Source organism: Mesobacillus jeotgali, assembly GCF_014856545.2.
Taxonomy (GTDB): Bacteria; Bacillota; Bacilli; order Bacillales; family Cytobacillaceae; genus Mesobacillus.
Window position 1 is genome coordinate 706,373 of the sequence record NZ_CP109811.1, and the last position, 115,343, is coordinate 821,715.

Here is a 115,343-nt window from a genome sequence, read left to right on the forward strand (position 1 = left end):
GTTTGAGATCGGTCGCAGGCTGGGTTATATCACGGCGCCGGATGAGGCATTCGTCAGCATCAATGAAATTGGGCAGGTTCCAAGCCATCAGCTAACAATCATCTGTACGGGAAGCCAAGGTGAGCCGATGGCAGCCCTTGCGCGGATTGCGAATGGTACGCACAGACAAATCTCCGTCATACCTGGAGATACGATTGTCTTTTCATCATCACCGATTCCTGGCAACACAATCAGCGTAAACCGCGTGATTGATAAGCTGCACCGAATCGGGGCGGATGTCATCCATCATAAAATCAGTGAGGTCCATACTTCAGGACATGGCAAGCAGGAAGAGCAGAAGCTGATGATCAAGCTGCTCAATCCTAAGTTTTTCATTCCGATTCATGGTGAATATCGTATGCTGGACCAGCATGTCAAATTAGCTGAGCAATGCGGAATTCCTCGTGAAAACTCCTTTATTTTAGATAACGGAGATGTCCTGGAACTGTCTGCTGATGGTGGCCAGCTTGGCGGAAAAGTGCCAGCACAGCCAGTATATGTCGATGGCAGCGGTATTGGGGATATTGGACATATCGTGTTAAAAGACAGAAGAGTGCTCTCCCAGGACGGCCTTGTGATCGTCACCATGATGATCGATCGCGAGAAGAAGCAGCTTGTCAACAAGCCGACAGTTGTAACAAGAGGCTTCGTTTACGTCAGGGAATCAGGCGACTTAATGAAAAATGTAGAAGAACTGATTAAGGATAAAATTGTAACGGAATTGGCTGGAGGCACGAAGGACTGGTCAAGCATCAAGAAGGCGGTCATTGACGTCGTCAACCCATTCCTATACAGCCAGACAGGCAGAAGACCAATGATATTGCCGATCATAATGGAAGTCTAAAACGAGAACGCTCCTTTATGGGGCGTTTTTTTGTATCTAATGATTATTGTTCAAACAAAAAACCCCGCTGATCAATCAGCGGGGTCGCAGTCATTTATTCCTCATCTTTTTCATAAAAACGAAGCAAATCTCCGTAAATAATCTGGTCTGAGTAGCTCAGTTCGTTCTTGGCATGCTCGATATAAGGTTCACAGCTTGCACCGTCTGTCGGCTCTCCTGTGGCTTTATCGTAGCAGACGCCTTTCGTGTAGACTACATCTTCGGTAATGAAGCTTCCGTCTCTTAGGACAACAAAGTTATCCTGCTTTTCAGAGAACATGTCTGCACCAAACTGGATATCTTGTTTTGTATCAATTCCAGCAAGATTCAGCAATGTTGGGCGAAGGTCGATTTGACCAGTTACAGTTGAAATGGTCTTGCCTTCGTGACCCGGAATGTGAATGATCATTGGCACACGCTGAAGCTGTGTTGATACAAACGGTGTGATTTCCTTGCCAAGGTACTGCTCCATTGCCTTGTTATGGTTCTCAGAAATACCGTAGTGATCACCGTAGATGACGATGATTGAATCCTCGTAAAGTCCCTCAGCCTTTAAATCCTCGATGAAAAGCTTGAATGCTTCATCCGTATAACGGACAGTTGGGAAGTAACGGTTCAAGGTACCGCTGTTTGAGTCATATTCATCGATGAATTTATCTTCTTCATCCAATTCGAATGGGAAGTGGTTTGTCAGCGTGATGAACTTCGCAAAGAACGGTTTAGGCATTGCTTTTAAATGTTCAACTGACTGGTCAAAGAACTCGATGTCCTTCATACCCCAGCCAACAGAGTTTTCCTCGTTCACTACATAATCCGGCAATGAGTAGAAACGGTCATAGCCGAAGTTGTTGTACATAACGTCACGATTCCAGAAGCTCTTGTTGTTCGCATGAAGCTTCGCAGTGTAATAAGAGTTTTCCTTCAGCCTTTCAGCAAGTGACATGTACTGATTCCCTGAATGGGTGAAGAATACTGCTCCACGCCCAAGCGGATATAAAGAGTTTTCCAATAGAAACTCCGAATCAGATGTTTTACCTTGTGCTGTCTGATGGTAAAAGTTATCAAAGTAATAGCTGTCTTTAATGAACTCATTCAGGAATGGCGTGATTTCCTGGCCATTCACCTTCTGTCCGATGACAAAATTCTGGGTAGATTCCATTGAAATCACAATGAGGTTCTTGCCCTTTGCCGCGCCGAACATTTCTTTCGATGGTTCTGTGTATTGAGCGCGAGTGTAGTTCTCGATTTCGGTCAGCTGGTTGCCATCTGCCATGGCTCTTTGTGCAGTTGTCTTTGTTTGCAGGTACGCATCATAAATATGGTGATTGTACGTACCGATATTCTTAACAAGAATCTCCCTGTCAAACGTACGAGTCAGCAATTCAGGACGCTCCGACTCAGAAAGCCCAAGGTTGAAAAAGGCAAGGCCGATCGCACTGAAGTAAAAGGCAGCTGCATAAACGCTTTTATACTTTTTAAAAGAAATCTTTGGTGTTTTAACAAAAGCCAGGGCTAAAATCAATAATGCATCCGCAAAATAAATGATATCAGTCCAGCCGATCAATTCCCCGACACTGCTCTTTAAATCGCCCATATTGCTTGTCTGTGTCAAAAGCGGAATCGTGATGAAATCACTGAATTCCTTATAGTAAACAACATTGGCGTAAAGAATAAAGGAAGTGATGAAGCTTGTTGCGACAACGAAGATTTTTTGCTTCCTGCCGGCCATGAAGATCCCAAGTCCTAAAGCGAACATAAGGAAGCTCAATGGATTAATGAACAGGATGAATTCCTGCATTTTATTTTCAATATCTATATCAAAATTGAACTTATAAACGGTGTAGGTTTTAAGCCATAATAGAACAATGGCAATCAAGACGAAACTTACGGACTTGTTCTTATTAGTCCCCATGCAATCCCTCCTAGGAATCTATTGAAGTTTTCATTTTACCACAGTTGGAAATAGTTTTGTAGCTGTACCGATAATCGCGTAATTTTCCGATATTTATTAGTACGAATTAAACACCTGAAAAGTTTCTGGTAATTATTCCTATTTTATTTAAATTCAGCGCTTGTCGGGGCTGCCCAAGGCGCTTGCGCTTTTCTTTGCCTGAGGAAACTTTTTTGCTGGCATGTCAATTAAATGGATAAGGGTAAAAAGGTTGCTGTAGACTTACTCGCTCTTAGATTGTTAAAATGTTCTAGCAGTTGAATGGAGGCCAGTCATGAATGAACAACGTTATTCCAATTTAAAACTAGGTGAACGCGGGGCCATTATAAGTATCCTCGCTTATATAGTTCTCTCTGTCTTGAAGCTTTCTGTAGGTTATATCAGCGATTCCGAAGCATTAAAGGCTGATGGCCTGAACAATACGACCGATATTCTAGCCTCATTGTCCGTTTTGATCGGTCTCAGGCTATCCCAAAAACCTGCGGATGAAGATCATCTTTATGGCCATTGGAAATCGGAAATGGTCGCTTCGATGGTAGCATCTTTTATCATCATTGTTGTCGGATTTCAGGTTTTAACCAGCGCCTTCACCTCGTTTTTTGAAGGAGCCGCCGAAGCACCTGATCTTATTGCTGCCTGGACAGGTTTATTTTCGGCACTCATTATGTATTTCGTGTACCGTTACAACCGAAACCTCGCACGCAAAATAAAAAGCCATTCGGTCATGGCCGCGGCTAAAGATAACCTGTCCGATTCCTGGGTGAGTATTGGGACTGCCGCAGGCATCATCGGCTCCCAATTTGGCTTGCCCTGGCTCGATCCCGTAACTGCATTCATCGTTGGCGCATTAATTTTAAAAACAGGCTGGGGCATCTTCCGTGAAGCATCCCATCAGCTGACAGACGGCTTTGATGTTGACCTAATTAAAGAATATAACGATACCATCTGTAATATTCCTGGTGTCAAAGGAATTAAAGATTTAAAGGCACGAAGCTACGGGAACAATATTGTCGTGGACTGCGTCATCACCGTGAATCCCACCCTCGACATCAGCACTGCCCATGATATCTCGACAAGAGTCGAAGATAAGCTCATGGAAGAATATGATATATATGACGTCCATGTACATGTAGAGCCGGATTGATCAAGAAAATGTTATGACCGACTATAGCATTGTTCATGCTATGCTTAGCTGGACAATTAAATTTTGAAGGGTAAAGGTAAAAATAGATGAAGTTTGTAAAATCACAGATGAAACAGTTAATTAAGGATCATCCAGAACTGCAAACGCGCTTATCCAGTTTGATTAAAGAACATGACCTGGAGAAAAACTTTGCCCTTAAGGCTTTGTATCATTCTGAAGTAGCTGAGGGCGGAAAGTATCAACTCGCATACCAAGCACTTGACTTGCCCAAGGGGTAAGTCATTTTTATTTCGATTTCCACAAGGCACTTTAATGGAATGGAGAAAAACAACGAAAGGGTTTGTTTACTTTGTTATTAACTAACCTTGAGCCTAGCTCTTATATATATAATTATGCTGTACCGGATGAAGAAAAATCTTTGTGTGACCTGGAAATGCGTTCGTTCTTTGGTTTTGATACAGAGTTAAGCATGCTGGAGAGTACTTTGAAAATCAATCCAAGCCGAAGCCCGTTTATGAGGGGACGTATGGATGTCATCATTGAAAGTGAGCAATTTGAGGACCTGATTGAGCAAGTGAAGCAGATAGATTTGACTGGCTCTACCTTTAAAGTGATGTATGTAAGAGTGGCAGGTCCTGAAAAGGTGGATTTTGAAGAAAGGCGCCGAATCGAACGGGAAGTGGGTCTGCAAATTCCTGGAGAGCCGGAGCTCGTAAATCCAGCTGTACTGTTTGGTATCATGAATGTAAACGGGCGCTGGGTATTTGGTGAATACCACAGCAGTGAAGCGATCTGGCTGAACCATCAGCAAAAACCGCACAGCTACTCAACTTCCTTAAGCACACGTGTCGCAAGAGCAGTAGCCAATATCGCCGTTCCTGATCCAGCTGGAGTCAAAGCGATCGACCCATGCTGCGGCATTGGAACGGTAGTGGTGGAAGCATTGTCGATGGGCATCGACATCGTTGCCAGTGATGTCAACCCGCTCATACTGCCTGGTACAAGGGAGAACATCGCACATTTTGGCTATGCAACGGAAGTGACGTTTAAGGACATCCGCAAGGTTACTGGAAGCTATGACGTGGCCATTATTGATATGCCTTACAATCTATGCTCGGTCATCACACCCGAAGAGCAGCTCGAGATGCTTCATAGCACATACAAATTCGCTGATAAAGTGGTCATCGTCACGATTGAACCAATCGATTCTATCATCGGAGATGCCGGCTTTGAAATTGCTGACCGCTGTGTCGTGAGAAAAGGGGCCTTCGAACGCGAGATCATAGTATGTGAAAAATAGGATAAATTTAAGGACGATTATGGATGTCATAATCGTCCTTTCTTCTTGTCCTCTTAATCCAGCTCCAGCGCCTAGCCCCTCGAGTCGCTTGTCTAGTGTTGCCTCCTAGAAACTCCGAAACTTCAACTCCGCCGGCAGAAGCCAAAAGCGCTTCTTTGTCGGAGTCTCTAGTTTCTGCGTTTCTGGACAGTCGGCTATACATTTCGATTTCGGTCCTGCCAATGAAGTCAAAGAACGACTTCACTGTCAGGCCCTCCAGCGCTTGTCGGGGCTGAACGAGGCGCTTGCGCTTTTTGTTCTATTTAATTGCCTTGCTGACTCTAAGTTTCTTTCCTTTGATCGTTGCATTCTCCATTGCCTGAATGACAAGGGAGCCTTTTCCGTTCAGGATATCTACATAGGACATTGTATCGTGAATCGTAATGATGCCGATATCGTCCGCCGTTACTCCGGGGATTTTCGCGATGGTTCCAACGAAGTCGACGGCGCGAAGCTTCTTCTTTTTGCCGCCGCTGAAATGAAGCTTCATGATATCCTGGTTGATCCTGGCTGTTTTGTTGTTTTTCACAACACGGCGTCCACTGATTTTTTCATCGAATGCAGCCTGGTTCCTTGCAACATCCTGCTTGCTCGGGGCTTCTGTTACAGGAATCTCAAAGCCAATGTAACGTTCGATTGCCCTGATGAATTTCCCTTCATAAGGTGTAGCAAGCGTAATCGCCTTTCCTTTGTTTCCGGCGCGGCCAGTTCGGCCTGTACGGTGCACATAGCCCTCTTTTTCCATAGGAACGTCATAGTTAATGACAAGCGAAACGTTATCGACGTCAATTCCCCTTGCAGCCACATCGGTCGCCACAAGATAGCGAAAATTTCCCATTTTAAAGCCATCCATCACAGCAAAGCGGTCTTCTTGTTCCAATCCGCCATGAAGTCTTTCACAAGAATAGTTTGCATTTTCAAGCTGGGCAAACACGGTATCGACGTTTTCCTTCGTCCTGCAAAAAACGATGCAGCTGTCAGGGTTTTCCACAACCGTAACATCTTTTAGTAGGGAGATCTTGTCCTCTTCTTTCACTTCAATCAACATATGGTCAATTGTATTTGTCGTAATACCGGTAGAAGCGATTTCGATGTTGACGGGATCCTTCATATATTTATGGCAGAGATTTTCAACATCCTTGGGCAATGTCGCAGAAAACACCATCGTAACCCGATTTGGAGGAAGTTCTTCTATAATGGATTCAACAGCATCAATAAATCCCATGTTAAGCATTTCATCTGCTTCATCGATGATCAGATATTTTACCTGGTCCAAAACCAGCGTTCCTCTTTCAATATGATCGATGACACGACCGGGTGTACCAACGACGACATGAGTTTTTTGCTTCAGTTCCTCTTTCTGTTTCGAGAAGGGTTCCTTACCATAAACGCCATGGCCTTGATCCTTTTGAACCGTCCGATATTCGTGATATCTTCACGAACCTGAACAGCCAGTTCCCTGGTTGGAGTCAGAATCAACGCTTGAGGATTCTTTTCCTCCCAATCAACCATATCGCAAATTGGAATTCCGAATGAAGCCGTCTTCCCGCTTCCAGTCTGGGATTTAACAACAAGATCCTGATTTTGCAACGCCATTGGAATCACTTCTGCCTGGACCTCTGTGGGACTTTCATATTTCAGCACACTAAGTGCTCTTTTTATTTCATCGCTTAAATGATAATCCTCGAAACTTCTTTGGCTCATTAAATAACCTCTTTTATTTTTTATTATCCGACTTATATATAGGATTCTCGCAAAGAATCATCATATGCATAAACTGAATGGTATTCATTATACTTGAAATAGAGAAATATGCGACCGTAATTTGAAACCGTAAGTAGAAGGGAATCTAAGAAATGCTACTTTGGTCATCATGGGTAAAAGATCTCATTGCTTGATATCTTATTTATTTCCGCTAATGACAATGTCAGCCCGGTCAGATGGTTTTTGCTGTTGAACATACATATCCTCGGCCACCATCCAGTTGGCTTCCCACATCTCCCGGGCACCTTCGCCATCTCTCTCAATCCCGCGGGCAAGCCGCAACTCTCGCGGACAATCAACCCAGATTTTCAGGTCATAGAAGTCCTCAAGTTCCTTGCGAGTGGAATAGACACCTTCAATAATGACAATTCCGCCAACTGGGACAGTATGGAATTCCGCCAGAGTATCTGTGTCCCAATCATAACGCTGATAATCGCCCTCCTGGTCGCTGCTCAAAGGCTCCAGCACCTGAGCCATCAGGCGTTTCCAGTCAAAATCAGCGCCAATCGGTTTATTTGCAGGCACATCTTTTATGAGCTGAAAGGAGGGGAGGTAGAAATCATCCTTATGGACAACCGTAACATCAGGCAGCTCAGCCTTCAGCATTTTTGAAAAGGTACTCTTACCAGAACCGCCGCAGCCATCCACACCAATCAGCAGGGTGGACTGCTTCCGGGGCATACTTCGGATTGTCTCAATTAGTTCGCGGGAGGAATGATAGGGACCTTTTAATATTTTCATGCTGATTTTCCTTTCTATTAATATTATCCTGAACGCATCTGAACTTATAAAAACATTAACAATATACATCTAGCCTAAAAAAAGAGAATCTGACGTGAGATTTGACTCGAATTTCTATAATAAGGTTTCACAAAATCACAATAATTTCGATGATACCCTTTAGGGTGTGGGGAGTATAATGAGAATATAAAGAAAACGATTTCATTTCAAAGGAAGGGTGTTGGACATGAACTATCAAGAAGTCAAATCTCAATTAGAAGCATTACAGATGCAGCTGGCGAATAAGATGCAGAATCCAAGCCTGTCTATAGATGAAAAAACTGAACTTCAAAGAGCCATTGCAAACTACGATTATATTATCGAGCTGACTTGCATGAACCATTTTGAGCGAGGCAATGCGATTCATTAAAACGAAGCCTGGAGGCACAACATGCCCTCCAGGCTATTTTTATAGACAAATTATAAATTTCAAAGAAAAAATGCCAGCACCTGGATATGCCGAATGACCAAGGCGTATGCGCTTGTGCCTTACTTATTGGACTCCACTTAATGGCTTCTGGCTAAAATAATCCAATGCATAGTTGACCTGGTCAATTTCATAGATTTTTCTTTCGATGCAAAACTGAATCACAAGGTCGGATGTTTCACTGTCTGACAAAGAGTAGCCGGCAGAGCTTAACAGCTTGTCGGTTTCTTTTTTGTTCAGCTCAAGGGCCAAAGCAAGGGCTGTGACGGTATTCTTACTCGGTTTATATTCAGGGTTTGAGCGGATTTTTGAAAAAAGTCTTCGATCGAGGCCAGCTTTTTTATAAACCTCGGAATCCTTGCAGCCTTTTTTGTCTATAAAGCCAAACAGTACCTTCTGCAAAGTCGGCTTCCGCTTCTCTGCAATGAAGCTTTCAATCTCCAGCGGCGAAATGCTCTCAAGGACAAAATCCTCCAGTGGGGCCATTGATTTTTCACAAACGATATAGCTTAGGTTCCGATCTATATACTGCTGCAGTTCTTCCAACAGCATTTTATCCAGCATGTGGCCAGCCTCCTTAAAATGTCGCTTAACAGGCGACCAAAATATGGATGATTCTAGATATGATTATATCAGATTCAGCTTAGGAGGATGATAGTGATGAAGAATAATTTAACGGAAATCATATTTTTGCTAGACCGGAGCGGCTCGATGGCAGGACTAGAGGGCGACACAGTTGGCGGATTCAATGCTTTTGTGAAAAAACAGACCGAACTGGAAGGCGAAACCATCCTGACAACGGTGCTTTTTGATGATCAATATGAAGTGCTTTGGAACGGGATTGATGCGAGGGAGGCGGAGTTGACCGAAGATGACTACTATGTCCGCGGGATGACTGCGCTACTGGATGCAGTGGGAAAAACGATCCTCGATGTTGGCTACCGTCTCGCCAGAACAAGTGAAGAACGCAGGCCAGGCAAAGTCATCTTCGTGATCACGACAGATGGGATGGAGAACGCTAGCAGCGAGTTCACTTACGGAAAGGTGAAAGAACTGATTCGGCACCAGCAGGAAAGATACAGCTGGGAATTCATCTTCATGGGTGCAAATATCGACGCAGCTAAAGAAGCTGACAGCCTTGGAATCCATATTGAGAATTCCTTTAACTTCGAAGCAACAGTAAAAGGTATTGAAAACATGTATGAAATGGTTTCTGAATCTATCATGGAAAAAAGAATGAAAGGAGTACATGATGATGAAAATCTTTAAAAAATGGTGGTTCTGGCTCATTGCAGTTATTGTTGTCATTGCTTTAGCAGGAGGTGGAGGAGAAGAGGAAACAGCGACCAAGGTAGATAAAGCTGCGGAAACTTCAGCTTCGGCAGAAAAAGACGAAAAAGCTGTGGAAGACTCAACGTCGGCAGAAAACGAAGAAGAAGCTCCGCCAGTAAAGGAAGAATTTTCGGTCGGGGAGAAGGTTCAACTAGGTGACAATGTGCTGACGGTCACGAAAGCTGAGAAATCAGCAGGCAGTGAGTATGACAAGCCAAAGGATGGTCATGAGTATGTCGTCGTCACGGTTATGATTGAAAATGCCGGCGATGAAAACATCTCATATAATCCATTCGATTTTAAGATGTCGAACAGCCAGGGACAAATTCTTGACCAGGCATTCACGACAATCGATACTAATACCGCTCTCCAATCTGGAGAACTGGCTCCAGGCGGAAAAGTAACCGGGACGATTGCTTTTGAGCAGCCGGCAGGTGATCCTGGCCTGCAGCTTCAGTACACGCCCAGCTTCTGGTCCGACAAGACAATCAAGGTCAATTTGCAATGATAGCAGGGAGCGGCATTGCCGTTCCCTTCTTTTGACATTTTCCTGACATATTAACTATTGTAGGGAAGTGAAACTCCTTGATGCCGTTCATGTTTTTGTTTTTTAAAATTTTTATTAAAAAGTTTCATCTGACATTTTGCTGACATATTCACAGAGTAAATTATGAGTATAAGGTTCATGTCCATCTTGAATCTGAAAAAAGAAATGATTTACAGGAGGATGTCAGATATGAAAAAGAAATCAGTTATTGGCTTCACGATCGCAGGCGCATTATTGCTTGGAGGGTATGCAACTACTTCTCTGGCTAATGACGACAGTACGACAAGCACAGCTGCCGCCACTGTCAAAGGCCTTTTTGGTAAAGGTTTTGGCCATAAAGGATTCTACGGAGGGAACTCAGAAGCTCTGCTTGAAAGGGCAAAAGACCTTGGCATCAGTACTTCAGGAAAAGATGCTCAAACATTGATGGGTGAAATTCGCGAAGCTACACTTAAAAATGAAGCAAAAGAATTGGGAATCAAGACTGACGGAAAGGATGCCGCAACGCTGGCTGAGGAAGTTCAACTGGCCAATCTTAAGGAGAGAGCGAAGGATTTGGGCATCTCGACAGATGGAAAGGATGCAGCAGCACTTCATGATGCGATCCGCTTAGAGAACCTTAAGATTAAAGCGAAAGAACTAGGCGTTTCAACGGATAACAAGGATGCTCAGACTCTAATGGAAGATATCCGCACAGCGAACTTGAATAATAAAGCCAAGGAGCTTGGCGTATCCACTGAGGGCAAAGACCTTCAGACACTGCAGCAGGAAGTTCATACTGCATATATAAACCAAGAGGCTAAGAAATATGGGATTACAGTAGACGGCAAGGATATCCGTGAAATTACGCAGGAGGTCCAATCAGCGAAAGTAAAAGCAGACGCAAAAGAGCTGGACATCACTATTGACGGAAAAACAATCGGTGAAATTGCCCAGGAAGTAAAGGAAAAGAAAGTCATGAACCTGGCGAAGGAGCTTGGAATCTCCACTGCTGGTAAAGATACACGCCAGCTGATGGAAGAAATTCAAGCCAAGGATGCTGACAAGCTTGATGAGTTATTTGAGGATGGATTCGGGCGCCATGGAATGGGCTTTGGGCATGGCGGTGGATTTGGAAAGGGCAATGGCTTTGGAAATGGTGAAGGTTTCGGAAAAGGCAATGGCTTTGGACATGGCGGCAGCAAAGGCGGAATGGGACAAGGCGGTTTCGGCGGTGAAGGCGGACGTGGCGGCATGCACCAAAACGGCGGCGGACGCGGATTTTAAATTCATAAAATAGCTGTTGATCCCCCGGTATCGAGCGGGGGATTTTTCCTGTAAGATAAGAAATGGATATACATAAAAAAGACCTGCGGGCGTGAGGGTTTAGGTCAGGTTGTACTCTTAGTGGTGTCGGGAGGAACGACGATGAAAAGCATATTAATCGTAGAAGATGAGCAAACAATCTCCAGAGTGCTGGCGGTTTACCTGAAGCATGAAGGCTATGAGGTCTTACAGGCTTTCGGTGGAAAGGAAGGTCTCCGTTTATTTACTCAGGAACAGCCGGATCTTGTGCTTCTGGATGTGATGCTTCCGGAAATGGACGGCTGGGATGTTTTGAAGGAACTCCGCAAAATCAGCTCCTGTCCGGTCATCATGCTGACTGCCCTTGGGGACATTGATTATCGCTTAAAAGGGCTAAACCAGGGAGCAGACGATTATATTTCAAAGCCGTTTGTTGGCGAAGAGGTGGTTGCCAGAATAAATGCCGTGCTGCGCCGTTTTTCGAATGTCCTGGATACGGAGCATACAAAACAGTTTGGCAGCCTGAAAATCAATATGGATTCACATGTTGTCACAGTCAATGGAGAAAAAGTGGTTTTGACACCCAAAGATCTTAGTTTGCTGATATTCCTGGCAGACCGGCCAAACCGGACCTTTACCAGGGAAGATTTGATTGAAAGTGTATGGGGAATGGATTATGACGGAAGCGATCGCGCGGTAGATCTTTCGATAAAAAGAATTCGCCATTCACTGGCAGAGTGGCCGGCGTCACAGGGAGAAATCAGGACATTAAGAGGATTGGGGTATCAGTTCAGTGTTTACGAAAAATAAAAAGCACGTTCCATTATTGAGATATTGGACAACCAGATATCTTCTGACCCTGATTGTCGGGCTGCTTTTACTCGGTGCCGGTTCGGTGTGGTGGATAAAGGAAACCACACTGGAAAACCGATTGAAGTTAATGGAGTACATGGCTGTTGAAACGGCCGACCGGGTCGCGCAGTCCAGTGATTTCGGCGGTTTTGACAAAAGGATGGGTGACCGGACCAGATTCTTCGAAATGGAAAATCAGCCAGTGCTTATGATTACTGATATGGAAGGGAACGTCCTGAACACTGGCCCAATGCATGGCGGAGGTGGCCCGCGCCGCTTTTCAGGAAAGGTTCCCTCAGATATCATTGCAAATGAAGACAGTGTGAAGAGATTCACTGAAAATGGAACAGATATATATGCGGTTAAGGCGCCGATTAGCATGAATCAACTTCAGGCCGGCTGGGTTGTCGTGATGCAAAACGCCGGCGACTTGACTAACGTTGACCAGGAATATCGTTTGCTGCTCATTTTACTGGTGGGACTTGGCTTGCTTGGCTGGATTGTTATTTATTTTCTCACCAAAAGAATCCTGAAACCTATCCAGGATGTAGCGGCAGCAGCGGCACAGGTGCGTGAAGGGGACTATGCCATCAAGCTTGATTCGGACCATAGAGAACTTGAAATATATGAACTCATTACTTCCTTTAAAGAAATGACCAGCCGACTGATCCAGCTCGAGCAAATGCGAGCAGAATTGCTGGCTGGAGTGACGCATGATTTGAAAACACCGGTCACCTCAATCAGCGGTCTCGTCCAGGCGGTCCGGGATGGGATTGTAACAGGGGAGGAGCGCCAGGAGTTTCTCGACATCACGCTAAAAGAAATCAATAGATTGCAAACCATGATTTCCGACCTGCTGGAATTCAACTCACTTGCAGCTGGTGCGTTCACGATCCGAGAGGAGAATTGTGATTTGAACAAACTCGTTGAGGATATTGGGCGGCAGTGGCAGGTGACTCAGGCTGAACCTGTTGATCTGAAGGTCATCACTCCAGGGCACACCATACGAACTATGACGGATCCATTGCGTATGCAGCAAATCCTAATAAACTTGCTGAATAACTCCTATCAGGCAATGGATGACGAAGGCACTATTACCCTCCAGCTTTCAGAGGGAAGAATTGATGTAATGGACACAGGATCCGGCATACCAGAAGCTGAACAGGCATTGGTGTTTGAGCGCTTCTTCCGCGGCGAGAAGAAAAAGCTCAAGGTCAGGGGCCTTGGTCTCGGCCTGTCTTTCAGCAAAATGCTCGCCCGGTCACTGGGGGCAGACTTGATTTTAAAAGAAAGCAATTCAAGCGGCACGACATTTTCAATACTGTGGCTAAAAAAACATAAGTAACGGGCTGCATCTATCTTCGCAGCCCGTTTAAGCGTTCAGTAAATGAGCAATGGATACATCGAGTTTTTCATAATCACTGCCTTCCAGCCATTCTTCCGGAATGACCATGAACCTGGCATTGCCCCCATTTAAATAGCTATAGATGATTTGGGCTTCATCAAGTTCCTCCTTGCCGATGACGGCAGATTTCCTTTTCTCGCTCTGCTTAAAAGTGTCAAATAGGTTTTCCCTAATCTCCTTTGAAAGCTGCATGAACTTCGCCGGATGGTATTTTCTCCTAAAAATGACCTTATGCCCTTTGATCAGAAAAACCTTCAAGTTACGGTCATTGATCCACTCAACCACGAGAATAGTTTTATTTCCTCCCGTGAATTGAATCATATTTTCCTTATACAAAAGGAGGGAGAATGATTTCATGTAATTCCTGTATTTTGCTGCTTCTTCAAATTGATACTCTTCGGCGGCATGATTCATTTTCTGCTCTAATTCGTCCAGAATCTCTGCATCAGCTCGCTGAAGAAAAGAAATGAACACATCCACGACCCTATTGTATTCCTCAACGCCTGATCCTTCTAAACATAAACCATTGCACTTCCCCATGGTATAGTTCAGGCAAGGAGAACCCTTGAGTGGCTGAAGGCACTTAATTTTAAAATACTCCTTAAAGTTCTCGATTGCTTTTTTTACATAAATGGGACTGGTATAGGGTCCAAAATAAATCGTGCCGCTACCTTCGGATTTTTCAGAAGCGATTGAAATTTTCCGATATGGCCCGTCCATCTTAATTGCAATATAGGAGTAAGCAAGATGGCTCTTCATTTTTTTGTTAAAAAGAGGCTTTAAATCTTTGATGAGCTTGCATTCAAGCAAGAATGCCTCGAATTCCGTATCAGTATGAAAGACGTGGAAATCATTTATGTTAGCGATCATCTTTTTGATTTTTTGCGGATGGGCTGCAGAGTTTTGAAAATATGTTTGAACCCGTTTCTTTAGGCTTTTCGCTTTCCCGACATAAATGACTGTATCTTTGTGATCTTTCATAAGGTAAACACCAGGAGTCAAAGGAAGATTTTTGACCTTATCTTTAATATTCACGTCCGCTCCCTCAATTATCTTCATTTTTTTAACCCTTATATATCTTCATATTTTAGCATAAGAGGTGATTAAGGCTCTTTATATGCATTTAAAGGTGGGATTCGTCAAAATGTTTCCGCTTTCATTCACTATCTCGCCAGTATGCTCCCGAATTGGCCCGATATCCTTGAATCTCATTCTGAAGATGTTACCATAGGTAACGTTGATAAAATGTGAACGGAAATAAACTTTTTATGAGGTGAATGCGGTTGTTAAAACATAAAAAAGTAGCTTTTTTAGGTGCAGGATCGATGGCGGAAGCGATGATTTCAGGTGTAGTCAAGTCAGGTAAAATGCGCGCGGAAAATGTATATGTTACGAACAAGAGCAACGCAGTGAAACTGGAGCGATTGGAATCTAGATATGGAATCAATGCGATGCCCCAGGCTGAATTGCCATATGAAGATATCGATATGTTTATTTTAGCGATGAAGCCAAAGGGTGCAGCGGGAGCACTTGAGGCTTTGAAGGATAAATTAGTGCCTGGCCAGGTGGTTGTATCCGTTCTGGCAGGGATCTCAACAGGTTTTATGGAAGATAACCTGAAAAATGGCCAGCAGGTTGTCCGTGTCATGCCGAACACATCAAGCATGATCCAGGAATCAGCCACTGCCATTTCTCCAGGGTTGCACACAACGGATGAAAACATCGAGGATGTAAAGGAACTTTTAAGCAGCATGGGCAAGGTGTTCCTGATTGAAGAGGAGCAGATGGATATTTTCACAGGCCTTGCCGGAAGCGGACCTGCTTATTTTTACTACTTGATGGAGCACATGGAGCGTGTCGGCAGGGAAAACGGCATGGATGAAAAAATGGCCCGTGAAATCATTGCCCAGACCATCCTTGGTGCGGCAAAAATGATCATCGAAAAAGACGAAACTCCAGAGGTCCTCAGAAAGAATGTAACCTCACCGAATGGAACGACAGCATCCGGCTTGAACGCATTAAGGAAGTACAACGGAGGAACGGCTATCTCCCAGGCAGTCAACCATGCGGCGAACCGCTCAAAAGAAATCAATCGTGAACTTGAAGGAGTCCTTGTTCCTTCTTAAAAGTTGAAAGCTCCGGGCATTGCAGCCCCGGAGCGTTTTTTACATATGGCCGTTTTCCATTGCGGATTCCACTTTACATATATAATCGATAGCCGCGCATCTTCTCATACAGGTATTGCACCCCATACAGCAGGTAGGCTTTGTAATGTATGTAGAAAAAGAACTGAAGATGGCTCAGCTTGTTCAGCTTGATGATTTTTAGCCTCTTGAGCACATCAATAAAAAAAGAAGGCAAAAGTCGCGTCGGCAATCGCATTAAGAGTAATGAACTTTTTGAAATTCCCATATGAGAATTTCAGAAGCCACATCGACAGCGGCATATATGGTCCAATGCTGAATGGAAGTTCGTCCCTCAGGAAGGACTTTCGTTTGTTGAAAAACTTCCACCACTTCCGTTTATGGCCATATAAATGGTTGATAATCTCAAAACCAATAATAAATATACCAGCAAAAGAATAACGCCTGAAGCTTCTTCTGCCTATGAACAATAAAGATAGCCAGGGAACAGCTATTATGATCACATTAAACAGGAAATGTCTCTTTGAAATCAATGATGTTTTCACCTCAACCACTATTCGATTCTCTCTATAAACTGTCCAATATTTAGTAAATATATCCGTGCGTTGAAAAATTATCCTTCGGTTTTATTTTTTCAAAATTATTGAAATAGTGACACTCCTTGGCATATAATCACTTGAAGATATTAAAGGAGATAGGGAAATGATACGCAGATTCTTTACTTATTACCGCCCGCATCGGCGGTTATTCATCATTGATTTTAGCAGCGCGGTGATTGTTGCCTTGCTGGAGCTTGCTTTTCCGCTCGCTGTGCAATGGTTTATTGATACCTTATTGCCAGGCGGGAACTGGAATATGATCGTCAGCGTCAGCGTTGGGTTGCTGCTGTTATATGTCATCAGCACATTGCTTCAATTCATCGTCAATTACTGGGGCCATAAGCTGGGGATCAATATTGAGACGGACATGAGGCAGCAGCTGTTCCAGCATGTGCAGAAGCAATCGTTCCGCTTTTTCGATAATACGAAAACGGGACATATCATGAGCCGGATCACCAATGATCTTTTTGATTTGGGAGAGCTTGCCCACCACGGACCGGAGGATTTATTCATTGCGGTGATGACCTTCGTCGGTGCGTTCTGGATCATGCTGACGATCAACGTCAATCTCGCCTTGACTACGATGATCATCGTGCCATTCCTGATCTGGCTGATTACCTATTCCAACTTGAAAATGAACGCGGCGTGGAAAAACATGTACACAGATATTGCCGATGTGAATGCCAGGGTTGAGGACAGTGTTTCCGGTATCAGGGTGGTCCAGTCTTTTACAAATGAAGATTTTGAGATTGAGAGATTCACAAAGAATAACCGCAAGTTCCGACGTGCCAAATTGAGTGCCTATAAGGTGATGTCCTTCAGTTCATCGAGCATTTATATGCTGACAAGGCTGATTGTTCTCGTTGTTCTCGTGTACGGTGCATGGCTGAGTTTCCAGGGCACCTTGAGCTATGGTGAATTGGTCGGGTTCGTTCTGTATGTGAACGTACTTTTCAAGCCAATCGATAAAATCAGTGCAATCCTGGAGTTGTATCCAAAAGGGATGGCAGGTTTCAAACGGTTTACCGAGCTGATGGACCAGAGCCCAGATGTCGTTGACCGGGAAGATGCGGTTGAGGTATCTGGTTTGAAGGGCAATATTGAATTCAAGAACGTTACCTTCAGGTATGATGAAAATAAATCGGTTTTGGAAGGAATACATCTGAGAATCAATCATGGAGAAACGGTCGCGTTCGTAGGGCCATCTGGTGCAGGGAAAACGACGATTTGTTCATTGATTCCGCGCTTTTATGATGTGAACAGCGGCAGTATCATGATCGATGGCATCGATATCCGCGAGATGACGAAGAAATCGCTGCGCTCGCAAATCGGGATTGTCCAGCAGGATGTGTTTCTTTTTACCGGAACGCTGCGTGAGAATATTGCCTACGGTTCACTCGGGGCAACACATGAGGATATCGTTAAAGCCGCTAAGCAAGCGCATCTGGAAGATTTCATCGCTGCCCTGCCGGATGGCTACGAAACGCAGATCGGCGAACGGGGCCTGAAGCTGTCGGGAGGACAGAAGCAGCGGATTGCGATTGCGCGGATGTTCCTGAAGAATCCGCCGATCCTGATTCTCGATGAAGCGACCTCGGCACTTGATACCGAGACAGAAAGAATTATTCAAAAAGCTCTTGGCGAACTATCCAAGAACCGGACGACGCTGGTCATCGCGCACAGGCTGGCAACAATCCGAAGTGCTGACAGGATTGTCGTCGTGACGGAGGACGGAATTGCCGAAGAAGGCAGCCATGATGAGCTGATCGACCAGGGAGGCATCTTCGCGAACCTGCATAAAGTCCAGTTTGAAACTTCAGTTTAAGATTGGTTTATTTTTCCTGTTTTTGCTATGATATAGGTAAAATCATGATAGATTTGGAGTGAAGTTCCATGACAGGAACCATAACAATCATAATGGTATTTTCGATTCCGCTAGTCGCGATCGTCACAAGCCATTATCAAAGAGTCGCCAAAATCAAACACAGCATGATTAAAGACGAAATCGAGCTTGAAAGATTGAAACATGAAAACTACCTGTTGGAAACGGAAAAGATGAAGCTGGAGCTTATGAAGCTCGAAAGCCCGCTGGACAAAAAAGTTTTATAGAATTTGCCCTCTCGTGTAATGCGAGGGGGTTTTTTATGTTTAGTCAAAATCTCCTTTATTTTTAAAAAATGGTTAAAAATACCTTGTTATAAGACACAAAATGTTATATAGTACATTACAACAGTAATGCACTATATGGCCTGTTAGAGGAGGTGCGGGATTGATCCTTAATTCAGATAGCATGAAACCGATTTACGTCCAGATTGCTGAGTGGCTGGAAACGGAGATTCTCAGCGAGAGTATCAAGAGGGATGAAAAGGTTTATTCGCAATATCAGCTTGCGGAAATGCTGAATATCAATCCGGCGACAGCGGCAAAAGGATTGAATATTTTGGCGGATGAAAACATTGTTTATAAAAAGCGCGGTCTCGGGATGTTCGTATCGGAGGATGCGAAGAAAATTATTATGGCGAAACGGAGGAACCAGACATTGAAGTCATTGGTGGCTGAGTTGGTGCGGGAAGCGGACCATCTTCAGGTGACGGAAGAGGAATTGATCGAGATGATCCAGGAAGCCAAACGGGATTTAAAGGGGGAAACATGATGAGTGTGCTGGAGTTTGAAGGTGTAACCAAAACATATGGGAAGAAAAAGGCTTTGGATAATCTTACTTTCTCACTCGGGGAAAACAAGATTACCGGCTTGATTGGCAGGAATGGGGCAGGCAAGACGACGATGCTGAAAATCTCTGCTGGTTTCATGCGTGAGAGTTCGGGTGGAGTCAAAGTGTTTGGGGAGAATCCGTTTAATAATCTTAATGTGTCTGCGAATATGATCATGATTGATAATGACATGAACTTGCCAGCCGCATTGAATCTCGGAGAACTGCTGGAAACAGCAGACGATTTTTATCATAACTGGGATATGAAATTGGCGCGAAATCTGCTTGATTATTTTGGCCTGGATCCTAAGCAGACGCATGCTGGGCTGTCAAAGGGAATGAAAAATACCTTCAACGCGATTTTAGGGCTGGCTGCACGTTGCCCGCTGACCATTTTCGATGAACCGACAAACGGAATGGATGCTGGAGTCAGGAAGGATTTTTACCGGGCGCTCTTGAAGGATTACATTGCTAATCCCCGCACGATCATCATCTCAAGCCATCACCTGAACGAGGTGGAAGATATCCTTGAAGACATACTGCTCCTGAAAGACGGAAAGCAATTTTTGCATATGCCGATTGAAGAGCTGAGGGAGTTTGCTGTTGTAGTCAGCGGCAAAGAGGAGGCAATGAAAAACTGGCTCCGCGGCCATGAGGTATTTCATAAAAGCAATACCGAATTTGGAAGGACGTATGCGGTGATCCGTAATGACCTTTCCGATGATCAGATTGCATCAGCCATGAAAAATAGCCTGGAGTTCTCGACGATTTCAAACGAGGACCTCTGTCTGTACTTGACGAGCCAGGAGAAGGGCGGGATTGATGATGTTTTTAACAAAGGTTAGCCTTTGGGATGTTGTAAAAAAGCAGCTTCGTTTCAAAGTGAAATCTTACCGGGGGACGTTCACCTCTCTGATGGTTCTGCAAATCATCGGGCTCCTGTTTTCGGTCGGGGGAGAAGGAGGATTCAGTGGGGGTTCAGATAATTTCAGTTATGCCATGACCGATTATTCGAGCAATATTCTGTTTGCCTTGATGATGATGTGGTCCTTCATATCCGCCATCGTCATAACCACCAAGGCCTATCGTTTTGATGATTATATTTTCGTTGCCAACAGGATGAGCAGCCACATTGCGAACATCTTTTTCATATGCTTGTCGAGCATCATTGGAGGGATCACCTTCTTACTTGCGAGCCAATCTATCAAACTTGTAAGTTTATTTATCCAGGATAGTGAAATCATCTCGACACAGCCGCCTACTATCCTGCAGTTGACAAGCGGGACGGCAGCTACGATTTTTTATCTATTCTTGTTTGCCGCTATTGGCTATTTGGTTGGCACCCTTGTACAAAAAAGCAGGCTGTTCGTCATCATCCTGCCTGCAGGGTTCATTGGTCTTTTGTTCCTAAATGTCTTCCTGGCTGGAGAATCCGATGTAGTGGTGGATGTAGGACAATTTTTTGGAAGGGAGACATCTTTCCTGCTGTTTGCAGTCAAAGTGCTAGTCGTGTCTGCGCTGGCATTTGCAGCATCTTTATGGATGTCAAACAGAATGGAGGTCAGGCAATGAGTATCATTCCGTTATTTTTTTGGATCATTGTGCTCCTCGCGGTTTTCGTGGGGATCGCTACAAAATTCTTTGGATTAAAGTTTATGAGTGGAAACACTGCGACCATGATATTTGTCGGCTATGTTGCTATCTTACTGGTGACAGCCATTCTCTCTGGTTTTTTGCCGGAAGAAAATTCGTTCGCAGCTAAATACCGGTCTGATGAAGAAATTAATGAAAATGAGCGGTTGAATAGCAGGGTGTATGAGCAGGTCGAGTCTGGAAACATTAAAGACGCCAAGGGACTTACTGAAAAAGAAAACTGGGAGTTCACACTGGATAATGATGTGCTGAAGATTAACTCTGATGGCGATTCTTCTTCAATGGTCTATGTTGAAAAAAAAGACTCACTAAAAGGGAAAGTGGAGGTGGCTCATTATTCTACTTTTTCCTATGTTGACAATATGGATGTCACCGATCTATTCGAATCACCAGAAATCAGACTCAATGATGGTACCTTGAAGATTTATCCTCGGGAAGCTGTGAATATCAAGCTGGTGAAGTTTTCGAATGCCTTCCCTTTTAACCAGTTCGCTGAGAATAATGCGAAGTACGGTGTTAGTTATGGAATGATGCAAGGATTGGATTTCATTTATATCACTGTCCCGGCTGATACTGAGGTCAGCGGAGACGGTTATGTGATCAACTAATTCATGAGCTCCTATTAAAAAGGGGCTCTTTTTCGTATCCGGGTTATCTACGGTATAATGAGAGTATGTATTTAAAAATGAGGAATGCGAAATGGCTATACTAAAAAAATTCAATTTTGTCGGAGGAAGGGTTCTTAAAACGGGTATTGCCGTGTTCATTACGGCATTGATCTGCGAGCTGTTAGGCTGGCCGCCAATGTTCGCCGTGATTACCGCAATTGTGACGATTGAACCTACCGCGGCAGATTCGATAAAAAAAGCATATGTAAGGTTCCCGGCATCAGCGATTGGTGCAGCTTTTTCCGTCGTATTCAACTTTGCGTTCGGTGACAGCCCGCTAACCTATATGCTCGTTGCCGTCGCCACAATCATTGCCTGCCATAGGCTGCACCTTCAGGACGGAGCGCTGGTTGCAGTGCTGACTGGAGTGGCGATGATTTCAACTGTACAGGATCATTATTTGTCCAACTTCTTTATCCGCCTAGGAACAACGTTGACCGGGCTGACAGTGTCAACCCTTGTGAACCTGCTCGTAATCCGTCCTGATTATTCAAAATCAATCAAAGCAAAAATCCGGCAGCTGATTGTGGAAACAGGGAATCTGATAGAAGGCAGGGGAACGGAAATCACAAGGCATCAGCCATTGCACCGGGAAACAAGGGCTGAATTCCAGAGAATCCTGAAAGACATGGAAGCAATTGAAACACTATGCAAGCATCAAAAGAAAGAATGGAAGCTACATCAATTCGACCGGAAGGACATGCGGAACATCCATTATGAATTCAAGAAGCTGACGATTTTGAGACAAGTCCATTATCACGTCGGTAATCTCGTTTCCCTCCCATCGATGAACATGCCCGAGACAAAAGCTCAGGTCGTCGAAGACATGGTGAAATCGATTAAATCCGCGTTTCACCATCCGGATTTTGCGATGGATGAATCTCATGATTCCATCGTCAAAAAACTGCTGGAACTATTAAGGCATGAGGTAGATGTGCGGGAAGCCCAATCCCATCGATTCTCTGAAGAAACGGTCATCTATTACGAACTAGTCTCGATCCACGACCTGCTAGAAGAGTTGAACCACATTCACAGATTCGAAATCAGGCATCAAAAGCTGCTTGAAAAATCATTGGATATAAGCTCCTGATAGGGGCTTTTTGTTTGTATAAAACTACCGACAGGGATGTAGAAGAAGCCAGAGAAGTTATCCGAACCCGATGACAGGGTTGGTGGAAAAGCTGTCACAACCTAGCTCAACTTAAGACAGGTTTGGCGGAAAAAGCAGAAAAGCTGTCAAAAGGAAGCCCAACTTAAGACAGGTTTGGCGTAAGAAGAGGAAAAGCTGTCAAAAGAAAGCTTAACTTAAGACAGGTTTGATGGAATAAGCAGAAAAGCTGTCAAAAGAAAGCTCAACTTAAGACAGGTTTGGCGTAAGAAGACGAAAAGCTGTCAAAAGAAAGCCCAACTTAAGACAGGTTTGGCGTAAGAAGAGGAAAAGCTGTCAAAAGAAAGCCCAACTTAAGACAGGTTTGATGGAATAAGCAGAAAAGCTGTCAAAAGAAAGCTCAACTTAAGACAGGTTTGGCGTAAGAAGAGGAAAAGCTGTCAAAAGAAAGCTTAACTAAGACAGGTTTAGATGAAGAGCCCGAAATGCTGTCCGAACCTTGATCAACATCTGAAAGGTTAGCAGGAAAAAAGAAAAAAAGCTGTCCAAGCATGATTAAATAATCCCACTATATCCACCGGCGAAGATGAGGCAGTCACAGTGGCCTTTACTAAGAGCCCAATATAATACAACCCTTATGAATTTGAAAATTCCGTGACATATTCCCATTTATTTGAAGTCTAATTGAAAAAAGTTCTCAACTACTTATTGACTTTTATTATATAAACGATTTAATATTTAAATAGATTAATTGATAATGATTTTCATTATCTACCGATACAGATTAGGAGCATGGCCATGAAAAAGCGTTACTTGATTACATCTTTGATCATCCTTTCATTGCTTTCACTCTTTGTAGGAGTAAGCAGAATCACACCAATGGAACTGCTTGATTTTCAGTCGGAAGAAACAGAAATCTTCCTGATCAGCAGGGTACCGCGCTTGATTGCAATCCTCCTTGCCGGCGCAGGGATGAGCATAGCCGGACTGATCATGCAGCAGTTGAGCCGCAATAAGTTCGTGTCACCGACAACGGCGGGCACGCTCGATGCGACAAGATTGGGCATTCTCGTTTCGATGCTGTTTTTTGCAAACGCGTCCACGATTGAAAAAATGCTGATTGCGTTTGTGTTCGCACTGGCGGGAACATTCTTGTTCATGCAGATTCTTGACCGGATCAAGTTCAAGGACGCGATTTTCATTCCGCTTGTCGGGATGATGCTGGGTAATATCCTATCATCCATATCGACATTCTTTGCTTACAAAGCCGATGTTATCCAGAACATGTCCGCGTGGCTGCAGGGTGATTTTTCGATGGTCATGAAGGGGCGCTATGAGCTGCTGTACATAAGCATTCCGATCCTGGTGATTGCCTATCTTTTCGCCAATCGCTTTACGGTGGCGGGGATGGGAGAAGATTTTTCGAAGAACTTGGGGCTCGCCTACAAACGGGTCGTCAACATCGGATTGATCCTTGTCGCTCTGATTACGGCCACTGTCGTCCTGACGGTCGGAATGATTCCGTTCCTCGGGCTGATCATCCCGAATATCGTCTCAATTTTCAAAGGCGACCATCTGCAAAAAACATTGCCGCATACGGCTTTGCTGGGAGCGAATTTCCTCCTGGTAACGGACATCCTGGGACGCATGCTGATCTATCCTTACGAGATTTCGATCTCTCTGATGGTCGGCGTCATCGGCAGTGGAATTTTCTTGTACCTGTTGTTTAGGAGGAAGGCATATGCGTAACTCAGTAAAATTAACCCTCCTTGCTTTAATCGCAATTGGTGCGAGCATGCTGTATTTATTCCATGACCTGAATGGCAGCTTCGATTATGCCCTGCCCAAGCGGGCGATGAAGGTGGCTGCGATGGTGATTACCGGAGTGGCAATCGCTTATTCAACCGTCGTTTTCCAGACGATCAGCCACAACCGCATCCTTACACCGAGTATTATCGGACTGGATTTGCTTTACATGCTGCTTCAGACCGTGCTGATTTTCTTCCTCGGTTCAGGCCATGTGACCGTCGTCAATAAACAGGTGAACTTCATTTTAACAGTGGCCATCATGGTTGTGTTCGCCTTGCTGCTTTACCGGCTTCTTTTTAAAAAGGGAAACCAGCCAATCTACTTTTTGCTGCTAGTGGGAATCATTGTCGGAACCTTCTTTTCAAGCATTACGACATTCCTGCAGGTGCTGATTGATCCGAATGAGTTTCAGGTGGTCCAGGACAGGATGTTTGCCAGCTTCAACAACATCAACACCGACCTGGTTTGGCTGGCGATCGGTCTGATAGTCTTGCTGATCATTTATGCCTGGAGGTTCACAACCTATCTCGATGTCCTGTCCCTCGGCAGGGAGAATGCGATCAACCTTGGAGTTTCCTATGATTCTATTGTAAAAAAAATGCTCGTGCTCGTTGCCGTATTCATTTCGATTTCCACCGCCCTTGTCGGACCGCTGACTTTTTTGGGCTTGATTGTTGCGAATCTATCCTATCAAGCTTTCAAAACCTACAAGCACAGCGTCCTAATCAGCGGAGCAATTTTAATCAGCGTGATTTCCCTTGTTGGCGGCCAATGGGTCGTGGAAAGAGTCTTCACATTCTCCACCACGCTTAGTGTCATCATCAACTTCGTCGGTGGCGTGTATTTCATCTACTTACTGCTTAAGGAGAGTCGATCAACATGATTACAGTTCGTTCACTGTCCAAATTTTACGGAAAAAAGAGTGTCGTTGAAGATGTGACTGTCAACATCCAGAGAGGCCAGATCACTTCTTTCATCGGACCGAATGGCGCCGGGAAATCGACGCTGCTCTCGATGGTTAGCCGGCTGCTTGATGCTGACTCTGGGGAAGTACTCATCGACCAGACTGATGTCCGGAAGATGAAGTCGAATGAATTTTCCAAGGTCGTCTCGATTCTGAAACAGTCGAATTATATGAATGTCCGCCTGACGATCCGCGAGCTTGTATCGTTCGGAAGGTTCCCTTACTCAAAAGGGAGGCTGACGGAGGAGGATGAGAAGTTCGTCGACCAGGCGATTGAGTACATGCATCTGACCGAGATGCAGGACAGTTATCTCGACGAACTATCTGGCGGGCAAAAGCAGCGGGCGTTCATTGCGATGGTCATTGCCCAGGATACAGAATATATCCTGCTTGATGAACCACTGAACAACCTGGACATGAAGCATTCGGTCCAGATCATGAAAATCCTTCGCCAGCTTGTCGATGACCTTGGCAAAACCGTCGTCATCGTCCTGCATGACATCAACTTTGCCTCCGTCTATTCAGACCGCATCGTCGCACTGAAGGATGGAAAGGTCGTCAAGGATGGCCCAACAAGGGAAATCATCCAGTCAGACGCACTAAAAGAAATCTACGATATGGACATTCCAATCCAGGAAATGAACAATTGCCGGATTTGTGTTTATTTTAATTCTTAGTAAAAGGGGAATTTAACTATGAAAAAACTTAGTTTATTAGCACTTGTTTTAGCGATGGTGCTTGCATTGGCAGCATGTGGTTCTGATGAAAAAGCAGAAACGACAGCAGCAGCAGGAAAAGGCGAAGCGAAGGAAATGACCATCAAGCATGAGTACGGAGAAGCAACTGTTAAAAAGAGTCCTGAAAAAGTTGTCGTGTTTGACTTTGGTGTACTGGATACCCTTGATGAGCTAGGTGTAGAGGTTACAGGCGTACCGCAGGCAATCGTTCCTAAATACCTGGAAAAATACGCGGGCAAGGAATACACAAATGTCGGCAGCTTGAAAGAACCTGATTTTGAAGCTATCCACGCAATGAAGCCAGACGTCATCTTTATTTCCGCAAGACAGGCTGAACTGTACGACCAGTTTGCAGAAATCGCTCCTACCGTTTTTGTTGGCATGGACTATACAAAGTACATGGAATCCTTTGAAAAGAACATGAAGCTGATCGGTGAGATTTTTGAAAAAGAAGAGGTCGTGACGGAAAAACTGGCGGAAGTCAATAAGAGTATAGATGAAATCAATAAAGAAGCTTCCGCAGCAGATGAGAAAGCATTGCTTGTGCTGGCGAATGAAGGCAAGGTCAGTGCTTATGGTGCCGGATCTCGTTACGGTTTCCTCCACGATGTATTCGGATTCAAGGCGGCAGATGAAAATATCGAAGCCTCCACTCACGGCCAGAGCATCACTTTTGAATATATCCTTGAGAAGAACCCTGGAATCCTGTTCGTCATTGACCGTACCGCAGCTGTAGGTGGCGAAGTCGGCGCGAAGGAAACAATTGAAAATGAACTTGTGAAAAAGACTGACGCCTTCAAAAACGGCAAGATCATTTACCTTGACGGTACGAACTGGTACTTGAGCGGCGGCGGCTTGCAGTCCATGCAATCAATGATCGAAGAAGTGAGGTCTGCACTATAATGTTTTATCAAATTAAGAGAATCCTCGTGAAAGAAGGACATTCTGGTCAGGTTGTCGAGCGCTTTTCGAAGAAGGGCATGCTGATCGAACAGCAGCCAGGCTTCCTTGATAAACAGGTTCTCGTAAAAAAGAGCCGCAGAGGCGACGAAGAAGTCATGATCATGATAAGCTGGCAATCCGAACAAGACTGGAAGAACTGGGAGAAGCATCCCGATCATATCGCCGGTCACAAAGCCAAAATCGGCCAGCCAAAACCTGATTATATCCTTGAAACCTCCCAAGATATCTATGATGTGATTTAAACGGAAAGAGACTCAGCAATGGGTCTCTTTTTCAAATGGAAAAAAAGAGCGATATTTTCCAATTCGCTATAAAAAAGGAAAAGTCGCTATAAAAAAGAGATATTCGCTATAAAATCGAAAAAATCGCTATAAAAATGAATTTTCCGCTATAAAAACAAAAAACTCGCTATAAAAAAAGTTTTCCGCTACAAAAAGATAAAAATATCGCTATTACTGCTAGTAAATAGGTCATTTTTTAGTTAACTTACCTTATCGTTATTAAATGCTGTGGTTTCACCGCTAAATAATTAAATTGTGATTTTATCGAAAAAAATGACGATTTCACTGTTGGAGGCGCAAAAAGTACCGTTTACAACTCCCTTCTTTGAGGAAAACGCATAAAAAGCATTCACCTTTTAAAAAAAGAGAACGTTTTCACAAGTAAGGTGTTGTTTTTGTACCTAATTCGTCACTGACTGGTTATGAATAGTTTTGGCAACGTGATATTCTAAATTGTATAGATTTTCACAAACACAAACACAACCGTAAACACAAACATAAACACAAACACAAACACAATCACAATCACAATCACAATCACAATCACAATCACAATCACAATCACAATCACAATCACAAACACAAACACAATCACAATCATTATCGCAATCATTGGAGGAATCATCTGTGGACGGCATAATAGGTTTGCTTGAGGAACCGTTAATTTTATTATTCGTCATCTTATTTCTTGGCTCGGCACTGGGGGAAATCAAAATACGGGGGCTTAGCCTTGGAACATCCGGTGTCTTGCTGGCGGCTATGGTGTTCGGTCATTTTGGCTACCAGGTGTCCCCGGTCATCCAGCAGCTGGGACTTGGATTATTTATTGTGGCAGTTGGCTTATCCGCTGGGCCGCGTTTTTTCCGGATGATGAAAACGAGCGGTGCAGTATTTGGAATCATAAGCCTGTTGATTGTTCTCGTCGCTTCCATCACAACCATTGTTGTGGCCAAGCTGTTCAATCTCTCTCCGGCGTTAAGTATTGGAATCATGACCGGAGCGCTTACGAGTACACCAGGACTTGCGGCAGCCCTCCAGGCAACCGGCGACCCGCTTGCGTCTGTCGGTTACGGGATTGCCTATCCTTTCGGCGTCCTCGCGGTAGTGCTATTCGTACAGCTTTTGCCGCGTGTGCTCAAGGTGGATTTAGCAGAGGATTTAAAAAAGAAATCTGGTCCCGTACGGAATGATGATTCACCTGAAGTCATCACCATTGAGGTGACTGATCCCGCAATCAATAAAAGAACCTTAAAAGAACTCGAGTTCAATCGATATAATACGGTCGTGATCAGCCGCGTCATCCGTGGGGACAGGAATATCATTGCCCTTAATGATACAGTTATCCTCGTAGGGGACAGGCTTGTTGCGGTCGGTCTCCGAAATGATTTGACGAAGCTTTGCGAAGACATTGGCAGGGAGGTCGAGACGAATGTCAAGAACCACGACAATGTTGAGCTTCGCAAGGTAACCGTCGATTCGCTTGAGTTAATCGGGAAGACGATCAGAGAGCTTGATTTAAGGCGGACATATGGTGTCACGGTTACGAGGATTGAACGAGGCGGGTTTGAATTCAACCAGAACTCGAAATGGCGGCTGGAGCGCGGCGATGTCCTGACACTTGTCAGCAGTGAAGACCGATTGGATGACGTGGAAAAATTGTTCAACAGAAAGAAGCTGACAGTTACCAATATCCATATCCTTTCGCTCAGCCTGGTTTTGCTGCTGGGAGTGTTGGCCGGCATGATTCCGTTCCATTTTCCGAAACTTGGCACGATTACATTTGGCGTCGCCGGCGGTCCGTTGTTCATCGCCTTGATCATCGGCCACTTCGGGAAGCTCGGCCCCATCCATGCGCGCTATTATCAGCCGTCGAACCAGGTCATTCGCGATATTGGACTCGTCTTATTCCTGGCTGGGGCTGGCACTACAGCCGGTGAAGGAATCGTTAAGGTCATCCAGCAGGAGGGCTTCAACCTTGTCATCGGCGGTGCGATCATTACAATCCTGCCAGTCGTAGCAGGCTTTTTCATCGCAAGAAAGCTTTTCCGATTGAGCATCATTCACTCATTAGGAGCATTGTGCGGCGGAATGACAAGTACACCTGGACTCGGGGCCACCAACCAGTTGATGGATTCCGAGGATCCGGCGATCGCCTACGCTGCCGCCTATCCATTTGCGCTCATATCGGTTGCGGTGGCATCACAGATCCTGGTTTTCTTTTTATAAGGCTGTATTCGCATTGCAGCAAAGTTTACGAAAAAAGACACGGACAAGATATCCGTGTCTTTCTTCTTCTGTCACAACTTCAACCCGGTCCTGCTCTTGAATCTCCTGAGTAAAATATGGCTTTCCACCCTGGTGATTCCTTCCAAACTGTAGAGTTCTTCATTGATGAAATTTTCCAATCTTATAAAATCCTCTACCAGGACATGCATATGCAGTGTGCTTGGACCAGTCATCTGGTAACAGCTTGCTACACTTGGATTATTTGCTAGTGTCTCCGCAACCCTTACAAGGGATGAAGGCTCACAATCCACTTCGAAGAATGCGGAAACAGATTTCCCCACTTTTTCCGAATTGATGACAACAGAGAACTTTTCGATCACACCATCTTCGATTAATTGATTGACTCTTTCCCGGATTGATACCCTTGATAAATTCAACTGTTTGCCAATATCGACATAAGACATCCTGCCGTTTTCGGATAATAGTTGAAGGATCAGGCGGTCAGTTTCATCGATTACCATTTAAACACCACTCTTTTGAAAACGTTTGTATTTGTATCTTAGCTTACAATTGATAACATTTTCAACGAAAATTGGAAAAACTGAACAGAAAATTATACCAATAAAAATATTTTAATATTTTCTGAATATTATATAGATTTTTGAATTTAATATAATATAATAATACGAAATTCGAAATGATATTAAATTCAGTGAAACGCTTTCATAAAGTAGCCTGATGTTACTTTTAGACTACTTATGTTAGGGAAGCGGTTTTACGGAAGAGGGGGAGAAGCAAAAGTGAGTAAAAAAGGAAAAGTATTTGCAGCAGTATTTATGAGTTTATTATTGCTATTGGCAGGATGTAACAATAGTAATTCTTCCGGTTCGGAAGGAGAGAAATCGGCAACGGCCAGCGCTCCTGCGAAAACGGACAACACTGAATTGGTGGTCGGGCTGGATGATGATCCGCCGCAGCTGGATCCTCATTTCTCAACAGCAGCGGTTGACCGACAAGTATTCCACAGTATCTATGACAAGCTGGTTGATGTGGATGAAGAGCTTAACTTCGTTCCGATGCTGGCGGAAAAATGGGATATTTCAGAAGATGGAAAAACATATACCTTCACTTTACAAAAGGGAGTTAAATTCCATGATGGAACTCCGTTTAATGCAGAAGCAGTTAAATTCAACTTTGAGCGCATGATGGATCCTAATGCAGGTTCACCTCGTGCATCTGAATTATCGTCCATTGAAAAAATTGAAGTAGTTGATGAAACAACATTGAAGGTTGTGCTTTCAGAACCGTACAGCCCATTCCTGGCAGCATTGTCTGACCGTGCCGGCATGATGGTTTCTCCAAAAGCTGTACAAGAAAAAGGCAAGGATTTTGCCAACTCACCTGTTGGTACGGGTCCTTTCAAATTTGTATCACGAGTGAAGCAAGACAAAATCGAAGTTGAAAAAAATGCTGAGTATTGGAACGGGGCACCAAAGTTTGAAAAAATCGTCTATCGTCCATATTCAGATGAAAATGTCAGGCTGACAAACCTTACATCAGGCGATGTTGACATTATCAGCAAAGTTCCGCCAAAAGATGTTGAGAAGTTAAAAAATGATTCAAACCTTACATTATCTGAGACAAGCGCTCTTGGCTTCCAGGGTCTATATTTGAATCACAAGAGTGAGCCATTCAATAACAAAGCGCTTCGCCAGGCATTGGATTTGGTCATTGACCGTGAAGCAATCATCAAGGTTGCGCTTCGTGACACTGGTGTACAGGCTGCAGGAGCTATTCCTCCTGGGACTTGGGCATATGACGATTCTATTAAACCAACAAAGAAAGATGTAGAAAAAGCTAAGAAAATCATGGCTGAGGCAGGGTATCCTGATGGATTTGAATTTACGTTACAGCTTTCTCCTAAGCCAGTGGAAGAGCAAATCTCGCAAATGATCCAATCAATGGCTGCAGAAGCCGGCATTAAGGTTAAGCTTGAAATCGTCGAATTCGGAACGATGCTTGATAACATGGATAACTATAAGTTTGATGCAGTCCGATTAGGCTGGAGCGGAAGAACTGATCCAGATGGAAACATCTACGCCCTATTCCATACGGACGGCTCAATCAACTACGGTTATTCAAACCCGAAAATGGACGAGCTGCTGGAACAGGCACGAGTTGAAGTCGACCAAAAAGAACGAAAGAAAATTTACAGCGAAGCAACTGAACTAGGACAGGAAGAAGTACCGTTCATTTTCATCTACCACGAGAAGGATTACAAAGCATTTAAAAACAACTTACAGGGCTATAAACACATCTCGGATCAAATGATGCGCTTCCACGACGTTTCATTTAAATAAGCATTCAACTTGATTCGGCTTGGAGATCCATTCTCCAAGCCGATGTATTTTAAGCTTGGGAAAGGGAGGGAGCAGTGTGGTAAAATTTTTAATTCGCAGATTGGGACTTATGGTCGTTATCTTATTTCTAGTCAGCATCATCGTTTTTTCTTTAGTCCATCTTACTCCAGGCGACCCTGCAAGGATGATTTTAGGACAAGAGGCTACAGAGGAGTCGCTGCAGGCATTACGTGAACAAATGGGATTGAATGACCCACTGTATGTGCAATATTTTTCCTGGGTTACGAATGTCCTCCAGGGTGACCTTGGAAATTCCCTGAAGGATAATACACCGGTTCTTACCGTGCTGCTTCAAAAGCTGCCGGTCACGATCCAGCTGTCAATCATGTCATTTTTCATAGCGATGCTGATTGCCATCCCCGCTGGTATTATCTCAGCAACAAGAAAAGGAACGTTCTGGGACTACTTTGGAACAACCTTCGCATTATCCGGAGTTTCTGTTCCACCGTTTTTCTTGGGAATTTTGCTCATTTTCATTTTCTCTATCTCATTAGGGTGGCTGGCACCTTCAGGGTATGTCGAGCCATGGAAGGATTTTAAACAGAGTATGCTGTTAATGATCTTGCCTGCACTCGCAGTAGGCGTCAGATTGAGCGCTGAAATTACGAGGATGCTGCGTTCGAGCATGCTTGAAGTGCTTGAGGCGGATTATATCCGCACAGCATATGCAAAAGGTGTATTAGAAAGAGGAGTCGTTATTGGTCATGCTTTGAAAAATGCACTCATTCCTGTTGTTACTGTTAGTGGACTGCAGTTGGCTACCTTCCTCGGTGGTGCTGTCATCACAGAAACGATTTTTGCAATACCAGGGATTGGGCGGCTAGTAATCGATGCGATATTGACAAGAGATTTTCCGGTGGTACAGGGGGCCGTTCTCTTCATGGCCATCGCTGTTGTCGTCGTTAACTTCTTTATTGATGTCCTATATTCCATTCTTGATCCAAGAATCAAGCTGACAGGGGGCCAGTGACCATGGAAGCACAGTTAGAACAAAAAATCGTCGTCGTTGAGAGCCCAAGAAAACGCCGGATGAAAGAAATGAGCTCTCGTTTCTTCCAAAATAAATTAGCAGTTGTTGGCGGTGTTTTTACTTTGCTCCTCATTCTTATGGCTGTTTTCGCCCCGCTCGTTGCGCCTTATAATCCAACGGAGCAGAATTATGCAAAGTTCCTGCAGAGTCCTAATGCAGAGAATCTGCTGGGCACAGATGAACTAGGCCGCGACATTCTAAGCCGGATCATCTATGGAGCAAGGGTGTCGATTCAGGCTGGGATTATATCGGTAGGAATCGCGTTGTTGATCGGTATTCCTATTGGTCTTTTTTCAGGATATTACAGAGGCGTTTTGGATGAGTTCGTTGTCATGCGTTTTACGGATGCATTGCTTTCATTCCCGCCGCTCGTACTGGCGCTTTCACTGGCAGCGGTGCTTGGAGCAGGATTACAGAATGCGATGATTGCCATCGGTATTATCTTTACGCCTAACTTTATCCGTCTGGTAAGAGGAGAGGTTCTGAGCCAGAGGGAGCGTGAATATGTCACGGCAGCAAAAGCTTCCGGAATAAGTGACTTTAAAATCATCTTCAGGCATATCCTGCCAAACTGCATGCCGCCAATCTTAGTCCAGGCAACACTGGCGATTGCGGCAGCGATTATATCGGAAGCCTCTTTAAGTTACCTGGGGCTGGGAACTCAGCCTCCAACACCGAGCTGGGGAGCCATGTTATCTATGGGACAGGGCTACCTTGGGGACGCACCCTGGATTTCTCTATTCCCGGGCCTGTTTATCTTTTTGACTGTTCTATCAATCAACTTATTTGGTGATGGTCTGCGTGATGCACTGGATCCCAAGCTGAAGTGAGGTTATTAGAATGACATTTTCATACACTGCTAATCTAGTAAAACGAAAGGAGGAGGCAATCAAATGACACAGCCCTTATTGGAAGTTAAGAATCTGAAGGTCAGCTTTGCCGGAAAAAAGAAGACCACAAATATAGTAGCCGGATTATCCTTTAATGTGGAAAAAGGGAAAACCCTTTGTATTGTTGGGGAATCAGGCTGTGGAAAAAGTATGACCTCCCTTTCGGTCATGGGTTTGCTTCCCAAGACGGGGGAAGTGGAAGGAGAAATTCTCTTAAAGGGTGATAACCTGACGGAAAAGTCTATGAAACAGATGAGCAAAATCAGGGGCAACCAGATTTCAATGATTTTCCAGGAACCAATGACTTCGCTTAATCCCGTACAGACAGTTGGAAAGCAGATTGCCGAGACTATTATTCTCCACCAGAATGTGAGCAAGAAGGAAGCTCGCCAGAAGGCAATTGAGATGCTTCAGCTGGTCGGCATTCCTTCACCGGAAAAGCGGATCGATGCCTATCCTCATGAGTTAAGCGGCGGAATGCGGCAAAGGGTCATGATTGCGATCGCCCTTAGCTGCAATCCGGAACTGCTGATTGCGGATGAGCCGACTACAGCTCTTGATGTAACGATCCAGGCGCAGATTCTTGATTTGATGAAGAACCTGCAAAAAGACCTGGATATGGGAATTATCATGATTACCCATGACCTGGCGGTTGTTTCTGAAATGGCGGACACAGTACTGGTCATGTATGCAGGAAAAGCGGTTGAATATGGCACCAGAAAATCGATTTTCAACGATCCGAAGCATCCATATACACAGGGGCTGATGAAGTGTATCCCCGATGTAGATGCTGAAGAGGATGTCGAGGAGCTTTTTGTTATAAAAGGATCAGTGCCATCTCCGGATGCGATGCCAGCAGGCTGCCGATTTGCCGATCGCTGCCCGTATGTGCAGGATATCTGCAGGGCACAATCCCCGGATCTCGAGCAAGTAGATTCACAACACACAGTGAGCTGCTGGAAATACACTGATTTATGGAAGGAAGGTGAGGCAAATGGGCCAGCCATTAGTGAAGTTGCCGTCGGAAAATCTTCTTGATGTACAGGACCTGAAGAAACACTTTCCTGTCGGTGATCAAGGGTACTTTGGTGAAAAACAGGTAGTAAAAGCATTGGATGGCATCACCTTTACTCTAAAAAGAGGCGAAACTCTGGGAATCGTAGGTGAATCTGGATGCGGCAAATCTACGATGGGCCGGGCCATCCTCAGGCTTCACGAACCAAGCTCAGGAACGATCGTTTATGACGGAAAGGATATCACGAATGTTTCCAAGCGGCAGATGCGTGATAACCGCAAAGATATGCAGATCATTTTCCAGGATCCATATGGTTCCCTGAACCCAAGAATGACTGTAGGCGCGATGCTGTCAGAAATCGTTGAAACCCATAAAATTGTTCCGAGAAAAGAGCTATATGACTATGTTTGTCATCTGCTGGTAGAAGTTGGGCTTTCGGAACAGCATTATTACCGCTTCCCGCATGAGTTTTCAGGCGGCCAGCGCCAGAGGGTGAGTATTGCACGCGCGCTGTGCACGAACCCGAAGCTGATTGTCTGTGATGAAGCTGTCTCTGCTTTGGATGTATCAGTCCAGTCACAGATCCTGAATTTGCTGCAGCGATTGAAAAAGGAGCACCAGCTGACATACTTATTTATTTCCCACGACCTTAGCGTTGTGAAGCACGTAAGCGACCGTGTTGCCGTCATGTACTTAGGGAAAATGGTCGAACTTGCTGATAAAAAGGACCTTTATGATAATCCGCTGCACCCTTATACAAAGGCCTTGCTATCTGCAATTCCTTCAACCAAGGAAGAGAAGAAGAGGGAAAGGGTCATTTTAAAAGGGGATGTGCCAAGCCCGATCAATGTTCCGAGCGGCTGCCGTTTCCATACAAGATGTCCGCTTGCTACCGATCGATGCAGGGCAGAAGAGCCGGCATTCAGGGAGGTAAGCGAGAACCACTTTGCAGCTTGCCATTATGCATAACTTGGAGAGGTCCTTGCCTAGTTGGTAAGGACGTTTCTTTCGAGATGAAAAAAGAGTTGTTGTTTTATAAAAAGAGAATATTTCATTTGTAAGGCTAATAAGCTAAATTGACTTACAAATGAAAGCGACCATCTTTGAGGGGGAGATCAATTCATGAACGTAGATTATCTGAATTATCCATATCAATCACAAAGAACCGTAAGCTTTGCCAAGAATGGCATGGTTGCCACTTCTCAGCCGCTGGCAGCGCAAGCGGGTCTGGATATTTTAAAAAAAGGCGGAAACGCCATTGATGCAGCGATTGCGACAGCAGCATGTCTGACAGTTGTTGAGCCAACTTCTAACGGAATCGGCGGCGATGCGTTCGCATTAGTTTGGGTAAAAGGGGAACTTCATGGCCTGAACGCCAGCGGCCCGGCACCGCAAAGCATCTCGATTGATGCCGTTAAGGAAAAGGGACATGAGAAAATGCCGACATTCGGATTGGTCCCTGTTACCGTTCCAGGTGTACCTGCAGCATGGGCTGAGCTATCGAAACGATTCGGGAAACTGCCATTGACAGAGGTATTACAGCCGGCAATCGACTATGCAGAAAAGGGATATCCGCTGTCACCGGTTCTCGGCAAGTACTGGAATATCGCTTATGAAAAGTTTAAAGAAATTTTTACAGGTGATGAATACAAAGGCTGGTTTGACACATTTGCTCCTGATGGAAAGGCGCCGCAGATCGGGGAAGTCTGGAAATCAGAAGGCCATGCAAGCACCTTGCGCCAGATTGCCGAAACAAATGCGGAAAGCTTTTACCGCGGAGAGCTGGCAGATAAAATTGATGAATTCTCCAAACAGCATGGCGGCTTCATCTCAAAAGAGGATTTAGCTGCATACAAGCCGGAATGGGTACAGCCGATCAAGGTCAATTACAGAGGCTATGATGTCTGGGAAATCCCGCCGAATGGGCAGGGCATTGTTGCCTTGATGGCGCTGAACATGCTGAAGGGCTATGAACTGAATGAAAAAGAATCTGTGGATACATACCACAAGCAAATTGAAGCGATGAAGCTTGCGTTCGCGGATGCAAAGAAATATGTAACTGATCCTGAGAAAATGACCGTCACTTCTGAGCAGCTTTTATCCGAGGAGTATGCGGAAGCAAGAAGAAGCTTGATTGGTGAAAAAGCCCGCCTGCCGGAGCCTGGCACACCTCCAAAGGGTGGAACCGTTTATCTGGCGGCAGCGGATGGAGAAGGAAACATGATTTCATTTATCCAGAGCAATTATATGGGCTTCGGATCCGGGATCGTCATTCCTGGAACAGGTATTGGTCTGCAGAACCGCGGAGCTGATTTTTCATTGGATCCGTCACATGATAATCGCCTTGAGCCAGGCAAAAAGACGTACCATACAATCATTCCGGGATTCCTGACAAAGGATAATGAAGCAGTCGGTCCGTTCGGAGTCATGGGCGGATACATGCAGCCACAGGGCCATGCCCAGGTGATCATGAACACAATCGACTTTAACCTGAACCCGCAGGCTGCGCTCGATTCACCACGCTGGCAATGGATGGAGGGCAATAAGGTGGTTGTGGAGAATACTTTCCCTGCCCATATTGCCCAGGCATTGGCCAGGAAAGGGCACGATATCCACTTCGCACTGGACGGAGGCAGTTTCGGAAGAGGCCAGATTATCTGGAGAGACCCTGCAACCGGAGTGCTTTCCGGCGGAACAGAGTCAAGGACGGATGGGGCAATCGCAGCTTGGTAATCTCAAAAAAGGTGTTGAATGATAATGAAACAGCTTGATCTATTCCTGGCATTTTTCCGAGTTGGAATACTGGGATACGGCGGCGGCCCATCATCGATCCCGCTCGTTCATAAAGAAGTAGTCGAGAAATATAAGTGGATGAATGATGATGAGTTTGCTGATGTTTTAGCACTTGGCAATACCCTACCAGGACCGATTGCCACCAAGATGGCAGGCTATATCGGATACAGGGTTGCAGGGTTTACAGGAATGGTGAATGCCGTAATGGCTACAATCGTCCCGACTATACTGTTGATGATTATCTTACTAACCTCGATTTCTTCCTTTAAAGATCTGCCATGGGTTGCTGGCATGACAAAAGCAGTCGTTCCGGTCGTTGGTGTCATGCTGGCGACCTTGACCTGGGACTTCTTTAAGAAATCAAATGAAACGCTGGGAAAGGTGAACGCGGGTTTAATGGTGGTTGGCGGACTTATTCTGATGGAGGTTTTGAATATCCATCCAGCCATCCTGATTCTCGTGTTGTTAATATTGGCTATCGCTAAAAAAGATAAAACTCCTAAGGTGGAGAACAAGATCGAAAGAGGGGTGGGATAATGATTTATTGGCATATATTCCTCGCCTTTTTCATCCCGGGAATCGTTGGCTACGGGGGAGGCCCGGCCTCGATTCCCCTGGTGGAAAATGAAGTGGTCGACCGCTATGGCTGGATGACGGTACCGGAATTCAGCGAAGTGCTGGCGATTGGAAATGCATTGCCAGGGCCAATCGCGACAAAAATGGCAGGTTATATTGGATATGAGCAAGGAGGAATTCTGGGTGCTGTTGTCGGCATTTTCGCCACAGTTGCACCGTCGCTGATCATTATGATCGTTCTCCTTGGAGTATTGTACCGGTTTAAAGATTCACCAAAAGTGAAAAGAATGACGAATTATATCAGGCCAATCATCGCCGTTTTGCTTGGTGTCATGACGTTCAACTTCTTCTTTAACTCCTACGTGGACACAGGCATCATACAAACAGTTTTCTTGGTTGTTGCCAGTTACCTGCTGCTTGAAAAATGGAAGGTGCACCCTGCCTATGTCATCACTGCATCGTTAGCGTATGGCGGTTTATTTTTATAATGGTAAAGAGCCCATCCAGGGAAGGATGGGCTTTTAATGTGCAGGAAACTCCGAGATAAGGGTACGATTGGGTTTTAAATGTGCCCTTATAGAAGGGGAAATTCCTTCATAAGGGTACAACATTAGCCTAAACACGGTATTAGAGTACCTATTGTGGTACTAATTTCACAAAATCATTAAGGCTTTAATGCATTTGAAAACATACCGCCATATTGTTGACGAAGTAAGCCTATTAAACAAGGGATAGCTTTTTAATTGGAAAAAATTTCTTGACTATCGAGTTGAACGGTATTATTATCATTATTGATAATGATAATAATCGCAAACTAATATACAGCAGGTGATCACGATGAAGGAAACGAAAGCAGATTTAATTTTACATCCAGTACGAATAAAGGTTCTTCACACGTTATCCAGCGGGAGGAGGAAAACAGTACAGCAGATTGCTGAGAAGCTGCCAGAAGTGCCGCAGGCTACCTTATATCGCCATCTGAAAAAACTGCTTGATGCCGGTATTATTGAGGTAGTCGAGGAAAACCAAGTGCGCGGCACGATTGAAAGAGTCTATGCATTGCCCCAGCAAAACGAAGTACTCTCACGGGAAGAAGTGCTCAAGGCCGGACCGGATGAGCATCTTGATTACTTTATTAAGTTTCTGGCCAATGTGCTAATGGATTTCGAGTCATATATCCGCCAGCCAAATTATGATTTTCAAAAAGACATGGCAAGCTTTAGAACGGCAACATTGTACGCCAGCGATGAGGAATATAGTGAGTTTATCAGGAAGTACGTTGAATTGATCACGCCGTTTCTTCACAATGAGGAAACGCCCGACAGGAAGAAACGGACAGTTACCAATATTTTAACAACCCACCATACTATTGAAGAGGGGAATAAGGATGATGAACGTCCAGATGGTTAAAGAGGAGATTTCTTTTAAAAGTGATGTGGATTTAAAAGGGACATTATTAGTGCCGGATTTGGGGAAGGACTCTTACCCGACGATTGTATTCCTTCCGGGGTCAGGGGAATTGAACCGTGATGGCAGCACGCCTAATGGGAAATTCAAGTTTAATCTATACAAGGATCTGGCGGAGTTATGCACATCACTCGGATTTGCAACCTTCCGCTACGATAAGAGAGGTGTCGGGGAAAGCGAAGGGAATTTTCATTCAGCCGGTCTTTCCGATGCACTGAAGGATGGAGAAACAGCAATGGATATGCTGGCAGCTCATCCGAAGGTCGACGAAAACAAGCTCATCATCATGGGACACAGTGAGGGGTGCATGGTCGGCACTGCCTTGAACGCAATCAGGCCGGCAGCCGGCTTGGTCCTTCTGTCTGGCGGCGGTGAAACTCTTAAGGAGGCGCTCGATCACCAAAGGCAGCTGCTTTATAAAGAAATGAGAGAAAAGAAGGGCATCCAGGGCTTCATTATCAACAAGTTCAACACTCTTGATAAAGCTGAAAAACAAGCACAGGGCACCTATAAGAAAATGGTTGAATCCGATAAAGATGTAACAAAAACATTGGGCTTTATCAAAATGCCTGCAAAGTACTTCAGGGAGCATTTTGCGCTGAATATTGAAGAGGCATTGGCGAAAGTGACTTGCCCGGTGCTGGCGATCAATGGCACAAAGGATTTTCAGGCTAATCCTGAAAAGCTGAAGCGCATTGAACAGTTTGTCCAGGGTGAATCTGAAATCCATATCGTCGAAAACATGGACCACGGATTGAAGGTACAGCTTACACCGCTGAGACCATCCTCATACAAAAAGGATTACTTAAAAACCATTGGAAAGCCTATCCACCCTGAGGCAGTGAAGCATCTGACCTCATGGCTGCAGAGATACCTTTAATACGTGAAGAAGTCCCATTACCATATTGATAATGGGACTTCTTCTTGTTTCCTGAATCAGTTGGAGCCTATTCCAAAAATGGCTTGATTTTCGGAAATACCTTCAGTGCGGTATTGTAAAATAAGTCCTCATGGTGCTCGGGCGGAATCAGGTCTTTGATGAACTCAATATACGGACCGACTGGAATCAGCGGCCAGTCTGTGCCGAACAACAGCTTGTCGTACGAATCAGCAAACTCAAGCGCATGGCGCAGGTGGTCAAGAAAACGTCCCTGGCTGCGTTTATCCAGTTCTGCCTTCGTGCCGACAATCAATCCTGACAAATCAGCGAATACATTCGGATTTTTATAGATGATTTCCGCTCCGGTCAACGTCCATGGATCTCCAAAGTGTGCCATCATGAAATTTACATCCCGATGGTTGACCGCGACCTCGTCAATCGCCATCGGATGGGAATATTTCAAATACCCGCGTTCCGAATAAGTGTCTCCGGTATGGAACACAACAGGAAGCTGGTATTTCGCGGCCAGCTTGTAGACCGGTTCGTACACTTCGTCATACGCATAAAAAGGATAGTATCCAAGATAAATCTTGATACCGACTGTCTTCGGATTTTGCAGTTCTTTTTCAAGACGGGCAAGCGCTGCCACATCGAGGTCATATGGATTGACCCCGGCGCAGCAAAATATGTTGACCGGGAGCTCAGCTTCCATATCTAGCCCCATCGGTGTCCGGGCTTCATAATCAGGGAATCCCATCTTATCGGTTTCCGTCAGGCCCATGCCGATCCCTAGCACCACATTGGCCTCCTTGAACTCCTTTAGGATGCCAGCTGTGGAATAGTCGACAAATGACAGCTTCTCGGCCGTTTCATAAAAGGATTTGATGTTTGATAGGTGTATATGGGCATCGATAATTTTCATGTTTTCTCCTTTTAAAATTGGAATCTTCTCAGTTTTTTCAGCAAATCGCCAGTCAGTTTGCGCTCATCGAAAAGCAGGAAAAGCGGAGCACTTTTTTCGAATTCGCCTTTGTGCCTTGAGACGAGCTGTAAAACTTCTTTATTTGTATACGCGTCAGTTGGATAGGCATCGTTGTTCGAAATCATATAAAACTTATCGTCACAGCTGTTGGAGGTAAAATAAGAATCTTCATCCAGCAGCAAAGCAATCTCCTCTTTGCCTGCGTGATAGGCATGCGCCTGTTTGCTGTCACTGACTGAAATTCCTACATCGGTCAGTGTGTCACCGCCAATGAACAGGTCTGTGATCCACACCTCATGTGCAAGATTTTTCCCGCCAGCGTCCTTCACTTCTGCAAAAGAAGCGACAATGGGCACGCCAGGAAGCATCAAATAATATTGCGTGTACTGGACGCCGTTCCACTGCTTATGTTCCTTAAACTCCGTTGTAATCGCCAGCCCGGTCCATTTATTGCCTTCACTGTCCTTCTTTTCAACCACTTCAGCATGGCTGGTTTCTTTTAACAGTGAGAAGGTATTGATTCCATTCGGTGCGGTCTTCATTCCGCCTGCCCATGGATTCCACCAACTCTTCGCCGTCAACTCTGGATAGGAGTGGTCGAGCCATTCGTGGCCATTCACTTTCATTGAATAGATACCAGGATAGAAGTTTGGGTCTGCCTTCAGAGTGATGATGCCGTTATCGATGATCAAATTGCCATCCGTTGCAGAAGTAACACTTCCCGAAGGAGAGAGCAGCAATTCTTTGAATCTAGCTTCCGTCCCATTGCCTTCATATGAGGCATCGACAATGGACAGCGGTTGCAGGGCAGCGAATGGCACTGTCATAGAATGAGAGGTTTTCTCCATTTCTGCGGTAATTTCATGAATCTCATTCCCAATCTTTAATGTGCCATCCAGGTAGCTGTTACGGTATGTTTTCAAAGTGAACTCTAGGTCAGCATCAGGCTGGATTACGAGCTGATCAGCTTTAAAGCTTAGTTCACTGCCCTTTTCAGGTTTCTTACCGACATGCACTTGCTCTGCATAGGCGATGAACTCCTCAACACTCTGGAAAGCACCAAGTGACAGGGTGATGGTTCCTGACACAGCTTTTGCCCCTGGCTCCAGCTTTCCGAATTGGTCCTCGATGATAAACTGCCAGCTCTCAGGCCCTGCACTGCTATCCTTAGACCAGGCCAAGCCAATCGGGCCGTACTGCCCCTCGGAAAAATACCAGTTCCCTGTGATTCTCTCAGAATCTAGCTCGCCAATTTCCATGATTCGATTTTCGGTAAAATGAACAACCTCGCCATCGAGCGGGAAGTAAACTTTTTCGAGTTCATGGTAGACAGGCTGGCTGAAGGCCACTTCAGGATGAACGCTCTCACCTATATTCTCAACCTCAGCCCATGTATGGACGATCCCGTCACCGAACAAGCGGTATGTCTGGGTTAAAAGCAGTCCCTCCATCTCGGCAGATTCCAGGCTAATTTTCATATCAATCGAAGAATCATTGATCTCCCAGGTGACAGAGGAAGGCTTTTTCTTGGTGAACTCCAGCGAATAGGGCTTTCCAAGCTTCGGTGTCATAAAGGCAAAAGGCTGATTTTTCTCGTTGTTTCTGGCAGCTGATGTCAGCAGGTCCCGTTTGCGGACATTGATCTGGCCAAGTCCGTTGAAAATATGCCAGAAATCCTTTGATTCACCGCCGAACTTTTCGCCAAGGCCCTTGAAAGCAACCGAGATGTCCTGCTGGAAGGTCAGCTTTTGTTCATCGTTTTTTGTTGCTGTAATTGTAAGCTCAGGATTGTAAAATCCATGCTGTTTTATCGTCAAAGGCACAGACACCGTCTTCCGGCCCCGGGCAGGAATTTCCACTGTGAATGTTTGTTTTGTTAATACGACTTGCTCATTTACAGGGAAGTCTATTTGGAACTCCGCATTCTCTCTCAAGTTATTGGTTATTTCAACGTCAATAGACGTCGCTTTGTCCAGGAATGAAAGATTACCAGAATAGTTGCCTTCTATTTTTGCCGGGTTGATTGGAAAGACGCCAAGCTTTAACTCGCACTCAAGCCCATTGACCGATATCGTGGCCTTGATGCTTGGGTGTGTACGCCAGTGGCTTGGTTCTTCGCCTTTTTCAACGGTAAAGGACGCAGTAATAGTAGACTCATCTTCTACCATTTGATCCGCAGCGAAATCATACTTGATTCGTCCTGTGTCCGTCCCATTTGCTTTAAAGTTAAGGGGTGATCCGCCCTTGTTCACGACCGTGATTTCGAATTCCCGTTCTTCCTCCTGGATCACTTCATGGTCAGCCATTTTTATTTGCAGGATGAACTCATCCGTTTCAATCAAGCTGATGCCGCGGCTTGTTCGTTCGAATTGTACCCGGGCTGAAGTTTCTTCATTCTGCCAGCTATATTCATAGAATGTAAAACCGTTTTCCTTTACACCGTCCGGCTTCACCTCTATTAATCTAGTGCTGTCCTCATACCAGTCCAATGATTCAAAGACCGGTTTTAACAGCGGTGTATTCAGGACCTGCGGAATGAAATTCATTAAATGGGTCGAGTCATCCCGATCCTCCCAGAAAAAGCCGCACTTCTTATAAAGCGGAACGGCCTTCGTGTTCCCGGCCCAGGTGTAAAGGTCAAGCCGCGGCCAGCCCAGCTCCACCGTCTTATCCAGCGCCTGAAGCACGAGCTTTTTGCCAATCTTATGCCCCTGGTAATCGGGCCTGACATTGAGGAGCGGGATATACAACGATCCCGTATCTTCCTTATACTCAGACAAGCCACAGTAACCGACGACTTCTTCACTGTCCAGCGCCAGATAAAGCTCGATATTGTCAGAGTTAGCTTCCTTCTTTTTCACCTGCTCCTCCGTCATGACGCGCGTATCTCCGCCCCAGCCGTCACGACTCAGATTCCACATTTTGGCGACTCCAGCCGCCAATCCTTCATGATATTTCTCGATTTGGATCACCTTGTTCAATTGTGCCATTACCTTTCTCCTCCTTGGCTATGGGCCATCTTCCTTTTTAGTTAAAATAAGCTTCTTTTTTGAATTGTCCATTTTGCTGAACCTCCTTTTATTTAATGGGAGTGTTTTTGCACTCCATATTCATCGTAAAGGGAAAATTTACTAGTGTAAAGAAAATTTAGAATTTAATGTTTTTTAAAAATATCCATTATAAATATGGTAGTTTCCATTTTTTAGATATAATGAGGAAAAGACCGTAAGAAGGAGTGAGGAGTTGTGGAGCAAAAAATCTATTATGACATCCTTCATTTTAATGGAGACGAAATTTTTATTTCGGCGACCGGCAAAGGCGTATGCTATGTAGGGTCACCAGAAGAGGATTATGAAGATATGGCTAAACGTTTTCCCGCTGCTGTATTTGAAAAGAATTCGGAAGCCTTAAAACCATACAGGGATGAGTTGGCTGAGTATCTTGAAGGGAAGCTCAGACAATTTTCCCTGCCAGCCGATGTAAAAGGAACTGCATTCCAGGAAGCAGTCTGGACGGCCTTGAAGGAAATCCCTTATGGCGAAACATGTACATATTCAGATATTGCAGAAAAAATCGGCAAGCCGGCTGCTGTGAGAGCAGTAGGAAGCGCAATCGGCGCTAACCCAGTGCTGATCACTGTGCCATGCCATCGGGTCATCGGCAAAAGCGGCGCAATCACAGGGTACCGGGGCGGGATTGCCATGAAACAGCAGTTGTTGGAGCTGGAGAAAAACCACAAAGTAAAAGCTGGATTGGATTTGTAGAGAGGAAACGGGTCACGTAAGGGGTTTTTGTTCTCGGAGTTGGAGTTAGGAGAGAAACGGGGCATATAAAGTAGATTTATGTTCCCGGAGTTGGCGTTGGGAGAGAAAACCGGTCACATAAAAAAATTGCCGATGTGATGCAGTAGAAACTTCATCTGGGAATCACCTCATCATCACAAACGTGAATTGTTAGAAAATTGCCATATAACTCTCACACTTTTTCTTCAACTAAAAGCTATAATAAACCCAAATGGACTATGAACGGTGGTCTGGAATACCAGAGGGCTGATGGGGGCGATCTAATGAAGAGTTTGATTGTTTACTGCTCAACACATGGTACGACAGCAAAAGCGGCACATCTCTTACGAAAGCAGATTGAAGGGGATGTCATTGCCATCAATCTGGATAAGACAAAGCTCCATTCAGATTTGGAGCTGTTTGATTCTGTGTTGATCGGCGGATCCATCCATGCCGGCAGCATCCAGGGAAAAATAAAAAAATTCATGAAAGAGCATGAGGACGTGCTGCGAAGAAAAAAGCTCGGCTTGTTTCTTTGCTGCATGAGGGAAGGCCAGGAAGCACACACTCAGTTTGAGAATGCATTCCCGCCAAGCCTCAGGGAAGCGGCAATCGCGAAAGGATTGTTCGGGGGTGAATTCATTTTTTCAAAGATGAATTTTTTCGAGAAAATCATTGCGAAAAGTGTAAGCGGATCGACAGAAGAAATTTCTCATCTCGATCTGGGATCAATCAATGATTTCGCGGAAACTGTTAATCGGAATAATAAGTATTTACCTGTCTAAAAATCGGAGGCTATCTCGGCCTTCGATTTTTTTATTTTGGACAGCGGAAAATATTGTATAATCAAAGTAATTTGTTTGGGGGAGAGGTTTTAACAGAATGAATATTGAGCTTTTCAGAATGATCAATGATGCCGGAAAGGAATTCGGAGCGCTGAATCCGGTCATGGTCATAATTGCTAACAATGCGATTTACCTGTTAGCGGCGGCTGTCCTTGTATACTTGTTCAGCCGAAACCAAAGGAATCGATTGATGGTGGTAAGTGGTTTGACAGCACTTTTGTTGGCAGAGATAGCCGGGAAAATTGCGGGCATGCTTCACTCGAATCACCAGCCGTTTGCAAGGCTTCCCGATGTTAATCAATTGATTGAGATGGAAGTAAACAACTCGTTTCCGAGTGACCATACAATTATTTTTTTTACGATGGCGGTTACTTTCTGGCTGTTTAAAAGGAAGCATACATATTTATGGATCTTGCTCGCCGGGATGGTTGGTTTTTCGCGGATATGGGCCGGGGTGCATTATCCGGCGGATATCCTAGTAGGTGCGATTCTTGGATCAGGATTCGCTTATCTTGGCTACCGCGTGATTTCAACGATCAACTTATTCAATAAGAATAAATCGACAGGCAAGGAAATGAAAAATCTATAGATTATGAAACCTTTACGCTGGGTAAACCGTACATAAACAAGGTCAAGATAGAGTATTTGATTTATTTACTCAAGACCTGTAAAATATATTCTGACAAATTTTTTTTCGGAGAGTGAATTTTTTTGGAAGTTCCCATAGGTTTAGTCATTTTATTAGGTGTTTTAATTCTTTTGTCTGCCTTCTTTTCATCGGCAGAGACCGCTTTTTCCAGCGTCAATAAAATCAGGCTGCGAAACTATGAGTCTGAAGGCCGCGCTGGAAGCAAGAAAGCTTTGTATATTTCTGAGAATTTTGATGACGCGTTGTCTACAATTCTAGTAGGTAACAATATCGTCAATATTGCAGCGGCGAGTATTTCATCCAAGGTAGCTGTTGATATCTTCGGAGCAAGCACAGGTCTGATCGTAAGTACATTTGGTATGACGATCTTGATCCTGATTTTTGGTGAAATTTTGCCGAAGTCAATAGCGAAGGAAAATGCAGAAGCTTATTCGTTAAAAATTTCCGGTATCCTGCTGTTGCTGATTAAAATCCTTACGCCAATCAATTTCGTGTTCAGTAAATTGAAGGCATCCGTATCGAGGATGTTCTCGAAGGATGGGGAAGCCCAGCCATCTGTCACCGAAGAAGAAATCAAGGTGATGGTGGACATCAGTGAAGAAGAGGGCGTCATCAACAATGATGAGAGGGAGCTTGTGCACCGTTCCCTGGAATTTAACGATGTTCTTGTCGGCGAAATTTTAACACATCGAATGGATATGATTACAATCGAAGTAAACCAGCCTCTTGAGGAAATCAAGCAGATTTTCCTTGAGGAACGTTTTTCACGAATCCCGGTTTATGAAGAGAATATAGATAATGTCATCGGATTCTTGTCCGAGCGTGAATTTTTCGCTGAATTGATTCAGAATAAAGAAGTGAATGTCCGTGAGATGCTCCGTCAGCCGATGTTCGTCGTGAAGTCGATGAAAATCGCCACCCTGTTGCCTGAGCTGCAAAGGACGAAGAGCCATATGGCCATCGTAGTCGATGAATTCGGCGGCACGAGCGGCCTGATTACGCTTGAAGACATCCTTGAAGAGCTTGTCGGCGAGATTTGGGATGAGCACGATGAAAAGGTCAACATTATAACAAAAATCGATGAGAGCACGTATGAATTCGATGCCCAGTATGATCTAGATGATTTTGCTGAATTGTTCAATGTGCCAATGCCGGAGACTTCTTACCACAACCTAGGCGGCTGGATTTTTGAAACTCTTGAGAGTATCCCGGTAAACGGCGATACATTTGTTTACGAAAACCTGCGGATTATCGTCAAGGAAGTAGAAAATCACCGGATTCGTAATATTAAGGTGGAAATCATGCCAGTTCTTGAAGTTGAAGAATAAAAAAGAAGGTGGAATCAGGCTGTTTGGATGCCTGGCTCCACCTTTTTTGTTGTTTTTGGTATGTGACGATGGCGATAAGGTTGCTGGAAAAAATATTCTCCCGAAGCAACCCCATAATTGCTCGAAAAAGTGTGATAATCTCTCGATAAGGCACGGTAATTGCCTAAAAAAGAACCCTATTCGTGCCGTCTTCCTATTATTGTAAAAATATTAGCAGCAAGTAGCATCACCGCCGCAGCAAGCTTCGTTTTTCTCTTCTGTTTCCTGGACTTCTTTGATTTCCACGCTGCAGCAATCAGACCTTGAGTTGCTGCCCATCAGGATTTTGATAAAATTAGCCATTATTTTCACCTCCTTTCATCAAGATATTTTGATTTATTATACAAAATAGAACACAAATCCAGACACTGTCGACATCGTAATAACTGATGCGATAAATGCAATCACAAGCTGCTTTTTAAAAATCGATTTTAATAGGATGACTTCAGGCAGGCTGGCACCGGCTGAGCTGATCATCATTGCCATCACGGGACCAAGGGCCATTCCTTTTAAAATCAGCATTTGCGAAATCGGAATCATGCTTGAAAGCCGGATATATAATGGAATTCCGGCGATTGCTGCGACTGGAATCAGCCACCATGCATCATGCCCGAACCATTTCGTAATGATTTCAGTTGGAACAAGTCCGTGGATGACGGCGCCGATTGCAGCACCGATGAGCAAGTAAGGGTAGACACTTTTCATCAGCGACCAGGTTTCGTCTAAAGCAAATCTCCAATTGAACTTTTGGTTCTTTTCTTCATAGCCAGACATGATGACATTTTTGACGTAACGCTGGAATCCCAGCTTATCGAGTGTAAAGCCGATGACAATCGAGAAAACACTTGTGATAACTGTGTAAATGATCGTTACCTTCCAGCCCATCACGACACCCATGATGGTTAAAATTGTCGGGTCGAGCACCGGAGAAGCGAAGAGGAAAACCATAACGATTGAAAACGGAATTTTCTTTTTCAGCATATTGACGACTACTGGTATCGTGGAGCAGGAACAAAAGGGTGTGATAAACGCGAACAGGATGGCTGCAAAGCTGGCTAGTACTTGATTGCGTCCTGTCAGTTTTATTTCGATTTTTTCATAAGGAATGTATCCCTGAAGCAGGCTGATCAAGAAGGAAATCCCGATAAAAAGCACAGTCAATTCAAGGGCGATCCATAAAAAGCTTTTTAGAAATTCAATCATCTTCCTCTACCTTCTTCCTTTAGCAATTAGCTGGAACTGGGCAGCATTTAGGCTGCTGTTTTTGTTTCCGGGAAAAAAAAGGCAATTGCTTTGTTTCCGGCTGTTCAAAGAACTTCCACGCGTGTCTGGCTTTCCTTTCAACTTCCTCCTGCTTTAACTGTGCCAATGCTTGATAGTCATGATAAAACATGTATATCCTCTCCTTAATCAAAATATGTTGATTTATTTATCAAAAAAAGTTGATTAATACGTTGAAAAGTTAACCTAACAACAGTTGCTAGGTCTGAAAAGGCAGCAAAGCTCTGGAGATAAGAGGTGGTTTATTTCTTCGGTGTTTACTGTGTAGTAGCTCCAGGTTCCCTTTGTTTCTTTCTGGATCAGATTGGCTTCAAGCAAAATCTTCAAATGATACGACAATTTTGATTGGGGCATGTCAATCAGTTCACTTAAAATCGCAAACGCAGCTGGAGTCTTGCTGGCAAAGAAGATTGAGGATGTGCAAGCGTTTTTGGTCGGCAAGGGCTTTGAATTTCTTTTCATATTTTTCAAAGGTGCTTTGAAGCGGGTGTTCCTTGTCTGCTTTGGTGTCAGTTGTCAGGTCTGTTAAAGGAATGAATTTTTCCACTTTCAGCTCTCCTTAATCAAAATCTCTTGATATATTGTATTATATTTCCTATAAAACCAATTTGCAACTGTTAAATCAAAAATTTTTGATTTATTTTTTAAAGTCATAAATAAGACAAAAATAAAACTACAAAACTAGAAAAATAGTTATATAATTTAGTGGGAGGTGTAGATAATGAGTTGTCGAACTGGATGGGAAATAAAATCGTCAAACTCCATGCAAGGGATCATTGCTGGAGCCAAGGAAGAATTTCCTCTTATGGATGCTCCGGAAAAGCTTGAAAGCAAGGCGGCGTTTTTCAAGGCGCTCGGAGATGAGACGCGCCTAAAAATCATGACCTTGTTGTGGTTCGAGGATCTTTGCATGTGTGAAATCGTCGATGGCCTGTCAGGAGCATCCTCAACAATCAGCCACCATTTGAAGATCATGGAAAAGGGCAAGCTCATCAAATCCAGAAGAGAAGGAAAGTTCACTGTCTACAGTCTTGATAAAGCAAAGCTGGCACCTCTGATTCCGTATCTAAAAGAAGGCGATTTAAATGTTTAATCAACTTGCCACCTGGCTTGTCGTTGATGTCTTGAACATGGAGCTATCGTCAAGACTTGGCGGTGCACTCCACTTTTTCATTTACGACACAACAAAAATCTTGTTTTTGCTCGCGGTGATGATTTTCGGTATTTCATTCATCAGAAGCTTTTTTCCGCCTGAAAAAGTAAAGGAATGGCTCGGTGGCAGAAGGAAGGGAGCTGCCAGTGTGATGGCAGCTGTTCTGGGTGTCTTATCCCCGTTCTGCTCCTGTTCGACGGTGCCACTATTCATCGGCTTTGTCGAGGCTGGAATCCCTTTGGGTATCACATTTACTTTCTTAATTTCATCGCCGATCGTCAATGAAATCTCATTGGTCATGCTGTTTTCTATTTTTGGCTGGAAAGTAGCATTGATTTATGTGCTGGCCGGAATGACTCTGGCGATTGTTGCAGGTGCCATCATTGGCAAGCTGAAAATGGAAAAGCATGTTGAATCATATGTGTATGAAATAGCGGCTGGGCAAGAAGAAGTTCATATGCAAGAAGGAGACAGCAGAACCTTTTCTGAAAAAATGAAAGCAGTTTTCAGCAGAGACGAGCTTAAGGAAAGAACGATTTTTGCTGCACGTAATGTTGTGGAGACAGTCCAGAAGATTTGGCTTTATCTCTTGATCGGGATCGGGATTGGGGCGTTTATCCATGGATATGCTCCGCAAGACCTGCTTGTCAAATATGCTGGAGAAGGCAATTTCTTCGCGGTTCCGATTGCGACGTTACTAGGCGTGCCGCTTTACTCTAATGCTGTCGGTTCCCTGCCTATTGTCGAAGCATTATTGAACAAAGGTGTAGGAGCAGGTACTGCGCTGGCCTTCATGATGGCGATCACCGCCCTGTCCCTGCCGGAAATGATTTTGCTTAGGAAGGTAATCAAACCAAAGCTGATAGCTGTATTCGTCGGCGTTGTCGCCACAGGGATCATACTGATTGGCTATGGTTTCAATGCAATTCTATAATTATGAGGAGGAAATGAAGATGAATATTAAAGTTTTAGGTACAGGCTGCAAAAAATGCCAGGAGCTAGAAAAAAACACACGCATGGCGGTCGAAGAATTGCAGGTTGACGCTGTGGTAGAAAAGGTAGAAGACATCAAGGAAATCATGAAGTACAAAGTTATGAGCACCCCTGCACTTGTCATCGACGAAAAGGTGGTTTCCACAGGCAAGCTGTTAACTGTCAAAGAGCTGAAAGGCATGTTGGCTTAATATCGATTAACAATGACGCCAAGGGTAGGTCCCGGGCGTTTTTTGTTTGATAAAATAAATTCTGCATCAACTGCTTACAATAAGGACAAAGACACCTTTACAAAGTCTTAATAATTTATACATATATTCACTCTTGAACATATAAGCAAATCATTATATGATAATACGGTAATTGGAGGTGGAGAGTAATTGATTAAGCAAAGTATTGAGATGGATCAGGCTGCAGGGATTTTTAAGCTGCTTGGGGATAAGACACGTTTGACGATGATGAGAATTCTCGCTGATCATGATTGCTGTGTTTGTGAGTTTGTAGCTATATTTGATACCAGCCAGCCGGCGATCAGCCAGCATATCCGCAAGCTAAAGGACGCAGGGCTGATAAAAGAGAGCAGGAGAGGCCAGTGGATTTTTTACTCGTTGAACCGGCAAAATGAGCATTTCGATTTTGTTCAATTGCTCATGGATGCACTTCCAAGCCAGGAAGAAAAACTAACAGAACTTGAAAAGCAGGGAAAACGGATTTCCTGTGACTAATGGAGGTGTGTGGATTTGTCATTACCGATTATAGCTTCACTTATTTTCCTCGTGACGCTGACACTGGTCATCTGGCAGCCGAAGGGTCTGGGGATTGGCTGGTCAGCGGTTGGTGGAGCGATTTTAGCATTGCTTTTTGGAGTGGTTGATTTCCAGGACGTCATCGATGTTACCGGAATCGTCTGGAACGCAACACTCGCGTTTATCGCTATCATTATTATTTCACTTATTTTAGATGAGATTGGATTTTTTGAATGGTCCGCCTTACATATGGCAAGGGCCGCTAAGGGTAACGGCGTTAAGATGTTTATTTATGTTACCTTGCTTGGGGCTGCTGTTGCTGCGTTGTTCGCAAACGACGGTGCGGCATTGATTTTAACCCCAATCGTGCTAGCGATGGTGCGCAACCTGAAATTTGAAGAAAAAATGGTCTTTCCTTTTATCATCGCGAGTGGGTTCATTGCCGATACGACGTCGCTGCCGCTGGTAGTCAGCAACCTGGTGAATATCGTTTCTGCGGACTTCTTTGATATAGGATTCGTTGAATACGCGTCCCGCATGATCGTGCCGAACTTCTTCTCGTTAGGCGCAAGTATTTTGGTCTTGTATTTATTTTTCAGAAACAGCATTCCGAAGAACTACGAGATGTCTGATCTGAAAAAGCCGGTTGAAGCGATCAAGGATGCGAAGATGTTCCGCTTATCATGGATCGTTCTGGGAATCCTGCTTGTCGGCTACTTCGCAAGTGAATTCCTGAACATTCCTGTATCCTTCATTGCCGGTATTGTCGCGATTTTCTTCTTGATGATGGCGAGAAGAAGCCCGGCTGTCCATACGGCAACTGTCGTCAAAGGTGCGCCATGGGCAATCGTGTTCTTCTCAATTGGCATGTATGTGGTCGTTTACGGTCTGCGAAACGCTGGATTGACGAACATCCTTGCCGATGTCATCCAGGCCGCGGCTGACCAGGGCTTGTTCGTCGCAACGATCGGCATGGGCTTCATCGCGGCAATTCTTTCTTCTGTCATGAATAATATGCCAACAGTCATGATTGATGCGCTGGCGATTGCGGATACTAACACAACAGGTGTCATCCGCGAAGCGCTGATTTATGCCAATGTCATTGGATCTGACTTAGGTCCGAAAATAACGCCAATTGGATCTTTGGCAACACTTTTATGGCTGCATGTTCTTTCACAGAAAGGCGTCAAAATTTCATGGGGCACTTATTTTAAAACAGGAATCATTTTAACCATTCCTACTTTGTTCATTACTTTGGTAGGTCTATATATTTGGTTACTCATTATCTAAACAAGGGAGCGAAACACTATGGCTAAAAAAACAATCTACTTCTTATGTACGGGAAACTCTTGCAGAAGCCAGATGGCTGAAGGATGGGCAAAAAAATATTTAGGTGACGAGTGGGAAGTAAAGAGTGCGGGTCTTGAAGCGCACGGATTGAACCCGAATGCTGTAAAAGCGATGAATGAGGTGGGAATCGATATTACTGGCCACACTTCAGATGTCATCGATCCAGAAATCCTGAATAATTCAGAACTTGTCGTCACACTGTGCGGGCACGCAGACGAGCATTGCCCTGTAACACCTCCACATGTAAAACGTGAGCACTGGGGCTTTGACGACCCGGCAAAAGCGGAAGGAACAGAAGAAGAAAAGTGGGCAGTGTTCCAGCGCGTCCGTGACCAAATCAGCGACAGAATTAAGACATTTGCTGAGACAGGGAAATAAGATGAAAATAACGTGCCAAGGGGAAACTCTTGGCCTTTTTAAAAGGAGGAAATAAATATGAGCAAGAACTACCAGGCTTTGATTCCAGGCAGGATTTTTATCGGCGGCGCAGATGCGATCCCCGAACTGCTGGAAAATGAAAAAATCGACATGGTTTATGATTTGCGTGCGGAAAATAAGGAAGGCACGTATGAATATCCACGCACACACCTGCCAATGTATGATGATGACTCCCATCAGGATGAGTCGGTCAAGAAGGCACTGGATGAGGTAGCTGCTGCTTATGAGTCAGGAAAAAACATCTACTTCCATTGTTCAACAGGGAGAACCCGGACAGGTACCCTTACAGCAGGTACTTTACTGAAACTGGGCAAAGCTGAGAATGTAGAGGAAGCAAAGGCAAAAGCAAGGGAAGTACGCGAAGTGCTGAATCTCGACTCCAAGTTGATCACATCCCTTGAGAGAATTTTTCCTGAAAAGAAATGAAAATCACAGAGCGAGCACGAGTACAATTAATGACTGATCAGGTACCTGGCATCCGTCTTTACTTCGCGGGCATCAGCTGAAGGAGCTCCAAGATTGGACTGGCTCTGGATGAGCCGGATGAAGATGACGAGATCATGCTGGTCGATGGCATCAAGGTCGCTGTTGATCCATCGATTGAATATGAAGTAAAAGGTTTGACGATAGATTTTCATAACGACTTTATTTTAACAAGAAGCAAGAAAGACTTCTGCTAAGCAGCCGCTGATTTGGCGGCTGTTTTTCTATATTTTTTAAATACAATTGACCCTGTAGTGTTCTACATAGTTTAAGATGTTTTTATAGGGGGACCGAAATGTACAAGGTAAGTGAATTTTCCAAAATGACGGGGCTCAGCAAGGAGACGCTCAGGTATTATGCGGAGATCAAGCTGCTTGAGCCTGTATTCATCGACCCGAATAATAAATACCGCTATTATGACAACGGATCCTATTTGGTTGCGCTGTTATTGGTGCATCTCAGACGGTTCAACTTTACCATCCAGGAAATGCTGACCGTGGTGAATGATGAATCGTTTGAAAATCTCGAACAAATATTATTGAAAAAGAGACAGGGACTTGTTAATCAGGTGCAGGAGTTAAATGAACTTATTGAAGAAATGGATGATTTCTTCGAATTTGGAGTGGAGGGTGCAGGAGATGATTAAGTGGCACGAAGAGCGGATCATACCCGTCAATATTGAGACAATCTGGACATTATTTCAGCTGGAGAACATCCAGCGAATCATGCCAAATGTGGTAGAGAACAAGGTGATTGAAATGAAAGAAGGAGTCGTCGGCACCAAATACGAGCAGAAATATAAAGAAGGCAAACGAATCGAAACGTATATCGTTGAAGACCTCGAATACGAAAATACTCCTGATAAAAAACACAATAAAATCGGGTTCACGCTAGCTAAAGCATTTCAGATTGAAACGGCATTCACGCTGATCAAGGTCGGGGAGGGTGAAACCAGGTTCATTTATCAAGGCCAGAATACCGGGCTGAACTTTCTGGGCAAGACCTTGCTGAAATTGGGCGGAGAAAAGAACAACAAAAAAGTCGTCACCGATTTTATGGACCTGGTGGAGAAAGAAGCACTTCAGGAAGCGAAGAAATGATAGGATTGCTGCCATTCTGGGATGGCAGTTTTTTTATGGCAAAATACTGCTAAATATTGACTTGAATAAGGAGAAATGGAGTGATCAGAGCAGGAATTTGTCAGTAAAGTTTCCCTTTTCGCTTTATGGAAGGCAATTTTTTTTAGTTATTTTGGCATCTATAAATTTTATTGACCACATTCTTGAATATATCGGCGGATTTTTTAATATATCGACCACATTTCCGATTATTTCGACCACATTTTGAATTAATTCGACCAAGTCGTTCATTTCCTCCAATTTTAAAAGCCCGGGCACTACGGCCCGGGCTTCAACGTTCTCACCACAAATTCGGCTTCACGACCATGAACCAGAGCATCGACATCAATAAGATGATGTAAGTCCAGATGGTGCGCTTCAATTTTGCGGAGAGTTCTATTTTGTTTGCGCCTTCTTCGGCAAATTTCCGAAGTGTCGGCGAGAATGCCCTTGCGAGGAAAAAGAGTGAAGCAAACAGCAAGGCCAGAGTGGCGATGATCCACGGTGTTTTCCATGTCCATGGCCCGAGGATCACAAGCAGCACTCCTGTTCCAATCAGTACATGGCCGGCGTGCTTTGACAGCCGGACAGCTGATTTCAATGTGGCTAGATGAGCCTCCAGCTCTTTTCCCACTGCATCAGGCAGTTTTTTTACAATTGGCATCAAAATGAAGAAAGGGCCAATTGACATAATCACGCTTGCGACGTGAAGATAAATAATTGCTCGGTATGCCAGATTCATTTTTTATTCTTCAACAGGGCTGAATTCGTGTACCCAAACGCGCATTTGCGGAAGCCATGGCATTCCAGGGTGGTAAGACAGGATTGACTGCTTGTACTCCTCGACTGTTTGATAGCCTTCACGCTGTGCGTCAGCATCTGTCAATTCACCAAGAGATTGTGAGTAGACATTGTCCACAACGAATTTCTTTCCCTTTAACTCCATGATTTCGCCTACATCGGCATAACGGCCGTTACGGCGAGTTGCTGTTTTCTTGCCTTCCAGTACTAGATTAATATCGTCTTCCATAGTGATCAGACGCTCAATCTCACAAGTTTTTGGCGGTAAAGTATTGTTTTGTTCTGTCATTTGAAAAACTCCCTTCACTTTGTACCTATATAATGTACCATACTTCGAAAAGAGAAAGCCAAGGCATTCAACGTGAAAACAGTGTTATCAAAACTTTTTTACAAAACTACTGATATTGGGTGTAACATTTTACATAGTTCATCGTTTTAGTATTGAGATTTTTAAAAATGAGGGGCAGTAGTATGGACGACGGCAGAAGGAATGAACTCGACAATTTATATAGAAAGTACACGAAGCCCCTGTATTATTTTTTGCTGAAGCTGTCAGGATCGCATCAGCTGGCAGAGGATTTGACGCAGGAAACATTTGTCCGGGCAACGATTTCGCTTTCCTTTTACAAAAATGAGGATGTAAGGGCCTGGCTTTTCAAGGTGGCTCGCAATGCCTATCTGGACGAATGGCGCCGCCGGCAGCGGAGAAAATGGGTTCCGTTCGCTGATTATTTGTTTTCGAAGGATGAAATGGCGAGTCCATACGGGCTTCCGGAGGACGAAGCCATCAAGAAGGAGACCTCTGATGACCTGCAGCAGCTGATGACCTATTTGCCGGAGCAGTACCGGTCGATCCTGTATTTGCGTGAGGTTGAGATGTTCAGTTACCAGGAAATAGAGGAAGCGCTTGAGCTGTCGGAGAACCAAGTAAAGGTCACGCTACACCGGGCACGCAAGCGGCTTGCACAAATGGCGGAAAAACAAGGATGGAAGGACGATGAACATGGAATGGACTAAAGACAAGGAAAAGAAAATCCTTTTTAAATATCGATTTGCCTTGACGGTGAAGGTCATCAGGGTGATACTCGCTACGCTGTTTCTCTTTTGGCTATATATGCTGATTGTATCAATCAGCTATGATGTCCTGGGGCTGGGCAAAAAACATCTATTTTACAGCCAAGTGGCGATGGATTGGACCCAGCCGAATATGCAGGAGGATTTCGGCAGCATCGAATCAGCCGAGATCACCCCTTTCCTTACGCAAAAGATATCTTATCCAGTCTACAAGATGATTGGGAAAGAGCCCGAACTTGTTGGCACAAAACAATTGGCCAAACGGTTGGTACCAATGTATTCCACGAATCAGACAGAGTACCTTAAGCCTAGGAACGAGCAAGAATACTCCTTTTACCTTCCGGAACATCCAAAGACAGGCAACAAGCTGGAAGCGAACGAAGATCCGGCGGTTTGGACGAAGCTGGATAAGGTTCATGAAGGCACAGTTGCCGAACTTTCTTTTTCGACAAAAAAGTATATGACACCTGAGGAAATGCTGGAGTTTTTGAAGCCGTACGACCTCGATGTTCTATGGATGCCATTGTATACTGGTGAAATGAAGGGATTTGAACCAGGAAGCTGGAGTGGTGGCGGAAATACATTCTCGGTGGAACCGATTGGTTTTACAGGGGGCCGTGATGCGCATAATGGTTACAATTCAACAAGCAAGAATCTGCTGTTTGAAAATCTAACTGATGAAAATAAGAAACGGATGCTTAAGCAAATGAAAAATCTGATTGAAGATGAATCTGCCAGCTACCGTGAGAATTTCCTCGGTCTTTCCCACCTCGAGGAGCGGTACAATTATTTAAAGAAAGAAGGATTCCAGGTCTACGGCGCCGTCGTGACCGGGCCGGTAAAAGAGCTGCTCAAGCTGAGGGAAAACGAACAAATCCAGGGGGCCAACCTCGGGGATATGTCTTACTGGAACTGGTCTGAGGAGTAAAGTACTCCCTCAGAAAAATATTTTATTAATTTTAGAAGAAGCAAGGTCTTTTCTGGGACTTTTGCTTCTTCTTTTGCTATTGGAAATATACTAAAATAGAGTTTTCTAGTACAATGGAATTATAGGGTGGACCACTGTTTTATGCTGTGGTCGCCGCCTTCCACAGACATTTATTTCAAATTCAAAATAATGAAAAAATCTTGAACCTTAGGACTGCTAATAAGGCGAAACGAGCAATATGATTTGCACATGTCTTATAGCTAGGGAGATGAGAAAGATGTTTAATAACTTTGAAACGATTGAGGAACTTAAGCGAAGTGTTTACATGTGGCTGCTCCCGATTATTACGGTTGCCCTGGTTATCAATAGTTACTTAAATAATAACAGCCAGTTTGATACTATCATCAATACAACGCTGATTGTCTGGTTTTCCATCAGCTGGGTTATAGCATATACAAATCGTGGAATTCGCCTAGCGGAGTATGTCACGCTCTTTTTGGTGAGCGTGTATCATATCACCACGATGTTTGATGTCGTTTCCAATGATCTCGCGGAAAGAGGAGGATCATTGGGAGATTTCATTGTCTGGATGCCGCTCATCATCATGTTCTTCTTTTTAGCGCTCGGCATAAAAAAAGGACTGTATTATTCGATTTTCATTTTCATGGTAACACTGGCAATCGGAGTGATTTACAGCGGGCAGATGACCTCTGAATCAATTGATTCGCTCACGCAATTCCATGCGGCGAATATCGTCTATATACTAGTTCTCTACTATGCGCAAAATATGTTCCGTGCTTTTACAGAAAGAGATTTGCTTAAAAAGTATGCCTATCTCGATTCCCTGACCCGAGTGGCCAATCGGCACCAGATTGATATCTGGCTGGAGGAAAGGCTCGAGGCTGCTGAAAAAGAGGACAAACCGTTTTCGATTATCTTTTTTGATATCGACCATTTTAAAAAGGTGAATGATGTATTTGGCCATAAAATCGGTGACTGTGTTTTGAAGGAGCTGTCAGCGATCGTCTCTGGCAATCTGGCAGATGGTGACCGTTTTGGCCGCTGGGGTGGAGAGGAATTCATGCTGATCACCAACAGTACCGGTGGACAAGCGTATGAAAAAGCTGAGCATTTCCGCAAGATGGTCGAGAACCACTGCTTTAAAGGTGCCGGCAGTCTAACCGCAAGCTTCGGAGTCACGGATTATCGGCAAACTGACAATATTGACTCGTTACTGAACCGTGCCGATGAGGCATTGTATGGATCGAAAAACAGCGGCAGGAATAAAGTCAGCGTGAATTAGCCATCCTGATTTCCCAGGGTGGTTTTTAAGTTCCATAAAATATATGATTAAACTATATTAATAATGTGGTAAGATAACTATGGTTAGGACTCTTCAAAATTATTTATATATGAAATCGCTTTCAATAGATTGGTAAAGGGGCAGTGCACCATGAAATATCGTTCTGCATTTGATATTATAGGTCCGGTGATGATCGGGCCATCGAGTTCGCATACAGCCGGCGCTGCAAGGATTGGCCGTGTGGCGCGCACATTATTCGAGAAGCAGCCGACAAAGGCCGTCATCTCCCTGTACGGCTCTTTTGCTAAAACTTATAAAGGACATGGAACAGACCTGGCGCTCGTTGCCGGAATCATGGACTTTGATACATTTGATGAGAGAATTCCCAATGCTTTGAAAATCGCGGAGCAGTCTGGGCTCGAAGTTGAATTCATCACTGAGGATGCGGTTATGGAGCATCCGAATACAGTAAAAATAAATCTGTTCGATGGACAGGGCAAGGAGCTTGAAATCGTTGGAATTTCTATCGGTGGCGGAACGATTGAGATCACCGAGATCAATTCGTTCAAACTCAAGTTATCCGGTGCCAATCCGGCCATTCTCGTCGTCCATCATGACCGATTCGGGCTGATTTCAGCCGTGACGACCGTTTTATCAAAGCATCAGATTAATATCGGCCATATGGAGGTCTCCCGCAAGGATAAGGGAGACACAGCCGTCATGGTCATTGAAATGGACCACAAACTTGAGGACGGAGTTTATGCGGAGTTAACTGCCCTTGATGGCGTTGACCAGGTCATCCGTCTCGTTGACTAAATATGAGTTACATCAGGAGGGCTAGCCATGTTTCGTAATGTTGCGGAGCTTGTTGAATTAGCTGAAAAAAATCAGGTGAAAATCGCCGAAATCATGATTCGGCAGGAAATAGAAGTTTCAGGCCGTTCCCGCGAGGAAATCATTGCCCAGATGGACAATAACCTGCAGGTCATGGAACGCGCTGTGGAAAGAGGCTTGGCTGGCGTCAAGTCCCAGACCGGCCTTACAGGCGGGGATGCAGTCCTGTTGCAAAAATACATTGACAGCGGAAAATCACTGGCTGGCAATCTATTATTGGATGCTGTCAGCAAAGCGGTTGCCACGAATGAAGTGAACGCGGCAATGGGCATCATCTGCGCGACACCGACCGCAGGATCAGCAGGCGTCGTTCCGGGAACACTTTTTGCCGTAAAGGAAAAGTTGAACCCAACCCGGATGGAAATGATTGAGTATCTGTTCACGACAGCTGCATTCGGCTTTGTTGTTGCCAATAACGCATCGATTTCCGGTGCAGCAGGCGGATGCCAGGCTGAAGTCGGTTCGGCTGCTGGAATGGCTGCCGCTGCGATCGTTGAAATGGCTGGCGGAACTCCGCAGCAGTCATCAGATGCCTTCGCAATCACGCTGAAGAATATGCTTGGATTAGTCTGTGACCCTGTTGCAGGGCTAGTTGAAGTTCCTTGTGTAAAAAGAAACGCAATGGGTGCATCAAATGCGATCACTGCTGCCGATATGGCACTTGCCGGTATCACAAGCCGGATCCCATGCGACGAAGTCATTGGCGCGATGTACGCCATCGGCCAGACAATGCCGTCCGCACTAAGGGAAACAGCAGAAGGCGGACTCGCAGCGACACCAACAGGCCGCCGGTTGGAAGAAGAAATCTTTGGGAAGCCAAAGTCGAAGCTGGTAGATTACTTGATTCAGAAGTAAGATGAAAAGCCACCGTTGATGAACTGGTCTAGATTGTTGTCTAACAATCTAGCTGCAGTCATTAACAGTGGCTTTTGCTTTGCCTACAATAAATTAATATTCATCTTCCTGCATTCCTCTATCGTTTCCTCATCCCACACGGAAACCTGGACCTCGCCAATATGGATTTTCCGGAGCAGGAACATACATAGCCGCGATTGGCCAATCCCGCCGCCAATGGTATATGGCAGCTCTTTGTTCAGTAATGCCTGGTGATACTCTAATTGTGATCGTTGCTCCTGGCCGGCAAGCTTCAATTGTTCCAGAAGACTTTTCTCATCAACCCTGATTCCCATTGAGGACATTTCGATTGCCCGGCCTAAAGGCGGGTACCATAGCAATAGATCGCCGTTTAAATTCCAGTCATCATAATCAGGTGAGCGGCCATCATGCTTCACCCCTGACCGCAGTTCATGGCCGATTTGCGTGATAAAAACTGCTCCAAACCTTTCTGCAATTTTATCCTCCCGTTCTTTTGGCGATAGCTCGGGATACAGATCCTCCAGTTGCTGTGAAGAAATAAAGCTTATTTTTTCAGGGAGGATGGTACCGAGGGATGGATAAAGATCTGCCAGGTAACTTTCCGTTTTTTTCATCACATCATAAATTTTCTCGACAGTCGTCGTCAGCATCTTCGCATTCCTTTGCTTTTGGGAAATCACCTTCTCCCAGTCCCACTGATCCACATAAAGGGAGTGCAGTTGGCTGAGAGTTTCGTCGCGCCGGATTGCGTTCATGTCGGTATAAAGTCCTTCTCCCAGAGAAAATCCATAGCGCTTCAACGCCATCCTTTTCCACTTTGCAAGAGATTGAACAATCTCCATTACATCGTTTTCCACACCAGGCGCATCAAAGGAAACCACCCGTTCATTCCCAGCCAGGTCATCATTGATTCCCTTCCCGCCTCTTACAAATATCGGCGCCGAAACCCTTGTCAGTTCAAGTGCCTCAGCAAGATGATTCTCAAAAAAATCCTTCGTTTTCTTAATCGCTATTTCGGTTTCCCTCAAATCTAATTTTGACTGATACTTCAAAGCAGCATGGCTCAATTGTCCTCATACCTCCAGATTCATTTAGCGCTTTAGTGTATTTAAGCAAACATCCATTTACATTATGACAGCAATAGGCGAAAGTTGCTACTGTCCTACTGCAAAAATGAAAAGCGACAACAGAAGTCGACAGGTTTAGTAGCTTCGTAGAGATATACTAGTTGATAGAATCAAGTACAGGAGGCGTGGGATGAAGAAAAATATAATAACAGTCACATTCATAGCCGGACTAGTCATGACAGGCGTGCAGCCTGCTGATTCAGCAGAACAATCGGAAATCCGCCAGCAGCGCCTTCAGCTTAAGGAGAATGTCACGGAAAAAGAAAACCAAATCCAATCAATGGACAACGCTGAGCAAAAGTATCTTTCCGAACTGAAGGCGCTGGATGATGAGATGTCAGAGTTGAATCAGAAAATCCGTGAACTCCAAAACGTACTGGATGCTTCGGGACAGGCTGCAGAGGAGATGAAAAAGGAAATCAGCAAGCTCAGCTTCAACATCGACCACCGGGAGCAATTGATCAAAAAACGGCTACGTTCAATGCAGAAGAATGATGGCTTGGGAATGTATGTGGATTTGATTTTTGATTCGAAAAACGTGTCCCAGCTGTTTGATACCGCAATTGCGGTCAGCAAAATCATTAAGGCTGATAAGGATTTGCTGGCAAAACACAAAACTGAATTGGAGTCACTCAAGCAACGGGAAGAAGCGCTCAAGGACAAGGTAATACTGTTGGAAAAGGATCAACAGGAAATGCTGTCACTGAAAGCTGAATTGGAGAAGAAGGCGGAGGAGAAGCAGCGCCTGCTCGAAACCGTTCATGACACTAAGAAGGAAAGTGAATCACAGCTGATGGACATGTACGAGGTCTATGTCAACCTCGCATCCCAGGAGATTGCGATTTTAAAAGAAAACCAGAGAGTGGAGTTTCAGCTATCTGAATCTGAGGTTGTTTTTATCATGCCAGCGAAGGGAGAGCTGACCTCAGGCTATGGACCAAGGTGGGGGAGGCTCCACTCAGGCATTGATATCGCTGATGAGTCAGCCCAAACCGAAGTGATTGCAGCTGCATCGGGAACCGTCATCCGCTCCTATTATTCCGCAACCTACGGAAACTGCGTGCTGATCACCCACAAGATCGGAGACAGAACCTTTACAACCCTTTATGCCCATCTGGAAAAAAGCACAGTTATAACAGGTCAGTCTATTAGAAAAGGCGAGTTGCTGGGTTATATGGGCAACACGGGTGACAGCAGGGGCAAGCATCTCCATTTTGAAATCCATGAAGGCCAGTGGAATTATGAAAAATCAAACAGCGTTGACCCGCTTCTATATGTGAAAAAATAAGCCAGGTTCCGTTGGGAATCTGGCTTGCTCTTTACGTTAACGTCAATGATATAATTTATTTACTGATTATTCTGTTAAAAAAGAGGTTTTGTTGATGTTCACGATTTCTGACTTGGCGAAAGAGTTTGGGGTTTCCACCCGTACAATCCGCTATTATGAAGAGCTCGGTTTGCTGCAGCCATCCCGGACTGAAGGAGGGCGGCGAATTTACACTGGTAGTGATGTAACACGCTTGAAACTCGTATTCCGCGGGAAGCGATTTGGATTTTCGCTTGATGAAATCAAGGAAATGGTGTTGCTATTCGACGAGGATCGGACTGGTGAAAAGCAGCTGAAGGTGACAATTCAGTATGGAGAGGAAAAACTCGCTGAAGTTAATGAACGGATTTGCGAACTGGTTGAAATCAGAGAAGAAATTGAAAGGCTATTAACTGAATTCAAAGGGAGGCTAAGTGAATGAATTTTTACAGTGAAGAACCGCAGTTTCGGGCATTGTTGAAGGAATTATTGGATGAAGAGTTTTACGAGTACGCAGATCGGGAGCTGCTGAATTTCGGCGAAAAATGCGCCAACGAAATCGACCAGCGCGCCAGATTTACCGACCGCGAAGGACAGCCAAAGCTGATCAAATTCGATGCCTATGGCGACGATATCTCGGAGGTCTGGGTGAATGACGGCTACCGGAAAACGCTTGAAGATTCTTATAATACCGGGATTGTCGGCTATGTCCATAAAGATATACCTGAATTAGGACGCCGCGGGAATTATATCTATTCCTATGCCCAGGGTTATCTTCTTTCTCAAACTGAAGCCGGCTTTTACTGCCCGGTTACCTTGACGATGGCAACCGCTTATTTATTGGAACAGTACGCATCACCAGAGGTGAAAGAGAAATTTCTGCCCCATGTTTTATCAACAGGAGAAACAACATTATACGAAGGCGCAACATTCCTCACCGAACGGCAGGGCGGATCCGACGTCGGGGCGAATGTGGTAAAGGCAGTCCAAACCGCCGAGGGCTACAAGCTTTACGGTGAAAAATACTTCGCCTCCAACGCAGGAATGTGCGGCGTTGCGATGGTGTTGGCAAGAAAAGAAGGAGCTCCATCCGGCACAAAAGGCCTGACACTTTTCGCGGTCCCATGGCGCGAAGAAAACGGAAAACTAAACGGAATCAAAATCCGCAGGCTCAAAGATAAACTCGGAGTACGTGCCGTCCCATCCGCCGAAGTCGAGTTCGACGGAGCAGAAGCCTTTGTAGTAGGCGACCCAGCAAAAGGCTTCTATTACATGATGGAAGCACTGAACCTTTCCCGCGTCTGCAACACCGTCGCCTCACTAGGCATCATGCGCCGCGCCTACCGCGAAGCAAGGGAGTATGCACTAAATCGCGACGCCTTCGGCAAGAAGCTCGCCGACTTCCCAATGATCAAAGACTCCCTGTTGAAAATGGCAGTTAAGTTAGAAGTCGAAACCAGAACCGTCTTCAAGTACCTCTCATTGTTTGAAAAAGTCATGAGGAACGAACCAGGATTAAGCGAAAAGGATATCATATTGAATCGACTCTACATCGCCATTTTGAAAAAAGAGACCGCAGAACAAGCCGTCCACTTCGCACACGAAGCCATCGAAATGCACGGTGGGAATGGATATATCGAAGACTTTGTCACGCCTAGATTGTTGAGGGATGCGCAGGTATTGACCGTTTGGGAAGGGACAGCGAACATCCTAGGGCTTGAAGTATTGAGGCTGATGGAGAAGTTTAATGCTGGAGAGCTATTTTTGGAGGAGATGAATGAGCGTATTGCTACGATGGAGGGAGAGTATGCAGATCAGGTTCGTGGTGGGATCGACCAGCTGGAGAAACTGCTTGTGTCTCTACAGACAGCTTCCCATGACCATAAGACTTTTCACTCCAAAACGGTGGCTGAATTGATGGTGAAGATTTTTGAGAGTGTGAATGCGCTGGAGTATGGTGTTGGTGGAGATGAGAGGGCGCGGAAGGTGATGGAGGTTTATATAGAAACAACTTTGAAATCAGGACATGAATTTGATGAACGTTTGAAATCAGTTAGTTATTTCCCCGACATCGTCGTGGTCCCTGAAAAAATTGCAGAAAGTCTGATTGGGAAATAATCATTAATTCCAAAAGCTCCTCTATCAGGAGGCTTTTGTGTTTGTGTTCCGATAAGAAAGAATCAAAGTTTCATCGTCTGAATTTACTCTTTTCTCTGAAGTATTAAGGTACATAAAATGGGTGGTTATTTAAAATGTATGAATGGTATATACATAAACAAAAAGGTGTATGACTATAATCTACATTAAGTCATCTAAGAGGTGATGGAAATTGATTCTTCTCTTTTATTATTTAACAGTTTTGAATCTGCTCGACACTTTCATAACATGGTTCGGAATAAGAAATGCCTTTATCGCTGAGTTAAATCCAATCATGAATGCCATATATGAAACCGATCCATTGTTATTTCTTTTCATAAAAAGCGCTCTATCAATTTTACTTCTTTTATTTATAGTGTTTAGTATCGTTCCTCGTTCTTCTTTGGTCAAATTTCTGCTAGTATTTGCATCCGCTTCTTATTCAGTTGTCGTCATTATTCACGGTTTCTGGCTGGGCCAGATTATGTGACCAGTCAGCCACTTTACCTCCTCGAAAAAAATTCATTTCTTTTTACTATTTCCATATTCAGATTCCATATTAACAGGCGTATAATTTTTCTTATAAAAGTATAGGAAAGAAGGCGTATCGTACATGTTTCAGATGCTGAAGCGTGAACTATTGGCCGGGATTACGGTTTCGGTTGTTGCGCTGCCGCTTGCGTTGGCTTTTGGGATGCAGGCGACGGGTAATTCGGATGGTGCCATCATTGGTTTGTATGGTGCCATTATTACTGGTTTTTTTGCTGCTTTGTTTGGCGGGACGAAGGGGCAGGTGACGGGTCCGACTGGGCCGATCACGATTATCTTTACTGGGATTGTGGCGACTCAGGGACTTGAGTATGCGTTCATTGCCGCGTTCATGGGAGGACTTTTTCAAATTGTATTCGGGCTATTGAAGGCTGGGAATTATTTAAAATTCATTCCCCTGCCAGTCGTCAGCGGTTTTATGAACGGGATTGCCATCATCATTATCATGGGGCAGCTGCAGTATGTGACGGGCAGCTTTTTAGTCGTGCTTTTGACGATTGTATTCATGCTGGTTGCGATGAAGTGGACTAAGATCATCCCGCCAAGTTTGATGGCACTGATTTTAGGTACTGTGGCGGTCATTCTTCTGGAAAAGGTAGTACCCGCCGTTCATTTTACACTTCCTTTTATCAATGATTTTATTTTCTTTGATACCGCAGAAAGGATTGGCGAGATTCCAAAGGGCTTGCCGGAATTTCAGTTGCCAATTGCCGACTTAAGTGTCATCATCCAACTGATTCCGGCAGCGTTAAGTATAGCTGTCCTTGGATCTATTGACTCCTTGCTGACATCGGTTGTTATGGACAATATGACAGGTACAAAGCACAAGAGCAATAAAGAGTTAATTGGCCAGGGGATTGGTAACACCTTGGCAGGACTTTTTGGTGCGATGCCTGGTGCTGGTGCCACTGTCCGTTCAGTCGTGAACTTGAGAAGTGGCGGACAGACTGCTTTATCAGCAATGGTCCATAGCGTTGCCTTGCTGCTGTTCATGCTGGTGTTCGGACCAATGGCGGAAGAAATTCCACTCGCAGTGCTAGCGGGGATTCTGATCATGACGGGTATTACAATGTTCGATTATGACAGCTTGAAAATCCTAAAGGATGAACCTCGCACAGACGCAGCGGTCATGCTGGTCACCATGATTTTAACAGTAGCCATTGACCTTATGGTTGCGGTCGGTGTCGGAATTGTGATGAGTGCCCTGATTTTCATGAAGCGGATGAGTGAGGAAGGCTTCAAGATTAATAGTAAAGCGGAAAATGGTTTGAAAATATATAACCTGGAAGGACCGCTCTACTTTGGTGCTACAGAGCTCATAACCAAGACAATCAGTTCGGATAGCAGTCCTGATATTGTTATAGATATAGAAAAAGTAACGGTCGTTGATGCATCTGGTGCACTGCTCTTGCTGCAACTCAAAGACCAGTTGAAAGATCGCGGGCAGAATCTATATCTTGTTGGTAACGACCTTGATCTTGGCGGGATTTTGCGGAAGATGAATATATTCCATGAATTCGGCACTGCCGGACACTTTGAAACACTGGAAGAACTAATCACTTTTCTAAAGTTTAATAATAAAATAGTTCACGGTGCTTGAGTAAAATCAGGCACCAATTATTTTTTACAATATTGTTGCCAAAATTTTCTTTAACAGGTACAATATGAAAGTATTCAATTCAAATAACCTAAGGAGGCAGTCGAAATGTTGAACACAACTAATGGAACAGCTACAACAATTTCATATGGTTTATCTTCGGCCTGCCTGTATTGTGTGTAGTAGCGCTTATTTTTGTCATGTTAAAATAACTGCGTAACCACGGACTGGGATGTCTGTGGTTTTTTTGTGCCTAAAAATCGAATGTATGTTCTTGGAGAGTGATAATGTGATTACAGTTGAGAATTTGAAAAAGGAATATAAATTGGTAAAGCGTGACCCTGGTCTTAAGGGAGCAATCAAGTCGCTTTTTAACCGGAAGTATGAGACGAAGCATGCGGTGAAGGGGATTAATTTTACCATTGAGCAGGGGGAGACGGTAGGCTATATCGGGGCGAATGGCGCCGGTAAGTCGACGACAATCAAGATGCTGACGGGAATCCTGACACCGACTTCGGGCAAGGTGATGGTGAACGGGCTGGTGCCGTATGAAAACCGCCAGAAGAATGCGGTGAATATTGGAGCGGTCTTCGGACAGCGGACACAGCTTTTCTGGGATATACCGGTTCGTGAATCTTATAATCTGTTAAAACATATTTACGAGATTCCGGAGCAAGAGTATCAAGAAACAGTCGCCATGTTTACGGATGTCTTGAACCTGGAGCCCTTGCTGGGTATTCCGGTCAGACAGCTTTCTCTTGGGCAAAAAATGCGCTGTGAGCTGGCTGCAGCCTTCCTTCACAGGCCTAAAGTTGTTTACCTGGATGAACCGACGATTGGTTTGGATATTGCGGTGAAGGTGAAAATCAGAAAGTTTATTAAGGAAATGAATCAGCGCTGGGGCACAACAGTGCTGTTGACTACACATGACATGCAGGACATTGAGGAAATCTGCGACCGGATCATCATCATTGATGGCGGTACGATTTTATACGATGGAGGTCTTGAGCAGATTAAAAAGCAATTTGGCCAGCAGCGGGTAATCCATTTTGAACTGGCAGATAAGGAAAAGTTTGAACTGCCTGCGTCGCTCACTGGTCAGGTGGAAGTTTTACACAATGAAGAAGAAACGAAGGTCAGCCTCTCTTTTGACCATGAGACTGTTAAAAGCTCGTTCGTCATTTCGGAAATGATGAGCATGTATGAAATTGGTGATTTGAATATTGCGGATCCTAAGATCGAGACAATTGTAGAGGAGCTGTACAACAAGCAGGAACAGGGGGGAGAGCATGGGAAAGTATTGGCAAATAGCTAAAGGGCGAATGCAGGAGAATACGGCCTATTCGGCCTGGTACTGGGCCGGGACCGTTTCTTCGGTAATGAGACTGTTGATTATTTACTTCTTCTGGCAGGCAGTCTACGCCAACCAGACGACGATTCAAAATATTAATCTTGAAACAATGCTGACGTATATTGTGATTGCGATGCTGCTTCAGGGTTTTGTCGGCGGTGTAGGCAATGAGCTTGCGGAAAATATCAAGGAGGGTCAGGTAGCGATCGAGCTGATGCGTCCTTACGATATGATTTTTAAAATGTTCGCGGTGGATATTGGGGAGAAAATCATGTACCTAATCCAGGGTACGCTTCCGATGGTGCTGATTGCTTATTTCTTCATGGATTTAAGCTTTCCAAAATCACCTGAGACGATTTTGTTATTCATAGTGAGTGCATTGGTGGGAATTTGGATCGGTACGTTCTTCGACTTCCTCGTCGGTGTCCTCGCGTTCTGGACGGTCAATGTCTGGGGAGTAAGAGTATTGAAGGAATCACTAATTACATTTTTCTCAGGAGCGTTGGTACCAATCACGCTTTTCCCGGATTGGCTCAGAACGATAACCGAATTCCTGCCCTTTCAGGCGATGGTGTATCTGCCTGTCTCGATTTATTCAGGGTTGATTAGCGGTACAGAAGTATACATGGCACTGGGAGTACAGTTGTTCTGGCTGATTTCATTGTATGTTTTGGTAAGGGTAATCTGGTCGCAGGCGATTAAACAGATTACGATTTTTGGAGGATAGGAGGGGATTCAATGCGTCGTTATACGAGATTATATTGGGAGTTTGCGAAGAGCCATATGAAGGTGATGATGGAATACCGAATCGACTTTTTGATCGGTGTCGCCTCGGTCATGCTGGAGCAGTTTGCTTCGATCTTTTTTGTAAAAGTAGTGTTCGACCACATTGAGCAGATTAATGGCTGGTCGTTTTATGAGATATTGTTCATTTACGGAATTGCGGCAACGGGCCGCTCGATTCACCAGATCTTCTTTGATAATTTATGGACGCTTGGCTGGCAGTATATCAGGCCAGGGAAACTCGACCGTTTGCTGATCAGGCCGGTCAATCCATTATTCCATGTCGTGGCTGACCGCTTGCATCAAGATGGATTCGGCCAGCTGATTATCGGTTTGATCATCCTGGGAACAGCGATTCCGCAGCTTGACCTCGTTTGGGGAGCAGCAGAAATCGCAATGCTGGTTGTCATGATCATCTCATCCGGATTGATTTTCGTGGCCATCAATTTATTTTTTGCGACATTCAGCTTCTGGATGATCGACAGCCTGCCGATTGTCTGGGCAGTCTTCAACCTGAGCGATTTTGCGAGATACCCGCTGACAATCTATCACAAAGGAATCCGCATGTTCCTGACATGGGTCATTCCTTATGGTTTCACAGCATTCTATCCGGCAGCTTATTTTATCGACAAGTCGGGATACAAGGAATTCGCGCTCTGGACCCCGGTTGCAGCGGTTGTTTGCTGTGTCCTTGCCTATACATTCTGGAACAGGGGCTTGAAGGCTTTCGCGAGTACGGGCAGTTAAGCTAAAAGCAACCCGTCTAATATAGGGAATTATCAGATAATGCGTTCATTTTCGGATTGCCCAATAGGACTTCCGTCGGGTATGATGGAAATAAATAGGTTGATAGGGGGCTAGGATGTTGGAAAACAAGTCGGTCAGAGAAGTATGGCAGGAAATTGAAAGAGTCATGAAAGAAAGACCTGAGCCTATTAAAGGCATGAATACAGTCTATCAATATGACATTACTGGGGATGACAGCGGGACCTTCCAACTGCTGATCACAAATGGAACTGCCAGAGTGGTAGAAGGAACAGAAGAAACACCAGATTGTACTCTGAAGTTGTCAGATAAAAACTTCAAGAAGATGATCATGGGCAAACTCAACGGAACAGCCGCCTTCATGACAGGAAAGCTTAAAATCCAGGGCAGCATGGGTCTCGCACTCAAACTCGAGGGAATCCTCAACGAATACAACCTAAGCGAAACCGCATAAATAAATGGACCAGGCATCTGATCACCTGGTCCATTTCTCATTCCATAAAAAATTCCTTTCAATCCATAAAAAATATTTATTAAAATTTCATTGCGCAATGAGACAAAATGTAACAAGATGTGACACATCCTGATATAATAAGGCTATCAAGTTTTCAGATTTAAGGAGATTCGTATGGATCCACTCAAAAAAAATTCGGTTTTAGTATATGAAGAAGTAAAAGCAGTTAAGTTCTTTTTATGGACTTTTTATATCATATTATTTGTTTATGACCTGGCCTATTATTTTATCATACCTCATTATGGTGGAGAGGGAGGCAGGGTAGGATTCCCTGAGGGTGGCCTGGGATTTGTAATGCACTTCCTTCTCCTCTTATTGCTCCCTGTGGCTTTATATTTCATTAAAAAAGGCACACCTGAAAAAATTAAATACATGTATATATTTAGTTTCATGCTCCTCGATATTATCAATAATGCCATGATCTTTTGGGATAATGATAAGGAGTTTACCGGGGGGCATATCCTTGAGATATACTTTATTTTGTTCTCGCCGATCTTTGTAAATAAACGTTTTTTCCTGGTGACTTCAATTGGTTTCTTCTTAAAATATCTTTTGGATGGAATAATGTTTCATTCGAATAATGTTGTGTTCCCGATTGCGCTAATTATCTTTATCTCATTTATAACATGGGTTCTCCTCTCAAGATTCCAATCTTATGTAACGGCTATAACATCGATTCATGACGACTTAAGGCAAAAGGAAAAATTAGCTGTTATTGGACAAATGGCTACTGCTATTGCACATGAGATAAAAAACCCATTGTCTTCATTAAAAGGCTTCACACAGCTTCAGCAGGAAAAAGACAAAGATGATGATCATTACTATCCTATAATGCTAAGTGAAATTGATAGGATAAATTCTATTGTTACGAACCTCTTGATATTAGGAAGGCCTAACACAGCAGAAAAAAGTAAAAAAGATCTGAAAGAAATAATTGAGTATGTTCTTGTGGTGATTGAACCCCATGCCGATAGAATGAATGTAAATGTTGAGTTGAATCTTGCTGATAGTCCGGATTTAATATGTGACGAGAATCAATTAAAGCAGGTATTCATTAATTTAATCAAAAACGCCATGGAATCAATGCCAGATGGAGGTACTGTAAAAATTACATCTGCAGTTAGAGATGCTTTTGCGACGGTATCTATTCGAGATGAGGGATGTGGGATTGAGTCTGACAAATTACAGAAGCTCGGTGAACCATTCTATACAACTAAAGAAAACGGTAATGGGCTAGGTTTGATGGTAACTAAGAAGATAATAGAAGAGCATAATGGACATTTTGATATAAAGAGCAAATTAAATGAGGGTACAACCGTAGAATTAAAATTCCCGATTTATCCATAAAAAACTATAACTATAATAAATAAACTAAAAGGACTATTCTTAGAATAGTCCTTTTGGTTTATAATGAGAGATATTGTCGCTTTAGGTCGAAATTTAATAGGTATAAATACTCATATTTTTACTTAGGAGTTTATAAACTATTAATTTAGAAGGATTTTGGGCGATAACAATGATAACACAGCTGAACGATCGTGAGGTACCACTATGTATAATGAGAAAATTAATCAAACCTTCATTTATGAAGAACAAAGAGCTTTAAAGTGGTTCTTGATATTATTTTATACAGTCTATTTAATCTATGAAGTTTTTTACCATAGCTTTTATAAAAATATAGACTTAAATTTGCCTAGAGAAATAAATTATTGGGTATATATTTGGCTGCTTATTGCTTTACCTATTTTTATTCTATTAAAAAGGAAAGAAAAAGTTTACATATTTAAATATATTTTTATAATTGGTTACTTTCTTACTTCAATAATTAGTGAAGTTTCCATATATTCAAAGAGTAATCTCGAATATCAGAGTGGAAATGCTGTAGAAATCATAGCTGTTTTATTCACTCCATTTTTTGTTAATACACGTTTCTTTAGGGTAGTAACTGGTACATTGATATTCAAATATGCTTTTTTTGGATTCTATCTAGACTCTGAAAATACGATTGGTCCAATAGTTTTGGTTTTAATATTAAGTGGGATAGCCTACCTAATTTTGGTTCGCTTTCAAAGCTATCTAGTAACTATTAGAAAATCTTACGATTATCAGTTGCAAGGTATAGTTAAAGGAGTAATAGCCACAATTGAATTAAAAGATCCATATACAAGGGGACATAGTGAACGAGTAGCACATTATGCTCAGACTCTGGCCATTGAGACGGGGAGATTCTCACAAGAGGAGTTAAGTGCCTTTAACTACGCTTGTTTATTGCATGACATTGGAAAGGTTAATATACCTGACTCTATCTTAATGAAGCCAGGAAAGCTTTCAAAGAGTGAGTTTGATGTAATAAAAACACATCCGTCTGTTGGTGCAGAGGCTATTCTAAAAGTGAAGGGACTAGAAAGTAGTATAGCCATTATAATGTCTCATCATGAAAGATGGGACGGTAAGGGGTATCCAGAAAGCCTTAAGGGGGAATCAATACCGCTCTTAGCACGTGTCGTATCAATTGCTGATGCATTTGATGCAATGACATCCTCAAGATCTTATCGGGACGCACTCTCTGTTGATGAGGCATACACCAGAATAATAGATGGGCAAGGAACTCAATTTGATCCTCAATTAGTAGAATTGTTTAAAAAAATCTTCCCTAAATGGGTTCAATATCATCGGAGTTACGATTGGTCTACCACTCTTTCAGGTGAAGATTATAAAGATAGGGAGGAGGTAACAGTATGAAGATTCGTAAACTGAAAAAAGTAAAGACAACTTGCTGGTGGTGCATACTTTTATAATTTCTATAATTTCTTGTAAAGAAAGGGATCAGCTTTATAGCCTGATTCCTTTCTTTAAGTGGGGGCTTATATGGAACTAACCTATACTTCTGAAATATCACTGCTTCCTCTAAAAGTAAGAAAAGATAATCGTTATTATATTGTGGAGGATGAAGTTACTGGTGATTTCTATGAAATGCCAGAGGTTTGTATTACAGCTATTGAGTTAATGAACAAAAAAATTCCTCTCAGGGAAATTGAAAAGTCCTTGATTTATCAATACCCGGATGAAGATATTGATGTTTGGGGGTTTATTAACCAACTTTTAGAACTTAATTTGGTTAGAGAAATCGATGGTATACCTATCCAAAGAAGTTATGTGGAACAATCCAAATCTGGCTTTTCTTGGCTCCCACAATCCCTAGGCCGTTTCTTCTTCAATCCAATCAGTTCAAAGTTGTACGTCCTTTTACTCGGGGCAAGTATAGGTTTGATCCTGTTCAAACCAGACTTATTCCCACGCTATTCGGATCTGTTTATGTTTGACCTGATGTTCCAAAATATCATTACCTTGTTGTTGATCTCTTTCTTCCTTGTGATCCTGCATGAATTCGGCCATGTGCTTGCGGTCCGTTCTGAAGGTTTGCCGGCAAAAATAGAAGTGGGGAACCGTCTGTTTCTTATTGTGTTAGAGACCGATATGTCCCAGGTGTGGAAATTGCCGGCAGAAAAGCGCAATAAGCTTTATCTTGCCGGGATGAATTTTGATGTCGCAGTATTGTTCCTGGCATTGGCAGCCCAGTTTTTCGTGAGTGATAATGCCGTCACTATAGGATTGCTGAAGCTTGTCGTACTGGACACGTTTATCCGTCTAATATACCAAACTGCCGTTTTTATGAAGACTGACCTTTATTATGTCATAGAAAACCTAACCGGCTGCTACAATCTAATGGAAAATGGGCGCAACTTCTTGGCGAGATGGATGCCTTTCCTAAGAGTGCCAGAAACAGAGACCTTCGCCGGAGAAGAGAAGTTCGTTCGCAGATATGCCGGTTTTTACCTTGCAGGCGTCCTGCTCACGTTTATCATCACCGCCTACTACTACATCCCGCAAATGATCTTCGCGGTGAGCGAAATCATGTTGCCGGGGTTCCTGGAACCAATCACCAGCATTCGTTTTTGGGATTCGGTTGTCTTTTTGCTGCAAATAGTATTAGTTTTGGGTTTATTGTTTTACTCATGGACAAAGAAATATCGTTTAAGCAGTTAAAAAGACAGCCGAGTGGCTGTCTTTTAGTCTATTTAATAGCTTTTAACGTAATCTATCAAAATTTCCTTATACTTTTCGAGTGATTCCAGCTCGACAAATTCATCATCTCCGTGCCAGTTTGCTCCGCTTGGACCGAACTCGATTGCCGGGATTCCGTGTGCTGCGAAATACTGGGTGTCTGCTGCCCCGTGCTGGCCGAATATCACTGCTTCACCAGCAATATGTTTTTCCAAAACGGGTTTCAGCTGGTTGATGAATGGATCATCCTGTTTTGTCGCCACAGGGATTCCCTTCAGCCCAACGGTAACTTTGCCTTCTGATATCCCTTCGATTTGCTGCACAATTGAATCGGGATCCTGTCCAGGGAGATAGCGGATATCTAGGGACATGACACAATGATCAGGTACCTTATTAAAAACTTCACCACCGGATATGATGGCTAGGTTAACAGATGGTGATGGGTAAAACTCCGAACTTTCTTTTGTAAAAGGCAGTTCCTGCAGTTTTTCGTATACTCGATACGCTTTGACGATCGCATTATCACCTTCCCACGGCCGGCTGCCATGAGCGGATTTTCCGGTGACTTCGACTTCAAGCCTCAAGACACCTTTTGCCTGGAGGGCGATCCCCAACTGTGTTGGTTCAGAGGAGATGACAAAATCCCCGCGATAATCATTTTCTACAAGGTAGCCAGTACAATTCATCCCGCCGATCTCTTCGTCAGAAACAATCTGCAGCTGAATTTTTACCCCGATTTTTTGATTACGCAACTCTTTCATCGCCACCATCATCGCCGCAACTCCAGCTTTCATATCAGCTGCGCCTCTAGCGTAGATTCGGCCATTCTTTTCAACGGGAATAAATTGCTCTTTTTTTCCGCTGACGACATCAACATGACCATTGAATACAATCGTTTTATCTCCTTCGCCTATCTCGCAGACTACCATCTTATATCCGTTGTTTTCAATCAAACTCGGCTGCAATTTATGCTCAATAAGCCACTGCTTGCAAAACTCGACCGCCTGATTGGCACCTTCCTTCGTGGAGCTGTCAATCAGGATCAATTCTTTCAATAATTCCTTCATAGTTCAAACACTCCTTGAAAAGGGTCTACTGTACATTACCACTCTAGTATATTTTCAATCTCAATAATATATGGCAGAGCCTTATCAGGAGATATTTATTTTATATCATTCGAATGGGAATTTAGTTATAAGGGTGTGTATTTTAAATTGAGTGATATAGACCTAAATGCAAGCGTTTTTACGACAAAATGTTCAGAAAAGTCAGGTCTAACAGTCCATTTCCGAATTCATGATTCCTACTATAATTAAACACGTATCTACCAATTTAATCATTAAGGAGATGGATTTCTTGAAGAAGCCTTTTCGCAAGATAGGAAAAACTGTTGTCGCAACAACAATGGCATTGTCTGTGTTAGCGGGCCCAGTTTCTTATAAATCATTTGCAGCTGGGAAGCCGGATCAAGCGGGGAAGCATGAAGTGCAGCTGCGTATTATGGGAACGACAGATATTCATACAAATTTATATAACTTCGATTACTACAAAGGAGTGGCGGTTCCTGACTTCGGTTTGGCTAAAACGGCTACTTTAATTAAAGAAGCAAGAGAAGAAGCCGCTGGTAAAAACAGCTTGTTATTCGATAATGGTGACCTGATTCAGGGGAATCCGCTCGGCGACTATAAAGCCAAGGTTGATGTACTTGAAGATGGGGAAATGCACCCTGTCTTTGAAGCTATGGAACTATTGGATTATGATGCTGCGACAGTTGGAAACCACGAGTTTAACTATGGATTGGACTACCTTGATGAAGTCCTTGATGACGCGCCAATGCCGTATGTAAATGCCAACGTCTACAAGTATGATGGCGATGACAATCCTGACAATGATGAGAACTATTTTAAGCCTTACACGGTCTTTAATAAAAAGGTAACGGATACAAATGGCAAAACCAAGGTGATTAAAATTGGTGTTGTCGGTGCGGTGACACCGCAAATCGTCCAGTGGGACAAAGCGAATCTTGACGGAAAAGTGATTACGAAAGATATTGTAAAATCAGTAGAATCCCAAATTCCTAAAATGAAAGAAGAGGGCGCTGATATCATCATCGCACTTGCACACTCTGGAATTGGCGACGAAAAAGTAGTTGAGATGGAAGAAAATGCTGCATACGACCTGACAAAAGTTGAAGGGATCGATGCTATCATCTCCGGCCACAACCACCAGAACTTCCCAGGAAGCTTCACTGATTTGCCAGGCGTTGATGCTGAAAACGGCACAATCAATGGTGTTCCGGTCGTCATGCCGGGCAGCTGGGGAAATCAGCTTGGTGTCATGGACCTTACCATTGTAAAAGAAAAAGGCAAATGGAAAGTGAAGAGCTCCAAGTCTCAACTAAGAGCTGTCTACGATAAAGCGACTAAGACAGAGTTGGCAAAACCAGATGATGAAATTTTAGAAGCGGTAAAAGAAGATCATGAAGGTACGGTGGAGTATGTAAATCAGCCGGTAGGCAAAACAACTGCTGATATCCACAGCTATTTTGCATTAGTCCAGGACGATCCATCTATCCAAATCGTCACAAATGCACAGAAATGGTATGCTGAGAAAAAAGTAAAAGGCACTGCAGACGAGAATCTGCCAATCCTTTCAGCCGGAGCACCTTTTAAAGCAGGCGGACGCAATGGTTCAGAATACTATACCTACATTCCTGAGGGACAAATTGCAATCAAGAACGTGGCAGATCTTTATCTGTATCCAAACACAGTGGCAACTATCAAGGTGACAGGTGCGGATGTGAAGGAATGGCTTGAAATGTCTGCAGGGCAGTTCAACCAAATCGATGAAAATAAAACGGAAGAACAAGAGTTAGTTAACTCCACCTTCCCAACGTATAACTATGATGTCATCGATGGTGTAACGTATGAAATCGATGTTACTCAACCAGCAAAATACGATAAGGATGGCAATACGGTCAATGCGGAAGCAAACCGGATTAAAAACCTGCAATATAATGGACAGCCAATCGATCTGGAACAGGAATTCCTTGTTGTAACGAATAACTATCGTGCTAGCGGAAACTTCCCGGGTGTCAGAAATAAAACGGCAGTGGAAATGTATCCGGATGAAAACCGTCAGGTAATCATCGATTATATCAGTGAACTGGGAACAATCGACCCATCTGCTGATCATAACTGGAGTTTTGCAGGAGTCGAAAAAGAGCTGAATGTAACATTCACTTCTTCACCTGCTGCAGAAGAAGCGCTTCCGGAGTCAGGTTTGATTAACTATGCTGGAGATGCTGCGGATGGATTTGCAAAATACCAGCTGCACCTGCCAATCGGCCTTCAGCTTCTGGGAATCAATGATTTCCATGGCCAGCTGGACACTTATAACTCAAAAATCAATGCAGGCGGTGTTGAATACCTTGCTGCATATTTGAAAGAACGCGAATCTGAAAATCCTAATACATTGATGCTTCATGCAGGCGATGCTGTTGGAGCAAGCTCACCGGTATCTGCTTTGCTTCAAGACGAGCCTACTATCAAGATCTTGAACGAGCTTGGTTTTGACGCAGGTACTGTCGGCAACCACGAGTTTGATGAAGGTGTAGAGGAAATGATGCGCTTGATCGATGGTGGAGCCCATCCGAAAACAGTGGACAAGTATGGTGTATTCGAAGGTGCCAATTTCCCTTATGTCGCGGCTAATGTTGTTGACAAAGTTACAGGTGAGAGTATTTTAGATCCATATACAGTAATCGATGTAAATGGAATTCCAGTCGGTGTCATCGGGGTAGCTTTATCTGATACACCAAACATTGTTATTCCAAGTGCGGTCACAGACGTGCAATTCACTGACGAAACTGAAGCAATCAACTTCTATACTGAGGAGTTAAAGGCACAAGGTGTTGAAACAATTGTTGTTTTAGCGCATAACCCATCCTTTTCAAAAATGGATGGTTCTGACGCAGGTGAAGAGCTTGTTGAAATCGCCCAAAATGTCGATGATGAAGTAGATGTGTTGTTAGGCGGGCATAACCATGCTTTCACTAACACTAAAGTTGACGGCAAAATTGTCGTCCAGTCCTATTCTTCAGGTACAGCATTTTCAGATGTTGACATATTGATTAATCCTGTAACGAAGGACGTCATGGTTGGCAAATCTGAAATCGTCACAACATACCGTGATCAAATTGAGCCAGATGCTGAAATCAAAGCGATGCTTGACAGTTATGTTGCGGATGTCGCACCGATTCTTAATGAGGTGATTGGATCAACTCCTGAAATGATTACCCGCGATACTAATGCTGCTGGTGAATCTGCAATGGGTAACCTGGTTGCTGACGCTATGCGCTGGCAGACAGGCACTGATTTTGCCTTCATGAATTCAGGTGGAGTTCGTGCTGATATCGATGCAGGTCCGATCACTTGGAAAGAAGCATTCACAGTACAGCCATTCGGAAACGATCTTGTGAAAATGAACGTTACTGGCGAAGTCATCAAAACATTGCTCGAGCAGCAATGGGGCAGTAAAGTTCGCATCATGCCAATTTCCGGTCTGAAGGTAACTTATGATGATTCAAGAGCTGCAGGTGACCGTATTGTGTCGATAACGAAGAATGACGGAACACCTGTTGAAATGCATCAAACCTATTCAATCACAGTCAATAACTACATGGCTGGAGGCGGGGATGGATATGCAATCCTTGCGACGATCAATGACAAGACAATTGATGTAGTAGATTTGGATGCATTGGTCAACTATATCAAGGCCCACGGTGAAGTTAATCCAGAAATCGAAGGCAGAGTAACGAAATTAAATTAATAGTTTAGAAGGGGAGCGCAAATATGTGCTCCCCTTTTTTGCGGAAACCAGTATTTTCCTGATAGTCCATTAGAATCAAATTTAGAGACACGAAGAAAATTTCCCAATATGAAACTTTATTAAAATAGTTTTAAATACACTTATTTTTGAGATAGAAACAGGATGATAGACTGAGTTTTATTTTTAAAATAAGTTTTTTTAACAAAAACGAGTAATTTTATAGGTAAATATTATTATATTATAAAAATTTACAATATTTCAAAACCTTGCTACAATTTCATCAGATTCTTCAGAAAATATGAAAAATCGAAACTTGGAAAATAGCAGGGGGTTATCTTTTTGAAGAAGAAAAGTTCGTTGAAGGTTCTATCCAGCGTGGCAGCAAGTGCTGTATTCGCTTCTACATTATTTGCTGGTTCATTTGCAGGTTCACCAGCAGCAACTAAGACTGTTGAAGCTTCAACAGCGCCGGTATCTGCACCAATCGATCTAAACATTGTTGACCAGGACCGCCTTGCAAAGGCTTTGCAGGAGCGAGGCCTGATTGCGAAAGGTGCTTCATCGGAAGAAGTCAACAAAGCGGTAACAGAATATATTAAACAGAAGCAGGGAGCAAAAGCGGGCAAGACAGACAAGCATGCTGCCGAAGTTGAAATGGCCAAGAAGTCCAAGGACTTTTTGACAAAGCAAAAGGACAAGCTGACAAAGCAGCTTGAAAAAGGGCATGACAATTATAAAAAAGGCAAGCCAACAGGCTACGCGAAAGTGGATCCTGCGAAACAGGCTCCTTACAATGGCGGAGTCAGGGAGGACAAGGTTCTGGTTCTTTTAGCGGAATTCGCGGACTTCAAGCACAATAGCATCGAGCAAGAAGAAGGCTATATGTATTCAGACGATTTTAGCCGTGAGCATTATGAAAAAATGCTGTTCGGCGATGAAGAGTTCACATTATTCAACGGTGAAAAGGTTCAGACGTTCAAGCAGTACTATGAAGAGCAGTCTGGCGGAAGCTACACAGTTGACGGTCATGTAACAGACTGGGTAACGGTACCTGGAAATGCTGCTGACTATGGTGACGACAATCCGGAAGGCGGGCATGACAACAATGGAGAAGTTGGACCACGTAATTTTGTAAAAGATGCATTGAAAGCAGCGGTTGAAGGCGGTCTTGATCTTTCTGAGTTCGACCAGTTCGATCTTTATGACCTTGATGGTGACGGCGATCAAAACGAGCCGGACGGACTTGTTGACCACTTGATGGTGCTTCACGCTGGTGTCGGCCAGGAAGCTGGCGGCGGCAAGCTTGGTGACGATGCTATTTGGTCACACCGCTGGGTATTGAATGGAGTTCATAAAGTTCCTGGCACTGAAGGAACCGCTCAAGTACCTTATTGGGACGGATCAATGGCGGCATACGATTACACTATCGAGCCTGAAGATGGAGCGGTTGGTGTATTCGCACACGAATTCGGCCACGACCTAGGCCTTCCAGATGAGTATGACACACAGTACACTGGACAAGGCGAGCCGGTTGCATCATGGTCAATCATGAGCGGCGGCAGCTGGAATGGAGCAGTTGCAGGCACAGAGCCTACAAGCTTCTCTCCTCAGAACAAAGAGTATTTCCAGAAAATCATGGGCGGCAACTGGGCCAACATTACAGAAGTTAACTATGACGAAATTGACGAAAACGGTTTGACAGCAGTCATTGACCAGAGCGTCACGAAGTCAAAGAATAACGGCATTGTCAAAGTGAACCTTCCTAAGAAAAAGGTTCAAGGCATTGAGCCAGGTTTCGGCGAAAAGTACTATTACAGCACAAAAGGCGATGACCTGCACACTGCATTGGAAACACCTGTATTCGACCTGACAGCTGCAACGACAGCTACTTTTGACTACAAAGCATGGTACGAAGTAGAATTCGATTATGACTATGTATTTGTAAACGCAGTAACAGAAGATGGTACAGAAGTTGAGTTGGATGTAATCGGAGACGAAAACACTTCTGGCGGCATGGAAACAACTCAAGGTGAATGGGCAGACAAGTCTTATGACTTAAGCCAGTTCGCAGGCCAGAAAGTGCAGCTTGTATTTGAATATGTAACAGACGGAGGACTTGCTCCAGAAGGTTTCGCTATCGACAACCTGAGCCTGACTGTTGACGGCGAAGTTGCTTTCTCTGACGATGCTGAAGGCACTCAGCAAGTGACTCTTGATGGATTCATCTCTACAAATGGTTTGTTTGATAAAGACCACTACTACTATCTTGAGTGGAGAAATTACGCTGGCGCTGACAAGGGATTGATTGCCGGCCGCGGAGTGAAGTACAACACTGGTTTAGTTGTCTGGTACGGTGATGACAGCTTCACTGATAACTGGGTTGGCGTTCACCCGGGCGAAGGCTTCATAGGGGTTGTTGACTCTCATCCAGAAGCAATCGTCGGCACGCTTAACGGACAGGATTCTGTAAATAGCAGCACACGTTATCAAATTGCTGACGCAGCATTCTCATTGGATAAGGCACCTGCCTGGACAGTCGATTCTCCATCTCGCGGACTATTCGATTATCAAGGCCTTCCAGGTGTGACAACATTTGATGACTCAAATAAGTACATCAACGAACTGATTCCAGATGCAGGCAAAAAGCTGCCTAACTACGGATTGAAGTTCCAGGTCATCGGCGAAGCGAAGGATAACTCTGCTGGTGCAGTTTGGATCCATAAATAAGATTTAGTTTTTGAAGACATCGGGCGGCTTCTCGCTCGATGTTTTTTTGTGATATTCGGAGACATCACTCGCTCGATGTCTATTTATGAATTGGAAAAAATCGCTCAGAATTTCCAAGTCGCCAATAAAATTGGATTTTCGCCAATATATTAAAATTTTCGCCAATAAATCTGTGGAATCGCCAATATATTTGAATTATCGCCAATAAAATTGTGAAAACCGCCAATAAAACATAATCAGCTAAAAAACAATCTATAATAAAAGGTGCAAAATGCCAATTTTCAGGGGAATACTGGACTTATATTCGTGTTTTAGCTAGTATCAATACTAGAATGTTTAACTGAAGGAGAAAATCATGTCAGAAACTCAACAAATTATATCGCAACTACAACCGTTCCTGCAGCAGGCCTGGGAGAAGGCCGGATTCGAGACGATGACTTCTGTCCAGACGACAGCCATTCCGCTAATAATAGAAGGAAAAGATGTTGTCGGAGAGTCGCCGACTGGTACTGGAAAAACTTTGGCGTACCTGCTTCCTGTTTTAAATAAAATCGATCCTAAAATGCAGAACACACAGGCAGTCATCCTGGCTTCATCACAGGAGCTTGTCATGCAGATCCTGGCCGAAATCCAGAAATGGAGCGAAGGCAGCGGAATCAAATCGGCAAGCCTGATCGGCGGTGCGAACCTGAAGCGCCAGATTGACAAGCTGAAGAAGAGCCCGCATATCATCGTCGGAACTCCGGGCCGGACGAATGAACTGATCAAGCAAAAGAAGCTGAAAATGCACAAAGTCCATACAGTGGTCCTTGATGAAGGCGACCAGCTTCTAACTCCTGAGCATAATGAAACGGTAAAAAGCATTGTTAAATCGACACTTGCTGATCAAAGACAGCTTCTGCTATTTTCAGCCACTCTTCCAGAGACTGTTGAAAAATCAATCAAGAGATTGGCGAAGGACCCAGAGATCATCAATGTCAAAAAGGATGAGACGATCGATGCTGCCAAAGTTGAGCATATTTATTTTCTCAGCGAGCAGCGTGACAAAATCAAAGTCCTTGAGAAGATTGCCCGCCTGGATGGAACGAAGTCACTTGTTTTCATCAAGGACATCGCGAACCTGACTATAGCTGCTGAAAAACTGAAGTTCAAGGACATTCATGTCGGCCAGCTGCACAGTGATTTGGACAAACAGGACCGTCAGCGGTATTTGAACAAATTCCGTGATGGCAACAGCGAAATGCTGCTTGTCACCGATATCGCAGCACGCGGATTGGATATCAAGGGTGTCACGCATGTCGTCCATTTTGATTTCCCGAGGGAGCAGGACCAATATGTTCACCGCTCCGGACGTACAGGCCGATTCGGCGCGGAAGGAACCGTCATCTCGATTGTCAACGAGCGTGAAGAGCGCGATATGAAAAAATACTGCAAAGCACTTAATATTACGCCAGTGCAAAAAGAATTTTACGGCGGTAAAATTGTCGATCCTGAATAATGAGTTGCGAAGCTATAGGACTTTTTCCTATAGCTTTTTTACTGTAAATAAAGGGTTTTAAGTGAAAAAATCAGAATATATATTCCGTAGATTATTTTTGAAGGCTCTGATAAGCGGTTGTATCAACATAACAGAGCCCTTTTGAAAGGAATTGTTGAAAGTGAAAAATCCACATTTGAATACATTGATGGAAGAGTGGCTGCCGGAAGCGACGATTGATGAGATGCAGGAGAAAATGGAGAATGGCGAACTTTCTTCGCATGATTTGGTCCTGATGTATCAGGCCCGCATCCCGGCTTTTGATAGTATAACCAAGTCCGTGCTTGAGTTGAATCCCGATGCACTGCACATTGCGGCTGCCCTGGATGCTGAACGAAAACAGAAAGGTCCCAGAGGCCCTTTGCACGGCATTCCGGTCCTCATCAAAGATAATATTGATACTAACGATAAAATGCATACTAGTGCTGGATCACTGGCATTGAAGGATTCATTTGCCCAGAAGGATTCCTTTGTCGCCGCCAAGCTCAGGGAAGCAGGCGCCGTCATTCTTGGCAAAACGAATATGACCGAATGGGCAAATTTCATGGCAAATAACATGAAGAGCGGCTACAGCTCACGTGGAGGCCAGGTGCTGAATCCGTATGGTCCAGGGAAGTTTGATGTCGGCGGCTCGAGTGCTGGTTCGGGTGCCGCAATTGCTGCTAATTTGGCTGCAGTTGCAGTCGGAACGGAAACAGATGGGTCGATTTTAAATCCTTCTTCGAGAAATTCATTGGTTGGCATCAAGCCGACAGTCGGACTTGTCAGCCGCAGCGGCATCATCCCGATTGCCCACACTCAGGATACGGCAGGCCCGATGGCAAGAACGGTAAAGGATGCGGTTTATCTTTTAGAAGCGATTGCCGGACAGGATCCGCAAGACCCGGCAACGATGGTCAGTTTACCTGAATTCAAACACGTCTCTCTTTTTGATGAAAAAGCATTAAAAGGAGCTAAAATCGCTGTTGTCAGAGAAGAATATATTGGCGAGTGGACTCATGAACAGGAGCAAATTTTTCAAAAAGCGGTTGAAAAATTGGAGGAGCTTGGCGCGGAAATCGTTGAAGCAGAAATCCCGGCGGCGAAAGCGACCTGGGGATACAAAGTTTTGAGCTATGAATTCAAAGCGGATCTGAATGCTTATCTGAAAGGTCTGTCTCCGAATGTTCCCGTCAGGACACTTGCTGATGTGATTGCCTTCAATTATGAGCATGGCGAAAAAACGCTGAAGTACGGACAGGAAGTGCTGCTCGAATCTGAAGGAACAAGCGGGACCCTAACCGAGGCTGAGTACCTCGAAGAGCTTGAATACAATCTTTATATGGCAAGGGAGCAGGGTATTGACTATGCCTTGAAAGAATATGGTGCTGACGCGGTGCTGTTCCCGATGGATGGATCGACAATCGGCTCTAAAGCAGGATACCCATCCGTTACGGTCCCGACTGCTTTTACTGAAGATGGAGAGCCAGTCGGGATCACCTTCTCGGGAACCGCCTTCAGCGAACCATTGCTGATCAGGCTTGCCTATGCTTACGAGCAGGCAACCAACGTTCGGAGGGCGCCTGAACTTAGAATAAACGCCGAAGAAAAAATCCATACTACTTCATGAATCCATTAAAAGGAGCGAGGTAGAATGGGTAGACAAAAGCTCGGCAACGGAAATGCCCAGCGCAACAACAACAAGAAAAAAGGCAACAACACACCCGAAGAACTAGTCGAGTTCACAACCGGACAGAAAGAGAAGAAGTTCAATAATCCGATTGATTAACAGCAAAGTGCCCCGGCGATTCCTCGCTAGGGCACTTTTTACATTAAAAACACAAAATATCGGAAAAAATCTGGTGAAAATACCAAACACTACATGAGAAACAAGCGTAGACAAAGCCTAATCAAAAACTTATTGGCGAAAAAATAGTTTATTCGACCACATTTTAAAATTATTCGACCACATTTCGAATTATATTGGCGGATTTTAAATTATTTCGACCACATTTCAGGATTTATCGACCAACTGCTCATCCATCAAGTCGAATCAATGCCCGCCGCTCTTATCAAAGTTGCTTCCTGAAACGTCGGCGACATTTTCTATGGCGACAAGCGCATTTGGATCAATTTCATCGACAACTGAGCGCAGTGTGGACAACTCGATTCGGCTAACGATGGTGTAGATGATTTTTTTCGGCTCGTTTGAAAAAACACCTTGGCCCTGGATATAGGTCATCCCCCGGCCTAATTGCTTTAGTAATGCTTCGGCGATTTCTTCAGGAACATCGGAAATGATCGTGACTGATTTTAGCTCTTCCATGCCTTCGACAACGACGTCGATCATCTTGAAGGCAATGAAATAGGTGATGATGGAGTACATGGCCGTTTCCCAGCTGAACACGAGCAGGGCGGCTAAAATGAAGATGAATAAGTTCATGACCATGACGATCTGCCCGACAGAGACGGTGCGCTTTTTGCTGACAAGGATGGCGATGATTTCTGTTCCGTCCAGTGCGCCGCCTGCCCGGATGACCAGACCGACCCCTGTTCCAAGGATGACCGCGCCGATGATCGTTGCTAAAAATAAATCATCCGTCACAGGTTCGAAATGGTGTAAATAAGCAGTCGCTCCCGATAAAATAATGACCCCATACAAGGTGCGAAGCGTGAATTTTAAGCCCATTCTCCGATATCCGATATACAGGAAAGGAAGGTTAAACACAATCAGGAATATACTCATCGATATGTTCGTCAGTTCCGCTGCGATGATTGATAGACCGATGACCCCACCGTCAAGGATCGCGTTAGGAACAAGGAACAAATCGAGCCCGAATGCCGCGATAATCGCCCCGATTGTGATCGTCACAAGCTGTGTGACCTCTTTGACTATTCTTTTTTTCTTCGTTGCTGCCACTAAATATCAAACCCTTTTCTATAAAAAATTCTACTATTAATTAGTAAGGTATGTACTATACTTATTGTATCAAACATTAAAGCAAGCTGGTATTTTTTCATTATATATCCATGATTAGTGAAAGCGGTAATTGGGGTAATGAGAAGGGGAAGTTATTTGAAATTACGGAGGGGCTATTTTGGCTAACAATACTCAAGCTAAACATAAATCAAATAACCAGTCAGGTTCAAAAAATAAGATGAATCATCAGACTGGTAAAAATAAAAGAAAGTCATATATGAATACCAATCCTAGACCGCAGGAGAAAGAGGAAAACAGATTGAAGCGGGTTGATGAGAGAAATCAAAAGCAGGATGGCAATAAAGGAAGCGAAAATGGGAAGCCATCATATCAATCAAAAAGAGAGAATGGCAACTCTTCTTCCAACCATTCAAAAAATGATAAAAGCAAGTCTGCCAACCAACAGGCAGGCAATGGCAATGGAAACACATCTTCCGATCCATCCAAGAACGGTAAAGAAAATGTTAAACCAGCTTCAAATCAATCTAAGAATGGCAAACCAGCCTCAAATCCATCCCACAACGGTAAAGAAAATGGCAAACCAGCCTCCAATCAATCGATAAACGGCAATGGGAAAAAGGGTGGAAATGAAACTGGTAAGAATTCATCAAATAAAAATCCTGACTCTGGAGCGAAAACTCCAGAAGACCAGGAAGTAAAGCATAAGGAGCAATCCGGCAAGTTCGAGACGGCCTTTAACAGGATTCACAAAGCGTTGAAGGAAATGGTAAAGGGAACGGACAGCGATGCGTTCGTCGAACTGCTGTACTCTGGGTATAAAAATCATTCACTGGTTCGTAAATATAAAAGTGAGCTGCATCAGTTTGCCAAGCTACGCAATGCGATTGTCCATGAACGAGTGAACGCAGATTATTATATTGCCGAGCCGCATATTGAGGTGGTCGAACGGATCGAGGAAATCGCCAGGGAGTTTGAGAAGCCGCAGACGGCATTATCAATCGCGACCAGCCCGGTGTTTTATTATTATGAAGATGCTTATCTTAAAGATGTGCTGAAAGTGATCAATAAGTTTGATTTTACAAGATTCCCTGTCTACGACAAGGATGATAAGTATGTTGCCTTGCTGACTTCAACGGAAATCATCCAGTGGATGGCGAAGCATTTTTCCGACAGTGTGGTCCATTTCGAGGACGTCCGTGTCAAAGAACTATTGACGAAGGGGAAAAATTACTTTGTGACCTTTGTGGATGAGGATGCATCACTGTATCATATTGAAGAATTATTCGAGCGTTACCATACAAGAGGCAAGAAGCTGCAGGCAGTCATCATTACGGAAACGGGAGACCGCCATGGAAAGCCAATTGGCGTGATCACGCCTTGGGACCTGCTTGATAGCGATCCGGAAGATTGAGCTGGAAATTTATAAGCTGTTTTTAAGCTTGAATCCAGTGTTTTCAGTAAGTGAACTGTCATTGACGATAAACCATCGATGCTGATATACTTCAGCTATCTAAACTATTTTTAAACCCGAAATACCTCTTATCCAGAGCGGCGGAGGGACAGGCCCTGTGAAGCCCGGCAACCTTCTTTCATAATGAAAGGTGCTAATTCCTGAAGATTGCAGTCTGAAGATAAGTGAGGCTGATTGAACTGTAACCTCTCCTTATTTGGAGAGGTTTTTTATGATTATTTTTTCCATACTACAAATTCTAAAAGCAGGTGACAAAATGACGAAAAAATTTGAAACGGAAGTAATTCATTCCATACATAACAAGCAAGCGGGAATAAAGAGCAAGGCAACACCGATTTACCAGACATCAGCATTTACCTTTAATGACCTTGATGAGCTTGAGGGCTTTTATCAGGGAGAGGGAAATTATTTATATTCAAGAGTCGGAAACCCTAATACCGATGAACTCGGTCAATCAGTTGCAGTGCTAGAATATGCTGAAGACGGGGTAGCGGCATCATCTGGTTTGGCTGCGATTTTAGCTGGTGTCCTGGCAGTGGTGAAGAATGGCGATCATATTGTTGCGGCTGATGATGTTTATGGCGGCAGTTTTCATATGCTGAAAGCTGAATTGGAACGCTTCGGAATCGAAACGACGTTTGTCTCGTTTGCAGACCTGGAAAATGTAGAGCAGGCCATTAAATCCAATACGAAACTTCTTTACACCGAGTCCATCACGAATCCGCTCCTTCGTGTTGAAAAATTGGAGGAAGTCATTGCGCTGGCTAAGAAAAGAAATCTTACTGTATTAGTTGATAATACGTTCGCTACACCGCTTCATGTCCGTCCGTTTTTGCTGGGAGCCGATCTTGTCGTCCACAGTGCCACGAAATACATCGGCGGTCACAGTGATGTTACCTCTGGTGTTGTCGTTGGCAAGAAGGAATTAATAGCAGAAGCGCGTGCAAGAATCGTGAATCTTGGTGCGAACCTCAGCCCGTTTGAAGCGTGGCTGACTTGCAGAGGGTTAAAGACTCTTGCTTTAAGAATGAAAGCTCAATCCGAGAATGCCAGGCTGCTTGCAGACAGTCTAAAGGAACATCAGAATGTTTCAAAGGTATATTATCCATTTTCAGAAGGTGAAAAAGGTTTTGGTGCCATTGTAAGTATTGAGTTGGCGGAACACGTGGATACAGACAAATTTTTCAAATCGCTTGGTTGGGTAAAAATAGTACCTACACTTGCGGGAGTTGAGACGACAGTCTCCCATCCGCTGAAAACCTCCCATCGTGCACTTCCGCCAGAGGCTCAGGCAGAGCTTGGCATTACGTATCGACTGGTCAGGATTTCGGTTGGGATCGAAAATGCCGATGACATCATCGAGCAATTTGAGGCAGCATTGGAAGCAGCAGGGAAGTAATATGGTATTCGAGTTCCTATAAACTGAATATCTCCACTTATTTCAGCCTCATTGAGCCATCAAGATAAAATAGCCGGAAATTCTCCGCTTACGAAAATCAACCTTGGATGAACAAATAAAGAATGTCCATTTAATCTTTCGACATAAGGTTTACGCCTCCTGTGTGCGGGTATTTTTAAAAGGACTACTCGTCTAAAGGAGGCTTTTATTATGTTTGAACATGAAAAACATCTTGTTGGAGTATATGATAATGAGCAAGACGCAATCCAGGCTGTTGAGGACCTGAAAAGACAGGGATACTCAACCGATGACATTTCTGTTATCAGTAAGAACGAAGATGAAGTTCACGATGTTAACGAAGCAACCGGTACAAAGACTGAGGAAGGTCTTGCTGCAGGTGCGGCAACAGGCGGCGTATTGGGCGGCCTTACTGGATTATTGGCAGGCATCGGCGCACTTGCGATCCCTGGAATAGGTCCAATCGTAGCTGCGGGCCCAATCGCTGCAACACTGACAGGTGCTGCAGTAGGCGCAGGTGCTGGCGGTTTGGCTGGAGCACTGATTGGTATGGGTATTCCGGAAGATGAAGCAGAACGCTACGAAGGCTATGTCAAAGAAGGCAAGATTCTAGTTGTTGTCGAGCGCGACGAAAACAGAGTTGGCCTGAATAATGGTACTACAGCCGTTGATGGAACAAGAACTAACGACCCGGTTGATGCACCGCTTACTTCGGACAACCCTGCAAACACTCGTTTTGATAACACACGCGACTTTTAATAATGAGGCCATATAAACAGGCTGCCAGATCATTCTGGCAGCCTTTTGGCATTCTACGACTTACTCTTTCTCTCCGTATCCAACAAATCAATCCGACTGGCGTCATCGTAATTGAAAGCTGATGTGATGAAGAACATCAACATGCCGCCGATTATACCGAGACAAATGACAAAACCAATGGTCATCACCCAAAGATAGCCCATAATTCGCATTCCTCCCTTGATTAATCTATATGCACCGTTCCTGTGATGTTTTCTTGTGAAAAAATAATAAAGTATAAATTCTTGGATTATTCTCATCCTATCAGGTGAGGAGGATTGAAAATGTTCAAGAAAATAATCTTAGCTCTGCTATTAATGGTAATGGCTATTCCGACTATTTCGTCTGCACAGCAAGTCCATACAGTACAGCCCGGGGACACTCTTTGGAAAATTTCAGTCAGATACCAGGTTGGCCTTTCGGAAATCATCGCTGCCAACCCACAGTTTAATAATCCGAATTTGATTTATCCTGGCCAGAGGGTAAATATCCCTACATTAAGGGCAGCAAAGAGTATCGAAAGCCAGGTGATCCAGCTGACAAACCAGGAACGCGCCAAGAATGGCCTGAAGCCCCTTGCTGCTGACTGGCAGCTCTCAAGGGTCGCCAGATATAAATCAGCAGATATGAGAGACAAAAATTATTTCTCCCATACCAGTCCTACATACGGCAGTCCCTTCACGATGATGAAGAACTTTGGAGTCAATTACCGAAGCGCTGCCGAAAACATTGCAGCCGGCCAGAGAACTCCAAATGAAGTAGTACAATCCTGGATGAACAGCCCAGGTCACCGGAAGAACATCCTTAGCCCAGCGTACACCCATATTGGTGTCGGGCATGCGACCGGAGGCAATTATGGCCACTATTGGACGCAAATGTTCATCGCAAAATAAATATAGACCGAAATAACCCAGTGAATAGCCACTGGGTTATTTTTTATAGATGCTTTTCGTTAACCTTCTCGGAAAACTATACATTATCCTCTCAGAGATTTCCGCGACATAAGGTCTGGTGAATCGCCGGGTCCGGTCCCCGTCTAAGCCTCAGGTCCTACTGCAAAATCAAGCTCAGGCACGTTATTGAATTTTTGCCAGAAAGGTAAGATGTAATCATAAGAGATAAGGAGGAATTGAACATGAAAAAATTTGGTTTACTGGTTGCCGGCTTCATTGCTGCCATGGTGTTGATTTCGAATCTAGGTCCGCTAGTCGGGCTTGGAGTCAGCTTGCTGGTGCTTTACTTCGTCGTCAAGCAATTTTTAAAGACAGATTCTACCGCCGCAAAGATTGGCTGGGGAATCGCCGGCTTCATCATCCTGATGGCGACAGCTTCTAACGTCCCGGCAATCCTGGGAATCGCAGCTGCGTATGTCCTGTACCTTGTATACAAGAACTGGGATAAAAAAGAAGATGTGATTCGCGAAGACAACGATCCTTTCGTCAACTTCGAAAAGCAATGGGCACAATTGAATAACAAATAAAATCATCCATATCAAAAGGAGAGAAAGTAAATGGCAAATCTATTAACAAGAATCAAAAACACAGTAATGGCAGATCTTCACGAGGCGCTTGACCAGAAGGAAAAGAAAAATCCAATCGCGCTGTTGAATCAGTATCTTCGCGAATGTGAAGCAGAAACAGAAAAGGTCAGAAAGCTGCTTGAGCGCCAGGGACAGTTGAAGGAACAGTTTGCCCGCGAACATCAGCAAGCACTTGAAATGGCCGAAAAACGAAAGTATCAATCCGAGGTGGCAATGAGAGCAGGTGAAACGGATCTCCAGGAGTTTGCCGGCAGGGAGCAGGCACAATATGAGGAGCGCGGAGCAAGGCTGAAGGAAGCGATGGAAAATGCGGTCAAACAGCAGCTCGAGCTTGAGCGGAAGTATGAAGAGATGAACCATAAGTTAAAAGACATGCACATCCGCAGACTTGAACTGATGGGCCGGGAAAATGTTACTCGCGCCCACCATAGAATGGATCAGGTGCTCGATAACGGGGCTTACTCCGATAAAGCCTATTCAAAATTCGCAGACATGGAAAACTATCTTGACCAGCTTGAGGAGAAAGTGAATAACAGCTATAATCGCAATACAATTGACAGCAGGATTGCCCAGCTCGAAAAAGAGTTCAAAAATAAAGAAACACATACTATTTAATAGGCAAAACATGGTATTCTATAGAGGCGCAGGCAGCTGCGCCTTTTGGGGTATCAACCTCGAACAGACTTCATAATAAAAATCCTCTATCATGTATTCCATTTAAAATATAAATCTAGAGGAAGGGAGGAAAACAGCATGTTGAACAACATGAAGAATGATTATGTCAGCTGGATTGTGATTACTGGACTTATACTGCTTTTACTAGAAGTTTCATTTTTTAACGAAGGACTGATTTTCTCCCTTCTTGCAAGCGGAGCGATGATCTATTTCGGGCGCTCCTTGATGCCGAAGAAATCTGGGAAACTGCTTTTCTGGGCAGGCTTGTTCTTTTTCCTGAGCAGTGTTTTCAGCATGATGACATTCCGGTTTTTTCTATTAGCGGTACTGATCTATCTTGCCTATCAATTTGCTCAGTCGAAAAAGAAGCCGGAAGTGATCACGCCAGTTTTAAAGGAGCCTGAAAAAGAAAACAGGAAGGAAATGCTGATCGAAAAACCTCCTCTTCTTAAAAATCGTTTGTTTGGCCATCAGGAAACGCCTTCCCATGTGTATGAGTGGAATGATGTCAATATCCAGACGGGGATTGGCGACAGTGTCATCGACCTGAGCCTGACGGTGCTGCCAAAGGGAGAAACTGTGGTTTTTATCCGAAACGTTATTGGCAATGTAAAAGTGTATGTGCCATATGATTTGGAAGTCACTCTCAGGCATTCGTCAGTCATTGGCTCTGCTGAAGTATTCGAGCATGAGGAGGACAGGGTGCTGAACCAGAGCCTGTATGTGCAGACTCCAGGCTATGACGACGCTGAGCAGAAAGTGAAGATTTTCACCTCGATGCTTGTTGGTAATATCGAGGTGAAACGCATATGACGACTGCGATGCGCCAAATTTTATGGGGATTGACTCTAGGAATTATTTTATTCATAGCCGTGACTTTGTCTTTTGTGCTTGTTTTCCCGGTAGCAAAGCTATCTGATTTGTGGAACCGTGAGCTGATGGATATTCCTTTCATCATTTTTACCTTCAGTATTAGTGTTGTATTGGGTGTCGCTTTTGGTATGGCGTCAGGGACCTACTGGCGAAAACAGTTTGGGACGGTAGAAAACTGGCTTTTTCAGCTGGAGGAAGGACAGGAGCCTGAAATTGAATTGAATCAGGCATACGCTGAAATTTCGTCCATTTCAAAAAGGGTTAGCAAGCTTCATAAGCAAATCTCGGAAAAAGCGATGCTGTCACAGCGGCTGGCGACTGAAAAAGCAGAGGAACAAGAGTCACGGATCCAGGAGATCATTTCACAGGAACGCAACAGGCTGGCGCGTGAACTGCATGACTCTGTCAGCCAGCAACTTTTTGCGGCTTCGATGCTGATGTCTGCGATCAACGAAACAAAGGGCCCTTCCGAAGACCGGGAAGCGAAGCAGCTGAAGATGGTCGAGGAAATGATCCATCAATCGCAGCTTGAAATGAGGGCGCTCCTTCTTCACCTGCGCCCCGTTGCCTTGAAGGGCAAATGCCTGCAAGAAGGAATCGAAGAATTATTGATCGAATTAAGACAGAAAGTCACCATGGATATCAAGTGGAAGGTCGAGCCATTTCCGTTGGATAAGGGTGTCGAAGACCATTTATTCAGGATCCTCCAGGAGTCTGTTTCGAATACACTTCGCCATGCTAAGGCGGAAGAGCTCGAAGTATTATTGATCAAGCGCGACGATAAAGTGATCATGCGTGTTGTCGATGATGGTGTTGGTTTTAGAGTGGAAGAAACAAAAGCAGGATCATATGGCCTCCAGAATATGCATGAACGTGCCGGGGAAATCGGCGGGACATTGAAGATTGTCAGTGTCGAGAACAAAGGGACCAGACTTGAGGTTAAGGTTCCAATTTTAATGGTGGCGGGTGAGAAGAATGATTAAAGTTGTGTTTGTAGATGACCATGAAATGGTGCGGATTGGGGTTTCGTCTTATTTATCGGCCCAGCCGGATATTGAGGTAATCGGCGAGGCGGATAACGGGAAGAAGGGTGTCGAGATGGCGCTCGAACTGCGTCCGGATATCATACTGATGGATCTGGTCATGAAGGAAATGGACGGAATCGAAGCGACAAAGCGAATCATCGAACACTGGCCTGAAGCAAGGATCATTATCGTAACAAGTTTCCTTGATGATGAAAAAGTATATCCCGCGCTTGAAGCCGGGGCGACGAGTTATATGCTGAAAACCTCGAAAGCCAGTGAAATTGCTAATGCGGTGAGAGTTACATACTCAGGTCAGCCAGTGCTCGAGCCAGAAGTGACGGGAAAGATGATGATGAAAATGCGCCAGAAGAACAACGTCGAACTTCACGAAGAGCTGACAGAGCGCGAAATGGAAGTCCTAAAGCTGATTGCCGAGGGAAAGACAAACCAGGAAATTGCCGATGAACTGTTTATCGCTTTGAAAACGGTGAAGACACATGTCAGCAATATCTTAAGCAAGCTGCAGGTCCAGGACAGAACCCAGGCAGTCATTTATGCATTCAGGCATTCTATCGTAAAATAACACAGGGAGGTGCTCTGGATGGAGCCATTAGTTGGTTTGTTCGGGCTTTTTGGGGTATTGTTGTCAATTGGCTTGCCAATCGTTCTCATTGTGCTTTTTGTCATGCTGGTCACCAGCACAAAAAGACAGGAAGCATTGTTGACCGATATCCTCGAGGAGTTGAGAAGGAAGGATTCATTTTGATTCATGATTCATAAATAAATGCTTCAATTAGAGCCTGATGCTGATCTTTAGCATCCTGTTGATTGTAGTGGAAGGCGCGAAGACTCCTGCGGGAGCATGGGTCAGGGGAGACCCCGCAGGAGTGAAACGACGAGGAGGCTCCCCAAGCCACCCGCGGAAAGCGAAGCGCCTGGAACGAAAATCAACAGCCCAAATAAAAAAGAGGCCAATGGCCCCCATCTAATTCGCTTTTTTGTCGATTACATCTAATTTCATAAGCATTTCGCTTAACGCTATGGATATGACTTCCCGTTCTTCAAACTCATTTGGATAACGGGAAGCGCTATTTATATAGTCATGCTTTTCAGCTAACTTTTCTTTTATCTTTTTACACATCCAGAGCTGGTAATCAGAAAGTTCCAGTTGTCTAAGCATTTGTCACCCACTCCTTCATTAGTTATCACTTACCCGTGAGCCAAGCTTGCTTAAACGCTTTATCCACAACAATATTATTTTGGGAAAAATTGAGAAAGCCCAGTTTGATAGCTTAGAAGACGAATTAGTCAAACGTTTGATTAATACTCTTTTCTTGAGCTTTGTAGCTTTCTCAAACACAAGAAATCTTACATATCAGGAACATTTCAGGAAAAACTTGCTAAAATAATATGAGGATTGTAAAATAAAACTGACTATTATTGAACGGAGGTGAGGAGAGATGATCAAGACTGTTTTTGTACGCGGATTTTGGAATGAATTCCTTTATTTTTGTCGTGCAAAATTTGCTGTTGCAGCTGCCAACGGGACACGTATGCCCTTTTTTAACAGCTCAATATCAAATAAAAACGGTAGGATCATCTCTTTTCCCGCTTAGGAATATGTTTCGGTAAATGTGGAGGGCAGGCTAGTCCCTCTTTGCATTCACGGAATCTAAAAGCCAGGAGCAGAGCCATCTGCCCCTGGCTTTTTTGTGTTTTAAAAAAGGGCGGCAGTAGCTGAAAAGGGGGATCGTTAATAGGAGGACAAAATAATGATAGCATGCAGTATTAACCATATAAGCAAAATGTTCGGAGGCAATCTGATTTTTGAAGATTTGTCATTTGAAATAAATGAAAAAGACAGGGTTGGCCTGGTTGGACCCAACGGTTGCGGCAAGACAACCTTGATGAAGCTGATTGCGGGCATGGAAGAAGCGGACCAAGGAAAGATACATTGGAAAAAAGGCTTGAAAATCGGTTACCTTGCCCAGATTTCTGTTTATGAGGATGGAATGACCGCCAGGGGCGTCCTGGCTACAGCCTTCGACGAGTTGCTAGCTGTTCAAAAGGAAATGAAGCAGCTTGAAACCGAGATGGCAGAAGCTGGCGAAAATTCGCTTAAGCTTGAAAGGCTGCTTGCGAAATACGGAGTTATCCAGGAGAAGTTTACTCTCGGCGGCGGTTATGAAATGGAAGCAAATATTGACCGAATTGCCAACGGCTTGAAGATTGAGGGCATGCTTGATTCGAATTTTAACAGCCTTAGCGGCGGCGAGAAAACGAAGGTCGGTCTGGGATTGAGTTTGTTGAGGAATCCAGATTTGCTTCTGCTAGATGAGCCGACAAACCATCTTGATATTATGGCTGCAGAATGGCTGGCTGAGTTTTTGAAAGAATACGATGGTACCGTTGTGATCATCTCGCATGACCGTTATTTCCTTGATGAAACAGCGACAAAAATCCTCGACCTTGAAGATGGCGAGATTGACCTCTATCATGCTAATTACTCGGGTTTCATCAAGGAAAAAGAAGCGAAATTGCTGCGGGAATTTCAGGCATTTGAAGAGCAGCAGCGAAAAATCAAGAAAATGAAAGAGGCAATCAAGCGACTGCGTGACTGGGCTAATAGATCGAACCCTCCAAGTTCGGCACTCCATAAAAGAGCGACGAACATGGAGAGAGCGCTGGCCAGGATGGAGAAGCTGGACCGGCCGATTTTAAACAGGAAGAAAATGAATTTCGAGCTTGATACAGGTGCGCGGAGCGGGAAGGACGTGCTTGTTTTTAAAGATGTGCATAAATCATTTGGAGATCGAGACCTTTTTTCTAAGGTTAGTCTTCAGCTTCACTATCAGGACCGTGCTGCGATTGTCGGTGAAAATGGATCAGGTAAAACAACGCTGCTGAAGTTCGTCCAGGGTGATCTTGCACCTGACCATGGAGAAGTCCGAAACGGAAGCAATGTCAAAATCGGTTACCTATCACAGCATATGGAGCTCTCCAGCCAGGACGGCACTGTGCTAGATGCGTTCCGCAAAGAGGTAGTCATGAATGAGGGTGAGGCCCGGAATGTGCTCGCCGGTTTCCTGTTCTATGGTCCGGATGTCTTTAAGAAAGTATCCCAGCTGAGCGGCGGCGAACGAATGAGGCTTCGTCTCGCGCAGTTGATGCACCAGGATCTCAACTTCCTGATTCTAGATGAGCCGACCAATCATCTGGATATCGATTCACGAGAAGTACTGGAAGAAGCACTGGCAGGGTTCGAGGGTACGCTCCTGGCCGTTTCCCATGACCGCTATTTCCTGAATAAGCTATTTGATAAGGTTTACTGGCTGGAGGGCGGAGAGCTGACAGAAATCGAAGGCAATTATGACCGGGCGAGAGTGAAAATGGCGGAGAAGAGGAAGCTGTGGGAGGCAGTGGCTCCAGCTCAATCTGTAAAACCTGCAATTTGGCAAGAACAAGTAAAAAAACCTGTAGCTGATACAAACGAGGAAGCGCTGTTCGAAGAGATTGAGATTCATGAACAATCCATCGCCGCGCTTAATCAGCAAATGTCCGCAATGACCGATCTCGCGCTGCTACAGGAGCTCCATGCGGAAAAAGAAGCTCTAGAGTCTAAGCGGAACCACCTGTATTCCAAGCTTGAGGAAATATCATAAATTCAAGTTGAAGAACTGCTTTCGGGTAGTTCTTCCTTTATTTTACTGGAAAAAACAAGCTGGATTTTCCAATTCGCTATAAAAACGAAGAATTCGCTATAAAAACGAAAAATTCGCTATAAAAACGAAAAAATCGCTATAAAAACGAAAAAATCGCTATAAAAAGAAAATTCCTCTACACAACAATTATAAATTCAATGTAAAACTGAAAATCTCGCTATACTACGATTAGAATAACGCTATAAAATGAAAAAATCACTATAAAGAGAAAATCCCTCTTCCACAACAACTAGAATATCACTATAAATTAAGAAAATCCCGCTTTAAAAAGTAATTCCACTTCCCAAACGACGATGAACAGACTCACGCAGACACCTCAAAATTTACCCTTACATATTGTCCGGACTTGTCTCATATGTTTATAGGAGTAAATGAGACGGGATTGGGAGAGAAGCTATGAATACTTTTTTAAAAGGGATGTCTATCCTCGTTGTTGCTACTTTTCTTGGAGAAGTGGTGGAATTCCTCGTCAATATGATCCTCGCAAGGGAGCTTGGGGAAAGCGGGATGGGGCATTACATGACGATATTGCCGACGATTTTCCTGATCATGATGCTCGCGAGCTTTGAGCTGCCGGTGTCAATTTCAAAGATGATCGCGGAGAGGGATGAGTCTTACCATCGGAGTATGATCAAGCATGCCATCAGGCTGGCGGTGGTATTCACTGCGGTTCTGCTGATTGCGGCTGCGATTGTGCTTCCGATCATTCCTGTGTTCAAGGATTATCACCCTCTGCTTAAGTGGGTCGTCCTGTCACTGATACCTGTTATGACAATCTCCGCTATCGCCAGGGGGTTTTTCATGGGCAAACAGGATATGGGAAAAATCGCAATTTCCCATTTTATCAGAAGAGCTGTTCAGCTACTGCTGCTTTCAGCAGTTTTTCAGTTTTTTGAGTTTGGGAGCGAAACAGCTCTCCTTGTTGCCTTCTGCACACTTGCGGGAAGCGAACTCGTTGTCTTTCTTTATCTATTACACTACTTTATTATGTCTTACCAAAAGATTAAGAGTGTTCCGGGTAAGCATGTAAGCGGGCGAGAGGTAAGGAAGAGTCTTGTGGAGGTTTCCGTACCGACGACCGGCTTGAGAATTTTTCATTCGCTGACACATGCTGTTCAGCCGTTTTTGATAAAATTTGCAATCGTAGGTGCTGGTTTATCATCCGAAATGGCAACGGAACAATTCGGGATGATGGCGGGAATCGCCATGACGATTGGATTTTTCCCGGCGTTTATAGCCCATTCGTTCTTGATCATTCTGATTCCGACTGTATCGAAGGCCTACGCGGAAAAAGAGTTCTTCAAGCTGCAAAAACTGCTTCAGCAAGTCATGCTGCTGACATTGCTTTATGGATTGCCGGCTGTAACGGCTTTTTACTTTCTGGCAGAGCCTCTGACCAATACTTTCTTTCATTCTAAGCAGGCAGCAGTCTTTTTGCAGCTGCTGGCGCCATACTTCCTGTTCCACTACTTCACCATCCCGATGCAGGCTTATCTGATCGGACTTGGATTGGTGAAGGATGCCTTTATTCACTCTGTTTATGCTACGATTGTTACCTTTTCCCTTATTTACCTCTTGGGCTCGAGGCCGGAATGGAGGATGGAAGGAGTCATCGTCGGCATGAATGCTGGGAGTATGGTCATCTTGCTGCTGCACTACTTGACCATTTGCAAAAAAATCGGGATTACCTGGCTGGCGAAGAGCACAATTAAAGATTCAAGATTTTAAAAGGAAAATAAAGATTTCCGCAGAATTAGTTAAACAGCTTAATTTTCAGGAGTGATGAAGTGGAAAAAGTATTGAGAGGGCATCATCTCCTCTGTGTGCATGGTTTCCGGGGGATGGGCTACAGCCCCGAATTTGTGAAAAAGATGGAGAGTATCGTAAAAGATATACGCGACCCTGAGCAGGATTTTTACATAAAAGTGGTTGCTGCGTTTGATGATGCATGCATGTCCTGTCCGCATAGGGGGCTTGAGATATGTGAGGCAAGTGAGGGCTCAAATGAACATGTGCTGTCGATGGATGGGAATGTTATTCGTCACCTGGGACTGGTGCCGGGAGAGCGTTATCTGAAATCTGAGCTTGTCCACTGGACTGCGGAAAAGGTTGAGCCAGATGACCTGGATGTGCTTTGCAAGAACTGTTCATGGCTGCAATATGGAGTATGCAAGGAAGGAATTGCCGAGCTCCGTGAAAACAATAAATGCCTGACTCGCGGTGGTTAATCCAAACCATCGGGTCAGGCATTTTTAAATATTTCTTCTATTTTGGGGTTGTTGCCGTATAGAACAAGTTTGTCGCCAGGCTCAAGTTTAGTATCATATGCTTTATTGCGGATATTGATTGCGCCTCTCTTGATGAATAGAAGCATGACATCAACCTCTTTGTCCACTATTTCATCAAATGTCTTATCCGCATATTGTGAGTCTTCTTTTATAGCAATTTCCCGGACCTCATCATCATCGTCCATCAAAAGAACATCACTGATTGGCAAATCTGCTAACTCGTAATTCTCCTTCAATTCACTTTTCATCTTTTTACCCATCATTTTTTGTACGAATGGTGCTCTGAGCACAAATAAGAGTAATAAAAGTCCGCCAGCGATATAGGCAATTTCCATCGTGTAAAAATTATCCGTCAAAAGGTTGCTGATTGCGGAAATGATGACTGCCAGCGAGAATGCCCCGAATAAAATCAGGAAAGCTCCTAATCTTCTTCTGACAGGATGATCAATGATCAATTCGGATTCACCGGTTGTGAATCCGGTGCCCGTTAGCATCGAAATGACCTGGAACCGGGCGATTTTCCGGTCAAGGCCGGTCGCCACAAATATGGATGTGTTAATCTCAATCACGGTAAAAACAATGAACAGATAGATGAAAATGAATAGAATGCCCATAACCTCCATCCCCCTCGCAATATCTAGTATTGATCGACGAGGTGTGAATTAAACAAAAATAGACCGGGGAAAGCTTTCCCCGGACATTTTTTATCGTTGTTCTTGCAAGTTCTCGTTGTAATAGTTTACCCCGTACATTGCGCCTTCACTGACCATCTTGTTGTCTTCAACGTCCATTGGATCAGGGTTCCCTGCTTTTTGTACTGGAACCACATTTGTCTTAGATGGCATGATCTTTTCTTTTACCTGTGTGGCCATCTCGGTGAGTTTTGCTTTATTTTCAGGCTTCATCGCCATCCACAAGGCTGCGGCTCCAGCACCTAACATAACTGCGTTCTTTGTTTTGGTTTGCATAGTTTTTCCCTCCTATTTTAATTGCGCCTTTACTATTGTCTATATTTTTATTTACCCGCTCCACGAAAATCAGAAACATTATTAATATGGAAGCACTGCCAATCGTTTCAAAACTTCTTTTTAAGGGAAGAGTATTACTTGATTATTAAAAGAAAGGTCTGAGACCATTGCGCCATACATTTAATGAGAATAAATGGATGTGGTTTGATTATGAAAATGGGGACCAGCAGGAATTAAGAGAGCTGGTATCAAATAATCCTAAATATGAAAATTGGTTTGAGAATATTAAAGATAGAAATTCAAATCTGCTTGAGCTTGACACTCAGATAAGAGGGGAAGAGTATATTTGGGGCTCCCTAATTTACCAACAGGATATTCATGATAAGAATGAGAAAAATATTTTCCACTTTTGGGTCAGCAAGGACTTTTTTGTATTGGTTGATTTTGATCTTTCTGTTCTAAATGCGAATCCGGTAGCGATCCACAAACAAATGAATCAGGCAGAGAATGCAGTAGAAGGATTTTTTATAATATTAGGAGAGATTCTTGTAAGCTATCTACAGAAGATTGATGGTTATGAAGAAAGGCTTCATGACCTTTTATGGGAAATGAAGGAACATAACAACCGTGAAATCCTTGAAAAAATATATGAAAACCGGCATGAGTTGTTGGTTTGGAAAAACTTAGTCGTTCCTATAGTGGAATTAAGATTTGTTGCGGAGGAAGCGTATGGCCGTGAGATTCATGAAAGAACTGAATTCAGCAGGGTGGTCACTCGAGTCGAGCGGATTCGGACATTGCTTGATGAATATCAGCATGCAATCGATACGATGGTCAATCTCGAAGAAGTGGTCTCGACCCACAGAGGAAATGAAATCATGAAAACTTTGACAGTCATGACGATTCTATTTACTCCTGTTACGGCATGGGGAGCAGTGTGGGGGATGAATTTTAAGGTCATGCCTGAGCTCGAGTGGAAATTTGGCTATGCATTTGCGGGAGTTTTAATATTAGCATCCACCGTGGGGATTTATTATTACTTGAAAAAGAAAGGCTGGATGGGAGATATTCTGAGAGTGAAAAAGAAAAACAGGTTCTTTGGATAAGATAAAAAAATCGCCCGAGGGCGATTTTTTATTCTGCCAATTTCACAAGCATATGTGCAAGGGCATGCTGTTGTTCTTTTGTGCCAACCTTCCAAAGCTCCTGCAGCAGCTGTTCCTCTTTGTTTCTCGGTGTTACGTTATCAGCAAGATAATCGGCAACCTTTTCCGCCGTTTTCGCAAGCTGTTCTTCATCCAGCCCCGCTGTTTTGCCAAGCTTGATTCGTTTGCTCAGATAGGTTCTGAATTCATTGAAATCCCCTAGGATCTCATCCGCCTGTTGCGTATCCATCCGTTCAAGGGTCTCATCTACCTTGCTAGTATCGACTTCGCCATCTTTATGGATCATATGGTCTTTTTCCATGTAAAAAACCTCCTTGAGAAAGATATATATTAAATACCCCGATGCCGGAAACTAGTAAACCTTTGGGAGCACATTCGATAGATGGGTGGATAAGGATCTTTTCGTGTGTGATGGAATAACAATGATATGAGGAAAAGAGCTTTAACCAAAAAAGGTGCTGGCCGGCTGGCCTGCACCTTTTTTGGGTCCGACATACGGACGATGGGAGGAGTAATTCTGTTGTTGCTATTCAATTTGCGCTCTGGGGTAAATCGATGTTAAATGTATCGATTTAAGACCAGCGTGCCTTGAGACAGCAGCGCGAATCTTCCTCCGCTTGCATAGCCAATGACGTATTCCGAAGTCGCCGTAAAGTCTTTCAACTTAACCAGTCCCTTCCTTACCAGTATTGGCCTTGCTCCTATCCTGCGGACTAACTTAGAGGAGTGTCCTGCTCAAGCTATTCAAAAACAATGGTGTCAATCGATGTTAAGTCCATCGATTCAAGACCAGCGTTCCTTGAGATAGCAACGCAAATCTTCCTCCATGTGCTAAGCCAATGACATTTTCTGAAGTCGCCGTAAAGTTTTGCACTTTAACCAGTCCCTTCTAGGTTTTGTATTGGCCTTGCACTATACATATACCCGCGTGAAATCACAGAAAACTTAATAAACTTAATTAAAAGTTGGCATTTAATCCATTTTTAGGAAAACTAGATTTGCTTTTGTTCCTTAAGTAGATCGCGGATCTCTTTCAAAAGCTCTTCTTTTACATCAGGTGTTGGTGCTGCGGGCTTGGCTTCTTCTTTTTTACGATAGCGGTTAATAATTCTAATGAAGAAAAATATAGCTAATGCCGTAAGGAAAAAATCCATGACAGACTGTAAGAATGCCCCGTATTTAATCGTGTTGTAGGTCAGTTCTGAAAAATCAGCTCCAAAAGTAGCGAACCCTATAATCGGCATAATGATGTCATCGACAAGCGAAGATACGATTTTTCCGAACGCGGCCCCGATGATGACTCCGACTGCGAGATCCAGCACATTGCCTTTAAATGCGAATTTCTTGAATTCATTCCACATCTTAATGTCCCCCTAAGAATTATATCTCTTATATTCTGCGAGATTGTGAGGCAAAAAGCAATAGGGCCTGCACCATTTGAAGGAGCAGGCCCTAATTTACTGAATCAGCCTCATTTTCAACGCTTTGACGGCTGCATCGGTCCGGTTTTTCGCATCGAGCTTTTGGATGATGGCTGAAATATAGTCACGTACGGTGTAGGAACTGAGGTGGAGCGCGTCAGCAGCTTCATTGATAGAAGCACCTTCCGCAATCAGCTTGAGCACCTCTCGCTCACGGATAGTCAGGACGGCACGCTGGACACCGAAAAGCTGAACGGCATCCTCATAGTACTGATTCAACAATTCGCCGCCATATTGTCCGAATTTTATCAGAGCGGTCAGAGTCTGGTTATTGACGGTAAATGATTTATTTTCTCCGCGGTCAAGCAGTGCAAGACCAATCAGTTTATTTTCAGCAGGCACATAGATTGGCAGGACAACCAATGATTTCAGGCAGTAATCATGGACGTATTTAACAGGCAAAATCTCAGCTGCATCTTCAATAAAAATCGGTTTGGAATGGCTGAAATGCTTCAGGTATTTTGTCAGCAGTGGAAATTCAGCAATGCTCTCCTTGATGTGCTGCACAGAGCCTGTATGGACGTTATGGGCATGGACGCCGACTCCGCTATGCTCCCCAGGGGAATAGATGAACAGGGCGCAGCGTGAAAATGGCAGGTAATCAACCAGGCCCTGGGTAATCATTTTAACAGCTTCAGAAGCGCTCTGGGAACGGATCAGCCGCTGCTGGAACAGAAGGGTAGCATCCTTCCACTCAAGCTCACTTTCCAGGTGATTCAGCTTCATTTGTTTCAGGTACATTTTCCGGAAAGTTTCTTTTTGCGCCTCTGTCACGGTCTCCGCTTTATCCTTCACGCAGATTAACAGTGTCTCCGTCAGGCATGGTATCGTGATAATTTGAGGATGTTCCTCGCCTGGTGACAACAATCTGGAAAGCGCCACTGACAGGTCTGATGCATGCTCAGCTTGCAGCCCCTCACATATGGTGACCAGCTGTTTATTTACCACAAGGTCATCCGCGCAAACAATTTTGTTTACTTTGCATGTGGATTTCTCATTGCGGATGACCGCAAGCCAGTTACTAGGAACTGCACGCAGGCTCAACATCATCTTCAGCCATTTATCATCCTGGTATTCCAGCTGCTGCGTACGCAGGACCTTGTCGAGGATTCTCGTAAAAAAGACCTGTACCGCCTGGTGCTCTAGGAATCCAGCATTCCTTTTCTTTAAAACTTTATGAAATAAGTTCTCAACTGCGCTGATCAGAAAGATAGCGTCAAAGTCATCGACGAATTCAAGATGGCGTTTTTGCCACCTAAGGACTAATAAATGGATGAAATCATTTGAAGATTCAAAGGTGGTTCGTGAAAGGTTATTGAAGCCATAAACAATCATGCTCTCAAATTCAGATACAAGATCGTTTTGCCATGCTTTCATGTCCTTCTTTAAATGTAACCATTCTTTAAGAAACGGTTTCTCGCATTCTTTTAAAAGAAATAAACCTCTAATGGCCAAATCCTCAATCTTATGTTCCATCAGACAACCTCACTCTCAAATTCTGGTAAAATACCATTCGTTTAAAAATTCAGATTTTTGTCCGTCCCTTCTGTAGACCCCGACATTTAACGGGGTTAACACGTTGTTAACGATTTTTTTCGGAGTTGTAGGCTTGATTTTTCGGGGATATGTTATAAGCAAGAATTAATTTTGAATTTTAAAAATATTTAAATGGGGGTGGCTTCCTTGAACGGAGCTGTCGTAATGGAAAGCAAGACGAATAAGAAGGCTTTTTGGGGTGCGCTGGCAGCTGGACTTCTTGGGCTTGGAATTTTACTGGTGTCGTTCGGTGTATCAGGTGTAGCATATGCAGTTCCGATTGCCGGTGTAGGAGATTTTTATGTTGAGTTCGATAAGCTTGAAGGTGAAGGCTACAAATTCTACCCGAAACTGGGTGAAACGAGCAGTTCAGATGCAGCGCCGCAAGGAACGAATATCATTGAAAAGCTGACAATCGACAATCTTCAGCTATACAAGGATTTTCAGGTGGGCAGCGAATGGATCCGCGTCAAAATCCAGGCTTCAAAACCTGTACAGATTTCCGGTCTGCAGCATGATGCTGGCCTGATTGAGGCGAACGCCAAGTTCCAGAACCTGGCACTTGAAGAAAACAACAGCACAGACTGGACGAAGCAGTTCCAGCAAACATCGAGCACCATTATCCTTGAAAATGCTAAATTGAAAACTCATTACTTATTCCAGGAAACGATCAATATGGCCGGAATGAAATTGACGGTGGAAAAAATCGATAAGAAATAGTAGAGGTGACAAGCATGGTTTTTAAAAAGTGGAGGCATACGAGGCCTTTCTTTGGATCGATTTTAACTGTTTTGAGCGGCCTGATGATTTTATGGGTGCCTTTGAACCTTTATCTAAGCACCTTTCTCCCCGGATCAGTCGCCGTAATCGGATTGTTGTTTGGCGGGCTGATTACACTGATGGGACTGATGTCCTTCTTTTTGCCAAGTGCCTCTAAAGCCTTGGGCATCATCGTCATCTTTTTATCCGTTCTATCGGTCATCGGCGCTCTCGGCGGGTTCCTGTTTGGAACAATATTCGGGATCATCGGCGGGGCTTTGCTGACAGCATGGCGGATGGTGCCAGCACAAGAGTCGGCAGGAGCACCAGTCGCTGATGCCGCTGCACAGCCAGCCAAAACAGGATAAAGGGGAGAAAAAATGAAGAATCGAATCTTTTTAGTAGTGATGTGCTTTCAGCTAGCTGCATTGTCCTTTTTCCCTTTTATTGAAAAAGCGAATGGAGCCGGAAATGATGCAGAGGGATTCATTATCCAGGCTGACCGGGTGGTTGGTGAAAATATGAAAGCAATGGTTGTCTCCGGCGAGACATCTGGCTCGAATGCCAAGCCAATGCTGCGGATCACCTACGACTCAGCTATGATTTACGGCATGAGGCTGACAAAACAGTTCCAGACTTCAGGAGGTACGGTTAGCCTCACGATGAAAGCAAACGGCCCTGTTCATATAAAAGGGATGCAGGTCGATGCCAGCGCGATTTCATTCCAGGGGGCATGCGTGCACGCGGCAAAAATCATTCCGAATGCTGCTCTCGAAGGCGTGACGATGGTCGCCCATTCAATGAATGCAGCCAACAGCAGCCTTGACCAGTTAAAGCTTCAGACAGTAAATGGTGATGGAGGAGTACAGAAGCCAGGCACCTTGGAAATTTTACAGGAGCTTGGGGCAATGCCATTTGGACAGATGAAAAAGGAAATTGAGAAAATCACCAGCGGCCAGCTGCCGCTAACTTGCGAAGGCGCTGCTGAGGAGGAAGTGGAAGAAATAGTAGGGGGAGTGATCCAGCCAGTCGATGACTTGCTGGATGAAGTAACAGACCCGCTCGATGGAACAATCGGGAAAGTAACGGACCCGCTTGATGGAATAATTGGCAAAGTGACGGATCCGCTGGATGACACAATCGGAAAAGTGACCGATCCCCTCAAGGATACAATCGGAAAGGTGACAGACCCTCTCAAGGATACAGTCGAAAAAGTGACGGATCCACTGAAAGACACAGTTGGCAAGGTCACCGGCCCTGTCAAAGATACGGTCGATAAGGTGGTTACTCCTGTTGAAGAGACAGTCGGAAAAGTGACACAACCTGTAAAAGAGGTCGTCAAGGAAACGACGGACAGTGCAAAAACAGTCACAGAGCCTGTGGCTGAGCCGGTTAAGGAAATCGTGGATGAAACAGCCAAGACAGCGTGTGAAAAGCTGGAGGCGGTAAATGGCGAGATGACCAAAGAGCTGGCGCTGGAATTGATCGACAAGGCACTGGCCGAAAACAAAATGCTAGATGAATTATGCCCGACAGACGCCACATTGACAGCTCAGCTTGAAAAATGGACAGAAGGGCTTCTCGATTCTCTCGGACTTCTGTCACTTCTCGGATTGAAGCCAAGCGAGGAAGAACAGCTGAAGAAGATGAGAGAGGTTATTTTAAAAGAGCCTGATGGATCTATAATTGACTTCTAACTTTTACACAGCAAAGGCAGAGGATGGCTCCTCTGCCTTTAATATTTTATTGCGAATGACTTATAGGTTTCAGTTTTCTCTGTTTCGTTCACTTCAATATGGTCAACAGTGGAGAAAGGATTGCCCCTCCGTACTTCATCGATGAACTTTTCAAGGTCAGGCCTGGAACCAGAAGCAAGGATTTCAACGCCGCCCTCCTGCAGGTTCTTCACCCAGCCCGTAATGCCAAACTGAATCGCCTTCATTTGAGTATAATACCGATACCCCACACCCTGAACCTCACCCGTCACAATAATTTGCAATTGGATCAAGACGTCGCCCCCAGATAAACGAATAGGTTAACAATATATCTAATGTTATATGTAATGATTGCTTGGTAACTTCATTATAACACAGTGATTTCGGGTGCATAAGGAAAAAGGAAGTTTATATTTTGATTAATGTAGTTTCAAAAAGGAGGAGGAACAGCAGAAAAAACAGCCGAACACAATGTCCGGCTGTTTGCTTATACATTTCTAATCCAATCTTACAATGCCCAGTCTCCATTGCGGAACACTGGCTCAGCATTTCCATCAGCAGTAATGCCGTCGATGTCCATTTTATCGGAGCCGATCATGAAGTCGACGTGCGTGATGCTTTCGTTCAGGCCGTTTTTAGCCAGTTCTTCTGAAGACATCGTCTTGCCGCCTTCCACGCAGAATGCGTAAGCACTTCCGATTGCGAAGTGGTTTGACGCGTTTTCATCAAATAATGTGTTGAAGAATAATACATTTGATTGTGAAATCGGTGAGTTGAATGGTACAAGGGCAACTTCGCCAAGATAGTGTGAGCCTTCATCAGTCGCCACAAGCTGCTTCAGGATTTCTTCGCCTTCTTCAGCTTCCACGCCGACGATTTTTCCATTTTCAAAAGTTAGCTTGAAGTTGTCGATGATGTTACCGCCGTAGCTGAGCGGCTTTGTGCTTGATACATAACCGTTTACACCAGTTTTCAACGGTACAGAGAAAACCTCTTCAGTCGGCATATTTGCCATGAACTCGTAGCCTTGCTCGTTCACGCTGCCGGCTCCAACCCAGATATGCTTTTCTGGAAGCTCGACTGTCAGGTCTGTGCCTGGTGCTTTATAGTGAAGCTTATTGTAACGCTTGCTGTTCAGGTAATCGACTTTTTCATGAAGGGAAGCGTCATGATCTTTCCATGCTGCGACCGGATCTTCAGTATTGACGCGGACTGCCTTGAAGATTGCATCCCAAAGCTTCTGAACAGCTGTTTCAGCTGTGTCCTCAGGGAACACCATTTTCGCCCATCCTTCAGAAGGAACGGCAATTACAGTCCAGCTAACTTTATCGGATTGTATGTATTTGCGATATTTAGAAAGAGCCGTTCCAGCAGCTTTCTGGAAGTTTGCAATACGCTCAGACTTTACACCTTTTAACAGGTCAGGACTTGAAGAAACGATTGACATGAATGCTGCACCATTTTCCGCAAGCTCTTCCACTTCGCGCGCACGCCATTCAGGATACTCGTTGAAAGCCTCATCAGGTGCAAGGTCATATTTTGTTCTGTTAACATTGTCATCATTCCAGTTCACAACGACGTTTTTCGCGCCAGCTTCGTATGCCTTTTTCACAACAACACGCACAAACTCAGCGGAATCAAGCATTGTATTGATGACAAGCGTCTGGTCCTTCTGGATGTTAACGCCAACCTTGACAGCAAGGTCTGCATATTTCTCTAAATTCGTTTTGAAATCACTCATCTATTTCGCCCCTTTTCTGAATCTTCTTTTATATTGTAACGATTTTATAGGAAAAAAGAAACTTAAGACATTCGACTTAACTAGACATTGGAAAGGCTTCCTCTCTGTCTAAAATTGCTAGCCTATCAGACTGGCATCATAATAGCAGCCTAGGGTAAAATAGAGCGGTATACAAAAGGGGTATAGGAGGCTTTTTTTACATGAAATTCGATGTTGTCTTGTTGCGGCTATCCGCGATTTACGCTTTCGTTGGCGCGTTCATGGGCTCGCATATGGCAGGTGCCGGGGACTATGCAATCCGCCCGGTCCATGCGCATATTTTGGTTGTTGGCTGGCTGAGTCTATTTGCATTCTCCAGTTACTACCGTTCCTACGCGGTGCCGAAAACTTCAAAACTAGCATTATTCCATGTTTGGACGGCCATCCTTGGAAGCTTCGGATTGACTCTGGGCATGTGGCTTTATAACGTGAAGCCGTTCCCACTGCCAGAAACATTTACAATGGTGTTCTATATAGTCGGAGGATCCACTTTGCTGCTAAGCTTCCTGCTATTTGTGTTCATGACATTCAAGTATAGCGATGCAAAGGTAAAATAATTGAGAAAAATCCATGCAGAGTTAGTTTCTGCATGGATTTTTTGTCCGCTGGGATCAATTTCATCAATAGATGGACCGCTTTTAGCATCCTATCAGCGTTCTTTGCTTAATATATTGGCGAAAATACAAAAAATTCGACCACTTTTTCAATTAATTCGACCACTTTTTCCAATAATTCGACCACATTCTCGAATAATTCGACCACATTTCAAATTAATTCGACCAACTTCATATTTTCCACCCATATCCAAGCTGTCAACTTCATAAGTCGACTTAAACCCCGGCTGCCTTCCTATTTTCATACATTCGGAACATCACCCAGAACAGCACCGCGCTCAAAACGGCGAGAATGCTGAGGATGGTGAACGTCCAGCCGTAGCCAATCCAGACAGTGAGCGGAATGCTGATTGGTGCAATCGTCCTGCCTATCGTATAACGCAATGAAGCGGCCGCAAAATACTGGCCGCGCATTTGTTCTGGTGCCAAGTTGGAAATGAAGGTTTGCTGCAGTCCGGCTGTCATCAGCTCAGCCAATGTGAACACAGCCATTGCTGCAATTAAGCCCCAAATCCAATTGGTCGCACCAAACATCAAAATCGCCACAGCATAAATGAGCGAGGACAATACAAACACGTTTCGTTCGCGGAAACGGGTCACCCATCTGGTTACAACGACAGTAAAGAGGGCAACCAGCAAGCCATTTTCAGATAGAATCAACCCAAAAGCCTGCTCGCCATTCACGGTGAAAACCTTGCTGCCGAGTTCGAGCACGGTTTGATTATGCACCGTATCCTTTGTATAAACAGGGAATAACAAATCAAGCTGCATGAATGTTTGAGCTGCTAAAATCCCTGCTATGATGAACATGAGAAAAATTTTATCCTGGACAATGACCTTATAATCGGCAATTTGATCCTTAAGGAAATCATACCATTTCCCATTTTCCGCCCGTGCCTGCCTGGCTGAAGCAGGGACCGTTTCGCGCGTCCATTTTGCGAGGACAAGCGCAAGCAGGATGGAGATAATCGCTACTACGATCATCAATTCAAACCGATATTTGACATAAAAAATGGCTCCGAGAATCGGGCCGACAACGACAGCGATATTGATCTGCGTATAAAAAATCGCGAATACACTGCTGCGGTCTTTTTCCGGGACCACGTCCGCAACCATCGCCTGGCTGGCCGGCCAGTAAATGGAACCGAACATCCCGACGAGTGTAAAGCAGATGAATCCGAGCAGCGGTGAGGTGAACCATGGTGAAACGGCATAGGCAAAAACAAGGAAGGCAATTCCTTGGCCAAAAGCGGATATCACCATCATCCGCTTGCGCCCGAACCGGTCGGCGGTATATCCGCCCATCAAATTGGCGAATACCGAAAAGACCTGGGATAAGACGAGCAGGAATCCAGCGTTGCCCTTCCCGAAACTTTCAGCAAAATAAATCGTCAAAAACGGGAAAAACATCCAAAATGTTATATTCATTAAAGCTTCGCCAAACAGGCGAATCTTCAAGTTTCGATCCCAATCCCTAATCCTCATGATGTTACTCCTTTTATATCGAATGACAACCAACGAATATCATACTACTCCCAACGAATTTTTTACAAGTTAATTCATTCTACATATTCCATCCTTAATAAAAATAAAAAAGCGGCACGAGGCCGCTTTTTTGTAACTAGTCCTAATCTTTATCTTCCATCGCAGCTTTCAGCAAGTCTCCAAGGCTTGTGCCGAAGTTCTCCTGAGATGGCGAGTATTTTTCCTTCAGCTTGCGCTCCTCACGTTTGGAAACGCCTTTTTTCTTCTTATCTTCGGCCTTTTCAACGACATTGCAGCGGCGACACTGGAAGTAGGCGCCAGCTTTACCGTTGTGGATTTCCATTCGCTTATGGCATTGAGGGCAGCGTCTGTGCGAAAGCTTTGGATCCTTATGCTTGCGGAAGCTGCACTCAGGGCTGGAGCAGACGAGGATGCGCCCTTCCTTTGTTTTGCGTTCTTTCATGAACTCACCGCATTCAGGGCATTTTGAGCCTGTCAGGTTATGGGCGCGGTAGGTTTTGTCGCTCGTCTTGATTTCGGATACAAGGCGGGCCGTCTGTTCACGGATCCGTTTCTTGAAAGCTTTCGGATCCCCTTTGCCGCGTGCGATTTCTTCTAGCTCTTTTTCCCATTTTGCAGTCAGCTCTGGGGAAGTCAGTTCATCATTAACCAGGTCGATGAGCTGCTTGCCCTTTTTCGTCGGGTACAGGCGGCCATTCTGCCGTTCCACGACCTCCGACGATATGATGCGCTCAATGATTTCCGCACGCGTTGCCGGAGTGCCGAGCCCGAATTTCTCCATTTTTGCCAGGATATCCGATTCAGACAAACGAAGCGGAGGCTCGGTCATTTTTTTATTCATTGTAATCTGGCCAACTGAGTAGCTTTTGCCTTTTTCAAGGTGGCCCAAAGATTGTGTGCCTGCGTCATCATCGTCTTTTCCGAGAACCTTTTTAAAACCAAGCTCAAGGATATTTGTTTCCCGTGCTGACAGTGATTCTCCTTCGACATCGAAGTTAGCATGAATCACTTCGTACTGATATGCCGGGTAAAATAAAGCCAGGAACCGGCGGACGATTAAATCGTACAGCTTCCGTTCATCTGGTGATAAATCGGCAAGGTGAAGCCGCTCTTCTGTCGGGATGATCGCGTGGTGGTCAGTGACTTTTTCATTATTGAATACGCGGCGGGCCTGGACTTTGCCTTTCTGGGCAAGCGCAGGCTTTGCTTCATCACGGTAGCCTGACATGATTCCCTGTAGGCGGTCCGCCATCGTTGCTTCCATATCGGTCGTCAAATACCGCGAGTCCGTACGCGGATAGGTGACAAGCTTATGCTGTTCATACAATCCCTGCAGGACATTGGATGTTTTCTTTGCCGAGAAGCCGAAACGCTTATTGGCGTCACGCTGCAGTTCTGTCAGGTCATAAGGAAGCGGCTGCGGTTCCGACTTTTGCTTGCGGTCCAGCGATTTCAGAATAGCTTTCTTATTGGAAAGCTTCTTTTGAATTTGTTCTGCTTTTTCTTTTGAAAAAATTCGTTTTTCTCCTTTATGCTCCCATTCAGCATTCAAAGAGCTCACCTTCGCCTGGATGGTCCAGTATTCCTTCGGCACGAACTTATTTATTTCATCCTCGCGTTCCAGGACCATCGCGAGTGTTGGTGTCTGGACACGGCCGGCAGATAAAGGATCCTTGAATTTCGTTGTCAACGCCCTCGAAACATTTAAACCGATCAGCCAGTCAGCCTCGGCTCGGCAGACAGCAGATTCATACAGATCCTCAAACTGCTTGCCAGGCTTAAGGTTTTTAAAACCGTCCTTGATGGCACGGTCCGTCTGGGAGGAAATCCACAGTCGCTTGATTGGTTTTTTCCAGTTGATGCGCTGGAGAATCCATCTAGCGACCAGCTCGCCCTCACGTCCGGCGTCGGTCGCAATGATGAATTCACCGACATCCTTGCGCTCAGCGAGATGCTCGATTGCCTTGAACTGGTGACTCGTCTGCTTGATGACCTTCAACCCCATTTTATCAGGGATGATCGGCAGCTCCTCAAGCTTCCATACTTTATATTTTGGGTC

119 protein-coding genes, 2 pseudogenes and 1 riboswitch (2 of these 122 running past the window's edge) are annotated in these 115,343 nt (G+C 44.3%); of the genes and pseudogenes, 88 read left to right on the forward strand and 33 right to left on the reverse strand.

All coding sequences use genetic code 11. The features are described from left to right. Positions 1–883: the 3' portion of a ribonuclease J1 gene (rnjA, locus tag FOF60_RS03535; RefSeq protein ID WP_192469740.1), read on the forward strand. 782 nt of this gene lie to the left of the window's left edge; the window shows 883 of its 1,665 coding nt (coding positions 783–1,665); its start codon lies beyond the left edge, outside the window; the stop codon is at positions 881–883. Between the two features lie 94 nt (positions 884–977). On the opposite strand, the gene FOF60_RS03540 is transcribed toward rnjA, so the two are convergent. Next, a complete protein-coding gene (locus FOF60_RS03540; protein ID WP_192469739.1) occupies positions 978–2,834 on the reverse strand; it encodes an LTA synthase family protein in 1,857 nt (618 codons plus the stop codon). A gap of 313 nt (positions 2,835–3,147) precedes the next feature. Here FOF60_RS03540 and FOF60_RS03545 point away from each other — a divergent pair, with 313 nt between their 5' ends. From FOF60_RS03545 to FOF60_RS03555, 3 genes are all read left to right on the forward strand, one after another. Further along, on the forward strand, positions 3,148–4,017 hold the full coding sequence (locus FOF60_RS03545; protein ID WP_192469738.1) for a cation diffusion facilitator family transporter: 870 nt from the start codon (positions 3,148–3,150) through the stop codon (positions 4,015–4,017). A gap of 86 nt (positions 4,018–4,103) precedes the next feature. Beyond that, complete coding sequence (locus tag FOF60_RS03550) at positions 4,104–4,295, forward strand: hypothetical protein (RefSeq protein ID WP_192469737.1); 192 nt, start codon at positions 4,104–4,106, stop codon at positions 4,293–4,295. A 155-nt stretch (positions 4,296–4,450) separates the two neighbouring features. Further along, the gene (locus FOF60_RS03555) at positions 4,451–5,317 is read left to right on the forward strand and encodes a TRM11 family SAM-dependent methyltransferase (RefSeq protein ID WP_192469909.1); all 867 of its coding nucleotides are present in this window, start codon (positions 4,451–4,453) and stop codon (positions 5,315–5,317) included. 7 nt (positions 5,318–5,324) lie between these two features. Here the strand turns inward: FOF60_RS03555 and FOF60_RS03560 are convergent, their stop codons facing one another. The 4 genes and pseudogenes from FOF60_RS03560 to FOF60_RS03570 all read right to left on the reverse strand — a co-directional run bounded on the left by FOF60_RS03560 (position 5,325) and on the right by FOF60_RS03570 (position 7,801). Further along, entirely contained in the window at positions 5,325–5,561 is a 237-nt protein-coding gene (locus FOF60_RS03560; protein ID WP_264647638.1) for a hypothetical protein, read from the reverse strand. A 54-nt stretch (positions 5,562–5,615) separates the two neighbouring features. After that, positions 5,616–6,521, reverse strand: coding sequence for a helicase-related protein (locus FOF60_RS24525; RefSeq protein ID WP_413632881.1), 906 nt, complete (start codon positions 6,519–6,521; stop codon positions 5,616–5,618). A gap of 21 nt (positions 6,522–6,542) precedes the next feature. Further along, positions 6,543–7,060, reverse strand: a pseudogene (locus tag FOF60_RS24530) (DEAD/DEAH box helicase); the annotation flags it as partial. Positions 7,061–7,258: 198 nt separating this feature from the next. Then, positions 7,259–7,801, reverse strand: a complete 543-nt coding sequence (locus FOF60_RS03570; protein WP_225649816.1) for a uridine kinase family protein — start codon at positions 7,799–7,801, stop codon at positions 7,259–7,261. A 286-nt stretch (positions 7,802–8,087) separates the two neighbouring features. On the opposite strand from FOF60_RS03570, the gene FOF60_RS03575 reads away from it, so the two are divergent. Further along, on the forward strand, positions 8,088–8,270 hold the full coding sequence (locus FOF60_RS03575) for a DUF3896 family protein (protein ID WP_192469733.1): 183 nt from the start codon (positions 8,088–8,090) through the stop codon (positions 8,268–8,270). A gap of 123 nt (positions 8,271–8,393) precedes the next feature. Here the strand turns inward: FOF60_RS03575 and FOF60_RS03580 are convergent, their stop codons facing one another. Continuing rightward, positions 8,394–8,891, reverse strand: coding sequence for a hypothetical protein (locus FOF60_RS03580; protein WP_192469732.1), 498 nt, complete (start codon positions 8,889–8,891; stop codon positions 8,394–8,396). 96 nt (positions 8,892–8,987) lie between these two features. Here FOF60_RS03580 and FOF60_RS03585 point away from each other — a divergent pair, with 96 nt between their 5' ends. The 5 genes from FOF60_RS03585 (at position 8,988) to FOF60_RS03605 (ending at position 13,687) form a co-directional block, all read left to right on the forward strand. Beyond that, entirely contained in the window at positions 8,988–9,596 is a 609-nt protein-coding gene (locus FOF60_RS03585) for a vWA domain-containing protein (RefSeq protein ID WP_192469731.1), read from the forward strand. Continuing rightward, the gene (locus FOF60_RS03590; protein WP_192469908.1) at positions 9,583–10,167 is read left to right on the forward strand and encodes a DUF4352 domain-containing protein; all 585 of its coding nucleotides are present in this window, start codon (positions 9,583–9,585) and stop codon (positions 10,165–10,167) included. Before FOF60_RS03585 ends, FOF60_RS03590 begins: the two co-directional genes overlap by 14 nt. Positions 10,168–10,395: 228 nt before the next feature. Further along, positions 10,396–11,472, forward strand: a complete 1,077-nt coding sequence (locus FOF60_RS03595; RefSeq protein WP_192469730.1) for a hypothetical protein — start codon at positions 10,396–10,398, stop codon at positions 11,470–11,472. 141 nt (positions 11,473–11,613) lie between these two features. Continuing rightward, on the forward strand, positions 11,614–12,300 hold the full coding sequence (locus FOF60_RS03600; protein WP_192469729.1) for a response regulator transcription factor: 687 nt from the start codon (positions 11,614–11,616) through the stop codon (positions 12,298–12,300). Beyond that, complete coding sequence (locus tag FOF60_RS03605; protein WP_192469728.1) at positions 12,284–13,687, forward strand: HAMP domain-containing sensor histidine kinase; 1,404 nt, start codon at positions 12,284–12,286, stop codon at positions 13,685–13,687. Before FOF60_RS03600 ends, FOF60_RS03605 begins: the two co-directional genes overlap by 17 nt. A gap of 27 nt (positions 13,688–13,714) precedes the next feature. Here the strand turns inward: FOF60_RS03605 and FOF60_RS03610 are convergent, their stop codons facing one another. Continuing rightward, positions 13,715–14,806, reverse strand: coding sequence for a GIY-YIG nuclease family protein (locus FOF60_RS03610; protein ID WP_192469727.1), 1,092 nt, complete (start codon positions 14,804–14,806; stop codon positions 13,715–13,717). 266 nt (positions 14,807–15,072) lie between these two features. Between FOF60_RS03610 and proC the strand changes: the two genes are divergently transcribed. Continuing rightward, the gene (gene proC, locus FOF60_RS03615; RefSeq protein WP_413632883.1) at positions 15,073–15,873 is read left to right on the forward strand and encodes a pyrroline-5-carboxylate reductase; all 801 of its coding nucleotides are present in this window, start codon (positions 15,073–15,075) and stop codon (positions 15,871–15,873) included. Positions 15,874–16,088: 215 nt separating this feature from the next. Here the strand turns inward: proC and FOF60_RS03620 are convergent, their stop codons facing one another. Beyond that, positions 16,089–16,424: a hypothetical protein gene (locus tag FOF60_RS03620; protein WP_319801564.1), complete on the reverse strand. Its 336-nt coding sequence runs from the start codon at positions 16,422–16,424 to the stop codon at positions 16,089–16,091. 169 nt (positions 16,425–16,593) lie between these two features. Here FOF60_RS03620 and FOF60_RS03625 point away from each other — a divergent pair, with 169 nt between their 5' ends. The 12 genes from FOF60_RS03625 to FOF60_RS03680 all read left to right on the forward strand — a co-directional run bounded on the left by FOF60_RS03625 (position 16,594) and on the right by FOF60_RS03680 (position 27,344). Beyond that, complete coding sequence (locus FOF60_RS03625) at positions 16,594–18,315, forward strand: ABC transporter ATP-binding protein (protein ID WP_192469725.1); 1,722 nt, start codon at positions 16,594–16,596, stop codon at positions 18,313–18,315. A 68-nt stretch (positions 18,316–18,383) separates the two neighbouring features. Beyond that, on the forward strand, positions 18,384–18,599 hold the full coding sequence (locus FOF60_RS03630; protein WP_102261331.1) for a hypothetical protein: 216 nt from the start codon (positions 18,384–18,386) through the stop codon (positions 18,597–18,599). 160 nt (positions 18,600–18,759) lie between these two features. After that, entirely contained in the window at positions 18,760–19,143 is a 384-nt protein-coding gene (locus FOF60_RS03635) for a GntR family transcriptional regulator (protein WP_192469724.1), read from the forward strand. After that, positions 19,140–20,045 (forward strand): ABC transporter ATP-binding protein, encoded by a 906-nt coding sequence (locus FOF60_RS03640; RefSeq protein ID WP_319801565.1) that lies wholly within the window; start codon positions 19,140–19,142, stop codon positions 20,043–20,045. Before FOF60_RS03635 ends, FOF60_RS03640 begins: the two co-directional genes overlap by 4 nt. Continuing rightward, positions 20,020–20,772, forward strand: a complete 753-nt coding sequence (locus FOF60_RS03645; RefSeq protein WP_192469723.1) for a hypothetical protein — start codon at positions 20,020–20,022, stop codon at positions 20,770–20,772. The genes FOF60_RS03640 and FOF60_RS03645 overlap by 26 nt, the downstream gene beginning before the upstream one ends. Beyond that, positions 20,769–21,461 (forward strand): hypothetical protein, encoded by a 693-nt coding sequence (locus FOF60_RS03650; protein WP_192469722.1) that lies wholly within the window; start codon positions 20,769–20,771, stop codon positions 21,459–21,461. Before FOF60_RS03645 ends, FOF60_RS03650 begins: the two co-directional genes overlap by 4 nt. 91 nt (positions 21,462–21,552) lie before the next feature. After that, positions 21,553–22,611 carry an aromatic acid exporter family protein gene (locus tag FOF60_RS03655; protein ID WP_192469721.1) on the forward strand — a complete coding sequence of 353 codons (1,059 nt, stop codon included), beginning with the start codon at positions 21,553–21,555 and terminating at the stop codon, positions 22,609–22,611. A gap of 816 nt (positions 22,612–23,427) precedes the next feature. Beyond that, positions 23,428–24,378 (forward strand): ABC transporter permease, encoded by a 951-nt coding sequence (locus FOF60_RS03660; RefSeq protein WP_192469720.1) that lies wholly within the window; start codon positions 23,428–23,430, stop codon positions 24,376–24,378. Next, positions 24,371–25,321: an iron chelate uptake ABC transporter family permease subunit gene (locus FOF60_RS03665; RefSeq protein ID WP_192469719.1), complete on the forward strand. Its 951-nt coding sequence runs from the start codon at positions 24,371–24,373 to the stop codon at positions 25,319–25,321. Before FOF60_RS03660 ends, FOF60_RS03665 begins: the two co-directional genes overlap by 8 nt. Next, positions 25,318–26,079 (forward strand): iron ABC transporter ATP-binding protein, encoded by a 762-nt coding sequence (locus tag FOF60_RS03670; RefSeq protein WP_192469718.1) that lies wholly within the window; start codon positions 25,318–25,320, stop codon positions 26,077–26,079. The genes FOF60_RS03665 and FOF60_RS03670 overlap by 4 nt, the downstream gene beginning before the upstream one ends. An 18-nt stretch (positions 26,080–26,097) precedes the next feature. Further along, positions 26,098–27,042, forward strand: coding sequence for a siderophore ABC transporter substrate-binding protein (locus FOF60_RS03675; protein WP_192469717.1), 945 nt, complete (start codon positions 26,098–26,100; stop codon positions 27,040–27,042). Next, a complete protein-coding gene (locus FOF60_RS03680) occupies positions 27,042–27,344 on the forward strand; it encodes an antibiotic biosynthesis monooxygenase family protein (RefSeq protein ID WP_192469716.1) in 303 nt (100 codons plus the stop codon). The genes FOF60_RS03675 and FOF60_RS03680 overlap by 1 nt, the downstream gene beginning before the upstream one ends. Before the next feature lie 487 nt (positions 27,345–27,831). Here FOF60_RS03680 and FOF60_RS03685 read toward each other — a convergent pair whose 3' ends face one another. Beyond that, entirely contained in the window at positions 27,832–27,996 is a 165-nt protein-coding gene (locus tag FOF60_RS03685) for a hypothetical protein (protein ID WP_192469715.1), read from the reverse strand. 14 nt (positions 27,997–28,010) lie between these two features. On the opposite strand from FOF60_RS03685, the gene FOF60_RS03690 reads away from it, so the two are divergent. Next, positions 28,011–29,609, forward strand: coding sequence for an aspartate:alanine exchanger family transporter (locus FOF60_RS03690; RefSeq protein WP_251616256.1), 1,599 nt, complete (start codon positions 28,011–28,013; stop codon positions 29,607–29,609). Between the two features lie 71 nt (positions 29,610–29,680). On the opposite strand, the gene FOF60_RS03695 is transcribed toward FOF60_RS03690, so the two are convergent. Continuing rightward, entirely contained in the window at positions 29,681–30,130 is a 450-nt protein-coding gene (locus tag FOF60_RS03695; RefSeq protein WP_192469714.1) for an Lrp/AsnC family transcriptional regulator, read from the reverse strand. A 279-nt stretch (positions 30,131–30,409) separates the two neighbouring features. Between FOF60_RS03695 and FOF60_RS03700 the strand changes: the two genes are divergently transcribed. The 10 genes from FOF60_RS03700 to FOF60_RS03745 all read left to right on the forward strand — a co-directional run bounded on the left by FOF60_RS03700 (position 30,410) and on the right by FOF60_RS03745 (position 40,680). Next, positions 30,410–31,969, forward strand: coding sequence for an ABC transporter substrate-binding protein (locus tag FOF60_RS03700; RefSeq protein ID WP_251616259.1), 1,560 nt, complete (start codon positions 30,410–30,412; stop codon positions 31,967–31,969). 76 nt (positions 31,970–32,045) lie between these two features. Then, complete coding sequence (gene nikB / locus FOF60_RS03705; protein WP_192469712.1) at positions 32,046–32,999, forward strand: nickel ABC transporter permease; 954 nt, start codon at positions 32,046–32,048, stop codon at positions 32,997–32,999. A gap of 2 nt (positions 33,000–33,001) precedes the next feature. Next, the gene (locus FOF60_RS03710; RefSeq protein WP_413632790.1) at positions 33,002–33,889 is read left to right on the forward strand and encodes an ABC transporter permease; all 888 of its coding nucleotides are present in this window, start codon (positions 33,002–33,004) and stop codon (positions 33,887–33,889) included. A gap of 63 nt (positions 33,890–33,952) precedes the next feature. After that, positions 33,953–34,987, forward strand: coding sequence for an ABC transporter ATP-binding protein (locus FOF60_RS03715; RefSeq protein ID WP_192469711.1), 1,035 nt, complete (start codon positions 33,953–33,955; stop codon positions 34,985–34,987). Next, complete coding sequence (locus FOF60_RS03720) at positions 34,944–35,933, forward strand: ABC transporter ATP-binding protein (protein ID WP_192469710.1); 990 nt, start codon at positions 34,944–34,946, stop codon at positions 35,931–35,933. Before FOF60_RS03715 ends, FOF60_RS03720 begins: the two co-directional genes overlap by 44 nt. A gap of 153 nt (positions 35,934–36,086) precedes the next feature. Continuing rightward, positions 36,087–37,697, forward strand: coding sequence for a gamma-glutamyltransferase family protein (locus FOF60_RS03725; protein ID WP_192469709.1), 1,611 nt, complete (start codon positions 36,087–36,089; stop codon positions 37,695–37,697). Positions 37,698–37,721: 24 nt separating this feature from the next. After that, complete coding sequence (locus FOF60_RS03730) at positions 37,722–38,294, forward strand: chromate transporter (protein ID WP_192469708.1); 573 nt, start codon at positions 37,722–37,724, stop codon at positions 38,292–38,294. After that, a complete protein-coding gene (locus FOF60_RS03735; protein ID WP_192469707.1) occupies positions 38,294–38,821 on the forward strand; it encodes a chromate transporter in 528 nt (175 codons plus the stop codon). The genes FOF60_RS03730 and FOF60_RS03735 overlap by 1 nt, the downstream gene beginning before the upstream one ends. A 349-nt stretch (positions 38,822–39,170) precedes the next feature. Beyond that, positions 39,171–39,743: a helix-turn-helix domain-containing protein gene (locus FOF60_RS03740; RefSeq protein ID WP_192469706.1), complete on the forward strand. Its 573-nt coding sequence runs from the start codon at positions 39,171–39,173 to the stop codon at positions 39,741–39,743. Further along, the gene (locus FOF60_RS03745; RefSeq protein ID WP_192469705.1) at positions 39,721–40,680 is read left to right on the forward strand and encodes an alpha/beta hydrolase; all 960 of its coding nucleotides are present in this window, start codon (positions 39,721–39,723) and stop codon (positions 40,678–40,680) included. Before FOF60_RS03740 ends, FOF60_RS03745 begins: the two co-directional genes overlap by 23 nt. A gap of 67 nt (positions 40,681–40,747) precedes the next feature. On the opposite strand, the gene FOF60_RS03750 is transcribed toward FOF60_RS03745, so the two are convergent. Together FOF60_RS03750 and FOF60_RS03755 are read right to left on the reverse strand one after the other, a co-directional pair. Further along, entirely contained in the window at positions 40,748–41,602 is an 855-nt protein-coding gene (locus FOF60_RS03750; RefSeq protein ID WP_192469704.1) for an amidohydrolase family protein, read from the reverse strand. 11 nt (positions 41,603–41,613) lie between these two features. Then, on the reverse strand, positions 41,614–44,652 hold the full coding sequence (locus FOF60_RS03755) for a GNAT family N-acetyltransferase (RefSeq protein WP_192469703.1): 3,039 nt from the start codon (positions 44,650–44,652) through the stop codon (positions 41,614–41,616). A gap of 255 nt (positions 44,653–44,907) precedes the next feature. Between FOF60_RS03755 and FOF60_RS03760 the strand changes: the two genes are divergently transcribed. From FOF60_RS03760 to FOF60_RS03775, 4 genes are all read left to right on the forward strand, one after another. After that, positions 44,908–45,426 carry a methylated-DNA--[protein]-cysteine S-methyltransferase gene (locus FOF60_RS03760; protein WP_192469702.1) on the forward strand — a complete coding sequence of 173 codons (519 nt, stop codon included), beginning with the start codon at positions 44,908–44,910 and terminating at the stop codon, positions 45,424–45,426. Positions 45,427–45,728: 302 nt separating this feature from the next. After that, positions 45,729–46,229: a flavodoxin domain-containing protein gene (locus tag FOF60_RS03765; RefSeq protein ID WP_192469701.1), complete on the forward strand. Its 501-nt coding sequence runs from the start codon at positions 45,729–45,731 to the stop codon at positions 46,227–46,229. Positions 46,230–46,326: 97 nt separating this feature from the next. Further along, entirely contained in the window at positions 46,327–46,878 is a 552-nt protein-coding gene (locus tag FOF60_RS03770) for an undecaprenyl-diphosphatase (RefSeq protein WP_192469700.1), read from the forward strand. A gap of 122 nt (positions 46,879–47,000) precedes the next feature. Next, positions 47,001–48,266, forward strand: coding sequence for a hemolysin family protein (locus tag FOF60_RS03775; RefSeq protein ID WP_192469699.1), 1,266 nt, complete (start codon positions 47,001–47,003; stop codon positions 48,264–48,266). A gap of 210 nt (positions 48,267–48,476) precedes the next feature. Here the strand turns inward: FOF60_RS03775 and FOF60_RS03780 are convergent, their stop codons facing one another. The 4 genes and pseudogenes from FOF60_RS03780 to FOF60_RS03795 all read right to left on the reverse strand — a co-directional run bounded on the left by FOF60_RS03780 (position 48,477) and on the right by FOF60_RS03795 (position 50,106). Further along, positions 48,477–48,608, reverse strand: coding sequence for a hypothetical protein (locus FOF60_RS03780; protein WP_264647639.1), 132 nt, complete (start codon positions 48,606–48,608; stop codon positions 48,477–48,479). 36 nt (positions 48,609–48,644) lie between these two features. Continuing rightward, positions 48,645–49,508, reverse strand: coding sequence for a permease (locus FOF60_RS03785; protein ID WP_192469698.1), 864 nt, complete (start codon positions 49,506–49,508; stop codon positions 48,645–48,647). A gap of 19 nt (positions 49,509–49,527) precedes the next feature. Beyond that, the gene (locus FOF60_RS03790; RefSeq protein ID WP_192469697.1) at positions 49,528–49,698 is read right to left on the reverse strand and encodes a hypothetical protein; all 171 of its coding nucleotides are present in this window, start codon (positions 49,696–49,698) and stop codon (positions 49,528–49,530) included. A 74-nt stretch (positions 49,699–49,772) separates the two neighbouring features. Next, positions 49,773–50,106 (reverse strand): annotated as a pseudogene (locus FOF60_RS03795) (ArsR/SmtB family transcription factor). A 201-nt stretch (positions 50,107–50,307) separates the two neighbouring features. Between FOF60_RS03795 and FOF60_RS03800 the strand changes: the two are divergent. The 7 genes from FOF60_RS03800 (at position 50,308) to FOF60_RS03830 (ending at position 54,692) form a co-directional block, all read left to right on the forward strand. Beyond that, a complete protein-coding gene (locus FOF60_RS03800) occupies positions 50,308–50,679 on the forward strand; it encodes an ArsR/SmtB family transcription factor (RefSeq protein WP_225649763.1) in 372 nt (123 codons plus the stop codon). After that, on the forward strand, positions 50,672–51,673 hold the full coding sequence (locus tag FOF60_RS03805; protein ID WP_192469696.1) for a permease: 1,002 nt from the start codon (positions 50,672–50,674) through the stop codon (positions 51,671–51,673). The genes FOF60_RS03800 and FOF60_RS03805 overlap by 8 nt, the downstream gene beginning before the upstream one ends. Positions 51,674–51,692: 19 nt before the next feature. Further along, entirely contained in the window at positions 51,693–51,923 is a 231-nt protein-coding gene (locus FOF60_RS03810) for a thioredoxin family protein (protein WP_192469695.1), read from the forward strand. A 189-nt stretch (positions 51,924–52,112) separates the two neighbouring features. Further along, on the forward strand, positions 52,113–52,457 hold the full coding sequence (locus tag FOF60_RS03815) for an ArsR/SmtB family transcription factor (RefSeq protein WP_192469694.1): 345 nt from the start codon (positions 52,113–52,115) through the stop codon (positions 52,455–52,457). Between the two features lie 15 nt (positions 52,458–52,472). Next, positions 52,473–53,768 (forward strand): arsenic transporter, encoded by a 1,296-nt coding sequence (locus FOF60_RS03820; protein WP_192469693.1) that lies wholly within the window; start codon positions 52,473–52,475, stop codon positions 53,766–53,768. A gap of 18 nt (positions 53,769–53,786) precedes the next feature. Next, positions 53,787–54,206: an arsenate reductase (thioredoxin) gene (gene arsC / locus FOF60_RS03825; RefSeq protein ID WP_192469692.1), complete on the forward strand. Its 420-nt coding sequence runs from the start codon at positions 53,787–53,789 to the stop codon at positions 54,204–54,206. Between the two features lie 57 nt (positions 54,207–54,263). Then, the gene (locus FOF60_RS03830) at positions 54,264–54,692 is read left to right on the forward strand and encodes a protein-tyrosine phosphatase family protein (RefSeq protein WP_192469691.1); all 429 of its coding nucleotides are present in this window, start codon (positions 54,264–54,266) and stop codon (positions 54,690–54,692) included. 26 nt (positions 54,693–54,718) lie between these two features. Here the strand turns inward: FOF60_RS03830 and FOF60_RS03835 are convergent, their stop codons facing one another. After that, a complete protein-coding gene (locus tag FOF60_RS03835; RefSeq protein ID WP_192469690.1) occupies positions 54,719–54,904 on the reverse strand; it encodes a hypothetical protein in 186 nt (61 codons plus the stop codon). Between the two features lie 140 nt (positions 54,905–55,044). Between FOF60_RS03835 and FOF60_RS03840 the strand changes: the two genes are divergently transcribed. Next, a complete protein-coding gene (locus tag FOF60_RS03840; RefSeq protein ID WP_192469689.1) occupies positions 55,045–55,395 on the forward strand; it encodes a MerR family DNA-binding transcriptional regulator in 351 nt (116 codons plus the stop codon). Continuing rightward, positions 55,388–55,849: an SRPBCC family protein gene (locus FOF60_RS03845; protein ID WP_192469688.1), complete on the forward strand. Its 462-nt coding sequence runs from the start codon at positions 55,388–55,390 to the stop codon at positions 55,847–55,849. The genes FOF60_RS03840 and FOF60_RS03845 overlap by 8 nt, the downstream gene beginning before the upstream one ends. A gap of 319 nt (positions 55,850–56,168) precedes the next feature. On the opposite strand, the gene FOF60_RS03850 is transcribed toward FOF60_RS03845, so the two are convergent. Together FOF60_RS03850 and FOF60_RS03855 are read right to left on the reverse strand one after the other, a co-directional pair. Next, a complete protein-coding gene (locus FOF60_RS03850) occupies positions 56,169–56,603 on the reverse strand; it encodes a hypothetical protein (RefSeq protein WP_192469902.1) in 435 nt (144 codons plus the stop codon). Between the two features lie 9 nt (positions 56,604–56,612). Then, entirely contained in the window at positions 56,613–56,957 is a 345-nt protein-coding gene (locus FOF60_RS03855) for an ASCH domain-containing protein (protein WP_192469687.1), read from the reverse strand. 182 nt (positions 56,958–57,139) lie between these two features. On the opposite strand from FOF60_RS03855, the gene FOF60_RS03860 reads away from it, so the two are divergent. The 5 genes from FOF60_RS03860 to sdaAA all read left to right on the forward strand — a co-directional run bounded on the left by FOF60_RS03860 (position 57,140) and on the right by sdaAA (position 61,722). Continuing rightward, the gene (locus tag FOF60_RS03860; protein ID WP_192469686.1) at positions 57,140–57,685 is read left to right on the forward strand and encodes a sigma-70 family RNA polymerase sigma factor; all 546 of its coding nucleotides are present in this window, start codon (positions 57,140–57,142) and stop codon (positions 57,683–57,685) included. After that, positions 57,666–58,670, forward strand: coding sequence for an anti-sigma factor (locus FOF60_RS03865; RefSeq protein WP_192469685.1), 1,005 nt, complete (start codon positions 57,666–57,668; stop codon positions 58,668–58,670). The genes FOF60_RS03860 and FOF60_RS03865 overlap by 20 nt, the downstream gene beginning before the upstream one ends. Positions 58,671–58,947: 277 nt before the next feature. Then, positions 58,948–59,973 (forward strand): GGDEF domain-containing protein, encoded by a 1,026-nt coding sequence (locus FOF60_RS03870; protein WP_192469684.1) that lies wholly within the window; start codon positions 58,948–58,950, stop codon positions 59,971–59,973. A 150-nt stretch (positions 59,974–60,123) separates the two neighbouring features. Beyond that, positions 60,124–60,789 carry an L-serine ammonia-lyase, iron-sulfur-dependent subunit beta gene (sdaAB, locus tag FOF60_RS03875; RefSeq protein ID WP_192469683.1) on the forward strand — a complete coding sequence of 222 codons (666 nt, stop codon included), beginning with the start codon at positions 60,124–60,126 and terminating at the stop codon, positions 60,787–60,789. Between the two features lie 27 nt (positions 60,790–60,816). Beyond that, the gene (gene sdaAA, locus FOF60_RS03880) at positions 60,817–61,722 is read left to right on the forward strand and encodes an L-serine ammonia-lyase, iron-sulfur-dependent, subunit alpha (RefSeq protein WP_192469682.1); all 906 of its coding nucleotides are present in this window, start codon (positions 60,817–60,819) and stop codon (positions 61,720–61,722) included. 83 nt (positions 61,723–61,805) lie between these two features. Here the strand turns inward: sdaAA and asnA are convergent, their stop codons facing one another. Beyond that, a complete protein-coding gene (gene asnA / locus FOF60_RS03885) occupies positions 61,806–62,795 on the reverse strand; it encodes an aspartate--ammonia ligase (protein ID WP_192469901.1) in 990 nt (329 codons plus the stop codon). A 205-nt stretch (positions 62,796–63,000) separates the two neighbouring features. On the opposite strand from asnA, the gene FOF60_RS03890 reads away from it, so the two are divergent. The 12 genes from FOF60_RS03890 to FOF60_RS03940 all read left to right on the forward strand — a co-directional run bounded on the left by FOF60_RS03890 (position 63,001) and on the right by FOF60_RS03940 (position 75,918). Then, complete coding sequence (locus tag FOF60_RS03890; RefSeq protein WP_192469681.1) at positions 63,001–64,158, forward strand: murein hydrolase activator EnvC family protein; 1,158 nt, start codon at positions 63,001–63,003, stop codon at positions 64,156–64,158. A gap of 88 nt (positions 64,159–64,246) precedes the next feature. Continuing rightward, complete coding sequence (locus FOF60_RS03895) at positions 64,247–64,618, forward strand: MerR family transcriptional regulator (protein WP_192469680.1); 372 nt, start codon at positions 64,247–64,249, stop codon at positions 64,616–64,618. After that, positions 64,615–66,294: an acyl-CoA dehydrogenase family protein gene (locus FOF60_RS03900; RefSeq protein WP_192469679.1), complete on the forward strand. Its 1,680-nt coding sequence runs from the start codon at positions 64,615–64,617 to the stop codon at positions 66,292–66,294. The genes FOF60_RS03895 and FOF60_RS03900 overlap by 4 nt, the downstream gene beginning before the upstream one ends. A gap of 241 nt (positions 66,295–66,535) precedes the next feature. Then, on the forward strand, positions 66,536–66,802 hold the full coding sequence (locus tag FOF60_RS24535; protein ID WP_413632884.1) for a DUF5658 family protein: 267 nt from the start codon (positions 66,536–66,538) through the stop codon (positions 66,800–66,802). A 123-nt stretch (positions 66,803–66,925) separates the two neighbouring features. Beyond that, complete coding sequence (locus tag FOF60_RS03905) at positions 66,926–68,461, forward strand: SulP family inorganic anion transporter (RefSeq protein WP_192469678.1); 1,536 nt, start codon at positions 66,926–66,928, stop codon at positions 68,459–68,461. A gap of 286 nt (positions 68,462–68,747) precedes the next feature. Next, positions 68,748–69,773, forward strand: a complete 1,026-nt coding sequence (locus tag FOF60_RS03910; RefSeq protein ID WP_192469677.1) for an ABC transporter ATP-binding protein — start codon at positions 68,748–68,750, stop codon at positions 69,771–69,773. Then, the gene (locus FOF60_RS03915) at positions 69,748–70,536 is read left to right on the forward strand and encodes an ABC transporter permease (RefSeq protein ID WP_192469676.1); all 789 of its coding nucleotides are present in this window, start codon (positions 69,748–69,750) and stop codon (positions 70,534–70,536) included. Before FOF60_RS03910 ends, FOF60_RS03915 begins: the two co-directional genes overlap by 26 nt. Positions 70,537–70,547: 11 nt before the next feature. Continuing rightward, positions 70,548–71,339: an ABC transporter permease gene (locus FOF60_RS03920; RefSeq protein ID WP_192469675.1), complete on the forward strand. Its 792-nt coding sequence runs from the start codon at positions 70,548–70,550 to the stop codon at positions 71,337–71,339. 115 nt (positions 71,340–71,454) lie between these two features. Beyond that, a complete protein-coding gene (locus tag FOF60_RS03925; protein ID WP_192469674.1) occupies positions 71,455–71,811 on the forward strand; it encodes an SCP2 sterol-binding domain-containing protein in 357 nt (118 codons plus the stop codon). 174 nt (positions 71,812–71,985) lie between these two features. Next, on the forward strand, positions 71,986–73,218 hold the full coding sequence (locus tag FOF60_RS03930) for an ATP-binding protein (RefSeq protein ID WP_192469673.1): 1,233 nt from the start codon (positions 71,986–71,988) through the stop codon (positions 73,216–73,218). Positions 73,219–73,422: 204 nt separating this feature from the next. After that, entirely contained in the window at positions 73,423–74,613 is a 1,191-nt protein-coding gene (locus FOF60_RS03935; RefSeq protein WP_192469672.1) for an HD-GYP domain-containing protein, read from the forward strand. A 126-nt stretch (positions 74,614–74,739) separates the two neighbouring features. Further along, positions 74,740–75,918, forward strand: a complete 1,179-nt coding sequence (locus FOF60_RS03940) for a hypothetical protein (RefSeq protein WP_192469671.1) — start codon at positions 74,740–74,742, stop codon at positions 75,916–75,918. A gap of 32 nt (positions 75,919–75,950) precedes the next feature. On the opposite strand, the gene FOF60_RS03945 is transcribed toward FOF60_RS03940, so the two are convergent. Further along, a complete protein-coding gene (locus FOF60_RS03945) occupies positions 75,951–77,003 on the reverse strand; it encodes a M20 family metallopeptidase (RefSeq protein WP_192469670.1) in 1,053 nt (350 codons plus the stop codon). A gap of 280 nt (positions 77,004–77,283) precedes the next feature. On the opposite strand from FOF60_RS03945, the gene FOF60_RS03950 reads away from it, so the two are divergent. The 5 genes from FOF60_RS03950 (at position 77,284) to FOF60_RS03970 (ending at position 86,798) form a co-directional block, all read left to right on the forward strand. After that, positions 77,284–80,766, forward strand: a complete 3,483-nt coding sequence (locus FOF60_RS03950) for a bifunctional 2',3'-cyclic-nucleotide 2'-phosphodiesterase/3'-nucleotidase (RefSeq protein ID WP_192469900.1) — start codon at positions 77,284–77,286, stop codon at positions 80,764–80,766. A gap of 339 nt (positions 80,767–81,105) precedes the next feature. Then, the gene (locus FOF60_RS03955; RefSeq protein WP_192469669.1) at positions 81,106–83,493 is read left to right on the forward strand and encodes an immune inhibitor A domain-containing protein; all 2,388 of its coding nucleotides are present in this window, start codon (positions 81,106–81,108) and stop codon (positions 83,491–83,493) included. Between the two features lie 355 nt (positions 83,494–83,848). Further along, positions 83,849–84,991 (forward strand): DEAD/DEAH box helicase, encoded by a 1,143-nt coding sequence (locus FOF60_RS03960; protein ID WP_192469668.1) that lies wholly within the window; start codon positions 83,849–83,851, stop codon positions 84,989–84,991. A 160-nt stretch (positions 84,992–85,151) separates the two neighbouring features. Then, positions 85,152–86,639 (forward strand): amidase family protein, encoded by a 1,488-nt coding sequence (locus FOF60_RS03965; RefSeq protein ID WP_264647640.1) that lies wholly within the window; start codon positions 85,152–85,154, stop codon positions 86,637–86,639. A 24-nt stretch (positions 86,640–86,663) separates the two neighbouring features. Then, positions 86,664–86,798, forward strand: coding sequence for a hypothetical protein (locus FOF60_RS03970; RefSeq protein WP_023625781.1), 135 nt, complete (start codon positions 86,664–86,666; stop codon positions 86,796–86,798). A gap of 264 nt (positions 86,799–87,062) precedes the next feature. On the opposite strand, the gene FOF60_RS03975 is transcribed toward FOF60_RS03970, so the two are convergent. Then, a complete protein-coding gene (locus FOF60_RS03975) occupies positions 87,063–87,929 on the reverse strand; it encodes a YitT family protein (protein WP_192469667.1) in 867 nt (288 codons plus the stop codon). Between the two features lie 178 nt (positions 87,930–88,107). Between FOF60_RS03975 and FOF60_RS03980 the strand changes: the two genes are divergently transcribed. From FOF60_RS03980 to FOF60_RS03990, 3 genes are all read left to right on the forward strand, one after another. Further along, positions 88,108–89,361: a CBS domain-containing protein gene (locus tag FOF60_RS03980; RefSeq protein ID WP_225649761.1), complete on the forward strand. Its 1,254-nt coding sequence runs from the start codon at positions 88,108–88,110 to the stop codon at positions 89,359–89,361. A 125-nt stretch (positions 89,362–89,486) separates the two neighbouring features. Next, a riboswitch (SAM riboswitch) is annotated at positions 89,487–89,588 on the forward strand. Between the two features lie 89 nt (positions 89,589–89,677). Then, entirely contained in the window at positions 89,678–90,820 is a 1,143-nt protein-coding gene (locus FOF60_RS03985; RefSeq protein WP_192469666.1) for a trans-sulfuration enzyme family protein, read from the forward strand. 210 nt (positions 90,821–91,030) lie between these two features. Then, positions 91,031–91,597 carry a YflT domain-containing protein gene (locus tag FOF60_RS03990; RefSeq protein ID WP_192469665.1) on the forward strand — a complete coding sequence of 189 codons (567 nt, stop codon included), beginning with the start codon at positions 91,031–91,033 and terminating at the stop codon, positions 91,595–91,597. A 53-nt stretch (positions 91,598–91,650) separates the two neighbouring features. Here FOF60_RS03990 and FOF60_RS03995 read toward each other — a convergent pair whose 3' ends face one another. Beyond that, the gene (locus FOF60_RS03995; protein ID WP_192469928.1) at positions 91,651–91,800 is read right to left on the reverse strand and encodes a hypothetical protein; all 150 of its coding nucleotides are present in this window, start codon (positions 91,798–91,800) and stop codon (positions 91,651–91,653) included. 120 nt (positions 91,801–91,920) lie between these two features. Here FOF60_RS03995 and safA point away from each other — a divergent pair, with 120 nt between their 5' ends. The 7 genes from safA (at position 91,921) to FOF60_RS04030 (ending at position 96,515) form a co-directional block, all read left to right on the forward strand. Beyond that, positions 91,921–92,529 (forward strand): SafA/ExsA family spore coat assembly protein, encoded by a 609-nt coding sequence (safA, locus tag FOF60_RS04000; protein ID WP_192469664.1) that lies wholly within the window; start codon positions 91,921–91,923, stop codon positions 92,527–92,529. Positions 92,530–92,771: 242 nt separating this feature from the next. Next, a complete protein-coding gene (locus tag FOF60_RS04005) occupies positions 92,772–93,116 on the forward strand; it encodes a lmo0954 family membrane protein (protein ID WP_192469663.1) in 345 nt (114 codons plus the stop codon). Positions 93,117–93,146: 30 nt separating this feature from the next. After that, positions 93,147–93,791, forward strand: a complete 645-nt coding sequence (locus FOF60_RS04010; RefSeq protein WP_192469662.1) for a PspA/IM30 family protein — start codon at positions 93,147–93,149, stop codon at positions 93,789–93,791. Positions 93,792–93,929: 138 nt separating this feature from the next. Further along, positions 93,930–94,664 (forward strand): cell wall-active antibiotics response protein LiaF, encoded by a 735-nt coding sequence (liaF, locus tag FOF60_RS04015; protein WP_192469661.1) that lies wholly within the window; start codon positions 93,930–93,932, stop codon positions 94,662–94,664. Next, on the forward strand, positions 94,661–95,707 hold the full coding sequence (locus tag FOF60_RS04020; RefSeq protein ID WP_192469660.1) for a sensor histidine kinase: 1,047 nt from the start codon (positions 94,661–94,663) through the stop codon (positions 95,705–95,707). Before liaF ends, FOF60_RS04020 begins: the two co-directional genes overlap by 4 nt. Then, positions 95,700–96,332: a response regulator gene (locus FOF60_RS04025; RefSeq protein WP_192469659.1), complete on the forward strand. Its 633-nt coding sequence runs from the start codon at positions 95,700–95,702 to the stop codon at positions 96,330–96,332. The genes FOF60_RS04020 and FOF60_RS04025 overlap by 8 nt, the downstream gene beginning before the upstream one ends. An 18-nt stretch (positions 96,333–96,350) precedes the next feature. Further along, a complete protein-coding gene (locus tag FOF60_RS04030; protein ID WP_192469658.1) occupies positions 96,351–96,515 on the forward strand; it encodes a hypothetical protein in 165 nt (54 codons plus the stop codon). Positions 96,516–96,734: 219 nt separating this feature from the next. Here FOF60_RS04030 and FOF60_RS04035 read toward each other — a convergent pair whose 3' ends face one another. Next, positions 96,735–96,929 carry a hypothetical protein gene (locus tag FOF60_RS04035; protein WP_192469657.1) on the reverse strand — a complete coding sequence of 65 codons (195 nt, stop codon included), beginning with the start codon at positions 96,927–96,929 and terminating at the stop codon, positions 96,735–96,737. Positions 96,930–97,209: 280 nt separating this feature from the next. On the opposite strand from FOF60_RS04035, the gene FOF60_RS24400 reads away from it, so the two are divergent. The 4 genes from FOF60_RS24400 to FOF60_RS04050 all read left to right on the forward strand — a co-directional run bounded on the left by FOF60_RS24400 (position 97,210) and on the right by FOF60_RS04050 (position 101,699). Continuing rightward, entirely contained in the window at positions 97,210–97,365 is a 156-nt protein-coding gene (locus tag FOF60_RS24400) for an RAxF-45 family protein (protein ID WP_319801566.1), read from the forward strand. Between the two features lie 156 nt (positions 97,366–97,521). Continuing rightward, positions 97,522–99,411 (forward strand): ribosomal protection-like ABC-F family protein, encoded by a 1,890-nt coding sequence (gene abc-f, locus FOF60_RS04040; protein WP_192469656.1) that lies wholly within the window; start codon positions 97,522–97,524, stop codon positions 99,409–99,411. A gap of 456 nt (positions 99,412–99,867) precedes the next feature. Beyond that, positions 99,868–101,199, forward strand: a complete 1,332-nt coding sequence (locus tag FOF60_RS04045; protein WP_192469655.1) for a polysaccharide biosynthesis protein — start codon at positions 99,868–99,870, stop codon at positions 101,197–101,199. Between the two features lie 113 nt (positions 101,200–101,312). After that, on the forward strand, positions 101,313–101,699 hold the full coding sequence (locus FOF60_RS04050) for a DUF1284 domain-containing protein (RefSeq protein WP_225649807.1): 387 nt from the start codon (positions 101,313–101,315) through the stop codon (positions 101,697–101,699). Positions 101,700–101,713: 14 nt separating this feature from the next. Here the strand turns inward: FOF60_RS04050 and FOF60_RS04055 are convergent, their stop codons facing one another. Both FOF60_RS04055 and FOF60_RS04060 read right to left on the reverse strand, forming a co-directional pair. Continuing rightward, positions 101,714–102,373, reverse strand: coding sequence for a TrkA C-terminal domain-containing protein (locus tag FOF60_RS04055; protein ID WP_192469653.1), 660 nt, complete (start codon positions 102,371–102,373; stop codon positions 101,714–101,716). 90 nt (positions 102,374–102,463) lie between these two features. Next, positions 102,464–102,727 carry a hypothetical protein gene (locus tag FOF60_RS04060; RefSeq protein ID WP_192469652.1) on the reverse strand — a complete coding sequence of 88 codons (264 nt, stop codon included), beginning with the start codon at positions 102,725–102,727 and terminating at the stop codon, positions 102,464–102,466. A 197-nt stretch (positions 102,728–102,924) separates the two neighbouring features. On the opposite strand from FOF60_RS04060, the gene FOF60_RS04065 reads away from it, so the two are divergent. Continuing rightward, positions 102,925–103,833, forward strand: a complete 909-nt coding sequence (locus FOF60_RS04065) for a magnesium transporter CorA family protein (RefSeq protein WP_192469651.1) — start codon at positions 102,925–102,927, stop codon at positions 103,831–103,833. 28 nt (positions 103,834–103,861) lie between these two features. On the opposite strand, the gene FOF60_RS04070 is transcribed toward FOF60_RS04065, so the two are convergent. From FOF60_RS04070 to FOF60_RS04080, 3 genes are all read right to left on the reverse strand, one after another. Beyond that, positions 103,862–104,194 (reverse strand): DUF3243 domain-containing protein, encoded by a 333-nt coding sequence (locus FOF60_RS04070; RefSeq protein ID WP_192469650.1) that lies wholly within the window; start codon positions 104,192–104,194, stop codon positions 103,862–103,864. A 691-nt stretch (positions 104,195–104,885) separates the two neighbouring features. Next, positions 104,886–105,254: a large-conductance mechanosensitive channel protein MscL gene (gene mscL, locus FOF60_RS04075; protein WP_192469649.1), complete on the reverse strand. Its 369-nt coding sequence runs from the start codon at positions 105,252–105,254 to the stop codon at positions 104,886–104,888. Positions 105,255–105,350: 96 nt separating this feature from the next. After that, positions 105,351–106,850: a response regulator transcription factor gene (locus FOF60_RS04080; protein ID WP_192469648.1), complete on the reverse strand. Its 1,500-nt coding sequence runs from the start codon at positions 106,848–106,850 to the stop codon at positions 105,351–105,353. 207 nt (positions 106,851–107,057) lie between these two features. Here FOF60_RS04080 and FOF60_RS04085 point away from each other — a divergent pair, with 207 nt between their 5' ends. From FOF60_RS04085 to FOF60_RS04095, 3 genes are read left to right on the forward strand one after another with little or no spacing between them, the layout of a single operon-like run. Beyond that, a complete protein-coding gene (locus FOF60_RS04085) occupies positions 107,058–107,630 on the forward strand; it encodes a DUF6230 family protein (RefSeq protein ID WP_192469647.1) in 573 nt (190 codons plus the stop codon). A gap of 14 nt (positions 107,631–107,644) precedes the next feature. Continuing rightward, positions 107,645–108,037, forward strand: coding sequence for a DUF6114 domain-containing protein (locus FOF60_RS04090; protein ID WP_192469646.1), 393 nt, complete (start codon positions 107,645–107,647; stop codon positions 108,035–108,037). 12 nt (positions 108,038–108,049) lie between these two features. After that, the gene (locus FOF60_RS04095) at positions 108,050–109,366 is read left to right on the forward strand and encodes a hypothetical protein (RefSeq protein ID WP_192469645.1); all 1,317 of its coding nucleotides are present in this window, start codon (positions 108,050–108,052) and stop codon (positions 109,364–109,366) included. A 38-nt stretch (positions 109,367–109,404) separates the two neighbouring features. On the opposite strand, the gene FOF60_RS04100 is transcribed toward FOF60_RS04095, so the two are convergent. Both FOF60_RS04100 and FOF60_RS04105 read right to left on the reverse strand, forming a co-directional pair. Continuing rightward, complete coding sequence (locus FOF60_RS04100) at positions 109,405–109,677, reverse strand: acylphosphatase (protein WP_192469644.1); 273 nt, start codon at positions 109,675–109,677, stop codon at positions 109,405–109,407. A gap of 215 nt (positions 109,678–109,892) precedes the next feature. Next, complete coding sequence (locus tag FOF60_RS04105; protein WP_192469643.1) at positions 109,893–111,125, reverse strand: aminopeptidase; 1,233 nt, start codon at positions 111,123–111,125, stop codon at positions 109,893–109,895. Positions 111,126–111,325: 200 nt separating this feature from the next. On the opposite strand from FOF60_RS04105, the gene FOF60_RS04110 reads away from it, so the two are divergent. Further along, positions 111,326–111,721 (forward strand): hypothetical protein, encoded by a 396-nt coding sequence (locus FOF60_RS04110; protein ID WP_192469642.1) that lies wholly within the window; start codon positions 111,326–111,328, stop codon positions 111,719–111,721. A gap of 273 nt (positions 111,722–111,994) precedes the next feature. Here the strand turns inward: FOF60_RS04110 and FOF60_RS04115 are convergent, their stop codons facing one another. Then, positions 111,995–113,263, reverse strand: a complete 1,269-nt coding sequence (locus tag FOF60_RS04115) for an MDR family MFS transporter (RefSeq protein ID WP_192469641.1) — start codon at positions 113,261–113,263, stop codon at positions 111,995–111,997. Between the two features lie 142 nt (positions 113,264–113,405). Next, positions 113,406–115,343, reverse strand: the 3' portion of a protein-coding gene (locus tag FOF60_RS04120) for a DNA topoisomerase III (protein WP_192469640.1). The gene runs 159 nt beyond the window's last position; 1,938 of the gene's 2,097 nt are visible here — the last part of the coding sequence; the start codon falls outside the window, past its right edge; it ends in the stop codon at positions 113,406–113,408.

Bases quoted from the DNA above. Each gene is read 5' to 3' on its own strand.
- FOF60_RS03550 (WP_192469737.1), top strand. From the start codon at position 4,104: ATGAAGTTTGTAAAATCACAGATGAAACAGTTAATTAAGGATCATCCA.
- FOF60_RS03720 (WP_192469710.1), top strand. From the start codon at position 34,944: ATGGGCCAGCCATTAGTGAAGTTGCCGTCGGAAAATCTTCTTGATGTA.
- FOF60_RS03680 (WP_192469716.1), top strand. From the start codon at position 27,042: ATGTTTTATCAAATTAAGAGAATCCTCGTGAAAGAAGGACATTCTGGT.
- FOF60_RS04060 (WP_192469652.1), bottom strand. From the start codon at position 102,727: ATGCAAACCAAAACAAAGAACGCAGTTATGTTAGGTGCTGGAGCCGCA.
- FOF60_RS03985 (WP_192469666.1), top strand. From the start codon at position 89,678: ATGACGAAAAAATTTGAAACGGAAGTAATTCATTCCATACATAACAAG.
- FOF60_RS04095 (WP_192469645.1), top strand. From the start codon at position 108,050: ATGAAGAATCGAATCTTTTTAGTAGTGATGTGCTTTCAGCTAGCTGCA.
- FOF60_RS03575 (WP_192469733.1), top strand. From the start codon at position 8,088: ATGAACTATCAAGAAGTCAAATCTCAATTAGAAGCATTACAGATGCAG.
- abc-f (WP_192469656.1), top strand. From the start codon at position 97,522: ATGATAGCATGCAGTATTAACCATATAAGCAAAATGTTCGGAGGCAAT.
- FOF60_RS03800 (WP_225649763.1), top strand. From the start codon at position 50,308: ATGAGTTGTCGAACTGGATGGGAAATAAAATCGTCAAACTCCATGCAA.
- FOF60_RS03545 (WP_192469738.1), top strand. From the start codon at position 3,148: ATGAATGAACAACGTTATTCCAATTTAAAACTAGGTGAACGCGGGGCC.
- FOF60_RS04045 (WP_192469655.1), top strand. From the start codon at position 99,868: ATGAATACTTTTTTAAAAGGGATGTCTATCCTCGTTGTTGCTACTTTT.
- FOF60_RS03940 (WP_192469671.1), top strand. From the start codon at position 74,740: ATGGAACTAACCTATACTTCTGAAATATCACTGCTTCCTCTAAAAGTA.
- FOF60_RS04025 (WP_192469659.1), top strand. From the start codon at position 95,700: ATGATTAAAGTTGTGTTTGTAGATGACCATGAAATGGTGCGGATTGGG.
- FOF60_RS03870 (WP_192469684.1), top strand. From the start codon at position 58,948: ATGTTTAATAACTTTGAAACGATTGAGGAACTTAAGCGAAGTGTTTAC.
- FOF60_RS03650 (WP_192469722.1), top strand. From the start codon at position 20,769: ATGAGTATCATTCCGTTATTTTTTTGGATCATTGTGCTCCTCGCGGTT.
- FOF60_RS04035 (WP_192469657.1), bottom strand. From the start codon at position 96,929: ATGCTTAGACAACTGGAACTTTCTGATTACCAGCTCTGGATGTGTAAA.
- FOF60_RS03920 (WP_192469675.1), top strand. From the start codon at position 70,548: ATGCGTCGTTATACGAGATTATATTGGGAGTTTGCGAAGAGCCATATG.
- FOF60_RS04090 (WP_192469646.1), top strand. From the start codon at position 107,645: ATGGTTTTTAAAAAGTGGAGGCATACGAGGCCTTTCTTTGGATCGATT.
- FOF60_RS03730 (WP_192469708.1), top strand. From the start codon at position 37,722: ATGAAACAGCTTGATCTATTCCTGGCATTTTTCCGAGTTGGAATACTG.
- FOF60_RS03995 (WP_192469928.1), bottom strand. From the start codon at position 91,800: ATGGGCTATCTTTGGGTGATGACCATTGGTTTTGTCATTTGTCTCGGT.
- FOF60_RS03655 (WP_192469721.1), top strand. From the start codon at position 21,553: ATGGCTATACTAAAAAAATTCAATTTTGTCGGAGGAAGGGTTCTTAAA.
- FOF60_RS03590 (WP_192469908.1), top strand. From the start codon at position 9,583: ATGAAAATCTTTAAAAAATGGTGGTTCTGGCTCATTGCAGTTATTGTT.
- FOF60_RS04115 (WP_192469641.1), bottom strand. From the start codon at position 113,263: ATGAGGATTAGGGATTGGGATCGAAACTTGAAGATTCGCCTGTTTGGC.
- FOF60_RS03780 (WP_264647639.1), bottom strand. From the start codon at position 48,608: ATGGCTAATTTTATCAAAATCCTGATGGGCAGCAACTCAAGGTCTGAT.
- FOF60_RS03665 (WP_192469719.1), top strand. From the start codon at position 24,371: ATGCGTAACTCAGTAAAATTAACCCTCCTTGCTTTAATCGCAATTGGT.
- sdaAA (WP_192469682.1), top strand. From the start codon at position 60,817: ATGTTTCGTAATGTTGCGGAGCTTGTTGAATTAGCTGAAAAAAATCAG.
- FOF60_RS03925 (WP_192469674.1), top strand. From the start codon at position 71,455: ATGTTGGAAAACAAGTCGGTCAGAGAAGTATGGCAGGAAATTGAAAGA.
- FOF60_RS03890 (WP_192469681.1), top strand. From the start codon at position 63,001: ATGAAGAAAAATATAATAACAGTCACATTCATAGCCGGACTAGTCATG.
- FOF60_RS04055 (WP_192469653.1), bottom strand. From the start codon at position 102,373: ATGGGCATTCTATTCATTTTCATCTATCTGTTCATTGTTTTTACCGTG.
- FOF60_RS04005 (WP_192469663.1), top strand. From the start codon at position 92,772: ATGAAAAAATTTGGTTTACTGGTTGCCGGCTTCATTGCTGCCATGGTG.
- FOF60_RS03715 (WP_192469711.1), top strand. From the start codon at position 33,953: ATGACACAGCCCTTATTGGAAGTTAAGAATCTGAAGGTCAGCTTTGCC.
- safA (WP_192469664.1), top strand. From the start codon at position 91,921: ATGTTCAAGAAAATAATCTTAGCTCTGCTATTAATGGTAATGGCTATT.
- FOF60_RS03675 (WP_192469717.1), top strand. From the start codon at position 26,098: ATGAAAAAACTTAGTTTATTAGCACTTGTTTTAGCGATGGTGCTTGCA.
- FOF60_RS03860 (WP_192469686.1), top strand. From the start codon at position 57,140: ATGGACGACGGCAGAAGGAATGAACTCGACAATTTATATAGAAAGTAC.
- FOF60_RS03945 (WP_192469670.1), bottom strand. From the start codon at position 77,003: ATGAAGGAATTATTGAAAGAATTGATCCTGATTGACAGCTCCACGAAG.
- FOF60_RS03630 (WP_102261331.1), top strand. From the start codon at position 18,384: ATGACAGGAACCATAACAATCATAATGGTATTTTCGATTCCGCTAGTC.
- FOF60_RS03930 (WP_192469673.1), top strand. From the start codon at position 71,986: ATGGATCCACTCAAAAAAAATTCGGTTTTAGTATATGAAGAAGTAAAA.
- FOF60_RS03770 (WP_192469700.1), top strand. From the start codon at position 46,327: ATGAATATTGAGCTTTTCAGAATGATCAATGATGCCGGAAAGGAATTC.
- FOF60_RS03805 (WP_192469696.1), top strand. From the start codon at position 50,672: ATGTTTAATCAACTTGCCACCTGGCTTGTCGTTGATGTCTTGAACATG.
- FOF60_RS03845 (WP_192469688.1), top strand. From the start codon at position 55,388: ATGATTAAGTGGCACGAAGAGCGGATCATACCCGTCAATATTGAGACA.
- FOF60_RS04110 (WP_192469642.1), top strand. From the start codon at position 111,326: ATGAAATTCGATGTTGTCTTGTTGCGGCTATCCGCGATTTACGCTTTC.
- FOF60_RS03970 (WP_023625781.1), top strand. From the start codon at position 86,664: ATGGGTAGACAAAAGCTCGGCAACGGAAATGCCCAGCGCAACAACAAC.
- mscL (WP_192469649.1), bottom strand. From the start codon at position 105,254: ATGTGGAATGAATTCAAGAAATTCGCATTTAAAGGCAATGTGCTGGAT.
- FOF60_RS03830 (WP_192469691.1), top strand. From the start codon at position 54,264: ATGAGCAAGAACTACCAGGCTTTGATTCCAGGCAGGATTTTTATCGGC.
- proC (WP_413632883.1), top strand. From the start codon at position 15,073: ATGGCGGAAGCGATGATTTCAGGTGTAGTCAAGTCAGGTAAAATGCGC.
- FOF60_RS03755 (WP_192469703.1), bottom strand. From the start codon at position 44,652: ATGGCACAATTGAACAAGGTGATCCAAATCGAGAAATATCATGAAGGA.
- FOF60_RS04070 (WP_192469650.1), bottom strand. From the start codon at position 104,194: ATGGAAAAAGACCATATGATCCATAAAGATGGCGAAGTCGATACTAGC.
- FOF60_RS03740 (WP_192469706.1), top strand. From the start codon at position 39,171: ATGAAGGAAACGAAAGCAGATTTAATTTTACATCCAGTACGAATAAAG.
- FOF60_RS03750 (WP_192469704.1), bottom strand. From the start codon at position 41,602: ATGAAAATTATCGATGCCCATATACACCTATCAAACATCAAATCCTTT.
- FOF60_RS04030 (WP_192469658.1), top strand. From the start codon at position 96,351: ATGGAGCCATTAGTTGGTTTGTTCGGGCTTTTTGGGGTATTGTTGTCA.
- FOF60_RS03765 (WP_192469701.1), top strand. From the start codon at position 45,729: ATGAAGAGTTTGATTGTTTACTGCTCAACACATGGTACGACAGCAAAA.
- FOF60_RS03785 (WP_192469698.1), bottom strand. From the start codon at position 49,508: ATGATTGAATTTCTAAAAAGCTTTTTATGGATCGCCCTTGAATTGACT.
- FOF60_RS03840 (WP_192469689.1), top strand. From the start codon at position 55,045: ATGTACAAGGTAAGTGAATTTTCCAAAATGACGGGGCTCAGCAAGGAG.
- arsC (WP_192469692.1), top strand. From the start codon at position 53,787: ATGGCTAAAAAAACAATCTACTTCTTATGTACGGGAAACTCTTGCAGA.
- FOF60_RS03835 (WP_192469690.1), bottom strand. From the start codon at position 54,904: ATGAAAATCTATCGTCAAACCTTTTACTTCATATTCAATCGATGGATC.
- FOF60_RS03600 (WP_192469729.1), top strand. From the start codon at position 11,614: ATGAAAAGCATATTAATCGTAGAAGATGAGCAAACAATCTCCAGAGTG.
- FOF60_RS03585 (WP_192469731.1), top strand. From the start codon at position 8,988: ATGAAGAATAATTTAACGGAAATCATATTTTTGCTAGACCGGAGCGGC.
- FOF60_RS04080 (WP_192469648.1), bottom strand. From the start codon at position 106,850: ATGGAACATAAGATTGAGGATTTGGCCATTAGAGGTTTATTTCTTTTA.
- FOF60_RS03670 (WP_192469718.1), top strand. From the start codon at position 25,318: ATGATTACAGTTCGTTCACTGTCCAAATTTTACGGAAAAAAGAGTGTC.
- sdaAB (WP_192469683.1), top strand. From the start codon at position 60,124: ATGAAATATCGTTCTGCATTTGATATTATAGGTCCGGTGATGATCGGG.
- FOF60_RS03900 (WP_192469679.1), top strand. From the start codon at position 64,615: ATGAATTTTTACAGTGAAGAACCGCAGTTTCGGGCATTGTTGAAGGAA.
- FOF60_RS24525 (WP_413632881.1), bottom strand. From the start codon at position 6,521: ATGGTGTTTTCTGCGACATTGCCCAAGGATGTTGAAAATCTCTGCCAT.
- FOF60_RS03865 (WP_192469685.1), top strand. From the start codon at position 57,666: ATGAACATGGAATGGACTAAAGACAAGGAAAAGAAAATCCTTTTTAAA.
- FOF60_RS03610 (WP_192469727.1), bottom strand. From the start codon at position 14,806: ATGAAGATAATTGAGGGAGCGGACGTGAATATTAAAGATAAGGTCAAA.
- FOF60_RS04105 (WP_192469643.1), bottom strand. From the start codon at position 111,125: ATGAGTGATTTCAAAACGAATTTAGAGAAATATGCAGACCTTGCTGTC.
- FOF60_RS03990 (WP_192469665.1), top strand. From the start codon at position 91,031: ATGTTTGAACATGAAAAACATCTTGTTGGAGTATATGATAATGAGCAA.
- FOF60_RS03905 (WP_192469678.1), top strand. From the start codon at position 66,926: ATGTTTCAGATGCTGAAGCGTGAACTATTGGCCGGGATTACGGTTTCG.
- FOF60_RS03725 (WP_192469709.1), top strand. From the start codon at position 36,087: ATGAACGTAGATTATCTGAATTATCCATATCAATCACAAAGAACCGTA.
- FOF60_RS24400 (WP_319801566.1), top strand. From the start codon at position 97,210: ATGATCAAGACTGTTTTTGTACGCGGATTTTGGAATGAATTCCTTTAT.
- FOF60_RS03570 (WP_225649816.1), bottom strand. From the start codon at position 7,801: ATGCCCCGGAAGCAGTCCACCCTGCTGATTGGTGTGGATGGCTGCGGC.
- FOF60_RS04020 (WP_192469660.1), top strand. From the start codon at position 94,661: ATGACGACTGCGATGCGCCAAATTTTATGGGGATTGACTCTAGGAATT.
- FOF60_RS03810 (WP_192469695.1), top strand. From the start codon at position 51,693: ATGAATATTAAAGTTTTAGGTACAGGCTGCAAAAAATGCCAGGAGCTA.
- FOF60_RS03915 (WP_192469676.1), top strand. From the start codon at position 69,748: ATGGGAAAGTATTGGCAAATAGCTAAAGGGCGAATGCAGGAGAATACG.
- FOF60_RS03790 (WP_192469697.1), bottom strand. From the start codon at position 49,698: ATGTTTTATCATGACTATCAAGCATTGGCACAGTTAAAGCAGGAGGAA.
- liaF (WP_192469661.1), top strand. From the start codon at position 93,930: ATGTTGAACAACATGAAGAATGATTATGTCAGCTGGATTGTGATTACT.
- FOF60_RS03735 (WP_192469707.1), top strand. From the start codon at position 38,294: ATGATTTATTGGCATATATTCCTCGCCTTTTTCATCCCGGGAATCGTT.
- FOF60_RS03640 (WP_319801565.1), top strand. From the start codon at position 19,140: ATGATGAGTGTGCTGGAGTTTGAAGGTGTAACCAAAACATATGGGAAG.
- FOF60_RS03710 (WP_413632790.1), top strand. From the start codon at position 33,002: ATGGAAGCACAGTTAGAACAAAAAATCGTCGTCGTTGAGAGCCCAAGA.
- FOF60_RS03960 (WP_192469668.1), top strand. From the start codon at position 83,849: ATGTCAGAAACTCAACAAATTATATCGCAACTACAACCGTTCCTGCAG.
- FOF60_RS03685 (WP_192469715.1), bottom strand. From the start codon at position 27,996: ATGATTGCGATAATGATTGTGATTGTGTTTGTGTTTGTGATTGTGATT.
- FOF60_RS03595 (WP_192469730.1), top strand. From the start codon at position 10,396: ATGAAAAAGAAATCAGTTATTGGCTTCACGATCGCAGGCGCATTATTG.
- FOF60_RS03540 (WP_192469739.1), bottom strand. From the start codon at position 2,834: ATGGGGACTAATAAGAACAAGTCCGTAAGTTTCGTCTTGATTGCCATT.
- FOF60_RS03580 (WP_192469732.1), bottom strand. From the start codon at position 8,891: ATGCTGGATAAAATGCTGTTGGAAGAACTGCAGCAGTATATAGATCGG.
- FOF60_RS03695 (WP_192469714.1), bottom strand. From the start codon at position 30,130: ATGGTAATCGATGAAACTGACCGCCTGATCCTTCAACTATTATCCGAA.
- FOF60_RS03935 (WP_192469672.1), top strand. From the start codon at position 73,423: ATGTATAATGAGAAAATTAATCAAACCTTCATTTATGAAGAACAAAGA.
- FOF60_RS03660 (WP_192469720.1), top strand. From the start codon at position 23,428: ATGAAAAAGCGTTACTTGATTACATCTTTGATCATCCTTTCATTGCTT.
- FOF60_RS04010 (WP_192469662.1), top strand. From the start codon at position 93,147: ATGGCAAATCTATTAACAAGAATCAAAAACACAGTAATGGCAGATCTT.
- FOF60_RS03555 (WP_192469909.1), top strand. From the start codon at position 4,451: ATGCGTTCGTTCTTTGGTTTTGATACAGAGTTAAGCATGCTGGAGAGT.
- FOF60_RS03950 (WP_192469900.1), top strand. From the start codon at position 77,284: ATGGATTTCTTGAAGAAGCCTTTTCGCAAGATAGGAAAAACTGTTGTC.
- FOF60_RS03745 (WP_192469705.1), top strand. From the start codon at position 39,721: ATGATGAACGTCCAGATGGTTAAAGAGGAGATTTCTTTTAAAAGTGAT.
- FOF60_RS03625 (WP_192469725.1), top strand. From the start codon at position 16,594: ATGATACGCAGATTCTTTACTTATTACCGCCCGCATCGGCGGTTATTC.
- FOF60_RS04050 (WP_225649807.1), top strand. From the start codon at position 101,313: ATGGGCTACAGCCCCGAATTTGTGAAAAAGATGGAGAGTATCGTAAAA.
- FOF60_RS03855 (WP_192469687.1), bottom strand. From the start codon at position 56,957: ATGACAGAACAAAACAATACTTTACCGCCAAAAACTTGTGAGATTGAG.
- FOF60_RS04065 (WP_192469651.1), top strand. From the start codon at position 102,925: ATGTGGTTTGATTATGAAAATGGGGACCAGCAGGAATTAAGAGAGCTG.